The 114,146-nt window shown below is 69.9% G+C and carries 95 protein-coding genes (1 of these 95 running past the window's edge); 31 read left to right on the top strand and 64 right to left on the bottom strand.

Annotation, left to right across the window (positions count from 1 at the left end):
- The 3 genes from gltB to ACO073_RS30770 form a co-directional block, all read left to right on the top strand.
- A protein-coding gene (gene gltB, locus ACO073_RS30760; RefSeq protein ID WP_422003341.1) for a glutamate synthase large subunit crosses the window boundary here: on the top strand, positions 1-134 show its end. It extends 4,507 nt beyond the left edge of the window; 134 of the gene's 4,641 nt are visible here — the last part of the coding sequence; its start codon lies beyond the left edge, outside the window; its stop codon occupies positions 132-134.
- Positions 135-254: 120 nt separating this feature from the next.
- Positions 255-1,706, top strand: coding sequence for a glutamate synthase subunit beta (locus ACO073_RS30765; protein WP_422003343.1), 1,452 nt, complete (start codon positions 255-257; stop codon positions 1,704-1,706).
- Between the two features lie 86 nt (positions 1,707-1,792).
- Positions 1,793-2,224 (top strand): type II 3-dehydroquinate dehydratase, encoded by a 432-nt coding sequence (locus ACO073_RS30770; protein ID WP_422003345.1) that lies wholly within the window; start codon positions 1,793-1,795, stop codon positions 2,222-2,224.
- On the opposite strand, the gene ACO073_RS30775 is transcribed toward ACO073_RS30770, so the two are convergent.
- From ACO073_RS30775 to ACO073_RS30785, 3 genes are all read right to left on the bottom strand, one after another.
- Positions 2,176-3,000, bottom strand: coding sequence for a methyltransferase, TIGR04325 family (locus tag ACO073_RS30775; protein ID WP_422003346.1), 825 nt, complete (start codon positions 2,998-3,000; stop codon positions 2,176-2,178). The genes ACO073_RS30770 and ACO073_RS30775 overlap by 49 nt on opposite strands.
- Positions 3,001-3,074: 74 nt before the next feature.
- Entirely contained in the window at positions 3,075-3,995 is a 921-nt protein-coding gene (locus ACO073_RS30780) for a pyridoxamine 5'-phosphate oxidase family protein (RefSeq protein ID WP_422003348.1), read from the bottom strand.
- Positions 3,992-4,387, bottom strand: coding sequence for a GFA family protein (locus ACO073_RS30785; protein ID WP_422003350.1), 396 nt, complete (start codon positions 4,385-4,387; stop codon positions 3,992-3,994). Before ACO073_RS30785 ends, ACO073_RS30780 begins: the two co-directional genes overlap by 4 nt.
- A 100-nt stretch (positions 4,388-4,487) precedes the next feature.
- On the opposite strand from ACO073_RS30785, the gene ACO073_RS30790 reads away from it, so the two are divergent.
- Positions 4,488-5,387 (top strand): LysR family transcriptional regulator, encoded by a 900-nt coding sequence (locus ACO073_RS30790; RefSeq protein ID WP_422003351.1) that lies wholly within the window; start codon positions 4,488-4,490, stop codon positions 5,385-5,387.
- A gap of 15 nt (positions 5,388-5,402) precedes the next feature.
- Here ACO073_RS30790 and ACO073_RS30795 read toward each other — a convergent pair whose 3' ends face one another.
- A complete protein-coding gene (locus ACO073_RS30795; protein WP_422003353.1) occupies positions 5,403-6,302 on the bottom strand; it encodes a DUF1194 domain-containing protein in 900 nt (299 codons plus the stop codon).
- Positions 6,303-6,439: 137 nt separating this feature from the next.
- On the opposite strand from ACO073_RS30795, the gene ACO073_RS30800 reads away from it, so the two are divergent.
- Both ACO073_RS30800 and ACO073_RS30805 read left to right on the top strand, forming a co-directional pair.
- Complete coding sequence (locus tag ACO073_RS30800; RefSeq protein WP_422003354.1) at positions 6,440-7,648, top strand: acyl-CoA dehydrogenase family protein; 1,209 nt, start codon at positions 6,440-6,442, stop codon at positions 7,646-7,648.
- Between the two features lie 27 nt (positions 7,649-7,675).
- A complete protein-coding gene (locus ACO073_RS30805) occupies positions 7,676-8,365 on the top strand; it encodes a 4'-phosphopantetheinyl transferase family protein (protein ID WP_422003355.1) in 690 nt (229 codons plus the stop codon).
- Here the strand turns inward: ACO073_RS30805 and ACO073_RS30810 are convergent.
- The 4 genes from ACO073_RS30810 to ACO073_RS30825 are packed head-to-tail and all read right to left on the bottom strand — an operon-like array spanning position 8,296 to position 21,312.
- Positions 8,296-9,366: an alpha/beta hydrolase family protein gene (locus tag ACO073_RS30810; protein ID WP_422003357.1), complete on the bottom strand. Its 1,071-nt coding sequence runs from the start codon at positions 9,364-9,366 to the stop codon at positions 8,296-8,298. The two genes, ACO073_RS30805 and ACO073_RS30810, sit on opposite strands and share 70 nt — an antisense overlap.
- Entirely contained in the window at positions 9,363-11,621 is a 2,259-nt protein-coding gene (locus tag ACO073_RS30815; RefSeq protein ID WP_422003358.1) for a condensation domain-containing protein, read from the bottom strand. Before ACO073_RS30815 ends, ACO073_RS30810 begins: the two co-directional genes overlap by 4 nt.
- Complete coding sequence (locus ACO073_RS30820; RefSeq protein ID WP_422003360.1) at positions 11,618-19,444, bottom strand: amino acid adenylation domain-containing protein; 7,827 nt, start codon at positions 19,442-19,444, stop codon at positions 11,618-11,620. The genes ACO073_RS30815 and ACO073_RS30820 overlap by 4 nt, the downstream gene beginning before the upstream one ends.
- Positions 19,441-21,312 (bottom strand): amino acid adenylation domain-containing protein, encoded by a 1,872-nt coding sequence (locus ACO073_RS30825; protein WP_422003362.1) that lies wholly within the window; start codon positions 21,310-21,312, stop codon positions 19,441-19,443. The genes ACO073_RS30820 and ACO073_RS30825 overlap by 4 nt, the downstream gene beginning before the upstream one ends.
- 314 nt (positions 21,313-21,626) lie before the next feature.
- Here ACO073_RS30825 and ACO073_RS30830 point away from each other — a divergent pair, with 314 nt between their 5' ends.
- The gene (locus tag ACO073_RS30830; RefSeq protein WP_422003364.1) at positions 21,627-22,577 is read left to right on the top strand and encodes a DnaJ C-terminal domain-containing protein; all 951 of its coding nucleotides are present in this window, start codon (positions 21,627-21,629) and stop codon (positions 22,575-22,577) included.
- Positions 22,574-22,903 (top strand): chaperone modulator CbpM, encoded by a 330-nt coding sequence (locus tag ACO073_RS30835; protein ID WP_422003366.1) that lies wholly within the window; start codon positions 22,574-22,576, stop codon positions 22,901-22,903. The genes ACO073_RS30830 and ACO073_RS30835 overlap by 4 nt, the downstream gene beginning before the upstream one ends.
- Positions 22,904-22,927: 24 nt before the next feature.
- On the opposite strand, the gene ACO073_RS30840 is transcribed toward ACO073_RS30835, so the two are convergent.
- The gene (locus tag ACO073_RS30840) at positions 22,928-23,800 is read right to left on the bottom strand and encodes an MBL fold metallo-hydrolase (RefSeq protein WP_422003368.1); all 873 of its coding nucleotides are present in this window, start codon (positions 23,798-23,800) and stop codon (positions 22,928-22,930) included.
- 89 nt (positions 23,801-23,889) lie between these two features.
- On the opposite strand from ACO073_RS30840, the gene ACO073_RS30845 reads away from it, so the two are divergent.
- Together ACO073_RS30845 and ACO073_RS30850 are read left to right on the top strand one after the other, a co-directional pair.
- The gene (locus ACO073_RS30845; RefSeq protein ID WP_422003370.1) at positions 23,890-24,423 is read left to right on the top strand and encodes a rhodanese family protein; all 534 of its coding nucleotides are present in this window, start codon (positions 23,890-23,892) and stop codon (positions 24,421-24,423) included.
- Complete coding sequence (locus ACO073_RS30850) at positions 24,420-25,205, top strand: sulfite exporter TauE/SafE family protein (RefSeq protein WP_422003371.1); 786 nt, start codon at positions 24,420-24,422, stop codon at positions 25,203-25,205. The genes ACO073_RS30845 and ACO073_RS30850 overlap by 4 nt, the downstream gene beginning before the upstream one ends.
- 1 nt (position 25,206) lies before the next feature.
- Here ACO073_RS30850 and ACO073_RS30855 read toward each other — a convergent pair whose 3' ends face one another.
- The 3 genes from ACO073_RS30855 to ACO073_RS30865 form a co-directional block, all read right to left on the bottom strand.
- Complete coding sequence (locus tag ACO073_RS30855) at positions 25,207-25,791, bottom strand: NAD(P)H-dependent oxidoreductase (RefSeq protein ID WP_422003372.1); 585 nt, start codon at positions 25,789-25,791, stop codon at positions 25,207-25,209.
- 61 nt (positions 25,792-25,852) lie between these two features.
- Entirely contained in the window at positions 25,853-28,144 is a 2,292-nt protein-coding gene (locus ACO073_RS30860; RefSeq protein WP_422003374.1) for a xanthine dehydrogenase family protein molybdopterin-binding subunit, read from the bottom strand.
- Between the two features lie 187 nt (positions 28,145-28,331).
- On the bottom strand, positions 28,332-29,375 hold the full coding sequence (locus ACO073_RS30865) for a threonine aldolase family protein (RefSeq protein ID WP_422003376.1): 1,044 nt from the start codon (positions 29,373-29,375) through the stop codon (positions 28,332-28,334).
- Between the two features lie 53 nt (positions 29,376-29,428).
- Between ACO073_RS30865 and ACO073_RS30870 the strand changes: the two genes are divergently transcribed.
- Positions 29,429-30,259 (top strand): enoyl-CoA hydratase/isomerase family protein, encoded by an 831-nt coding sequence (locus tag ACO073_RS30870; RefSeq protein ID WP_422003377.1) that lies wholly within the window; start codon positions 29,429-29,431, stop codon positions 30,257-30,259.
- Here the strand turns inward: ACO073_RS30870 and ACO073_RS30875 are convergent.
- Entirely contained in the window at positions 30,246-31,025 is a 780-nt protein-coding gene (locus ACO073_RS30875) for an amidohydrolase family protein (RefSeq protein WP_422003378.1), read from the bottom strand. The two genes, ACO073_RS30870 and ACO073_RS30875, sit on opposite strands and share 14 nt — an antisense overlap.
- Before the next feature lie 203 nt (positions 31,026-31,228).
- On the opposite strand from ACO073_RS30875, the gene ACO073_RS30880 reads away from it, so the two are divergent.
- Complete coding sequence (locus tag ACO073_RS30880; RefSeq protein ID WP_422003380.1) at positions 31,229-31,570, top strand: hypothetical protein; 342 nt, start codon at positions 31,229-31,231, stop codon at positions 31,568-31,570.
- Positions 31,571-31,658: 88 nt separating this feature from the next.
- On the opposite strand, the gene ACO073_RS30885 is transcribed toward ACO073_RS30880, so the two are convergent.
- Positions 31,659-32,210, bottom strand: a complete 552-nt coding sequence (locus ACO073_RS30885) for a DUF4142 domain-containing protein (RefSeq protein WP_422003382.1) — start codon at positions 32,208-32,210, stop codon at positions 31,659-31,661.
- Positions 32,211-32,452: 242 nt separating this feature from the next.
- Between ACO073_RS30885 and ACO073_RS30890 the strand changes: the two genes are divergently transcribed.
- Positions 32,453-32,680 (top strand): hypothetical protein, encoded by a 228-nt coding sequence (locus ACO073_RS30890; RefSeq protein WP_422003383.1) that lies wholly within the window; start codon positions 32,453-32,455, stop codon positions 32,678-32,680.
- Positions 32,681-32,964: 284 nt separating this feature from the next.
- On the opposite strand, the gene ACO073_RS30895 is transcribed toward ACO073_RS30890, so the two are convergent.
- The 6 genes from ACO073_RS30895 to ACO073_RS30920 all read right to left on the bottom strand — a co-directional run bounded on the left by ACO073_RS30895 (position 32,965) and on the right by ACO073_RS30920 (position 44,673).
- Entirely contained in the window at positions 32,965-33,336 is a 372-nt protein-coding gene (locus tag ACO073_RS30895) for a response regulator (protein WP_422003384.1), read from the bottom strand.
- Positions 33,293-36,811: a chemotaxis protein CheB gene (locus tag ACO073_RS30900; RefSeq protein WP_422003385.1), complete on the bottom strand. Its 3,519-nt coding sequence runs from the start codon at positions 36,809-36,811 to the stop codon at positions 33,293-33,295. The genes ACO073_RS30895 and ACO073_RS30900 overlap by 44 nt, the downstream gene beginning before the upstream one ends.
- 76 nt (positions 36,812-36,887) lie before the next feature.
- Entirely contained in the window at positions 36,888-37,160 is a 273-nt protein-coding gene (locus tag ACO073_RS30905; protein WP_422003387.1) for a hypothetical protein, read from the bottom strand.
- Positions 37,161-37,300: 140 nt separating this feature from the next.
- A complete protein-coding gene (locus tag ACO073_RS30910; protein ID WP_422003487.1) occupies positions 37,301-40,549 on the bottom strand; it encodes an autotransporter domain-containing protein in 3,249 nt (1,082 codons plus the stop codon).
- A 76-nt stretch (positions 40,550-40,625) separates the two neighbouring features.
- On the bottom strand, positions 40,626-44,015 hold the full coding sequence (locus tag ACO073_RS30915; protein WP_422003389.1) for an autotransporter domain-containing protein: 3,390 nt from the start codon (positions 44,013-44,015) through the stop codon (positions 40,626-40,628).
- A gap of 178 nt (positions 44,016-44,193) precedes the next feature.
- Entirely contained in the window at positions 44,194-44,673 is a 480-nt protein-coding gene (locus ACO073_RS30920; protein ID WP_422003390.1) for a flavin reductase family protein, read from the bottom strand.
- A gap of 155 nt (positions 44,674-44,828) precedes the next feature.
- On the opposite strand from ACO073_RS30920, the gene ACO073_RS30925 reads away from it, so the two are divergent.
- On the top strand, positions 44,829-45,836 hold the full coding sequence (locus tag ACO073_RS30925) for an asparaginase (RefSeq protein ID WP_422003391.1): 1,008 nt from the start codon (positions 44,829-44,831) through the stop codon (positions 45,834-45,836).
- Positions 45,837-45,875: 39 nt separating this feature from the next.
- On the opposite strand, the gene ACO073_RS30930 is transcribed toward ACO073_RS30925, so the two are convergent.
- Positions 45,876-46,214: a hypothetical protein gene (locus ACO073_RS30930; RefSeq protein ID WP_422003393.1), complete on the bottom strand. Its 339-nt coding sequence runs from the start codon at positions 46,212-46,214 to the stop codon at positions 45,876-45,878.
- A gap of 135 nt (positions 46,215-46,349) precedes the next feature.
- On the opposite strand from ACO073_RS30930, the gene dinB reads away from it, so the two are divergent.
- On the top strand, positions 46,350-47,597 hold the full coding sequence (gene dinB, locus ACO073_RS30935; protein WP_422003395.1) for a DNA polymerase IV: 1,248 nt from the start codon (positions 46,350-46,352) through the stop codon (positions 47,595-47,597).
- An 8-nt stretch (positions 47,598-47,605) separates the two neighbouring features.
- Here the strand turns inward: dinB and ACO073_RS30940 are convergent, their stop codons facing one another.
- The 4 genes from ACO073_RS30940 to ACO073_RS30955 all read right to left on the bottom strand — a co-directional run bounded on the left by ACO073_RS30940 (position 47,606) and on the right by ACO073_RS30955 (position 51,487).
- Positions 47,606-48,946 (bottom strand): protein kinase domain-containing protein, encoded by a 1,341-nt coding sequence (locus ACO073_RS30940; protein ID WP_422003397.1) that lies wholly within the window; start codon positions 48,944-48,946, stop codon positions 47,606-47,608.
- Positions 48,947-48,963: 17 nt separating this feature from the next.
- Positions 48,964-49,839, bottom strand: a complete 876-nt coding sequence (locus ACO073_RS30945) for a c-type heme family protein (protein ID WP_422003398.1) — start codon at positions 49,837-49,839, stop codon at positions 48,964-48,966.
- A gap of 16 nt (positions 49,840-49,855) precedes the next feature.
- Positions 49,856-50,938 carry a peptidoglycan-binding protein gene (locus tag ACO073_RS30950; protein WP_422003399.1) on the bottom strand — a complete coding sequence of 361 codons (1,083 nt, stop codon included), beginning with the start codon at positions 50,936-50,938 and terminating at the stop codon, positions 49,856-49,858.
- A 267-nt stretch (positions 50,939-51,205) separates the two neighbouring features.
- On the bottom strand, positions 51,206-51,487 hold the full coding sequence (locus ACO073_RS30955) for a hypothetical protein (RefSeq protein ID WP_422003401.1): 282 nt from the start codon (positions 51,485-51,487) through the stop codon (positions 51,206-51,208).
- Between the two features lie 198 nt (positions 51,488-51,685).
- On the opposite strand from ACO073_RS30955, the gene ACO073_RS30960 reads away from it, so the two are divergent.
- Together ACO073_RS30960 and ACO073_RS30965 are read left to right on the top strand one after the other, a co-directional pair.
- Positions 51,686-52,684 (top strand): transporter substrate-binding domain-containing protein, encoded by a 999-nt coding sequence (locus tag ACO073_RS30960; RefSeq protein WP_422003402.1) that lies wholly within the window; start codon positions 51,686-51,688, stop codon positions 52,682-52,684.
- Between the two features lie 16 nt (positions 52,685-52,700).
- Entirely contained in the window at positions 52,701-53,747 is a 1,047-nt protein-coding gene (locus tag ACO073_RS30965; protein ID WP_422003404.1) for an MBL fold metallo-hydrolase, read from the top strand.
- On the opposite strand, the gene ACO073_RS30970 is transcribed toward ACO073_RS30965, so the two are convergent.
- From ACO073_RS30970 to ACO073_RS30980, 3 genes are all read right to left on the bottom strand, one after another.
- Positions 53,704-54,012, bottom strand: coding sequence for a hypothetical protein (locus tag ACO073_RS30970; protein ID WP_422003405.1), 309 nt, complete (start codon positions 54,010-54,012; stop codon positions 53,704-53,706). The genes ACO073_RS30965 and ACO073_RS30970 overlap by 44 nt on opposite strands.
- A gap of 2 nt (positions 54,013-54,014) precedes the next feature.
- The gene (locus ACO073_RS30975) at positions 54,015-54,797 is read right to left on the bottom strand and encodes a DUF899 domain-containing protein (RefSeq protein WP_422003407.1); all 783 of its coding nucleotides are present in this window, start codon (positions 54,795-54,797) and stop codon (positions 54,015-54,017) included.
- Positions 54,798-54,893: 96 nt separating this feature from the next.
- Positions 54,894-55,310 carry a GFA family protein gene (locus ACO073_RS30980; RefSeq protein ID WP_422003408.1) on the bottom strand — a complete coding sequence of 139 codons (417 nt, stop codon included), beginning with the start codon at positions 55,308-55,310 and terminating at the stop codon, positions 54,894-54,896.
- A gap of 83 nt (positions 55,311-55,393) precedes the next feature.
- On the opposite strand from ACO073_RS30980, the gene ACO073_RS30985 reads away from it, so the two are divergent.
- A complete protein-coding gene (locus tag ACO073_RS30985) occupies positions 55,394-56,614 on the top strand; it encodes a helix-turn-helix domain-containing protein (RefSeq protein WP_422003410.1) in 1,221 nt (406 codons plus the stop codon).
- A gap of 53 nt (positions 56,615-56,667) precedes the next feature.
- Positions 56,668-57,303 (top strand): glutamine cyclotransferase, encoded by a 636-nt coding sequence (locus ACO073_RS30990; RefSeq protein WP_422003411.1) that lies wholly within the window; start codon positions 56,668-56,670, stop codon positions 57,301-57,303.
- Between the two features lie 2 nt (positions 57,304-57,305).
- Here ACO073_RS30990 and ACO073_RS30995 read toward each other — a convergent pair whose 3' ends face one another.
- From ACO073_RS30995 to ACO073_RS31015, 5 genes are all read right to left on the bottom strand, one after another.
- Complete coding sequence (locus ACO073_RS30995; protein ID WP_422003413.1) at positions 57,306-57,722, bottom strand: hypothetical protein; 417 nt, start codon at positions 57,720-57,722, stop codon at positions 57,306-57,308.
- 35 nt (positions 57,723-57,757) lie between these two features.
- Positions 57,758-59,989 carry a protein kinase domain-containing protein gene (locus ACO073_RS31000; protein ID WP_422003414.1) on the bottom strand — a complete coding sequence of 744 codons (2,232 nt, stop codon included), beginning with the start codon at positions 59,987-59,989 and terminating at the stop codon, positions 57,758-57,760.
- 162 nt (positions 59,990-60,151) lie between these two features.
- The gene (locus tag ACO073_RS31005) at positions 60,152-61,021 is read right to left on the bottom strand and encodes an efflux RND transporter periplasmic adaptor subunit (RefSeq protein ID WP_422003416.1); all 870 of its coding nucleotides are present in this window, start codon (positions 61,019-61,021) and stop codon (positions 60,152-60,154) included.
- Complete coding sequence (locus tag ACO073_RS31010) at positions 61,018-61,251, bottom strand: DUF1656 domain-containing protein (protein WP_422003417.1); 234 nt, start codon at positions 61,249-61,251, stop codon at positions 61,018-61,020. Before ACO073_RS31010 ends, ACO073_RS31005 begins: the two co-directional genes overlap by 4 nt.
- Positions 61,248-63,428, bottom strand: coding sequence for an FUSC family protein (locus ACO073_RS31015; protein ID WP_422003418.1), 2,181 nt, complete (start codon positions 63,426-63,428; stop codon positions 61,248-61,250). The genes ACO073_RS31010 and ACO073_RS31015 overlap by 4 nt, the downstream gene beginning before the upstream one ends.
- Positions 63,429-63,685: 257 nt before the next feature.
- On the opposite strand from ACO073_RS31015, the gene ACO073_RS31020 reads away from it, so the two are divergent.
- Positions 63,686-66,367, top strand: coding sequence for a cation-translocating P-type ATPase (locus ACO073_RS31020; RefSeq protein ID WP_422003419.1), 2,682 nt, complete (start codon positions 63,686-63,688; stop codon positions 66,365-66,367).
- A 45-nt stretch (positions 66,368-66,412) separates the two neighbouring features.
- Here the strand turns inward: ACO073_RS31020 and ACO073_RS31025 are convergent, their stop codons facing one another.
- From ACO073_RS31025 to ACO073_RS31115, 19 genes are all read right to left on the bottom strand, one after another.
- Positions 66,413-66,928, bottom strand: coding sequence for a hypothetical protein (locus ACO073_RS31025; RefSeq protein WP_422003421.1), 516 nt, complete (start codon positions 66,926-66,928; stop codon positions 66,413-66,415).
- An 18-nt stretch (positions 66,929-66,946) separates the two neighbouring features.
- Complete coding sequence (locus tag ACO073_RS31030; RefSeq protein ID WP_422003422.1) at positions 66,947-70,165, bottom strand: DUF6519 domain-containing protein; 3,219 nt, start codon at positions 70,163-70,165, stop codon at positions 66,947-66,949.
- 22 nt (positions 70,166-70,187) lie between these two features.
- Positions 70,188-72,308, bottom strand: a complete 2,121-nt coding sequence (locus ACO073_RS31035; RefSeq protein WP_422003424.1) for a hypothetical protein — start codon at positions 72,306-72,308, stop codon at positions 70,188-70,190.
- Positions 72,305-74,968 (bottom strand): putative baseplate assembly protein, encoded by a 2,664-nt coding sequence (locus ACO073_RS31040; RefSeq protein ID WP_422003425.1) that lies wholly within the window; start codon positions 74,966-74,968, stop codon positions 72,305-72,307. The genes ACO073_RS31035 and ACO073_RS31040 overlap by 4 nt, the downstream gene beginning before the upstream one ends.
- A complete protein-coding gene (locus tag ACO073_RS31045; protein ID WP_422003427.1) occupies positions 74,965-77,514 on the bottom strand; it encodes a putative baseplate assembly protein in 2,550 nt (849 codons plus the stop codon). Before ACO073_RS31045 ends, ACO073_RS31040 begins: the two co-directional genes overlap by 4 nt.
- Positions 77,511-77,879, bottom strand: a complete 369-nt coding sequence (locus tag ACO073_RS31050; RefSeq protein ID WP_422003429.1) for a GPW/gp25 family protein — start codon at positions 77,877-77,879, stop codon at positions 77,511-77,513. Before ACO073_RS31050 ends, ACO073_RS31045 begins: the two co-directional genes overlap by 4 nt.
- Before the next feature lie 14 nt (positions 77,880-77,893).
- Complete coding sequence (locus ACO073_RS31055) at positions 77,894-78,211, bottom strand: hypothetical protein (RefSeq protein ID WP_422003431.1); 318 nt, start codon at positions 78,209-78,211, stop codon at positions 77,894-77,896.
- Between the two features lie 14 nt (positions 78,212-78,225).
- Positions 78,226-78,738: a phage baseplate assembly protein V gene (locus ACO073_RS31060; protein WP_422003432.1), complete on the bottom strand. Its 513-nt coding sequence runs from the start codon at positions 78,736-78,738 to the stop codon at positions 78,226-78,228.
- Complete coding sequence (locus ACO073_RS31065; RefSeq protein WP_422003434.1) at positions 78,735-79,859, bottom strand: hypothetical protein; 1,125 nt, start codon at positions 79,857-79,859, stop codon at positions 78,735-78,737. Before ACO073_RS31065 ends, ACO073_RS31060 begins: the two co-directional genes overlap by 4 nt.
- Positions 79,860-79,867: 8 nt before the next feature.
- The gene (locus tag ACO073_RS31070) at positions 79,868-80,218 is read right to left on the bottom strand and encodes a Base plate wedge protein 53 (protein ID WP_422003435.1); all 351 of its coding nucleotides are present in this window, start codon (positions 80,216-80,218) and stop codon (positions 79,868-79,870) included.
- 12 nt (positions 80,219-80,230) lie between these two features.
- A complete protein-coding gene (locus tag ACO073_RS31075; RefSeq protein WP_422003436.1) occupies positions 80,231-80,890 on the bottom strand; it encodes a hypothetical protein in 660 nt (219 codons plus the stop codon).
- Positions 80,887-81,111, bottom strand: coding sequence for a hypothetical protein (locus ACO073_RS31080; RefSeq protein ID WP_422003438.1), 225 nt, complete (start codon positions 81,109-81,111; stop codon positions 80,887-80,889). Before ACO073_RS31080 ends, ACO073_RS31075 begins: the two co-directional genes overlap by 4 nt.
- The gene (locus ACO073_RS31085) at positions 81,108-83,075 is read right to left on the bottom strand and encodes an ATP-binding protein (RefSeq protein ID WP_422003440.1); all 1,968 of its coding nucleotides are present in this window, start codon (positions 83,073-83,075) and stop codon (positions 81,108-81,110) included. The genes ACO073_RS31080 and ACO073_RS31085 overlap by 4 nt, the downstream gene beginning before the upstream one ends.
- Positions 83,072-84,421: a DUF4255 domain-containing protein gene (locus ACO073_RS31090; protein WP_422003442.1), complete on the bottom strand. Its 1,350-nt coding sequence runs from the start codon at positions 84,419-84,421 to the stop codon at positions 83,072-83,074. Before ACO073_RS31090 ends, ACO073_RS31085 begins: the two co-directional genes overlap by 4 nt.
- Positions 84,418-84,630 (bottom strand): hypothetical protein, encoded by a 213-nt coding sequence (locus tag ACO073_RS31095; protein WP_422003444.1) that lies wholly within the window; start codon positions 84,628-84,630, stop codon positions 84,418-84,420. Before ACO073_RS31095 ends, ACO073_RS31090 begins: the two co-directional genes overlap by 4 nt.
- A 482-nt stretch (positions 84,631-85,112) precedes the next feature.
- Positions 85,113-85,817, bottom strand: coding sequence for a hypothetical protein (locus ACO073_RS31100; protein ID WP_422003445.1), 705 nt, complete (start codon positions 85,815-85,817; stop codon positions 85,113-85,115).
- A gap of 10 nt (positions 85,818-85,827) precedes the next feature.
- Complete coding sequence (locus tag ACO073_RS31105; protein ID WP_422003446.1) at positions 85,828-86,352, bottom strand: phage tail protein; 525 nt, start codon at positions 86,350-86,352, stop codon at positions 85,828-85,830.
- 16 nt (positions 86,353-86,368) lie between these two features.
- Positions 86,369-87,856 (bottom strand): phage tail sheath family protein, encoded by a 1,488-nt coding sequence (locus ACO073_RS31110; protein WP_422003447.1) that lies wholly within the window; start codon positions 87,854-87,856, stop codon positions 86,369-86,371.
- A 248-nt stretch (positions 87,857-88,104) separates the two neighbouring features.
- Positions 88,105-88,878, bottom strand: coding sequence for a LuxR C-terminal-related transcriptional regulator (locus ACO073_RS31115; protein ID WP_422003449.1), 774 nt, complete (start codon positions 88,876-88,878; stop codon positions 88,105-88,107).
- Between the two features lie 351 nt (positions 88,879-89,229).
- On the opposite strand from ACO073_RS31115, the gene ACO073_RS31120 reads away from it, so the two are divergent.
- A complete protein-coding gene (locus ACO073_RS31120; RefSeq protein ID WP_422003450.1) occupies positions 89,230-90,108 on the top strand; it encodes a hypothetical protein in 879 nt (292 codons plus the stop codon).
- Between the two features lie 80 nt (positions 90,109-90,188).
- Complete coding sequence (locus tag ACO073_RS31125) at positions 90,189-90,605, top strand: hypothetical protein (RefSeq protein ID WP_422003451.1); 417 nt, start codon at positions 90,189-90,191, stop codon at positions 90,603-90,605.
- Between the two features lie 153 nt (positions 90,606-90,758).
- On the opposite strand, the gene ACO073_RS31130 is transcribed toward ACO073_RS31125, so the two are convergent.
- The gene (locus ACO073_RS31130; protein ID WP_422003453.1) at positions 90,759-91,943 is read right to left on the bottom strand and encodes an acyl-CoA dehydrogenase family protein; all 1,185 of its coding nucleotides are present in this window, start codon (positions 91,941-91,943) and stop codon (positions 90,759-90,761) included.
- A gap of 564 nt (positions 91,944-92,507) precedes the next feature.
- Here ACO073_RS31130 and ACO073_RS31135 point away from each other — a divergent pair.
- Both ACO073_RS31135 and ACO073_RS31140 read left to right on the top strand, forming a co-directional pair.
- On the top strand, positions 92,508-93,404 hold the full coding sequence (locus tag ACO073_RS31135; protein WP_422003455.1) for a Ku protein: 897 nt from the start codon (positions 92,508-92,510) through the stop codon (positions 93,402-93,404).
- A 99-nt stretch (positions 93,405-93,503) separates the two neighbouring features.
- A complete protein-coding gene (locus ACO073_RS31140; protein WP_422003457.1) occupies positions 93,504-94,538 on the top strand; it encodes a tetratricopeptide repeat protein in 1,035 nt (344 codons plus the stop codon).
- A 19-nt stretch (positions 94,539-94,557) separates the two neighbouring features.
- Here ACO073_RS31140 and ACO073_RS31145 read toward each other — a convergent pair whose 3' ends face one another.
- Positions 94,558-95,562, bottom strand: coding sequence for a hypothetical protein (locus tag ACO073_RS31145; RefSeq protein ID WP_422003459.1), 1,005 nt, complete (start codon positions 95,560-95,562; stop codon positions 94,558-94,560).
- 90 nt (positions 95,563-95,652) lie between these two features.
- The gene (locus ACO073_RS31150) at positions 95,653-96,039 is read right to left on the bottom strand and encodes a cupin domain-containing protein (RefSeq protein ID WP_422003461.1); all 387 of its coding nucleotides are present in this window, start codon (positions 96,037-96,039) and stop codon (positions 95,653-95,655) included.
- A 58-nt stretch (positions 96,040-96,097) separates the two neighbouring features.
- On the opposite strand from ACO073_RS31150, the gene ACO073_RS31155 reads away from it, so the two are divergent.
- Positions 96,098-97,060 carry an alpha/beta hydrolase gene (locus tag ACO073_RS31155; protein ID WP_422003462.1) on the top strand — a complete coding sequence of 321 codons (963 nt, stop codon included), beginning with the start codon at positions 96,098-96,100 and terminating at the stop codon, positions 97,058-97,060.
- Between the two features lie 45 nt (positions 97,061-97,105).
- Here the strand turns inward: ACO073_RS31155 and ACO073_RS31160 are convergent, their stop codons facing one another.
- Positions 97,106-97,447, bottom strand: coding sequence for an STAS/SEC14 domain-containing protein (locus ACO073_RS31160; RefSeq protein WP_422003464.1), 342 nt, complete (start codon positions 97,445-97,447; stop codon positions 97,106-97,108).
- A 219-nt stretch (positions 97,448-97,666) separates the two neighbouring features.
- On the opposite strand from ACO073_RS31160, the gene ACO073_RS31165 reads away from it, so the two are divergent.
- Entirely contained in the window at positions 97,667-98,593 is a 927-nt protein-coding gene (locus ACO073_RS31165; RefSeq protein ID WP_422003466.1) for a hypothetical protein, read from the top strand.
- A gap of 35 nt (positions 98,594-98,628) precedes the next feature.
- Here the strand turns inward: ACO073_RS31165 and ACO073_RS31170 are convergent, their stop codons facing one another.
- Positions 98,629-98,901: a DUF2277 domain-containing protein gene (locus tag ACO073_RS31170; protein WP_422003468.1), complete on the bottom strand. Its 273-nt coding sequence runs from the start codon at positions 98,899-98,901 to the stop codon at positions 98,629-98,631.
- Between the two features lie 91 nt (positions 98,902-98,992).
- Here ACO073_RS31170 and ligD point away from each other — a divergent pair, with 91 nt between their 5' ends.
- On the top strand, positions 98,993-102,220 hold the full coding sequence (gene ligD, locus ACO073_RS31175) for a DNA ligase D (RefSeq protein ID WP_422003470.1): 3,228 nt from the start codon (positions 98,993-98,995) through the stop codon (positions 102,218-102,220).
- A 13-nt stretch (positions 102,221-102,233) separates the two neighbouring features.
- On the opposite strand, the gene ACO073_RS31180 is transcribed toward ligD, so the two are convergent.
- Genes ACO073_RS31180 through ACO073_RS31190 form a run of 3 tightly spaced genes read right to left on the bottom strand, consistent with a single transcriptional unit; the run spans position 102,234 to position 105,302 of the window.
- Complete coding sequence (locus tag ACO073_RS31180; protein WP_422003471.1) at positions 102,234-102,857, bottom strand: lysozyme inhibitor LprI family protein; 624 nt, start codon at positions 102,855-102,857, stop codon at positions 102,234-102,236.
- A 46-nt stretch (positions 102,858-102,903) separates the two neighbouring features.
- On the bottom strand, positions 102,904-104,244 hold the full coding sequence (locus ACO073_RS31185; protein WP_422003473.1) for a sensor histidine kinase: 1,341 nt from the start codon (positions 104,242-104,244) through the stop codon (positions 102,904-102,906).
- 47 nt (positions 104,245-104,291) lie between these two features.
- Positions 104,292-105,302 (bottom strand): NADPH:quinone oxidoreductase family protein, encoded by a 1,011-nt coding sequence (locus tag ACO073_RS31190; RefSeq protein ID WP_422003474.1) that lies wholly within the window; start codon positions 105,300-105,302, stop codon positions 104,292-104,294.
- 111 nt (positions 105,303-105,413) lie between these two features.
- On the opposite strand from ACO073_RS31190, the gene ACO073_RS31195 reads away from it, so the two are divergent.
- A complete protein-coding gene (locus ACO073_RS31195; protein WP_422003476.1) occupies positions 105,414-107,120 on the top strand; it encodes a thiamine pyrophosphate-dependent enzyme in 1,707 nt (568 codons plus the stop codon).
- A gap of 64 nt (positions 107,121-107,184) precedes the next feature.
- Here the strand turns inward: ACO073_RS31195 and ACO073_RS31200 are convergent, their stop codons facing one another.
- Positions 107,185-108,024, bottom strand: coding sequence for an enoyl-CoA hydratase-related protein (locus ACO073_RS31200; protein ID WP_422003478.1), 840 nt, complete (start codon positions 108,022-108,024; stop codon positions 107,185-107,187).
- 114 nt (positions 108,025-108,138) lie between these two features.
- On the opposite strand from ACO073_RS31200, the gene ACO073_RS31205 reads away from it, so the two are divergent.
- Positions 108,139-108,930 carry an enoyl-CoA hydratase gene (locus ACO073_RS31205; protein ID WP_421997483.1) on the top strand — a complete coding sequence of 264 codons (792 nt, stop codon included), beginning with the start codon at positions 108,139-108,141 and terminating at the stop codon, positions 108,928-108,930.
- On the opposite strand, the gene ACO073_RS31210 is transcribed toward ACO073_RS31205, so the two are convergent.
- A complete protein-coding gene (locus tag ACO073_RS31210) occupies positions 108,917-109,861 on the bottom strand; it encodes a branched-chain amino acid ABC transporter permease (RefSeq protein ID WP_421997485.1) in 945 nt (314 codons plus the stop codon). The genes ACO073_RS31205 and ACO073_RS31210 overlap by 14 nt on opposite strands.
- Before the next feature lie 79 nt (positions 109,862-109,940).
- On the opposite strand from ACO073_RS31210, the gene ACO073_RS31215 reads away from it, so the two are divergent.
- Positions 109,941-110,693 (top strand): VOC family protein, encoded by a 753-nt coding sequence (locus tag ACO073_RS31215; protein ID WP_421997486.1) that lies wholly within the window; start codon positions 109,941-109,943, stop codon positions 110,691-110,693.
- On the opposite strand, the gene ACO073_RS31220 is transcribed toward ACO073_RS31215, so the two are convergent.
- Together ACO073_RS31220 and ACO073_RS31225 are read right to left on the bottom strand one after the other, a co-directional pair.
- The gene (locus ACO073_RS31220; protein ID WP_421997487.1) at positions 110,654-111,883 is read right to left on the bottom strand and encodes an MFS transporter; all 1,230 of its coding nucleotides are present in this window, start codon (positions 111,881-111,883) and stop codon (positions 110,654-110,656) included. The genes ACO073_RS31215 and ACO073_RS31220 overlap by 40 nt on opposite strands.
- Positions 111,880-112,332: a MarR family winged helix-turn-helix transcriptional regulator gene (locus tag ACO073_RS31225; RefSeq protein WP_421997488.1), complete on the bottom strand. Its 453-nt coding sequence runs from the start codon at positions 112,330-112,332 to the stop codon at positions 111,880-111,882. Before ACO073_RS31225 ends, ACO073_RS31220 begins: the two co-directional genes overlap by 4 nt.
- 51 nt (positions 112,333-112,383) lie before the next feature.
- On the opposite strand from ACO073_RS31225, the gene ACO073_RS31230 reads away from it, so the two are divergent.
- Positions 112,384-112,812 carry a glutathione S-transferase family protein gene (locus ACO073_RS31230; RefSeq protein WP_422003479.1) on the top strand — a complete coding sequence of 143 codons (429 nt, stop codon included), beginning with the start codon at positions 112,384-112,386 and terminating at the stop codon, positions 112,810-112,812.
- The last annotated feature ends 1,334 nt before the right edge of the window (positions 112,813-114,146 follow it).

A 114,146-nucleotide genomic window follows, 5' to 3' on the forward strand; every position in this document is an offset into this window, starting at 1 on the left:
CGCGGGCGCGCGCCCTGCTCGACGACTGGGACAATGCGCTCAAGAGCTTCATCAAGGTGATGCCCAGGGACTACAAGCGGGCGCTCCTTCAGGCGCGCGAGCGCGCGGCGGCGAAGGCGGTGGCGGCGGAGTAGTCAACGCACCCTGTCATCCCGAGCGAAGCGAGGGACCTTTGAGGCAACAAGAAAGGTCCCTCGCTTCGCTCGGGATGACAGCGGAGCTCGGAACGACAACAAAGGGGAGATAGCGAGCCCATGGGTCTGCCCACCGGCTTCCTGGAGATCGAGCGCAAGGATCGGCCCTACGAGAAGGTCGAGGCGCGCCTCAAGCACTGGCACGAGTTCGTGCTGCCGTTGCCGGCCGCCGAGGTCGCGACGCAGGCGGCGCGCTGCATGGATTGCGGCATTCCGTTCTGTCACAACGGCTGCCCGGTCAACAACCTGATCCCCGACTGGAACGAGCTGGTGCGGCGCGGCCGCTGGCAGGAGGCGCTCGAGTCGCTGCACTCCACCAACAATTTCCCGGAGTTCACCGGCCGCATCTGCCCCGCGCCCTGCGAGGCCTCCTGCACCCTGAACATCGACGACAACCCGGTGACCATCAAGTCGATCGAGTGCTCGATCGTCGACCGCGGCTGGGAGGAAGGCTGGATCGCGCCGCAGGTGCCGGCCCGCAAGACCGGCAAGCGCGTCGCCGTCGTCGGCTCGGGCCCGGCCGGGCTCGCCTGCAGCCAGCAGCTGGCGCGCGCCGGCCATGCCGTCACCCTGTTCGAGAAGGCCGATCGGGTCGGCGGCCTGCTGCGCTACGGCATCCCGGACTTCAAGCTGGAGAAGCGACTGATCGACCGGCGGATGCGCCAGATGGAGGCGGAGGGCGTCGAGTTCCGCACCGGCGTCGAGGTCGGCGCCACGCTGTCGATTAAGTCGCTGCTCGAAGGCTACGACGCCGTGGCGTTGACCGGCGGCGCCGAGTGGCCGCGCGACCTCGAAGTGCCGGGCCGCGACCTTTCCGGCGTCCACTTCGCCATGGATTTCCTGACCCAGCAGAACAAGCGCGTGGCCGGCGACGACGAGGCGCGGGCCGCGCCGCGCGGCACGCTCTCGGCCAAGGGCAAGCATGTCGTGGTGATCGGCGGCGGCGACACGGGATCCGACTGCGTCGGCACGTCGAACCGCCAGGGCGCCGCGTCGGTGACCCAGCTCGAGGTCATGCCGCAGCCGCCGCAGCGCGAGAACAAGGCGCTGACCTGGCCCGACTGGCCGCTCAAGATGCGCACCTCCTCGTCGCACGAGGAGGGCGCGGCCCGCGACTTCGCGGTGCTGACCAGGCGCGCGACCGGCCGCGACGGCCGGATCGAGGCGCTGGAATGCGTCCGCATCGAATGGGCCAAGGGTGCCGACGGCCGCATGGCGATGCAGGAGGTTCCCGGCAGCGCCTTCGAGCTAAAGGCCGACCTCGTGCTGCTCGCGATGGGCTTCCTGGGTCCGCGAAAGCCCGGGATGGTGGAGCAGTCGGGCGCCGCGCTCGATCCGCGCGGCAACGTCGCCGCCACGGTCGAGGACTACAAGACCACCGTCCCGCGCCTGTTCGCCGCCGGCGACATGCGGCGCGGCCAGTCGCTGGTCGTGTGGGCGATCCGCGAGGGGCGTCAGTGCGCCCGTTCGATCGACGAAACGCTGATGGGCTCGACGAACCTTCCGCGCTGATTCGCGCTAGGATTTGGCGAGCAGGCGGCCTATTTATTCAATCAGGGGGAAATTATTCCTGTAGGCCCCGGGCGTTTAGGGAAGCAATGAAGCTGCTGCTGATCCAGGGGGCCAACATGGAGTATCTCGGGCGCCGACAGCCCGAGCTCTACGGCACCACAACCGCCAAGGAACTGGACCAGATCCTGCGCCGCCGCGCCCGCGCCCTCGCCGTCGGGCTCGACATCCTCTACACGAACACCGAGGGCGAGGCGGTCACCGCCATCTATCGCGCCGACCGCGCCAAGGTCGACGGCGTCCTGTTCAATCCCGCCGGCTTTCTCCATGCCGGGCACGCCTTGCGGGACTGCCTGCGCTCGATCGGCGCGCCGGCGATCGAGATCCACATGACCAACATCGAGAAGCGGGGTTACGGGTCGGTAACGGCCGAGGCGGCGATCGGGGTGATCGCCGGGTTCGGCGTCGATTCCTACCTGCTGGCGCTCGAGGCCATGGTGTCGCGGCTGCGCGCGGCATAGCCGCGGGAGACGACGCGGCCCAGCTGCGGATGGGTGTCGATCCGGTGGCCCAGCGGATCGATGATCCAGCTGTCGACGATGTCGTAGCCCAGCGCATCGAGCGCGTCGGGCACCTCGCGCACGTTGCGGATGTGATAGGGCACCTCGGCCAGCCGGAAGTTCTCCAGCGTCACCACGGTGGGTCCGTCGCGGGTCGCGACCTTGTTCAGCAGGATATGGCGAGGCCGTTGACGCAGGCGGCCGACCAGCTCGGTCAGAGGCTGGTCGAGATAGGGCAGCAATCCAGAGCCGAGCAGGAGGTCGGCCGGCGGAACGTCCTCGAGGCGATCGGCGAAGGACAGGGTCCGGTCCTGCGGGCGTACCGCGGCGCGCCCGGCCCGGACCTGTGCCGGCACGTCGTAGACGACCCAGTCGATGCGATCGAGATCGAGATAGCGCGAGAAGGCGCGATACTTGACGCCGATATGGCCGCCGGCGTCGACGATGCGGTGGATCTCCGGCGACAGGCGCTGCAGCCAGAACAGCACCGGATAGTCCCACAGAGGCACCTCTTGCATCAGCGCCTTGGAAACCTCCGACACGCCGTCATTGTCGTAGCCCTTGCCCCGGCCGGAGCGCACGTGCTGCAGCGCTTCCTCGTGCGAACGGTAGGCGCCGAGAAATCGGTGCCTGTCGGGCCTCAGCGCGCGATATCGCCCGATCCCGATCCGGGCGATATGCGCCAGCCGCCGGCGCAGCGCGAACGTGAGCCCAGCGGCAACAATCTCTTCCGACATCGGCTACCCTTCCCGCGCCGACGGTAGGTAACGCGGGAAGTCATGTCCATGAGCGATCGGGGACCTCGGCGGCCTCACCAGGTACCGGTGGCGAGCGTCGTCGGTGCATAGTCCAGGCCGGTCCAGGCGAGCGGCAAGGCGCCGCGGCGGCGCCACGCCCGCTCGACGCGCAGCGACCACAGCCGCTCGGCGCCGGCCGGGCCTCCGCTTGCCTGCCAGTCGACGGCTGCGCGGCCCTGCACCTGCAGCAGATCGCCGGTGTCGAAGTCGACGAACAGCAGGCCCGCACGCGGCTCGCCGAGAAAGTTGCCCAGCGTGTTGTAGAAGCGGTTGCCGCGAAAGTCGGGAACGGCCAGCGTGTCGCCATCGATGCCGACGAAGCCCGGCCGGCCGCCGCGATGGGAAAGGTCGAAGCCGCCGCCGGCCAGGTCCGGACGCGAGCGGCTGGCGACGAAGAACGTGTCGGCCGCCGCGATCTGGCGTCGCGCCGCTGCGTCGAGCGAGGGCAGCGACTCGACCGGTGCTGGCGTCGTTGCGCGCGGCTGTGGCGTGCGCGCCTGGATGTACTGAGGGCAATTGCCGAAGCTCTGCTCGATGCGCACCGTCATGCCGTCGTCGTCGACGGCGGCCAGCACGCCGTTGGCCCGATTGCGCCGGCGCGTCGGGAACTCCAGCCCGAGCAGGCCGATGCCGGCACCCGCCGTGAAGCCCGGCGCCGCCGGATCGTCGCGCCCGGGCAGGGCGTCGATCCTGAGCGTCGTGGCATCGGGACTGTGCACGAAGCCCGGCGGGCCGCTGAGCACGGACGCCACGGGCCAGCCCTCTCCATCCGCCGTCGCCGTGAACAGGCAGGGCAGGCCGGCGAAGAAGCTGCGGTGCTGGTCGGGCATGAAGGGACGGATGGCGGCGCGGCCGCTCCTTTGGCCGGCCAGCGCCTGCGCGCGCCGCTCGTCCGCGTGGAAGGCGAGGAAGTCCGTTCCGTCCGGCGGGCTCACGACAGGCCCTCCGCGCGCTCGGGCAGGATCTCGCCGGGGTCGAACCAGGTCGCACCGTCGGAGCGCCAGATGTGGAGCTGCGGCACGCCGGTCACCGGCGTGTCGAGGCAGCCCAGCCGCAGCAGCAAGACCGGCTGGTTGGTGCGCTCGGCCATGACGTGCGAACCGCAGTCCCGGCAGAAGCGCCGGAACTTGCCGGGCGACGATTCGACGGCGGCGAGGCGGTCCTCGCCGCGAGTCCAGCGGAACGACGATCGGGGGACCGCCGTCACCGACGAGAAGGCGCTGCCGTGGGTCTTGCGGCACGTGCGGCAATGGCAGTGAACGATCCGTTCGACGGCGGCGTCGGCCTCGTAGGCGACGGCGCCGCAGAGGCAGGTCCCGGCCAGCATGGCGTTGCTCCTCGGTGGGTGCGCCGACAATAGGCTCTGCCAATTGCGCCGATAATGGCATCAATCTAGAAATCACTGTTGCAGTGTGCGAAACAATGGCATGGACCGGCTGGACGAGCTTTCGATCTTCGTGCGCATCGTGGAGGAGGGGAGCCTGGTGCGCGCGGCCGCCCGGCTGCGCCGCTCTCCGCCGGCGGTGACCCGGGCGCTGGCGGCGCTGGAGGACCGGCTCGGCGTGCGGCTGATCGACCGCACCACGCGGCGCCTGGCGCCGACCGAGGCGGGCCGCACCTTCTACGACAAGGCCCGCGGTCTCGCGGCGGCGTACGAGGCGGCGATGGCCGGGGCGGTCGGGGCGCCGGTGCGCGGGTTGCTGCGCATCACCGCACCGGTGCAATTCGGGCGCCGCCACATCGCGCCGCTCGTGGCGCGCTTCCTCGACGCGCATGATGGCGTCGAGGTCGAGCTGATGCTGAACGACCGCAACATGGACCTGATCGACGAGGGCATCGACGTGGCCCTGCGCATCGGGCCGCTGGCCGATTCGGCCCTGATGGCGCGCCGCGTCGGCCAGGTGCGGCGCCTGTGGGTAGCGAGCCCGGCCTACCTCAAGCGGCGCGGTACCCCGCGCACGCCGGCCGACCTCGTCCGGCACGAGGCGATCCTGGGCACGGCGCGCGGCAACGGGAGCTGGAGCTTCGCCGGCCTGCGCACCGCGCCGCGCCTGATGGGGCGGCTCCGGGTCGACGACGTCGAGACGCGCCTGCGCGCGGCGCGCGAGGGCCGCGGCATCGCGCAGTTCCTGTCCTACCAGGTGGCGGAGGAACTGGCGGCGGGCCGGCTGGTGCGATTGCTCGAGGCCTGGGAGGCCGGGCCGTTGCCCGTCCATCTGGTTACCAAGGGGCGGGCCCACCGCGCCCCCAAGATCGACGCCTTCCTCGCGTTCGCGTCGCGGCGGCTCGCGGCCCTGCCGGTTCTGGCCGGCAATGACGCGCCGTGACGGCGCCGCCCGGCCTCAGTCCGGCGTGACGCCGAAGCGGCGCTGCCAGAACTCGCGGCTGCGCCGCTCGCCGACGTCGCAGCCGAGCTCGTATTCCGGCCGCACGAAGCGCGTGTAGTCGTCCTCGCCGCGCGCCGGTCGGCGGGCGGCCTGCGCGAGCTGTGTGCCGTCGGGCAGCGGGCCGAGCCCGCCGGTGTCGACGTCGGGCCGCGGGCCGAGATCGGCGACTTCCTGCAGGAGCTTCTTGCGGATGGCCCGCGGGAAGTCGTCGAAGCCCGTCGCCACCTCGACGAAGGAGCGGGGACCGCCCGTGACGCAGTGGAGGTAGTACTTGTCGAGATCCTCCTCGCTCGGGAACCCGAACGGGTTGGGCCGGTCGTTCATGATCGGCAGGCCGTTGATGACGATGCGCTCCTTCAGCGCCTCGTGGCGCATGTCGGTGACCAGCCCGCCGTCGTTGTTCGAGCCGTCGCCGGAAATGTCGAGGACCTTGCGGTCCGGGGCATAGGGGTTGCGGCCGAACAGCGGGATGGCGAAGCGGATGGCGCCGCTGATCGAGGTACGGCGCGAGATCGAGACCGGCGCCGCCGACAGGCGCTCGGTGAAGGCGATGATCGCCGCCTCCGAATCGAGCAGCGTCCAGTCGACCAGCAGCCGCTGCACCCAGGCGTCCGACCATTCGAAGTAGGCGACGGCGATGCGGCCGTAGCTGCCGTCCAGGATCGCCCGGACCACCGCGGGATCGCGGAACGCCTGCACGTAGCCCTCTCGCTGCAGGCGCGCCTCGTCGGGATCGATGCTGCCCGAGATGTCGATGGCGAGGGCCAGCGCGAGATCGACCTCCTTCCTGTCCTGCGCCATCGCCGGCCAGGCCAGCAGGGCGAGCAGGGCGGCAAGACGCCGAAGTCTGACCATGTGGCTCTCCGCGGTCGGTCGCCCGGGAGGCGACGCAAGAACCATACCGCCGGCCGGAAGGGCGGGCCAGCCGCGTGCTGGACTCGGCCGCGCGGCGGCGGCTAGCCTGTCGGGAACAAGACGATCTGGAGACGCTCATGGATCTCGCGCTCAGTCCCCGGGACGAGGAATTCCGCGACGAAGTTCGGCGCTTCCTCGACCAGAACCTCACCGAGGATCTGCGAGAGGCTGGTGCCAAGACCGCGGGCGTGTTTGCCGACATGGCAGCCGGTCTGCGCTGGCACAAGGTGCTGGCCGGTCGCGGCTGGTCGGCGCCGACCTGGCCGAAGGAACATGGCGGCACCGGCTGGAGCGCGACCGAGCGCTACATCTTCGCCCGCGAATGCACCGCCGCCGACGCGCCGCGCATCTTCTCCATGGGCATCCGCATGGTCGGCCCGGTCATCATGAAGTTCGGCACGCCCGAGCAGAAGGCCAAGTACCTCCCGCGCATCGTGTCAGGCGACATCGTCTTCTGCCAGGGCTACTCGGAGCCCGGTTCGGGCTCCGACCTCGCCAGCCTCAAGACGCGCGCCGTACGCGACGGCGACGACTATGTCATCAACGGCACCAAGATCTGGACCACCGGCGCGCACGTCGCCGACCACATGTTCTGCCTGGTGCGCACCTCGACCGAGGGCAAGTCCCAGGACGGCATTTCCTTCGTCCTGATCGATTCGATGAAGACGCCAGGGCTCAGCGTCGCACCCATCGTCACCCTGGCCGGCGACCACGAGGTCAACCAGGTGTTCTTCGACAATGTGCGCACGCCGGTCGCCAACCGGATCGGCCCGGAGAACGCCGGCTGGACCGTCGCCAAGTACCTGCTCGAGTTCGAGCGCGGCGGCGACGCCTACACGCCCAACCTCCACGCCCGGCTCGCGGACGTCCGCCGCATCGCGCGCGAGGAGGCGGCCGACGGTGCCGGGACCCTGATCGGCGACCGCGGCTTTGCCCAGCGCCTGGCCGAGACCGAGATGGAGATCGAGGCGCTGGAGATGATCGAGCTGCAGGTCCTGTCCGACCTCAGCCGCGGCCGCAATCCCGGCGCCGCATCGTCGGCCATGAAGATCCGGGGCAGCGAGACGCTGCAGAAGCTCGACCATCTCGGCGTCGAGGCGCTGGCCTGGTATGCCGGACCGTTCGAACCGGAGGCGCGCGCGCTCGGCCACAACGAGCCCACCGTCACGCCCGAATGGGGCATCACCGCCATGCCGCTCTACCTCAACAACCGGGCGGCCTCGATCTATGCCGGATCGAACGAGATTCAGCGCAACATCATCGCCAAGGCGGTGCTAGGCTTGTAGCGCACAGCAAGAGAGGCCACGAACGCGGTGTCGAGCGAGTTCCGTCGGCGGCAGGTCGTGGTCTGGTCGTGGAGCCTCGCGCCGGCGTCGCCCGCTTCCGGCGCGGACGAGGCGCTGCTGTCGGACGAGGAAAGGGTTCGCTACCGGAGCTTCGCCCGGCCGGACCTGCAGCATCGCTTCCTCGCCGCCCATGCCGGCCTGCGACGGATACTCGCGCAACATCTGGGAGCCGATCCGGGGGCGCTGGTCTTCGAGGCCAACGCCCACGGCAAGCCGCGGCTCGCCGGCCGCGGCCCGGTGCATTTCAGCCTGAGCCATAGCGGCGATCGCGCCGTGCTGGCGGTGAGCGATGCGGAGGTCGGTGCCGACGTCGAGCGCCTGCGCTGCTTCGACCATCTCGCGCTGGCGCGTCGCTATTTCCACGCCACCGAAGTCTCGGCTCTCCTGGACCTCGCCGGCGAGGAACAGCGCCGCGCGTTCTTTCTCACCTGGACGCTCAAGGAGGCGGTCGTGAAGGCGCTGGGCCTCGGCCTCTCGGTGCCGCTGGATTCGTTCGCCGTCGCCATCGGGGCGCCCGGGCCACGGCTCGTCCTGGCGCCGGACGGCGCGTCGCCCCTCTGGTCCCTGCAGGGCGCCGTGGAGGGCGGCTACTGCGTCGCGCTGGCGGTGCCGGACGCCGCCGGCGTCGAACTGATCCAGCGCGCGCTCGACGGCTGATCCGCGACGAGGGTGCGCAAGGCCGCTGGCTCGCCGAGCAAAGCGCTCTCGAAGAACGCCACCGCGAAGCGCCGGATGGCCGTGTCGATGGCGGTGCGCTGGATGTTCAGGCGCAGCAGATTGCTGCGATGGACGGCGAACAGCCCGTCGGACATGTCCTCATGGGTCGCCGCGTCGATCACTGCCCAGTAGTTGCCGGGCCTCTCCATGCGGCGCCGGTTGCGCGGGATGTCCGCGAGGCTGATCCAGGCGCTGCCGCGCACGGCCGGATCGGAAGATGTTTCCTCGGCCACCGTCGGAAAGGCTTCGCGGCTCGACAGCAGGAAATAGGCCTGCGGGCCGATCTGTTCGGCGGAGGGACCGAGGAGAGCGCCGTCGATGTTCAGGATGGCGACGATGCGCGGATCCAGCAGGCCGGCCTGCAGCACCGACGATCCGCCGACCGAATAGCCCATGGCGCCGACGCGGGCGAGGTCGACCCGGCCGGCCAGGCGCGGCACGCGACCGGCCTCGACAGCGTCCAGCACGTCGACGAGGCGGGCACCCTGGACGAGCACGTGGCGGGACGCGAGCCCGAGAGACGCCGCCCGCGTCGCGTCGGTGTCCATGTCGAACGACGGCCCGTCGTCGGGGCGGGTTGCGGCGTCGCTGGAGACGTCGTCGCAGGCAACGACGACGAAGCCGTGACTGGCAAGATTCTCGGCCTGGATGCTGCTCTGGGTGCGCGCGCCGCCCCAGCCCGGTGAGTAGAGGATGAGCGGGGCCGGCCCCCCGGCTCTCGCGAGGAGAGCGTCGGCGACGACGCGGCCGCGCGGACCTTCCGCCGGGTACCAGATGGTTAGGGGCAGCGGCCGGCCGGCCGAATCGGTAAGCGCCGCGTCCATGCGGCCGACGCCGTGCGGCCCCTCGGGCACCGGTCGTTGCGGCACGAACGCCAGCCAGCCGGCGGCGACCAGCGCCACCATCAGCGCAGCAACCAGCGAGACACGCAGGACGGTCATGCGTCGCGGCGACTCTCGATCGCGGTCAGCAGGGGATTGACGAAGGCGGCGATCTCGTCGGCCGGGCCTTCCTGGAACATGTCGAAATGGGCACTGGCGATGTCCGCCTTGTACAGCCGGCCGGCAACGATCGAGCCCCAGCCCATGCGCTCGTCGAACAGCCGCCCGCGCAGAGGCTCCTCGCTTCGGAAGATGACGGCATCGACGTCGAGCGGTTGCGGTCGGTGCGTCGCCGCCGCGGTGCGAATGGCCTCGTCGAACCAGCGGCCCTCGAAAAACGCGTACTCCGTCGGCTTCTCCTCGGGAACCGCGCCACCGAGCCGCCGGAGGATCGGGTGCCACAGGAGCTGCTTCAGGGTGATCTCGCCCCGGCGATACTGCTGGATCCTGTTCCAGTAGCCCCTGTGACGGATCTGCCGCGCGCGGCGCCTCTGCTGGGAGGGTGACATGGATTCGCGGTAGCCGGGCGCCCAGGTGTCGAACAGGGCGACCAAGCTGACCTCCTCGCCCATGCGCTTGAGCTGCCGGGCGGCCTCGAAAGCCAGCGCCCCGTAGATGCAGTGGCCGCCGAGAACGTAGGGCCCGTTGGGCTGTGCCCAGCGGATCAGCCGCACGGCGTAGGTCGCGAAGTCGTCGAACGAGTAGCCCGACAGGTCGAGCGGTCCGTCCGGATGGTAGGTCTGGATGTCGGTCAGCGGCCGGTTCTCGCCGAGCGCCCGCGCCAGCTGGTAGTAGACCGAGCGGTTGTTGAGGACGATCAGCGGCGTCGAGGTCCCGTGCTCGTTGAAGCGGACGACCTGGCGCGCCGGCTGATGCAGCGGGATCGGCTCTCGTGGACCATCCTGAAGCCCGGCGCGTCCCGGTGCGGCTGGCGCCTCGATGCTCCTGACGCCCTCGCGCAGCGCTTCCAGATCCGCGACCCGCCGTTCGGGTGCGCTGACCAGCGCCTCGAGCGTGTCGCGCCACGCCGCCAGCAGGCTCTTCGCCGTCGCTTCGTCGTAGAGATCGCAATCCGCCTCGCAGGACATGCGCCAGCCCTCGTCGCGCCAGACGAGGTAGAAGTTGATGTCCCACTGCAAGCCCGCCGGATAGGACGGCAGGGTCGCCAGGCTGAAGCCTCCGCCGGAATCGACGACCTCCGAATAGGAGCGCTGGACCACGAGGTTGATCGCGTGCAGCGGCCGGGTGGCGTCGAACGACACATCCTGCGCCACGACGGCGAAGGGAAGCTGCTGGTGCTCGACGGCCTCGCGGACCTCGTCGGCCGCCATCAGGGCGAAGGTCAGCAGCGACGCATGGCGGTCGATCGGCAGGACCAAGGTGATCGAGTTGACCGTCGGTCCGGCCAGCTTCTCGGCCGTTGGTTCGAGGCGGTCGGCGACCTGCGAGCCGAACACGATCTTGGCCTGTCCGGTCACGCGATGCACGAGCAGTCCCAAGGCGGCGACCGCGAGCCCGTAGAGGGTGAGATTGTGCCGGCCGGTGAACGTGTCGATGGCGTCGCCGACGCTCTTCGGCAGGAGAATCGAGTAGATCTCGCTGTGGTTGCCGATCCGCTCGGCCGGCTGCCGGTCGCCCGGGATGACGGTGCCGGAAAGGCCCTTCAGCTTGCGCTGCCAGTAGCGGCGATCCTCGTCGAGCGCACCGCTTTCCAGCATCTCCTGTTCCCACAGCGCGTAGTCGGCGAGCTGCAGGTCGGGCGGGGCCAGGTCGGGCGTGGTGCCGGATTCGATGGCCCGGGCCGCGGCATGAAACTCCGAGACCAGGAGCCCGATCGACCAGCCGTCGGCAATCAGCGAGTGGAACGTGAGCAGCAGGATGCTGCTTTCCGAATCGAGCCTCAGGAGCGTGGCGCGCAGCAAGGGCGCCGCTGACGGGTCCATCAGCTCCAGCGCCTCTCCTTGCGCGATCTCGTCGGCCCGGGAACGGGCCGTGTCGGCGTCGAGTGCCGAAAGATCGATGCCGCGCAGCTTCAGGGCGCAGTCCGCCAGAACGATCTGCCGGAGTACGCCGTCGACTTCGCGGAAGGCCGTGCGCAGGCACTCGTGGCGGCGGACCAGCGACTGCAGCGCCTTCTGGGCGACATCGTGCGGCAGGCGTCCCTTGACGAGCCAGCGCATCGCGACGTTGAGGCCATGGGGGCGGCCGGACTGGCTCTGGGCCCAGAGCTGTCGCTGCAGCATGGTGCAGGGAAATACCGCGGCGCCACCGTCGGCGAGCGGCAGGTTCGAGCGGGCCGGAGGCGAGGTGGTCATGCCGTCACGCTGCGCCGGTGACTGCCATGCCGGAAGTCGGCAAGGGACGGCGCCTTCCGGTGGGCCTCGCCCGCCGTGCCGCTGTTGCGCTCCTCGACCGTGCGCGCCAGGGCGGCGATCGACGGCCCCTTCATGAGCTCGCGGGCGTCGATGTCGATGCCCTGGGCCTGAAGGCGGGCGGCGATGCGGAAGACGTGCAGCGAATCCGCGCCGACCGAGAACAGGGGCTCTTCCGTTCCAATGTCCGAGCGGCCGAGCACTTCGGCCCAAACGGCGCCGATCGCGACCTCGAGCGCCGTGGCGGGCCGCCGGTCGGCCGGTTCGGTCGGCCGCGGCGCCTCCACCGGGCGCGGGAGGGCGCCGCGGTCGAGCTTGCCGCCGGAGGTAAGCGGCAGCGTCGCGAGCATCGCCCAGCGCGTGGGCACCATGTAGTCGGGCAGGCGCCGGGCCAGATCGCTGCGCAGCGCCGCCGGATCGCCGGTCTCGGGCGTGACGTAGGCCACGAGCGCGGGTTGGGGTCCGACGTCGTCGCGCAACACCACGGCGCAGTCGCGGACACCGTCGACCTGGCGCAAGGCGCTTTCGATCTCGTCGATCTCGATGCGGAAGCCGCGCAGCTTGACCTGCCGGTCGTTGCGGCCGCCGAGCGCGAACGTGCCGTTCGGCAGCAGGCGGGCGCGGTCGCCGGTGGCGTAGAGCCGCTGCGGCGCTCGGCCCTCCAGGGCGATGTCGCGGAAGGCTGACGCCGTCAGGTCGGGCCGGTCGAAGTATCCCTTGGCGAGCCCGGCGCCGCCGATGAACAGGGTGCCGAAGGCGCCCAGCGGTGCCAGTCGGTCGCGCTCGTCCAGGACGAAGAGCTGCGCATTGTCGATCGGACGACCGATGGTCACGTCGCCGCCAGCGCGGCCGAGCTCGATGCCCGAGGCGAAGACGGTCGCTTCCGTGGGGCCATAGAGGTTCCACAGCCGCCCGCCGCCGGCCAGCAGCCGGTCGGCAAGATCGACGGGCAGCGCCTCGCCCGCGGCGATCATCTTGAGGCCCGGGCGCGAGGAGAATCCCGCCTCGAGCAGCATCCGCCAGAGGGTCGGTGTCGCCCCCATCACGGTAGCATTGGTCTCGCCAGCCAACGCCACGAGCTCGAAGCCGGTGAGGACTGCTTCCGACTGGGCCAGCACGACGCGGGCGCCGGAGATCAGCGGAACGAAGAGCTCGGGGACCGAGGCGTCGAAGGTGAGGGCACTCGAGGCGACGAAAACGTCATCGGCCTCGATCGCGCACAGCCGCGACCAGGCAACCAGGGTGTTGGTCAGCGAACGATGCCCGATCTCGACGCCCTTCGGTGCGCCCGTCGATCCTGATGTGAACAGTACATAGGCGGACGCTTCCGGGGACACGGGCGGCAGCGTGGGGCCGGCATCGTCCGTGCCGATCCGGTCGAGGCGCAGCGCCGGAGCGTCCGGGGCGACCGACGCCATCGCCTCGTCCTGGCAGACGATTGCGTCGATGCGGGCGCTCCCGGCGATCTGCCGCAGACGGTCGATCGGCTGGCGGATGTCGAGCGGCACGTAGGCATGGCCGGCCTTGAGGATGCCCAGCAGCCCGACGAGCATGGCGCAGGACCGATCGACGGCGATGGCGATGCGGCCCTGGCGCACCGGGCTCTCCCGCAGGAGCGCGTGGGCAAGCGCGGTCGACTGCCGGTCGAGCTCGGCATAGGTCAGCGACAGCGTGCCGTCGCTGCAGGCCACACGCTCGGGCGTGGCGACCGCGTGGGCCGCGAACAGGTCGTGGAAGCAGCGGTCGGCAGGATAGGCTGCCTCGGTCCGGTTGACGGTATCGAGGGCGAAGCGCTTGTCCTCGTCCGACAGGAGCTCCAGTGCGCCGAGCGGGGTCTGCGGCGCCGCGGCGATGCCGCGGAGCGCCCGGCGGAAATGGTCCATCCAGCGGGCGATCGTCGCCTCGTCGAACAGGGCGGCACTGTAGTCGCAATCGATCCGAAGGCCGGCGGCGGATTCGATGACGTTGACGCTGAGATCGAAGGTGACGGCCGCCTTGACGTTAGGCGTCACCGTCACGTCGAGGCCGCCGAAATCCATCGCGGTCGACAGGCGCTCGAGGTTGAACTGGATCTCCGTGAGCGGCAGCCGATCGCCGACCCGCTGGATCGGCAGGGCGCGGATGAGGGTGCCGTAGGTGCAGTTCGAGTGGTCGAAGCCCTCGGCCAGCCGGTCGGCCGCGGTCTGGACCGCCGTCGCGAACGGGCTGTCCCAGTCGAGCGGCGAGCGGAACGGCAGCATGTGCACGCAATGGCCGACGAGGTCGGGCTGTTCGTCCGCCGCCTGGGCCGCCACCGGAACGCCGATCACGACGTCGTTCGTGCCGGCCAGCCGGCCGATCACGACCTGGAACGCGGTGAACAGCGTCGAGAAGAGGGTGGCACCGCTTGCCGCCGCGGCCTTGCGCAGGGCGGCGAGCTGGGCGCCGTCGACCGACGTGGTCCAGGTGGCGCCCGCAAAGGAACGCTGCGGGGCGCGCGGTCGATCCGTCGGCAGCTCCAGCAGGGGCGGGAGATCGCGGTAGACCGACGTCCAGTAGTCGAGGTCGGCGGACCGGCCCGCCGTCGGAGTGGCCTTGCCGGTCGCGTACTGCGCGAACGACGACGCGGCCGGGAGTGCCGCCGGCTGCCGGGATACCGCCGCGCGATAGAAGTCGGCCAGCTCCGGCAGGATGATGTTGAACGACCAGCCGTCGCAAACGATGTGATGGGCGGTGAGCACCAGAACGTGGCGTCGGGCCGCGAGCTTCACCAGCACCGCGCGCACCAGCGGGCCGTTCCACAGGTCGAAGGGGAGGCTCGCATCGGCAGCGACGATCGCCGCGAGGGCGGCATCCGGATCCGCTTCGCCGCTGCGGTCCTCGAGGCGAAGCTCGAGGGCGAGCTTCGGCGCGAAATGCATGCGCTCGTCGCTGCGGCCGACGCGGCCGCGCAGCGCATCGTGCCGCGCGATCACGCCGTTCAGCGCCGATTCGAGCGCGGCCCGGTCGAGGTCGCCCTCGAACGACAGGTTGACCGATTCGTTGAAGGTGCAGGAGGCGTCGTCGCCCATCTGGGCTGCCGTCAGGATCTCGATCTGCGGCTCGGTGAGCGGCGCCGATTCCGGCTCGGCCTCGCCATGGTTCGCGGCATCGCTGCCGGCGGACCCGGCGGCTCGCAGGATCCCGCCGGCCTCGAGCGCGTCCAGCGACTGGACGAACGCGCGCTCGATCGCGGCGATGTCGGCGTCGCCGTGCGCCGTGGTGAGGAAGCAGGGGTAGCCTTCCTGCACGTGCACGCCCAGGGCCCGCATCTGCGGCCAGAACAGCGAGGCGAGCGGTCCCTCGGCGCCGAAGCCGACATGGAACCAGCTGGAATATCCTTCGGCGCGCGTCGCGAGGCCGCGCCGCTCGAGCTCGCGGTTGAGCGAGTCGACCAGCTTGCCCATGCGGGCGGCGAGGCGCTCCTGCAGGGAAGGCCCTTCGGCCTTGAGGTGGTGCAGCACCGACCGTGCCGCAGCGAGGACCAGGGGATGGCGCACGAAGGTGCCGGCGAAGAAGGTCGCTGCCGTTTCCGGGACCGAGGCGTCGCCGAAGCGCCAGGCGCCGCCGTCGAGCGCGTCCATGAAGCGCGCCTTGCCGGCCAGGATGCCGATCGGCAGGCCGCCGCCCACGACCTTGCCGTAGGTCGCGAGATCGGCGGCGATGCCGAAGACCGCCTGCATGCCGCCCGGATGAACCCGGAAGCCGGTGACGATCTCGTCGAACACCAGCGCGGCGCCGCCGGACTCGGTGATGGCGCGCAGGCTCTTCAGGAACTCGACCGGCCGCAGGTCGGGATGGCGGCTCTGGACGGGCTCGACCATGACGGCCGCGAGCTCGTGGCAATTGGCGGCGATCCAGTCGAGGCTGCGCTGCTCGCCGTAGGGCAGCACCACCATGTTGGCGATCGATTCGGGCGGGATGCCCGGCGCCACCGGCAGGGCGCGGGGGCCGGTTCCACCGCTCGCCTTCACCAGCGCCTCGTCGAACTGGCCGTGATAGTCGTTGTTGAAGACGACCACGCGCTCGCGGCCGGTGACCGTGCGGGCCACCCGCATCGCGGCCATGACGGCCTCGGAACCGGTGTTGCAGAAGGTGACGCGCTCGCTGCCGGTCAGATCGCGGACCAGCGCGGCGACCTCGCCGGCCAGCGGGCTCTGCGGGCCGATGGGGAAGCCTTCCTGCAGCTGTGCCGCGACGGCCTCGGTCACGAAGTCCGGCGAGTGCCCGAACATCGTCTGCCCGAAGCCATTCACCAGGTCGACATACTCATTGCCGTCGATGTCCCAGATCTTCGATCCCTTGGCGCGCGCGGCGGTGACGGGATAGACGATCTCCTTCCACTCGCGGCGGAAGCCGGAGACGGTGCGCGGATCGGCGAGGACGTCGCGGTTGTCCTGGGTGCTCGCCTTCGACATGGGCGTGCGCGCGTTGATCTGCCGGGTCAGCTGCTCGATGTAGCCCTTCTGCCGGGGCGTGAGCGCCTGTCCCCGGGCGCCGGGGTTGACCGGCAGGCTGATGCGCGGCGCCGAAGCCGGCGTCGTCGTGGAGGGCGCCGCGGCCAGCGGTGCGGGGGGCCGGGCGACGGCCGGCGCTACGGATTTTCCCTGCAGGGCGCGCAGCTGCTCGGCGAACAGCGCCTGCATCGCGTCGATCTGGGTGCGGAACAGCGCCGTTGTCGCGTCGTTGCCGGGCTCACCGACGGGCGCCGGCACGGCGGCCACTGCCGGCGCTGCGACCGGCGCCTCCTTCGGCAGGATCGCGTCGAGGTGGCGGGCCAGGGCGGCGGCGGACGGGCACTCGCTCAGCAGCTGGCGGAACGTGATCTTGGTGCCGAACTTCTTCTCGACGGCGCGGGCGACCTGGCCGAGCAGGAGCGAATCGAATCCCTGGGCGAGGAACTCCGCTTCGGCGTCGACGTCGGGCAGTCCGGACAGTTCCCGCAGGATATCGAGGACCTGCGCCAGCAGGGCCGGCGCGCGCTCGGCCGCTGCGACCGCCAGCGCGGGCGTGGCCGTTGCCGCGATGACGGGGGCCGGAGTCTGGGCGGCCGCCGCCGGGGCAGGCGGAAGGTCGGCGGAAGGGGAAGCGGCCACCGATGCGCTTGCCGTCGCTTCCGTCCCGCGGGACGGTGCGTCGATCCAGCAGCGGACCCGCTGGAAAGGATAGGTCGGCAGGGAAACCTTCCTCCCGTGGGCACCGATGGCTTCCCAGTCGAGGGGGAAGCCGCTGCACCACAGGGAGGCCGTCGCCTCGGCAAGATCGTCGGTCTCGGGATCGGGCAGGCTGGCCGTGACGCCGGCGAGGCTGGTCCGCGCCACGATCTGCGGGGCGAGGGACGACAGGGTGCGGCCCGGTCCGACCTCGAGCAGATGCGGCCGGCCGTCCCGGACGGCCGTGGCCAGCGCGTCGGCGAACCGGACGGTGGCCCGTCCGTGACGCGCCCAGTAGTCGGGGTCCGTGGCTTCGCCGGTTGTGATCCATGCTCCCGTGACGCTCGAGACGAAGGGGATGCCGGGCGGATGGAGGTCGAGGGACCCAATGGCCGAGGCGATTTCGCCCAGGACGGGATCGACGGCGCGCGAATGGAAGGCGTGCGAGGCCGACAGCCGGCGGCACGGCACGTCCTTGGCCGTCAGGCGCCGCTCCAGGGCCTCGATGTCCTGCGGCGGACCGGCGACCACGCAAGCGGAGGGTGCGTTGACCGCCGCGATGTCGAGACCCAGGCCGGCCTCGCCCCGCAGCGCGCCCTCCGGCAGGCGCACCGCCAGCATGGCGCCCGGCGCGATCGACTGCATCAGCTGTCCACGGGTCGCGACGAACCGGCAGCCGTCCTCGAAGGAGAAGACGCCGGCAAGACAGGCGGCCACGACTTCGCCGACACTGTGGCCGACCATGGCGTCGGGCTGCAGGCCCCATCCCATCCAGAGGCGCGCCAGGGCGTACTCGAAGATGAAGAGTGCCGGCTGGCTGAGCCGGGTGGCGTTGGCGTCGGCGAAGCGCGGATCGAACAGCGCCTCGCGCAACTGGGGGCCGGCGATGGGAGCGGCGATCTCTATGCCGCGGTCGATCAGCGCCGCGAAGGCCGGTTCGGAGGCGTAGAGGCCGCGCGCCATCCCGGCGACCTGCGCGCCCTGGCCGGGGAACAGGAAGACGAGACGAGGGGCGCCATCGGCGGCGTGCGGCATGGCCTGCGGGTTGCGCAGCGCCTGGATGGCCTGCTCGCGGGATTCGCAGGCGACGGCGATGCGTCGCCCGAAGGCGCGCCGTCCGTTCTGAAGGGTGAAGGCGGCGTCTTCCAGGACGATGTCCGGTCGGCTCTCGAGCCGGCTCGCCAGCGCCTCGCGCGCCTCGCGCAGGGCTGCGTCGTTGCGCGCCGAGACCGGCAGCACCACGCGCCCGGCGGTCGAGGTCCTGCTGCGCGCGATCTCCGGGGCCTCCTCGAGGACGGCGTGGACGTTCGTGCCGCCGACGCCGAACGAGCTCACGCCGGCGCGGCGTGGCGTGTCGCCCGCCGCCCACGGCGTCGCCGTGGTCGGGAAGTAGAAGGGACTGCCGGCAACGTCGATGTGTCGGTTGAGGCGATGGAAGTTGGCGAGGGGTGGGATCTCGCGATGATGCAGCGCCATCGTCGCGCGGATCAGCCCGGTCACGCCGGCCGCCGCATCGAGGTGACCGACATTGGCCTTCGCCGAGCCGATCGCGCAGAACGGCCGGTCGCTGGCGAGGCCGCCGAAGCCCTGCCGCAGGCCGGCGAGCTCGATCGGGTCGCCCAGCGGCGTGGCCGTCCCGTGGCATTCGACGTAGCCGATCGACCCGGGCTCGACGCCCGCCACCGCAAGGGCCGTCGCGATGACCTCCGCCTGCCCGGTCATGCTGGGCGCGGTGAAGCCGACCTTGTCGCTGCCGTCGTTGTTCACGGCGGTGCCGCGAATGACGGCGTAGATGTTGTCGCCGTCCTCGATTGCATCGGCCAGGCGCTTCAGGGCAACGAGGCCGACGCCGTCGCCGAACACCGTCCCCGAGGCGCCGTCGTCGAACGGCCGGCACGTGCCGTCGGCCGACACCATGCCGCCTTCCTGGTGGAGGAAGCCGCGCTTCTGCGGAAAGGTGATGGAGACGCCGCCGGCCAGAGCCAGATCGGACTGTCCGAGAAGCAGGCTCTGGCAGGCCTGGGCGACGGCCAGCAGCGAGGTCGAGCAGGCGCTCTGCACGGTGACGGCCGGGCCGCGCAGGTTGAGCTTGTAGGCCACGCGAGTCGCGAGCGTATCCGGGAGAGCGCCGAGCAGCGCGTCGTACGAACCGACCTGATAGTCGCTGGCGAACTGCAGGGGATCGACCGCGCCCCGCAGGACGTGGGTGATCAGATAGGTGCTCAGGCTGCAGCCGGCGAAGAGGCCGATCGCGCCCGGATAGCGTGTGGGATCGCAGCCGGCATCCTCGAGGGCCGACCAGGCGCACTCGAGCATCAGCCGGTGCTGCGGATCGGTCAGGGCGGCGACCCGGGGCAGGATGGCGAAGAACTCGGCGTCGAACTTGTCGACGTCGTTCAGGATCGCCCGCGCCCGCACGAAGTTGGCCGCGTTGCGGACGTCCGCGGGAAAGGCGTCCTCGAGCTCGGCCTCGGAGAAGCGGGTGATGGATGCGAGGCCGCTTCGCGCGTTGGCCCAGAACTGGCCGACATCGTCGGCGCCCGGGAACCGGCCGGAGAGGCCGACGATGGCGATCGCGGTGTCGGGCGCGCTCATCGTCCCAATCCTGCTGTACGAATGCGCAGCATCGCCGCCTGCTTGTCGGCGCGGCGCCGGGCCCGGGTCGCGGCGGCCTCCGGCCCGCTGTCGAGCGCGCGCGCAAGATCGCGGATGGTGGCGTGCCGGAACAGCGACAGCACCTCCACGCCCGGCCAGAGGCGGGTGATCTCGGCATGGGCCTCGAGGAGCTTCAGCGACGTGGCGCCGAGCTCGAAGAAGTTGATGCCGACGTCGACGCGCGGCAGGCCCAGCACGCGGGCGAATATCTCACCCAGCGTGTGCTCGGTGGCGCTGGAGGCGGTCACGGGCGTCAGCGGCTCGATCCGCGCCCGCGCCGCCAGCCGCTGCCGGTCGATCTTGCCGTTGACGGTGAGGGGGAACGTCTCGACGCCGATGGCGCGCGAGGGGCGCATGTGTGCCGGCAGGACCTCGATGGCCTGGGTCTGCGCCGCGGACGCGGCCTCGACCTCGCGGCCGGGGAGCGCGGGCTTCACATAGGCCGTCAGGGTCACGAGGCCGCCGTCGCCCTTGGTCGCCAGCACGACCGCATCGCCGATCTCCGGGCAGCGGCGCAGCGCTTCCTCGATCTCGCCGACCTCGACCCGCTTGCCGTCGATCTTCACCTGCCCGTCGCGGCGGCCGAGGAAGTCGAGCATGCCGTCGGCCCGGCGGCGAACGAGGTCGCCCGTGCGATAGAGCGTGGCGCCAGGGCGCTGCGGGTCGGCAACGAACTGCTCGGCGGTGCGCCGAGGATCGCCGAGATAGTCCAGGGCCAGACCGAGGCCCCCGGCATGGAGCATGCCGACCTCGCCATCGGGCACCGGCCGCATCTCGTCGTCGAGCACGCGCACGTAGGTTCCGGCGATCGGCTCGCCGATCGGCACGGGCCCGCCGCCCCAGCCGTCGCGGGGAATGCGGTAGCAGCAGGTGAAGGTCGTGTTCTCGGTCGGCCCGTAGCCGTTGACGAGCTGGCAGTGCGGCAACGCGGCAAGCGCCCGCGAGACATGGGCCGGGGACAGGATGTCGCCGCCGGCGAGCAGCTGCCGGAGGCCCAAAAGCCCATCGAGCTCATGGTCGACGAGGGCATGAAACAGGCCTGCGGTGAACCAGGCCGTCGTGACCCCATGCCGGGAGATCGTGTCGGAGAGCGACTTGAGGGACGGCCGGTCCTCGCTGACCAGGACACCACACGCGCCGTGCAGCAGGGTGCCCCAGATCTCGAGAAGGCTGGCGTCGAAGAAGAGAGGCGCATTGTGGAGCACGACCTCGTCGGCGCCGAAATGGATGTAGGTCTGGCCCGAGACCAGGCGCACGATGGCCCGATGCGGGATGCGGACACCCTTCGGCCGCCCCGTCGACCCGGACGTGTACATCACGCAGGCGATCCCGTCCCCGTCGGCCTCGTTCTCGATCGGATCGTCGGATTCGGCCTCCGCTTGGACGAGCGCCTCCTCGAGGCCCACGGACGGCGTCGAGGCTTTCACGCTCTCGGCCTGAGCGCACAGGATCAGTACGGGCCTGCTGTCCTCGACGATCCAGTCGCGATAGGCGGCCGGAGCTGATGGATCCAGGGCGACATAGCCAGCCCCTGCCTTCAGCGTCGCGACGATGGCGATGGTCGATTCCAGTGAACGTCCGGCCTGCAGCGCGACGAGGCCCTGCGGTCCCGCACCCCGGCGCTTCAGCCAACGGGCCAGACGATTCGTGCGCCGATCGAGCGCGTCGTAGGTGATGCTTCTGCTGCCTTCGACGAGGGCGATTGCCGTCCCCGCCGCGCGTGCCGCCGCAACGAAGCGGGAGGCAACGTTCCCGCTTTCGACTAGACTGCGCTCGTGAGGCACCTGCTCGGCGCCGTCATCCCGCACTCCAGGAGGCAGTTGATCGACCACGGTATCGTACTCACCCAAGAGGGAGGTCCATTTCCGACCCATTCGTGGTCGAAAAGAGACGTCCCGTTCCCACACTTTGTTCCCCACCGGAACGCTAACAACCCTGCCTTGAAAAGCAATCTCATGAGGTGGACCCAGCGCCTAGTTCCCGTAATTCTTGCACTAAAGCGCGGTATTCGCGCAGGTTGGGTTAGCATTCTTCCTAGTGGATGCACTTCCTTGCAGAAGAGAGACCAAACGATGGCGGCAGAGGCCTTGCAACCGACCGAATCCGGATCACATTTGTACACATGACCGACCCCTATTCAGTCCTTGGCGTCGCGAGGACCGCTTCGGACGATGACATCCGCAAGGCCTTCCGGAAGCTCGCCAAGAAGCACCACCCCGACCTCAATCCGGGCGACAAGGCGGCCGAGGCGAAGTTCAAGGAAATTTCTCAGGCCAACGACATCCTTTCCGACCCCGAGAAGCGGCGACGATTCGACGCTGGCGAGATCGACGCGACCGGCCAGGAGGTGCCGCCGCGCGGCTTCTACCGCGATCAGGGCGGCGGCTTCGGCGGCGCCAAGTACGAGCGCGCCGGCCCGCACGAATCCTTTGTCGACATGGGCGGAATCTTTTCAGAGATGTTCGGCCAGCGCGGCCGGGCCGGCGGTGGCGGGGGATTCGCCTTTGGCGGCGAGGACGGATTCGACGTGAGCGGGCTGCCGATGACGTACAGCCTGCGAATCCCATTCCTCGTGGCGGCCCGCGGCGGCAAGCAGCGTGTCAACCTGCCGGGCGGCAAGACGCTCGACATCGACATTCCCGAAGGAGCGACCGACGGCCAGACGCTGCGGCTGAAGGGGCAGGGAATGCCCGGTACCCAGGGGCGGCCGCCCGGCGACGCCTATGTAGAGCTGCATGTCGAGCCGCACGCCTTCTTCGAGGCGCGCGACAACGACATCCATGTCGAGGTGCCGGTGACGCCGACCGAGGCCGTGCTGGGCGGTCGGATCCGGGTTCCCACGGTGGGCGGGGCGGTCATGCTGAACGTTCCGGCCGGTTCCAATACCGGCAGCTCGCTGCGGCTCAAGGGGCGCGGGCTGCTCGATCGCAAGTCGGGCCAGCGGGGCGATCAGTACGTGAAGCTCAAGGTCGTCATGCCCGAGCAGCCGGACGCGGCCCTGAAGGAATTCCTCGAGAAGTGGGAAGGCGGCCGCGCCTACGATCCGCGCCAGTCGATGGAGCAGTTCACATGACCACGCTCGACGAACTGCTTCAGTCGCATCGCCGGATGACCGTCGTCCATGTCGAGCGCTGGGTGCAGCGCGGCCTGCTGCGGCCGTCGGCCGCGGGCGAGGGCTGGACATTCGAGCCGGTCGACGTGGCCCGGGCCTGCCTGCTGGCCGACCTGACGGACGAGATGGGCTTCGACGACGAGGCGGTCGAGACGGTGGTCGACCTGCTCGACCAGATCCACACGCTGCGCCGCCAGCTGCGCGACCTCGGACAGGCGATCAGCGGCCAGCCGCCGGAGACCCGCGAGGCGATCGCGCTGGCGCTGAGCAAGCTCGGCGGGCGCTGAACCGCCCGGCCCGCGGTCCCGCGATCAGCGCGTGGCGCCGCGCAGCGGGATCTTGAGGTAGCGCGTGCCGTTTTCCTCGGCCGGCGGCAGGCCGCCGGCGCGGATGTTGACCTGAACCGAGGGCAGCAGCAGCACCGGCGCGGCCAGGGTGGCGTCGCGCCCGGTGCGCATGGCGACGAAGCCGGCCTCGTCGACGCCGTCCCGGACGTGGACATTGTGCGCCCGCTCGTCGGCGACCGTCGTCTCCCAGGCATAGTGGTCGCGGCCGGGGGCCTTGTAGTCGTGGCACATGAAGAGGCGCGTCTGCGGCGGCAGCGACAGCAGCCGGCGGATCGACCGGAAGAGCGTGGCGGCGTCGCCGCCGGGAAAGTCGGTGCGGGCGGTGCCGTAGTCCGGCATGAAGATCGTGTCGCCGACGAAGACGGCGTCGCCGATCCGGTAGGCGACATCGGCCGGCGTGTGGCCGGGCAGGTGCATGACCTCGATCTCGAGCGCGCCCAGCGGCAGGCGCTCGCCGTCGGCCAGCAGCCGGTCGAATTCGCGGCCGTCGCCACTCACGTCGCCGGCATTGAACACCGGCTTGAAGATCGCCTGGACGTCGCGGATGTGCGCGCCGATCGCCACCTTGGCGCCGGTCTTCTCCTTGAGGTAGGGCGCTGCCGTCAGATGGTCGGCATGGGCATGCGTCTCCAGGATCCAGTCGACGCCCACCCCGCGGGCCGCGACCTTCTCCAGCACGCGGTCGGCCGAGGTGGTGGAAAGCCGTCCCGACTTCGGGTCGTAGTCGCGCACGGGATCGATGATCGCCGCGCGGCCTGTCGCCGGATCGCGCACCAGGTAGGTCACGGTGAAGGTGGCTTCGTCGAAGAATGCGTCGATGCTGGGGACAGCCGCCATGATTTCCTCCTTGGGTCGCTCTTGACCAATATATGATCCATCTCTAAATTAGCAATATCTAATGTTATGACCTCGCGAAAGGAAACCGCATGTCGCTGCCGACCATCGATATCGACCAGGCCCGGCGCCTGATCGAGCAGGGAGCCGTGCTGGTCGACATCCGGGAGGCCGACGAGCATGCGCGCGAGCGCCTGCCCGGCGCGCGCCACAATCCGCTGTCGCGCCTGGCTCCCGTCGATGCCGCGGGCGCCTCGGCCGTCATCTTCCATTGCCGGACGGGCTCGCGAACGGCGGCCAACGGCAAGCGCCTCGCCGCGACGGTCGCCTGCGAGGCCTATCTGCTCGAGGGCGGCATAGAGGCCTGGAAGAAGGCCGGCTTGCCGATCGCGATCGACCGCCGCGAACCGATCGAGATCATGCGCCAAGTGCAGATCGTCGCGGGAAGCCTCGTGCTCGCGGGACTGGCGCTCGGCCTCTGGGTGGCACCGGCCTTCCTGGCCGTGTCGGCCTTCGTCGGCGCTGGGCTCGCCTTCGCCGGCATCAGCGGCTGGTGCGGCATGGCGAGGCTCCTCGCCTTGATGCCCTGGAACCGCCGGCCGCGGCGGCCCGCGGCCGCGTCGTGACCGGCGCGCTTCTCGCCCTCGGATCGGGCGGCCTGATCGGCGCCGTGCTCGGCCTGATCGGCGGCGGCGGCTCGATCCTCGCCGTGCCGCTGCTGGTCTATGCGGTCGGCGTGCCGCCCCATGTCGCGATCGGAACGGCAGCGCTTGCGGTGGCGATGAACGCGCTTGCGAGCCTCGGCCTTCATGCCCGCCGTACGCCGATCCGATGGCCCTGCGCCCTCTCCTTCAGCCTGGCCGGGGTGGGCGGCGCGCTGGCCGGCGCGGCGCTGGGCAAGAGCGTCGGTGGCCAGCAGCTCCTTGCCCTGTTCGGCGGGCTGATGATCGTGGTCGGCATCCTCATGCTGCGGCCCCGGCCGGCGGCAGCGGCGCCGTCCGACCGCCTGACGCGCGCCAATGCGCGCCGCCTGCTGCCGCGGCTGCTGCTGGCCGGCGCCAGCGTCGGGCTTCTCTCGGGGTTCTTCGGAATCGGCGGCGGCTTCCTCATCGTGCCGGGCCTGATGCTGGCTGCCGACATGGACCTGCGCGATGCCGCGAGTGCCTCGCTGGTGGGCGTCGCCGCCTTCGGCACTGCCTCGGCCTCGAGCTACGCCTGGTCGGGCCTGATCGACTGGCAGGTCGCGGGCCTCCTGGTCGCCGGCGGATTGCTGGGTGCCCTGGCCGGCAGCCGGGCCAATGCCGTCCTGGCCGACCGCAAGGAGGCGCTGGGGCGGCTGTTCGCCGGCGTCGTGATCGCGGCCGGCCTCTACGTCGCCGGCCGCGGGATCGCGACCCTGGTTGCGTGACCTAGACGGCGCGCCGGCCGAGCTCGCGAACCTTCTCGAGGACGCGGCCGATCGATTCCCGGCCGCGGGTCGCGACGCTGCCGACGATCGTGTCCCGTACCGGCGCGAAGCCCACGAAGCCGAGTACGTTGCGCGCCAGGTTCTTCAGCCCGTGCGCCTGGTAGTACCAGCGATAGACCAGGGCCGGCATGCCCATGGTGACGATGATCCGGGCCGAGCGACCCTTGAGATGCATGACGGGGAAGCCGCGCGGCCGGTAGGAGAAGGCGAAGCCCGGCCGCAGCACCTGCTCGAAGAAGGCCTTGAGCATTGCCGGCATGTCGCCCAGCCACAGGGGAAAGATCACCACGAGGTGGTTCGCCCACAGGACGTCGGCCTGGGCGGCGATGATGGTGGGGGGCGGCGCCTCCGATTCGAAGGCCGCTTGCGAGCGCAGGAAGTCGAAGTCGAGGGAGGCGACGTCGAGCCGGCGGACCTCGTGCCCGGCGGTGCGCGCGCCCTCGGCATAGGCCTCGCCGAGTGCATGGCACAGGCCCTTGCCCGATGGATCGGGGTGGCCGTTCAGGATCAGGATGGTGCGCGGCATGGCCATTGCCTTGCCGCGCCCCGGTCCGGCGGACCTTGATCTGGATCAGCCGGGATCTGGATCAGCCGGCCGCCGCGCGGATCGCCTGCCAGACCTTGTGGGACGAAAGCGGCAGGTCGATGTGGCGCACGCCGAGCGGCCGCAGCGCGTCGAGCACGGCATTGGCGATCGCCGCCGGCGCGCCGTTGGTCGGCAGCTCGCCGACACCCTTGAAGCCCATGAAGTTGTTGGGCGAGGGCGTGGCGATGGTCTCGACCGCGAGCGACGGCGCGTCCTCGGCGCGCGGCAGGGCGTAGTCCATCAGCGTGCCGCTGAGCAGCTGGCCGGTCTCCTCGTCGTAGATCGCCTCCTCCATCAGGGCGTTGCCCAGCCCGTGCACGATGCCGCCGTGGATCTGGCCGGCGAGCAGGCGGGGATTGACCACGACGCCGCAATCCGCGGCCTCGACCAGCCGGTCGACACGCACGGCGCCGGTCTCGGGGTCGACCTCGACCTCGCAGACCATGACGCCGGTAGGGAACGAATCGATCTTGTCGCCGAACAGCGCATCGCCGCTGAACGGCTTCTCGGCGGCGAGCTCGAGCAGGCCGATCCGCCGGTCGGTGCCGACGACCTCGAAAGTGCCTTCGCGATAGTCTATGTCGGCCGGCGCCGTCTCGAGGCGCTCGGCCGCCAATTCGCGGCCGCGCTCGATCACCACGTCGGCGGCGCGCCGCAGCGTCGTGCCGCTGATGATGGTCGAGGACGAGCCGCCGGTGCCGCCGCCGTGCGGGATGCTGCGCGTGTCGCCCTGGCGGATCTCGATCCGCTCGACCGGCACGCCCAGCGCCGCGCCCAGCACCTGGGCGAACACGGTCTCGTGCCCCTGGCCCTGGCTCTGCGTGCCGACGCGCGCCACGACGCGGTCGCCGGTGACGTCGACCACGGCATGCTCGTCGGCGATGCCGCCGGTGCCGTGCAGGTGGCAGCCGATCCCGAGCCCGCGCCGCCGGCCGGCCGCCTCGCTGGCCGCGCGCCGGGCCGCGAATCCCTCGGCGTCGGCGGCCTCCAGCGCGGTGTCGAACAGGCGGGCGCAGTCGGCGGCGTCGTAAGTGTAGCCGCTGGCCGCCTTGTAGGGCATGTCGCCGGGACCGAGGAGGTTGAGCCGGCGCAGCTCGGCCGGCGATCGACCCGTCTCGTGGGCGGCGATGTCGATCATCCGCTCGAGCAGCAGCAGCGCCTCGGGCTTGCCGGCGCCGCGGATCGCGTCGACCGGCACGGTGTTGGTGAAGGCGCAGTCGAAGTCGACGCGGATCGCCGGGATGCGGTAGAGGCCGGAGATCACCTTGGCGAGGCCGGTGGTCGGAATCGACGGCGCGAACATCGAGACATAGGCGCCGAAATTCGCCTCGGCCCTGACGCGCACGGCGAGGAACCGGCCGTCGGCGTCGAGCGCCAGCTCTCCTGTCGCCACGAGGTCGCGGGCATGGCTGTCGCTCTGCGCCAGTTCGCCGCGCTCGCAGACCCAGCGCATCCCGCACCCGAGCTTGCGGGTCGCCCAGGCGATCAGGGTGGGCTCGGGATAGATCGGGTACTTGGGGCCGAAGCCGCCGCCCACGTCCTCCGTCACGAGACGAAGCTTGTCCTTCGGCAGGTCGAGGACCCGCTCGCACATCAGGCGGTGCGGGATCTGCACGCCCTGGGACGAGAAGGTGACGGTCACCAGGTCCTCGGCGGCGTCCCACGACGACCAGGCGGCGCGCGTCTCGAGATAGTGCACGACCTGGCGCGGCGAGCGGATCGCCAGCGTCGTGACATGCGCGGCGGCGGCGAAGGCCGCGTCCGTCCGGTCGGCGTCGCCGCGTTCCCAGCGGCACATCAGGTTGCCGGGAACATCGTCGTGGACCAGCGGCGCGCCGGGCGCCAGGGCCTGCGCCACGGTCACCACAGCGGGGAGCGTCTGGTAGTCGACCTCGACCAGCTCGGCCGCGTCGCGCGCCTGGTCGAGCGTGCCGGCCACGACCATGGCGACGATGTCGCCGACATGGCGGACCTTGTCGGGCGGCATCGGCATATGCCGCGGCTCGCGATGGCGGTTGCCGGCCGCGTCCTTGATCTCGCTGATCGCCGGCAGGTGGCCGACCCTGTCGGCCACGAGGTCGGCGGCGGTGTAGACCGCCACCACGCCGGGCGCGGCCAGTGCCGACGCCGTGTCGATGGCGCGGAGGCGGGCGTGGGCATGCGGCGAGCGCACGAACAGGACGGCCAGCGACCCGGCCGGCGCGGTGTTGTCGGCATAGCGGCCGCGACCGGTCAGGAAGCGCCGGTCCTCGCGCCGCGTGATGGGCTGGCCGAGAGGGAGGGGGGCGTTCATCGTGCGTCAGCCTGTTGTACTATGCCGGGACGGTTTCAGGGTTCTGTCAGCAACGGGAGCATCGACATGTCCGAGTTGCCACCGAATCGCAATCCGGCCTTCGAGGCGGTCATCCGGCGGCTGTCCGCGCAGCGGGCGCGGCCGCGCAAGGCGACCGCCCGGAAGGCCGCCTTGTCGCGCCGCAATGTCAGGCGGCGAGCGCGTCGCTGATCACCTTCAGGGCCACGTCGATCTCCTGACGATTGACGTCGAGATGCGTCACGGCGCGGATGCGGGTGGCGGTGTTGGCGCCGATGCCGACGCCACGCTCGCGGCAGGCGTCGACCAGCCGCGCCGAGGTCCAGCCCGGCTTGGTGATCTCGAAGAACACCAGGTTGGTCTCCATGCGCGGCACGTCGATCGCGATGCCCTTGATGCTGGCCAGACCCTCCGAGAGGTGGCGGGCATTGTCGTGGTCCTCGGCCAGCCGGTCCCAGTTGTGGTCGAGCGCATAGAGCGCGGCGGCCGCGATGACGCCGGACTGGCGCATCGAGCCGCCCAGCATCTGCTTCTGGCGCCACGCTTCCTTGATGAAGGCCTTGTCGCCGGCGAGGCTGGCGCCGACCGGGGCGCCGAGGCCCTTGGTGTAGTCGAGCCACAGCGAATCGACGCAGGCGGCATAGTCGGCGGCCTTGACGCCGGATTTCACCGAGGCGTTGCACAGCCGCGCGCCGTCCATGTGCAGGGCGACGCCCGCGTCGCGCGCGACCTTCGTCACGCCCTGCATGGTCGCTAGCGGCCACACCGTGCCGAAGCCGCCGTTCGACGTGTTCTCGATCGACACGAGGCGCGAGCGCGGCGCGTTGCGGCTGTTGGGATCGCGCAGCGCCGCCTTGACCTGCTCGCCGGTGAACACGCCGTTGGGGCCCTCGATCGCCCGGATCATGACGCCGGCGTTGGCGGCGGGGCCGCCGGTCTCGGCATTGATGATGTGCGCGGTGCGGTCGGCGATCACCTCGTCGCCCAGCCGGCAATGGACGCGGATGGCGATCTGGTTCGCCATGGTGCCGCTCGGCAGGAACACCGCGTCCTCCTTGCCCAGGAGCTCGCAGACGCGCTCGCGCAGCCGGTTGACGGTGGGATCCTCCATCTTCTGCTCGTCGCCGACCTCGGCCTCGGCCATGGCCTTCCGCATGCCGGGCGACGGCTTGCTCTTGGTGTCGCTGTAGAGATCGATAAAACGGTTTTGCATGGTGTCGGTGGGTCTCCTGCGCCACCATAACGGCAAACGGCGGAGGTAGAAACATGAGCCAGTTTGCGGCCCAGCCCGGACCCTCGATGATGCCCGAGGAGCTGCTGTACGGCATCGACGACGCCGTCGCCACGATCACGCTGAACGCGCCGCAGCGCATGAACACCATCTCCGGCCCGATGCTGAAGCAGCTGACCGACGCCCTGGTGCGCGCCAACGAGGACCGCGCGGTGCGGGTGGTGATCCTGACCGGCACGGGCCGCGCCTTCTGCGCCGGCCTGAACCTCGAGGCCCAGAGCAAGGGAACCGACAATCTCAGCGTCGGCTCGGGAGCGACGCCGACCAACATCGACCTGCGCAACACGCCGCCGCCGGTGCTGCACGCCATGGACAAGCCGGTGATCGCCGCCCTGAACGGCTCGGCGGCCGGCTACGGGCTCGACCTGGCGCTGGGCGCCGATATCCGCGTCATGGCGCAGTCGGCCAAGCTCGCGGCGTCCTACGCCAGGCGCGGGGTCCTGCCGGAGTCCGGCGGCACCTGGTACCTGCCGCGGCTGCTGGGCTGGGCCAAGGCAGCCGAGCTGATCTTCACCGGCCGCACGCTGGGGGCGGAGCAGTCGCTCGAGCTGGGCCTGGTGAACCGGGTCGTTGCCGACGCCGAGGTGATGGGCGCGGCGCGCGCGCTGGCGCTCGAGATCGCGGCCAACGCGCCGCTCGCCATCCAGGCCGCCAAGCGCATGATGCGCATGGCGTGGAACGAGCCGTTCAACGAGCATGTCCATCACGTCTTCCTGCAGCTGCTGCCGCTGATGCAGACGGAGGACATGAAGGAAGGCATCCGGGCCTTCCTCGAGAAGCGGGAGCCGTCGTTCAGGGGCCGCTGAGGCCGTCGATGCGGTAGAGCGCCAGCGGGTTGACCCAGAAGGCCTTGTGCGCGAGGTCCGGTCCCAGGGTGCTTTCGACCAGGTCGATGTCGGCCGGCGCGAAGGGGCGCTTGGCGCGCGTCGAGGGCATGTCGGTGCCGAACACCAGGGCGTCGGGGCTGGCGCCGGCGATCCGTTCCAGCGCTCGCGGCACGTCGAGCTGCACGCGCCCGAAGCCCGTGGCCTTCACCTTGCAGCCGGCCGCCACGAGGTCGAGCAGCACCGGCAGGCCTGCTTCGGTCATGCCGAGATGGTCGATGCTGAGCCGCGGCAGCTTCGCCAGCGTCGCCGCATGCGGCGCGAGGGCCGCGGCGTCGGCGTAGATCTCCGCATGCCAGCCCGCAACGGCGTGGCACCGTGTCGCCAGGGCGACGATGCCGTCGACGCTGTCGATGGCGCCGCGGAACATGTTGAAGCGCACCGCGCGCACGCCGAGCCGGGCGAGTCGGACGATCTCGTCGTCGGGAAGATCGGCGGCGATCTGCGTCACGCCGACCCAGCCCTTGCCCAGGCGCGGCAGCGCGTTCTCCAGCCACGACTGGTCGTTGGCCTGGAAGGAGCCGGCCACGATCGCGCCCGCCACGACGCCCAGCGGCTTCGCCTCGGCGAGATAGGCTTCGAGCGGGAAGGCGGGCGGCACGTAACCCTGGTTGACCACGATCGGGAAGCGGTGATCGATGATGTGGCAGTGGCTGTCGAACAGGCGGCGCCGCGGAGCATCGGCCATGAGTTCCCCCCAGAATCCGGTGACACGATATCGGGCGCTTCGGCTGCCGAACAGCGCGACGGGTGGCGCGACCGATTGCTCCGCCGCTACCCTCCGGAGGTGCCTTCAAAAAGGCGATTTCGATGGCAAAATCGACTAGGCTTGCCTCGAGCCATTTCAGACGGGAGACGAAACAGATGCTGAAGGGTGCATTGGCCGGAACGATGACGGTCCTGCTATTCGCCGCCGCCGCTCATGCCGAGCCGGTCGTTTACTCTTGGACAGGCTACGGGGTGAATGTCCCCGGCAGTTCCAAGTGCCCGACCTACAAGATGACGATCGACGTCACGGTGAACGGCACCGACGTGAAGGGGCTGTTCCAGCAGGAGAACCGGCCGCAGCGCCATTTCGAGACGACGCTCGGCAAGAACGGCGCCATCAAGACGGCCGCCATGGTGGGCGGCGGCAACATGATGGACGTGATCGGCCAGATCAAGGAAGGCGATTCCAAGATCCTGCTCAATGGCTACTGCAAGTTCGAAGGCCTGCTGACCAAGAAGCAGTAGCGGTTGGCAATGTGCCGGCGGGCAGACCACTCTCGCCCGGCCGGCCTCGCCTTTGAGACTCCTTGACCTCGGCCGTCAATAAGCGGGCTCAGCGCATCTTCGACACTTCGTCGAGATGCTTCTGCAGCGTCGGCAGGAGCTCGTCGGCGAACTGCTTCATCCGGCCATTGTCGCCGGCCGTCGAATAGGCCTTGAACAGGGCCACCGTCTCGACGTGGGCGTTGAACTGGGCTTCGACATACGCCTTGTCGAAGCCTGCGGCGTCCGTCGACTTCAGCGAGTCGAGGACGGCCCGGTGCTTGTCGTCCAGAACCGCCTCGGGCGCCTCGACCTTGGCCTCTTCGAGTGCATGCCTGAACCTCTCGCCGGCCTTGGTGTGGTCGTCGATCATCTGCTGGGCGAAGTGCTTGACCGTGAGGGCCCCGGCCTTGGTCAGGGCCAGCCTGCTGCTTTCGATCTCGAACAGGTTGCCGGCCGCTACGGCCTTCACGAAGGCGGGCGTCGAGGCGGCCGCCAGCGGCGCGCTGGCGGTCTGCGGCGGGGGCGGCGGGTCAGCCGCGAAGGCCGGCGTGCCGAGGGTGGCGGTCGTGAGCCCGAGGCTCACGAGGGCGGTGGCGGACAGAAGGGTGATTCGCGTCACGGATCAGCTCCTCGCAGGTTTGTGGTGACGCAACGAGCGCGCGGGCCGGTTCGTTGCCGACTGAACGGTGCTGCCCGGAACCTTGTGGATGAGACCGTCCGAATCGCCTCACCGGTGTAACTTTCGGCGCGTATGGCTGCTTGTGTCTTCATGAGCCGGCCCTCTCGCGCCGGCGGAAGAGGCCCCATGGTTGCTCGCCCGACCGACGCCCCGCCCGCACGCCGCCGCCGCCGGAGTGAAGCATGAGCGCTGCCAGGCAGCGGCGCCTTAGCCCGCGCGAGGAGATGACGCTTCGCCGGATCGCGTTCGGGCACCGGGACCTGCGACTGCTCGATGCCGTCCATGTCATGCGGCTGGTTCGCCGCGGCCTGGTGATCGAGAATCGCGGGGCACTCGAGCTGACGGTGGACGGCCGGCGTCGCTGCGATGGCACGGCAGGATCCATAGACGGTGGCGCCCTCACGCCCTGAAGGCGGCTTCGCCCGCGCGGCTCGACTCGGGATCATTCGCCATCCCTGCTGGAGATCCGCGCTCCGATGGCACTAACGGGGCGGGTGGCCGGCGTATTTGTCCAGGGTCGCGTCGAGAAGCGCCGTGACGGAGGGGCATGGTTTCAGCAAGGCGGCCTTCGCCAGGACGGCGAGGCGCCGCTGCCCGAGAGCAGCCGGAAGCCCGGCCGGCAGCGGCCGCTCGCGAAAGGAAGTCCTGAGCTCCGATTGCGGTACGATCATGGCCGGCGCACGAGGGACGCGGGTCAGGCCTCCAGCACAGCCTGGATGGCATCGCCCAGCATGACTTCGTCGAACGGCTTGCCGACCGATGGCGCCCTGAGACGCTCGCGAAGCCCGTCCGACATGGAATAGCCGCTGAGGAACAGCACGCGGACCCCGTCGCCGATCAGCCGGTCGGCGAGCGTCAGACTGGTCTTGCCGCCGCCGAGGTTGATGTCGAGCAGGGCAAGGTCGAATTTGCGGCTGTCGATGGCCTTCTCGCCGGCGTGGTAGGACATGGCGACGGTGATGTCCTCGAAACCCAGGCTGCGCAGGATCTGCTCGCCGTCGAGCGCGATGAGGACCTCGTCCTCAATGTATAGGACTTTCAGCGGCTTCAACTTCTGCGGCAGCATCGCCTTCTTCCCCAGTTGCGCGGTCGAGCGGAATCGAGATGGTGCAGGAATAGCCGGACGGCCCGAACTTGAAGTCGAATCGTCCGTTCATGCTGCCCTCCACGGTCGCCTTGATGAGCTGCGTGCCGAAGCCCAGCCGTTCCGGCGGCGCCAGCGGAGGTCCGAGCTGTTCCTTCCAGTGGAGGACCAGACGCTCGCCCTCGCCCTCGTCGATGCGCAGCCAATGGACGGCCAGGCGCCCTTCCTCCGTCGAGAGGGCACCGTACTTCGCGGCATTGGTGGCGAGCTCGTGCACCGCCATGGCGAGCGCCAGCGTGGTGCGGGCATTGACGTGGATGTCGGGCCCCCGGAGCGAGATCCGGCCCTCGCCGTAGACGTCGACGAGCTCGGGACGCAGGATGTCGGCGACCAGCATCGGCCGCCAGTTCTGCGAGGTCAGCAGGTTGTGCGTCGCGCCCAGCGCCTTGATGCGTTCGACCAGCGTCTGCAGCACGACCTTCGGGTCGCCGCTCTCCCGGCGCGCCCGGTTCACCAGCGCCGTGACGTTCGCCAGCATGTTCTTCACGCGATGCTGCAGCTCGCGCATCAGGCGGCGCAGCTCGATCTCCATGTTCTTGTGAACCGTGATGTCGCGGATGTTGACGCCGACCGCGAATATTTCCGCGTTGCGCCTCACCGGGTACCAATCGATGTCCCACACGCGTCGACTGCCGCTACTGTCGACCGACACGACGCCCGAGGAGGTGATCGGCTCGCCCTTCTCGAAGACGTGCTGCACCGATCGGAACAGGACCTGCGAGAGCTGGGGCACGACGTCGGCGGCGCGCCGCCCGGTATGTTCCACGATGGGCAGGCCGTTGATGTCGGCCATCCGGTCGTTGACGCGCAGGAAGCGCAGGTCGCGGTCGAGCAGGGCCTTGGCCTGCGGCGTGACCCGATAGAGCTCCTCGATCTCGGTCAGCCGCAGGGTGGCGGAGGCCTGGGCCTCCTCGAGCTGCTGGGCGTAGCGACGGAGCTCGGTGACGTCGGTCAACGTAATGACCACGCCGTCGACCCGGCCGCCGCGCGTGACGTAGGGATTGCTGCGGACCAGCAGGTAGGCACGATCGTCGCGGCTGCGGCGCTCGGTCTCCTGCGGCGTCTTGGTCTCGATCGTCCGCCGGCACAGGCCGATCAGCGACTCCCCGTCCAGGTTGCTCGCGATGTCCTCGAAGGGGCGGCCGAGGTCGCGGTCGACCAGGCGGAAGTACCGGGCAGCTTCCGGCGTGAAGCTGCGGATGCAGTAGGAGGAGTCGAGGAAGACGGTCGCGATGCGGATGCTCTGCGCGAGATTGGCCTGGTCGTCGTTCGAGGTGTTGAGCTCGACGATCTTGTTCTTCAGCTCCTCGTTGGTCGTTGAAAGCTCCTCGTTGGTCGACTGGAGCTCCTCGTTCATCGACATCATCTCTTCATTGGAGCTCTTCAGCTCCTCGTTCGACGTCTCGAGCTCCTCGATCTGCGTGCGGATCGTCTGGCGGGCGGCCTCAAGCTGGCTCTCGAGGCTGCGGACATACTCCTCCGATACCGAGGACACGGCGACGCCGTCGGGCCCGCGCGCCTCCTCGGGAAAGGTCCGGTCCTGGAAGACGATCAGGGTCCTGCCGTCGGGCATGCGTTCGGCCGAGAGCACGAGCTGGATCGGCTCGCCGGCGATCTCGCCGTCGAACGCGCGATGCACCGGGTGGCCCGGTTCGGACGGGACGGCCGCGAGCAGGCCGCGCAGCGAGGGCCGGAGCCCGTCGCGCGCCAGCTCGCAGACGTCGAGCTGTGCCCGTTCCGCCGGCAGCTCGAGATAGCGGCCGGTGCGCCCCGATGTGAAGACGATATCGTTGCGGTCGTCGACGACGACGTGCGGCGCGACGTGGCGCGCCAGGATCACGCGCTCGTAGGCCTGGAAGGGGTCGGAGGGGCGCGGGTTCTCGGGATCCGCCGTCGTCGAGCCCGGAGGCGTCGCCAATGACGGGGCCATCAGCGGCAGGGGAAGACGCGGCGCGGCGCTGGCATTGCGGCGGTACAGGCGCCGGGTCGCGTCGAGCGCCTCGAACTGCCCGGAGGAGACGCCGACATTCTCGCTCGGTCCGAGGAACAGGAATCCGCCGGGCTTCAGCGCATAGTGGAAGACCTGCAGCGTCTGCTCCTGGAGACGCTCGTCGAAATAGATCATCAGGTTCCGGCACGACACGAGGTCGAGCTTGGAGAAGGGCGCGTCCTTGATGACGCTGTGATGCGACAGGCGGACCATGTCGCGGATCGCGGCGTTCACGGTGAAGCCCTGCGGCGAGTTGACGAAGTACCGGTCGAGGAACTCCGGCGGCACCTCGAGGGCGATGTTCTGCGGATAGTGCGCGTCGCGCGCCAGCTGGATGGCATCGGCGTCGATGTCCGTGGCGAAGATGCTGACGCGCGGGCGCACGGCCCGCCGGGACAGCTCGTCGTCGATCAGCATGGCGATCGAATAGGCTTCCTGGCCGGTCGAGCAGGCCGGCACCCAAACGCGCACTTCCTCGCCGGTGCCGCGGTTGCTGACGATCCGGGGAATCGCCTCGTTGCGCAGGATGTCGAACGTGTCGGGATCGCGGAAGAACGAGGTGAGGTTGATCAGGATGTCGTGGAACAGCCGGTTCGCTTCGCCATGGTTGTTGATGAGCTGCTGGAGGTACTCTTGCGGCGCCTGGGCGCCCAATACGGACATGCGCCGCGCCAGGCGCCGGCGGAGGGTCGACCGCTTGTACTGGGAGAAATCGTGGCCGGTGCGATAGCGGATATGGCGGATGACGCGCTCGACGAAGGCGACGTCGTTCTCGATGGTGGGATCGAGGCGCGAGGACCGCGAGAAATAGTCGTCGAACACTTCCGGCATCTCGGCCACCGGCAGGATGAGGTCCACTGCATTCGTGGCGATGGCGCTGCGCGGCATGCCGTCGTACTTGGCCTCGTTCGGATCCTGCACCAGGACCAGGCCGCCCGCCTCCTTGACGGCGCGAAGCCCGACGCTGCCGTCGCTGCCGGTGCCGCTCAGCACCACGCACCCGCAGCTTGCGCCGAGGTCGGCGGCCAGGCTCTGGAAGAAGACGTCGATCGGCCGGCGCAGGCCGCGCGGCGTGTCGAAGGAGGACAGGTGGAACACGCCGAGCGCCAAGGTCAGCGCCGAACCCGGCGGGATGAGGTAGAACTTGCCGCGCTCCAGCGGCATGCCGTCCTCGATCGGCACGATCGGCATCGGCGTCCGGCGCGAGAGCAGTTCCGGCATCAGGCTCTGATGGTTCGGATCGAGATGCTGGACCAGCACGTAGGCCCGGTCGCTGCGGGGCGACAGGCCAGCCAGCAACTCCTGGACCGCTTCGAGGCCGCCGGCCGAGGCGCCGATGCCGATGACCACGAAGTCGTCCCGGCTCTGCAAACCCGAAGGCGGCGCCTCGGTGCCGACTACCGTCATCGCTCAACTCCGGGCATCGGTCGCTAACGGCGCGGTCGCCGAAAGGTTCCTGCCGGAGGAGGGTTGGAGCGAGCGCCTACTTGAGGAGCTTCAGGCACTCTCCGGCCGCCTCGGCGGCGGTCAGGGCGGCATCCCGGGTCAGCGTGCCGTTCATGACCAGCGGACGGGCGACGGAGCGCATGGCGTCCTTGATGTCGGTCGACGGCTTGATGGTCGGCGCCGTCTGGCTATAGATCAGCTTGCCGTCCTTGGAGAGGCCGCCGGCGCAGGCATCGGCGGCCGCCTTGTCGGCCAAGGCGGCCCCCGGGAGCAGGGCCAGTGCCGCCACGATGAACATCTGCCGCTTCATGATGCCTCTTCTCCTGCTCGACGGCGGCCGGAACGGGTCGCCATTTCCCTCGATACCGCGTCGAATCCGCCCGTTCCAGCAGGATCGGCGTCGCGGCAGAAGGGCTTTCCGTCAGGCGGGGCGGTTGCCGCCCGTGCCTGTCACCAGGTCATGCGCAGCCCGGCGGTCAGCGCGTGGGCGGAGTCCTGTCCCGAGATGTTGCCCTCGTAGCGGAGATAGGCCCGGGTCGCCTCGGCGATGGCAGTGTTGGCGCCAAGGCCGATGACCACGCCGTCGCGGGTCGGCGAGATGCCGTAGGTGGTGAACGGCATGGCCGGTGCGCCGGCCAGGGTCGCCGTCACCGGCCGCGACACGTCGGCATATTCGTGGCTCCAGCCCAGCCGCAGCTGCAGCGCCAGACGCTCGCGCCAGCCGAGGTCCATCGAACCGCCGAGCTGGGCCCCGATCACCGAGCGCAGCGAGTTGGTCGTCTGCTGGGCGACGCTGAGGTTGAGCGACTGCGCGCCGGCCTCGGTGAAGCCGTTCTGGGTGCCGGTATAGGCCTGCAGCCGCGCGAACGGGGTCACGAAGGCCTGGGCCGACGCTGGAGATTGGGGGCCGAGCTCGAAGCGCCAGCCGCCCTCGAGCTGGCCGTACCACTGGTTGGCGCCGGTCTGGCCCAAGGCGGTGCGCTGCTGCAGGCCGGGGACGGCGATCTGGCGCCACATCTGGTTCCACGAGTAGGCGTAGCCCGCCAGCGCATCGAGGTAGAGTGGGCCCTGGGTGTAGCCGCCGTAGAGGCCGACATTGACCGTGTCGGAGCGGCCCATGCCGTTGAAGCCCGAGACCCACTGGCTGCCGGTCGTGTAGCCGGTGGTGATGCCGACGCGGGCGCCGGGCGCGACCGCGCGGTCGAGGCCGGCGGCGAAGCCGCCGGCATTGTAGGTGACGGCGCCGGTCGCCGCGCCGTTGCCGAGCGTCCCCAGCCCGCCCAGCGCGCCGCCCCAGGCGCCCCACAGCGGCGTGCTGGTCGCATCGCAGGCGACGTCGCAGGCCTCGGCCAGCGCCACGCGCGTGGTGCCGCTGCCCGCCCCGCCGCCCGACCCTCCTCCTGTCTGGCCCAGGAAATTGTTCATGAAGAGCTGGGCGCCCTGCACCATCGCCGTCGAGAAGCCGGCGTAGTTGTTGCCCGACAGAGACTGCAGCACGTACTGCGCCGAGGCGCTCGAGGTGGTGTTGAAGGCGAGCGCCCCCAGCACCGTCGCGAAGTCGCCGGTGGCATTGCCGACATTGGCGTCCAGCACGTTGCCGACGGCCGCCTGGGTGGGCGTCGCCGCCGCCGCGGCGAAGCCACCGATATCGAGCGTGAGGTAGGCATTGTTGGCGTCGTAGCTCAGGCTCGACAGCAGGAACGGATAGAGCTCGTTCACCGAGGCGAAGGTGCCGCTCGCGCCTCCGGCCGCGGTCAGGATCCGGTAGGTGGTGCTGGGTGCGAAGCTGGTGCCGGGCTGGGCATAGACACTGACCGCGCCGCCGAGGCTCGCCGTGCCGCCGACATTGATCAGGTCGCTCTGGCCACCGTCGCCGACCTCGACGCTGTAGAGGCCCGTGACCTGGCTGTAGTTGCCGGCGACGCTCAGCGTGCCGATCGAATTGCCCGGCGCCACCATGCCCCCATTGAAGAGGTTGCCTGCGATCGTGCCGCTGCCGCTCACGGTTCCGCCGCTACCGACGAAGACGTTGCCGCCGAGGCTGCCGTTCACCGCGAGGCCGGCGTTGGTGACCACCGTCGAGCCGGAGAAGCCGGTGCTGTTGCCGGTCAGGTTGACCGAGCCGCCGCCTTGGAGGCTGAACGTGCCGGTGCCGGCCAGCGCGGCGCCCAGCACGTTCGACTGCGAGGTGTTGAGCGCCAGCAGGCCGCCGCCGAGGTCGATCTGGCCGCCGCTGCCGCCGAGCGCGCCCAGCACCTGTGTGTTGCCGTTCAGGTTGAAGGCGCCGCCATTGACGGTGAGGGTTCCCGACGAGGGCAGGGTTGCCCCCGGAGCCAGGCTCAGGCTGCCGCCGGTCACCGTCGTGCCGCCCATGTAGGTGTTGACCGGATTGGCCAGCGAGATGTCGCCGCCGGCCACGGTGAGGCCGCCGGGCCCGAACACGCTGCCCTGCAGCACGACGGCGCCGGGCGAGGTGAGCACCGTGTCTGACATGAGGTAGGTCGGGAAGGTCGAGCTGAGCGCGGGCAGCGAGACCGTTCCCTGCAGGGCGACGATCGGGATGACGTTGCCGTACCGGGTGCTCTGCGTGCCGTTCCACTGGTACCCGACGAAGCCGTTCACCGGGTCGAAGAAATAGTTGAACCCCTGGAAGAACTCGCGGCCGGTATTGAGGAACACGGTGGGACCGTCCGGCACGAGCTGCACGACGTCAGGCGTGAGCCGGTTCTCGGGAGCCGGCGGATTGCCGTTGATCGTCGTGAAATTGTAGAAGGCGATCTGCGGCGAGGTCTGGCCCGGCAGGTAGACCTGGATCGGCAGGCCGGGACTGGCGCAGTGGCCTCCACCCGGACCGTTCGGCGGGTTGGCGCAGGCGGTCGTCGAAATCTGCGCGCCTGTGGGCGGTGTCAGGAAGGCGTAGTTGATGCCGCTGTCCGGCAGGATCTGGCCGCTGCCCGTGGCGCCGCCCACGGTGATGGTGAAGGGGGCCTGCATCCAGGCCGCCGAGGCCTGCCCCGCCGCCGAAGGATTGGGCGCCAGCTTCACGAAGGCGTAGTTTGCCGTCGTCGCGTTGGTGAGGCCGAGCTGGACGCCGGAATTGGTGACCAGGTAGCCCTGGGAGTAGGGGCCGGCGGCATTGACGTTGATGAAGGGATTGACGTTGGTGTTCGGCCCCGGCGGCGTGATGGCGCTGACGCCGCGGTCGAAGCCGACGCCCATGTAGGCGATCCCCGTCGGATCGCTGTGGGGCGAGCATCCCTTGTTCGTGAAGGCGCAGGTCTGGTTCTCCACCAGAAGGGCAACGACAGACGCCTTGGTCACCTCGGTGGTGGCGCTGCTCCTGATGCTGACGTCGGTGAGGTAGAACTGACCGTTCAGCTGCACGCCGCTGCTGCTGTAGTACTGGCTTCCGGCGCCCAGGCTCGGCCCGGAGACCGGAAAGACGGTCTGGCCGAAATTGTTCTTCGCCGAGGCGATGATGCCGCTCGAGCCGGTGTCCATGGTGAAGATGGTCGGCGTGCCGCCGTTGAGCGACAGCCAGATCTGGGCCGGATTCGTCGGGCTCATCGGCCCGTTGGCGTAGGGAATGTAGAAGCTGGTGGTCGCGCTGTAGAGGTTCCAGGTCTGCGCCTGCGCCCCACCGCCGAACGACGTTCCCGCGAGCAGCGTCGTCGCCGCCAGGACGGATCGAGTCACCACTGTCAAGACGTTCTCCCCGAAGGCTCGCCTGTTGCGGGTCTGGCCATTGCTGTTTTCGGTTCTCCCGGTCGTGCTGTCACCAGGTCATGCGCAGCCCGGCGGTCAGCGCGTGGGCGGAGTCCTGTCCCGAGATGTTGCCCTCGTAGCGGAGATAGGCCCGGGTCGCCTCGGCGATGGCAGTGTTGGCGCCAAGGCCGATGACCACGCCGTCGCGGGTCGGCGAGATGCCGTAGGTGGTGAACGGCATGGCCGGTGCGCCGGCCAGGGTCGCCGTCACCGGCCGCGACACGTCGGCATATTCGTGGCTCCAGCCCAGCCGCAGCTGCAGCGCCAGACGCTCGCGCCAGCCGAGGTCCATCGAACCGCCGAGCTGCGCCCCGATGACCGAGCGCAGCGAGTTGGTCGTCTGCTGGGCGACGCTGAGGTTGAGCGACTGCGCACCGGTCTCGGTGAAGCCGTTCTGGGTGCCGGTATAGGCCTGCAGCCGGGCGAACGGCGTCACGAAGGCTTGTGCCGACGCTGGAGATTGGGGGCCGAGCTCGAAGCGCCAGCCGCCCTCGAGCTGGCCGTACCACTGGTTGGCGCCAGTCTGGCCGAGCGCCGTGCGCTGCTGCAGGCCGGGGACGGCGATCTGGCGCCACATCTGGTTCCACGAGTAGGCGTAGCCCGCCAGCGCATCGAGGTAGAGCGGGCCCTGGGTGTAGCCGCCGTAGAGGCCGACATTGACCGTGTCGGAGCGGCCCATGCCGTTGAAGCCCGAGACCCACTGGCTGCCGGTCGTGTAGCCGGTGGTGATGCCGACGCGGGCGCCGGGCGCGACCGCGCGGTCGAGGCCGGCGGCGAAGCCGCCGGCATTGTAGGTGACGGCGCCGGTCGCCGCGCCGTTGCCGAGCGTCCCCAGCCCGCCCAGCGCACCGCCCCAGGCGCCCCAGGTTGCCGGCGAGACGGTATCGCAGGCGACGTCGCAGGCCTCGGCCAGCGCCACGCGCGTGGTGCCGCTGCCCGCCCCGCCGCCCGACCCTCCTCCTGTCTGGCCCAGGAAATTGTTCATGAAGAGCTGGGCGCCCTGCACCATCGCCGTCGAGAAGCCGGCGTAGTTGTTGCCCGACAGAGACTGCAGCACGTACTGCGCGCTGGCATCGCTCGCCACACCGGTCGCCATTGCGCCCAGCACCTGGGCGAAGTCGCCGGTGGCGGTGTTGACGTTGGCGTCCAGCACGTTGCCCACCGCGGCCTGGGCCGGCGTCGTGGCCGCCGCGGCGAAGCCGCCGATGTCGAGGGTGAGATAGGCATTGTTGGCGTCGTAGCTCAGGCTCGACAGCAGGAACGGATAGAGCTCATTCACCGACGCGAAGGTGCCGCTGACGCCGCCGGCGGCATTGAGGATGCGATAGGTCGTGCTGGGCGCGAAGCTGGTGCCGGGCTGGGCGTAGACGCTGACGGCGCCACCCTGCAGTGTCGCCGTGCCGCCGACATTGAGCAGGTCGCTCCGGCCGTTGCCCGCGACCTCCACCGACAGCACGCCGCTACCGGTGTTGGTGACATTGCCGGCGACGCTCATCGTGCCGATCGAGTTGCCCGGCGCCACCGTGCCGAGGTTGGTCACATTGCCGCCGATCGTGCCCGTGCCGCCCAGCGTGCCGAAATTGCTGACGCTGCCGGTCAGCAGGCCGTTGTTGGTGGCGCTGCCCGCGTTGACGAGATCGCTGATCATCGTGCCGCTGTTGGCAAGCGTGCCCTGGTTGAGGAGCGAGGCGTTGACCGACTGGAATGTGCCGGCATTGCTGAGCGTCGAGGTCGGCGACACCGCATAGCCGCCACCCGTCACGAAGGTGGCGCCCGGCATGACCGCGAGGTTGCCGATCATGGTGCCGGACAGCGCCAGGGTGCCGCCGCCGACGGTCGTGCCGCCGGTGTAGGTGTTGTTGCCGCCGAGCACCAGCGTTCCGCTGCCATACTTGGCAAGGCCGCCCGGGCCGGAGATGTTGTTGCTCCAGAAGTCGATGGCGTTGAAGCCGCCAACCGACGCGTCCATGCTGACCGTCACGATGCCTGAATTGAAGGCGCCGTAGCCGCCTGCTGCCGCATAGAGATTGAGCCTCGCCCACCCGCTGCCGTCGTCGAGCGGCACCCCGGCCGGCAACATGGTCGAGGTCAGGATGTCGAGTTGCTGTTGCGGATTGAGGTAGGGGAAGCGCGAGGCGATCAGCAGGTTTGAGTTGGCCGGCGCCGTATTCGTGCTGGTCGCCGGCAGCACCAGCGGCAGACCGTAGGTCGACTGGGTGGCGTAGGCCTCGTTGGCAGACGTTAACTGGCTCGCCGTCGGGAACGTGCCTCCGGCTATGCAAGCCGCCACGTTGGACGCGCACGACGCGTACGGCACAGCCGTCAGGGCGCTGCCGAGCGAGCTTGCGAGACCGGCTTGAAGATTGGAAATGTCGTTTGCAAAATTGCTGGAGGTGCTCGCCGTCCACGCCTGTGCGTACAGCGGCGTGCCGGCCAGCAACTGGGTGATCGTATAGTAGGCCAGCACGCGGCCGCCGATGATATCGAGCGGATAGTGCACGCCGACGATGTTTCGGCTGAGACCGAACTGTTGCGCTGATACCATCATGCTCTGGTAGGCCTGCGGCAGCAGGATGGCGTTGAGCAGTGCCGCCGTGTTGCCGATGGTCGAATGCCCGCTCGGGTAGGACGGCACGGAGATGTTGCCGTTCCACTGTCCCATATTGCTCCCCTCCGGAACGACGGTCCATGGCGCGTTGGCGATAGCCGTCGAGACCTGGAACGGACGGAGGTCCACCGTCGCGGGAGAGGATGCGGTGCCGCCGTAGGACGTGATCAGTCCCTGCTGCTGGACGTAGTAGGTATTGTAGGAGGTGAAGCTCGCCTTCAGATTGTTGATCTGCTCGATATCGTCGAAAACGGCCGTCAGGACGTTGGTGATGTCCTTGAAGACGCGCTCGCTCTGGGCACTGGTTTGGGCGGCCATCGTGGTCGCAAGCGCTTGGGACTGTGCGACACTGGGAAAGGCCGTGAAATTGGAGGCGTTCAGGTAGGGGCTATTCGAGATCATGCCCCAGAGATTCGCCTGCGGCGCGACGAGCTTGCCGCTGCCGTTATAGGTCGACGCGTTCACCAGGGCCTGGTTGCGCTGGGCTGTCAGAGCACCGGGAATGGTCCCGTTGGCGTAGATGTCCTCGACGCTCGCCAAGTTGGCGTCCAGCAGTAGGGTTCCAGCAGACGAATAGGGCAGCGTCGTGAACGCCTGAAGGTAGGTGATCTGGTCCTGAGTCAGGCAGGTCGAGATCGCCGTTCCCGTCGGGCAGGTCGATTGCGCGGCCCCTTCGGCGGTGGCCAGAAGCAGGACGATCGGCGCGATCGCGACGCCTCGCAGCAGGCGGCGACGCGACCACCCGCGGCGCGCGAATCCGACGGCGCCGTGCAACCTGTTCGTTCCCGACATCCCCAAAGCACCCCTGCATGACGACGCAGTTCACCGTGCATGCACACGGGTTCGTGATCAACCGCAGAGGCGTGACGAGACGCGCTAATCGCAGTGAAGGCGGCGAATCAGGCGAATTGTTTTCAACATGGAGCGTGCTCGTTGCTTGCAGGCTGCGACGAGGATGAGGGGACGACGTTCAGAGATAGCCGCCGCGGAAGCTGACCAGCGGATCCTTCGTCGAGGCGCTGTAGGCGAGCACGGTGCCGAGCGCGATGACAGTTCCGTGTCGCTCGATCATCTCCTCGAGGCGGCAGTCGATCACGCCCACCGCGTCGACCAGCGCCGGCGCTCCGCTCTTCAGCGTCGTCCACTCGCCAGTCTTGAACCGGTCGGCGCCCTTGAGGGTACCACCGCCACCGAATTCCTTGGCGAGATCCTCGCGGCCCTTGGGCACGTAGTTGATCGCGAAGTGGTTGCCCTGCTTCACGGCGGCGAGCGCCGAGGTGGTGAGGCCGATCGAGACGAGCATGGTCGGCGGGCTGGCGGTGAGATGGGTCGCCGAGAGCGCCAGGAAGCCGGCCGGCCCTTCGGTGCCCTGGGCCGTGACCACCGCCACGCCGATGGCGCGGCAGCCCAGCGCCTTCCAGAAGGTCTTCGCGTCGATCTCGGTTTCCATGCCATCTCCTCTTCTGTCGCGCGACCCTATGCGAAAAGAGTGCCGGATGCAGCGCGACCGTGACGCTCGTCGCCACGGCATCGATCTTGCGTGCTCCCGGTCAGCCGCGCTTTCGCGCCGCGGCTCGCCGCCGGCGAGACAGAAAGGAGCCTTTCGTGAGCAGCACGCCCCGGCCCAAGGTGGCCTTCATCGGCACCGGCGGCACCATTTCGTCCCTGGGCGTCCATCCGCTCGAGCTCCAGGACTACGGGATCCATGACAATCGCATGCACGCCAGCGAGATCGTCGCCCGCTTCCCCGTCGTGACGGAGATCGCCGAGGTGATTCCGGTCGACTTCCGCAATGTGCCCAGCCCCGAAATCTACTATGCGGAGTGGCGCGAGCTGGCCGCGCTCTGCCATCGGCTGGCCGCCGAGCATGCCGATCTCGCGGGCATCGTGATCGGCCATGGCACGGCTACCCTGGAGGAGACGGCCTGGTTCCTGAACCTGGTGCTCAAGGTCGATCTGCCGGTGGTGCTCATCGGCTCGCAGCGTCCCGCGTCCGGCCTGTCCACCGATGCCGCCATCAACCTCGTGAACGGCGTGCGCACGGCGGCGGACCCGGCGAGCCGCGGGCGCGGCGTCCTCGTCCTGCTGAACGACGAGATCCAGGCGGCGCGCGAGGTCACCAAGACCTCGAACTGGCGCATGCAGACCTTCCGCACGCCCGACTTCGGCATCCTGGGCCATGCCGACGCCGATCGCATCGCCTACTACCGCAAGCCGGAGCGTCGGCACATGCCCGACACCGAGTTCGACATCACGGACCTCGACAGCCTGCCGCGCGTCGACATCGCCTGGGCCTATGCCGGTTCCGACGGCACCGCGATGCGCGCCTTCATCGCCGCCGGGGCCAAGGGGCTCGTGTCGGCGGGCTTTGCGCCCGGCATGGCGCCCGCTGCCGACTTCGAGGCCATGAAGGATGCGGTGCGGCAGGGCATCGTCGTGGTCCAGAGCTCGCGGGCCGGGTCCGGCCGCATCTACCGCAGCAAGAAGCTCACGGATGCCGGCGTGCTCGCCGCCGACAACCTCAACCCGCAGAAGGCGCGCATCCTGCTGGCCCTGGCGCTGACCCGGACCTCCGATCCCGCCGAGGTGGCGCGCATCTTCGCGACCTACTGAGGCCAGCCTCTCCGCGTCGGCGTTCCGACCAGAAGACTCTCAGCTGCGTGCCCGCGCGGCACGATGCGAGAGCACGTACTGGGTCGCCGCCTGATGGCTGTTCTGCTCGATGTCGCGGGCGATCTGCGAGCGGCGAAAGCCGTCGGGTCCGGCGATGGCGTCGATCAGTGCGTTATTCTGGCGCTGGCACGCCGCCACGACCGCCGAGGCGACCGCGGCGGGATCCGAGCGTCGGTCGTCCAGCGTGACGGCGTTGCGCATCAGGCAGGCATCGCGGATGTCGCGGAGGCGCACGACCTCCTGCGAGGAGGGGGCGCTGTTGGCGACGGCGCAGCCCGCCACGGCGATCAACGGCAACAGCCGCCAGCATCCGGTCATCTTGTCTCCCTCTCGTGCACCCTGCCGAACTGACGCGCCCGGCCGGCGGCGGTCAAGGGACGAGCCGGGCTCCCAAAGCCCGATTGACTCGGATGCGCCAATGTTCTCTATATGTTCTCAATCAAGCGAGGGCTCATGGAGAGCGCGGCCACGATCCTGCATGCCGACCTCGACGCGTTCTATGCCTCGGTCGAGCAGCTCCTCGATCCGTCGCTGCGCGGCAAGCCCATCGCGGTCGGCGGCGGGGTGGTGCTGGCCGCCTCGTACGAGGCCAAGGCGTTCGGGGTGAAGGGCGGCATGCCGGGCCGCCTGGCGCGTCTGCTCTGCCCGCAGCTGATCTTCGTCGGCGGCCACTTCGCCGAGTACAAGCGGCTGGGAGACGCGGCGATCGGCGTGCTGGGTGATTTCACGCCGCTGGTCGAACGCATTTCGATCGACGAGGCCTTTGCCGACGTGCGGGGCTGCACGCACCTGTTCGGCCCGCCCGCCGAGATCGCCGCCACCGTGCGCCGGCGCGTGCGCGAGGAGGTGGGCCTGCCGATCTCGGTCGGAGTCGCCCGCACCAAGCATCTCGCCAAGATCGCCTCGCAGGTCGCCAAGCCCGACGGGCTGGTCGCCGTCGAGACCGACCGCGAGATCGAGTTCCTGCACGGGCTGCCGGTCGAGCTGATGTGGGGCGTGGGTCCGGCCACCCGAGCCCGGCTGGCCGACAGCGGCATCGAGACGATCGGCGAGCTCGCCGCGACGTCGCCGCGTGCGCTCGAGCGCCTGCTCGGGCCGGCCGCGGGCGAGAAGCTGGCGGCGCTGGCGTGGAACCGCGATCCGCGCGAGATCCGGACGCAGCATCGTGCGCGGTCGGCCGGCGCGCAGTCGGCGCTCGGCCGCCGGCCGGCGCGGCCGGAGGTCTACCGGCCGGCGCTGGCCCATCTCGCCGACCGTATCGGCGCGCGGCTGCGCGCCAAGTCACTGGCCGGCCGCACCGTCACGGTGCGCGTGCGCTTCGCCGACCTGCGTGCGGTCACGCGCTCGCTCACCCTCGACGCGCCGATCGCCGCGACCGCGAGCCTGACCGAGATCGCCGAGGAGCTGGTGCGCGCAGCCCTGGCCGATCATCCGCGCGAGCGCACCCTCTCGCTGCTGGCGATCTCCGTGTCTCATCTCGAGAAGCAGCCGCTTCTGCAGCTTGAGCTTTCGCTCGGGCTCGCCAACGAGGCGCGTCGCCCCGGGACCCGGCGCGGACTCGCGCGCCACGCCGCCGACCGCGCCGTCGACCGCATCCGCGACCGCTTCGGCCAGGACGCGATCGGCTACGGCGCCGTCGCCCTCGGAGCGGCGCGCTCGGTCCCCGATGCCTTCCGCGAGCTGGCGGAGAAGGATCTCTAAGAGCGCCTTCAGCCGTCCAGGCGACGGCGGAGGAAGGCCGTCTTTTCGGCCGGCGCGTCGATGTGCTCGGCCAGGACCTGCCACAGCGCCTCCACCGACGACGCGGTGCGCGCCGCGCGCCGGACGAGGACACGGGCAACCGGGCCGACATGATGGGTCAGCGCCTGCTCGACGCGGGCGAGCTCGCCGGCGTCGAACGACGACGGCGGTCCGGTGCCGGTGGGCGTTTCGGTCGGCAGTGACGCCAGGGGAACGAGCGCCGTCGCCTCGCGGCGGAAGCGCTCGCGTTCCGGCCCGGCGGGAACGGCCGCGACCAGTGCGGCGACCAATGCCTCGGGCGAGCCGCGGGCCGCCGCATCGCGGACCAGGATGCGGGCGATCGGCCCGACATAGCCCGCCAGCGTGCGCTCCAACGCCTGCAAGGCCGGCGGGCCGACGCCCGGCTGCCGCGCGCTGTCGGCGGCTGGTGCCTTGGCCACGACGGTCGACAGGTCCGGAGCGGCCGTGCCCGCGGCGGGGTCGCCGCTGTCGCCGCGCAGATGCCGCAGCGCCTCCGCCATCTCCTGACTGGACTCGAAGCGGTCTTCGGGATGCTTGCCGGTGGCGCGCTCGAGCACGAACTGCAGGCGCGGCGCAGCACTGCGCACTGGCGCCGGCAGGAGGGGCAGGCGATCGTTCAGGATGCGGTGGGCGACCTCGGCGGCGGTGGCGCCGGAGAAGGCGCGCACGCCCGACACCATCTCGAACAGGGTGACGCCCACCGAGAAGAGGTCGGAGCGCGCGTCGACGGGGCCGCCGCGGCATTGCTCGGGCGACATGTAGTTCGGCGTGCCCATGGAGGAGGACACGCTGGTGACGTCGGTGTTGGCGAAGCGGGAGATGCCGAAGTCGGCGACCTTCGCCCGCCGTTGCGGCGTCAGCATGATGTTGGCCGGCTTGATGTCCTGGTGGATGACGCCGTGCTCGTGGGCGGTTGCCAGCGCGTCCAGCACCTGAACGATGACGTCGATGGCATCGCTTACCGACAGCGCGCCGTCGCTCAGCAGCTGGCGCACGTTGGGACCGTAGACGAACTCCATGGCGAGGAACGGCTGGTCCTCGTGGAGCGCGAAATCGTAGATCGCGATGATGTTGGGATGGGCGCAGCGTGCCGCCGCCTGGGCCTCCCGGCGGAAGCGGCGGATGTATTCCGCGCGGTCCGCACTGCCCATCAGCCTCGTGGAGATGAGCTTGATGGCCACGGTGCGGCGGATGTCGGGATCGTGGGCCTTGTAGATCTGGCCCATGCCGCCCGCGCCGACCAGACTCTCGACGACGTAGCGGCCGATCCGGATGGGGACCTCTTCCATGGGAGACCTCGGTTGCGTCAGGCGCCCTCGAGCATGCGCATGGCGTTCTGCAGGCTGCGGTGCATGAGGTTGAACGAGCGGCCGAGCGAGGAAATCTCGTCGCGGCCCTTCACGTTGTACTCGGGAACGTCGGGCTTGCCGCTGCTGACGTCGCGCGCCAGCACCGTGATCTGCTGGATCGGGCGCAGGATCAGGAAGTGCATCAGCCCGTTCAGCACGACCAGCATGGCGAGGAAGGCGGCGCTGAGCGCGCCGGCAAAGGCGAGCAGCGCGTGGTCGGCGCGCGCCAGGGCCAGCGTCATCGGAACCGAGACGACCTGGGCGCCGATGACGTCGCCGACCGTCCAGCCGAAGCCGTTCTCCTTGCCGTAGAGGTCGACCAGCGTCGCCGGGGCCTCGGCCGGGGTCGAGTGGCAGGCGAGGCAGGCGCGGTCGGTCAGCCGGAAGGGCCGGGCGAAGGTGAGGAACTGGCCGCCCGGCGTGTCGCGCGTCAGGACGACCTGGTCGAGGTCGCGGTCGCGCTTGAAGGTGGCGATGATGTCGGCCTCCCAGTCCGTCGCGCGGTCGGCGGGGTTGGTCGGATTGAGCGCGGCTTCCTTGTAGGAATAGTCGGGATAGTCCTTCTGCACCTGACGCAGCACCGTGTGCGCCGACCAGGACGGCACCGAGTGCGGCAGGAACCGAACCGTGAGCTGGTCGGCGAGCAGCGGCCGGACCTCGTTCTGGGTGTAGCTGCGCACCGCGGTGCCGGCGCGCATCAGCAGGGTCGCCTCGTTCAGCACCTGGCGCCGCGCTTCGTCCCGCGTGATCTCGCGCGCCAGGAGCGTCGCCGCCGCGAGGCCGACGACGAACGCCGCGATCATCGCCAGGTTGAACTTGGTCCGCAGCCCCATGGCGTGCCTCCCGCTGTCAGCGTGCTCGTTCCATCAGCCTGCCCGCCTGCTCGGCGTTCAGGTGGCCGGTCAGCTCGGCCTTGATCTCGAACTGGAAGCGACGGATGGCGGCGCGCGTCTCGGGGCCGAACACGCCGTCGATGCCGCCGCCGTAGTAGCCGATGGCGGCCAGCGCCATCTGGACCTGCCGTCGCTGGCGCTCGGACATGCGGTCCTCGTCGACCATCGCCGGGGCGGGTGGTGGAGGCGGCGGAGGCGGAGGGGCCGTCGCCTCGGAACGCGCGGGCGGCGCGCTGGCCGGCGGCGGTGCCCGCTCGGGTTCGGCGGGTCGCGGCGTTGGCCGTTCGGCCGCGCGTTCGGGCGCGCGTTCGGCTTCCGGCACAAGGGCCGCGTCGCCGGTCGCCGCCACGATCTGGGCATCGAGCCCGTCCCGGACCAGGCGGGCGCGCAGATGGCCGACGAGTTCCCCGATCCGCGTATCGCCGCCCGCCAGCGCGTCGCGCAGTCCCAGCGCCACGGCGGTGGCGCCGCGGCCGCTGGCCTGGTCGTGGCCGGCGGCGACCACCGCAAAGGGCGAAGGGTCGAACTGACCATCGAGACGGGCGGGGCCCGGCAGGGCCGGGTTCGCCGGCGTGAACAGGTCGAGCAGGAGCAGGCCGGCGCCGTCGCGCGCGCGTTGCAGGCTGGCCACCACGCTCTTGACGATCACGCCCTGGCTCAGCACGTCGTGGTCGCGGGCCAGCGTCGCCGACGTGGGCAGGAGGAAGGTCCGGCTGTTGAAGCCGACGGCGTAGCCGCAGAAGTAGAAGACGACGATCGATCCCGGCGCCGCCGCGGCGCGGCGGGATATCAGGCCGATGGCGCCGTCGAACTCGCCGCGACCGAGATCGCGACGCTCGATGACCTCGAAGCCGCGCGCCTTCAGCGCATCGCGGACCGTCGCCGCTGCCGGCGGGCAGCGCGCGAGCTCACCCAGGCTCGGATAGGCCGCGTTGGACATGATCAGGGCGAGGCGCAGCGGCTCGGCCCGCGCTGCAGACGCACCGAAGCACGCGCAGGCGAGACAGAGGAGGACGATCGTCAGGTGAGCGCGTTTCATGCGAAACCTGTCGTTGACCGCCGTCGCGCGGGCGCTGTCGTTTGCGGCTTGTCCCTTGCCCTACCAGACCAGTCCGGGCGCCCGGGCGTGACTGCGCCGCAGCCCTGCGGCGACGTCCGGCTGATCCTTCGACAAGTGTGGCGGCGGCCCGCCCGTTCGCAAAGGCGCGCACGCCCGGATTAGCGCCGGGGTCACGAATCTCCCGGGGTCACGAAGGTCACAATCCGACGGCGGAGAAAGCGAGGACCGCTGGCCCGCCCAGCGGCGTCAGATCAGCGCCTGGCGCGCCGCCCGCGCGTCGGGGTCGGCCAGGCGGCTGTCGAAGTAGATCAGGGAGGCCGCGCCGTCGAGGCGGGCGCGCAGCATCTGGATGTGGCGCCACGTCTCGTCGGCCAGGACGTAGAAGGCGCCGAGCTGGCGGCCCTGAGAGGCGTCCGTCGGATTGGCGAGGAGGTCGCACTCGGCGTCGTCCGCCGCCTGCTCCATGCCTTCGAGTGCCCGCTCCAGGAAATAGATCCGCAGAGCGATCTGAGATTGGGTTGGTTTCATTCTTGCCCCCGGCGCTGTTCCTAGGTCGCCTGCCGGTGGAACAGCAAGGGCTCTGCCAGCGGAGGGAGACGAGACGTCGCAGCCTTCTCCGGCACCGGCAGACGAGGTGATCGCACCCGATCTGCAACCGTATAATGAGCTGGGGTCTTTCAAGTGGAGGCAAAAAGCATGCGTTTTCCGGGGCCTTTCGTTGCGGCCATGCTCGTCCTGGCAAGCGCCGTTCTCGTGGGCGCCCCCGTTCGGGCCGAGCCCGTCCTCGCGGCGGTGCAGAAGCGTGGCCACCTCCTGTGCGGGGCGAACGGCCATGCGCCGAGCTTCTCGGTCGTCGACGCGCAGGGCCAGTGGTCGGGCTTCGAGGTCGACTTCTGCCGCGCCATCGCGGCCGCCGTGCTGGGCGATGCGACCAAGGTGCATTTCGTGCCGGTGAGCACGGCCGACCGCTTCGATGCCCTGCGGCAGGGTCGGATCGACGTGCTGACCCGCAACACGATCGACACGCTCGAGCGGACGACCGGCACCGGCGTGCGCGACGCTGCCGTGATCTACCTCGACCGCCAGGTCGTCGTGGTCGCGCGGGACCTGCAGGTGGGCAAGCTCGCCGAGCTGAACAAGGGGACGATCTGTACGCTGAGCCGTACGCCTTACGCGACGGCCATCGACGACTGGTTCGGCGCCCGCAACCTCACGGCCAAGACCGTGCTCTTCGACAGCCAGGACGCCCTCTACAAGGCCCTCTACGACGGCACCTGCCGGGCCGTCAGCCAGGTGATGGCGCCGATGGCCAGCACCGTGATCGCCAGCGGCCAAGCGGCCAAGTACATCGTCCTGCCCGATCTCGTGGCGCTGCATCCGCTGGCCGCCTACGTGAAGGCCGGGGACGACCCCTGGTACGACGTCGTGCGCTGGACCTTCAACGCCCTGCTGCACGGCGAGGAGCTGAAGGTCGGTATGACCACCGCCGACGCCGAGCGCAGCTCGGCCAATCCGGAAGTGCGTCGCCTGCTCGGCGTCGAGCCGGCGTTCGGCAAGCTGCTCGGCCTCGACGAGTCCTGGGCCTTCAACCTGCTGAAGCAGGTCGGCAACTACGCCGAGATCTACGAGCGCAACGTCGGCAAGGGCTCGCCGCTCGGGTTCGCGCGTGGCGTCAACGCGCTGTGGAGCGAGGGCGGAATCCTGTTCCCGATGCCGATGCGCTGATCCGGGGAGCATGGACATGACCGAGCCGGTCGCCGTCGAATCGCTGATCGTCGACGTCGTCTCCGACAATGTCAGCGACACCTATGCCAGCAAGACCGCGTTCGCCGTGTCGGAGCTGGCCAACGTGCTGGCCGCCGGCGCGCGCGAGATCTCGGGCGAGACTCTGCTGGTCGCCAACCTCGGCTACGGGCTGCGCCTGCGAACGCGGGCGGGCGGCGTGGCGCACGAGCTGCTGTTCGACACCGGCACCGAGGGCGCGGCCTTCCTGCGTAACTGCCGCAACCTCGGCATCGACCTCGCCGGCGTCGAGGCGATCGCCGTAACGCACGGCCATTGGGACCATATGGGCGCCCTGCCGGCGGCGCTCGGCGCCATCGTCGGCCGGCGCGGCCGCGACAGTTTGCAGGTCCACGTCAATCCCGACATGTTCGTCGAGCGCGGCGTGCTGCTGGCCGACGGCTCGATCTTCCCGGCCGCCAGGGTGCCCGCTCCGGCCGAGATGGCGGCGCAGGGTGCCCGTGTCGTCAACCAGGGCGGATCGCGCCTGCTGCTCGACGGCCATTTCTGGCTGAGCGGCGAGATCCCGCGCGTCACCGCGTTCGAGACCGGCCGCCAGGACCATCTCTGCCGCCGCGACAACGATCCCGACTGGCGGCCCGACCCGCTGCTCATGGACGAGCGCATGCTGGTGGTGAACGTCGCGGGCCTCGGCCTGGTCGTGTTCAGCGCCTGCAGCCATGCCGGCATTGTCAACGTTTGCACCGAGGTGCGCGCCCGGTTCCCCGACCTCCCGATCCATGCCGTTATGGGCGGCCTGCACCTGGGCGGGGTAATGGAGCGGCTGATCCCGTCGACGGTGGAGGGACTGCGGCCCTTCGACATCGGCTACATCATCGCCGGTCACTGCACCGGCTGGCGGGCGCTGCATGCGCTCGCCAATGCCTATGGCGAGCGGGTCAGCCAGTCGGCCGTGGGCACGCGCTACACGTTCGACGTGTCCATGGCGACCGCGCCGGGAGTCACGTCCGCGCCCACCGGCTTTGCCGGCGAGCCGACCTGGTGACGGGCAGGCGCCGCAACCACGGACCGGCGTGGAAGGCGGCCATCAGCAGGTACATCGGCACCATGCCGCCGATCGGCAGGCCGCCCGGCGCTGCCGCGCATAGCGCGTCGACTGGCCCGCCGCCCATCGCCGTGAGAAGCGCCATGGCGGCGAAGGTCGGGGCGGCCGCTAGCGCCAGGCCCTCGGCCAGGCTGCGGCCGGCGGCGGCGAGGCCCGCGGGGCGCGGGCCTCCCTCGTTGCGGTCGTCGGTCGGGACGCACGTCACGGTCAGCCCGCGCAGCAGGCCTTGGCCGCGGCCGCCGTCTCGTAGCGGTCATGGTGGCGCACCCAGGCCATGGTGAAGTCGAGCCCGTCCTCGTCGCGGCCCTTGGCCGTGAGGTCGAGCAGCCGGTAGGTGTGCATCATCACCTCGACGCCGCGGCCGAAGGTCGAGTAGGTGAGGAACACCGTACCGTCGTCGCCCTTCCAGAAGGCGCTGATGCCGGGCATCTCCTGGCCCGGCGGCTTGCTGCCGAAATTGTAGTCGGCGGTGCCGTCGGCGAGCTGCTCGGGCGTGAAGCTCACGTGGAAATCGTAGTTGAAGCTGGTCCCGTGCGAGGAGACCCACGGAAAGCTCCAGCCCATGCGCTTGCGGAAGCGCTCGATCTCCTCGAGCGGCGCGCGGCTCACCGCCACGAAGGCCGTGTCGCGATGGGCGAGGTGCACCAGAGTCGGGTCGGTGTGGTCGGCCATGTAGGAGCAGCTCTTGCAGCCCGCCTCCCAGCCGGGCCCCATCATGAAGTGCTGCAGGACAAGCTGGCGATGGCCGCCGAACAGGTCGGCGAGCGGGCGCCGCCCGGTCGGCGTGTCGAAGCGGTAGTCCTTGTCCATGCGTACCCAGGGCAGCGCGCGTCGTTCGCGGGCGACGGCGTCGCCGAGCCTTGTCAGCTCCTTCTCGCGGGCCATCAGCTTGCGGCGTTCGGTCACCCATTGCTCGGGCGAGACGACGGGATGATGCGGGGCGGGGACAGGGGACTTCGTTGCGGTGATGGTTGCGGTGGCGGTGGTCATGACGGGCTCCTTGGATGGGTTGCCGGTGTCTCGAAGATGGCGCTGGGTGGACGCGGGACGGGAGTTACAAGTGTGGCGGGATTGCCGGGCCGTCGTTCAGCGGGGCGGCATCTTCTCGAAGGCCGGGACGGCCGGATCGGCCATGTCCCAGGGCAGCGTGCGGACAGCGTAGGTCACGGCCTGCGGCTGGTAGCGACCCGGATCGTCAAGGCTGGCGGCATGCACGGTGAAGAGGCTCGGCATCGCCTTGAAGGTCATGTAGACGGGGCAGCCGCAGGTCGGGCAGAAGGCGCGGGTTTTCACGTTGCCGCTGTCGCCCGCGAGGTCCCAGTGCGTGGCCTGGCCGTCGATCGACACTCGGCTGCGGCCGGCGAAGGTCAGGTAGGAGCCGTGGCCGGTGCCGCTCTTGCGCTGGCAGTCGCGGCACCGGCAGTCGTTCATGAACATCGGTTCGCCGATGATCTCGTAGCGGATCGCGCCGCAGGCGCAGCCGCCGGTATAGGGTTCGGTCATGTCGTGTCTCCTCGGGATCGTGACGCGCTACACTTGCGGCGGGATGCCCGACCGGTGGGAGTTACAAGTGTGACGGGATTGCCGTGGACTCGCTGATCACGGCCGCGGCGCGGGCGCTGGCGGCCGGCGATCCGCTGGGTGCGCTCAACCGGGTGGCGCTGCGCGAGGATGCGCCGGCGCTGGCGCTGCGCGGCATCGCCATGGCCCAGCTCGGCGACTTCCCGCGCGCCAAGGCGCTGCTGAAGCGCGCCGCCCGCGCTTTCGGGCCGCGCGAGGCGGTCGCGCGTGCCCGATGCGTCGTCGCCGAGGCCGAGATCGCGCTCGCTGCCCGCGAGCTCGGCTGGCCGCCGCGCGCGCTCGACGCGGCGCGCGCCACGCTGGAGCGACATGGCGACCGGCTGAACGGTGCGCATGCGCGCCATCTCGCGGTCCGTCGCCTGCTGCTGCTGGGCCGGCTCGATGAGGCCGAGCAGGGGCTGGCCGCGATCGATCCAGCACCCTTCCCACCGGCGGCGCAGGCCGTCCATGAACTGGTGGCCGCCGGCATCGCGCTGCGTCGTCTCAGCACCGCGCCGGCGGGCGCGGCCCTGGCCCGCGCCCGCGCGGCGGCCCGCCGGGCCGGCAATCCCGCGCTGCTGGCCGAGGTCGCGGGCGCCGAGCGTGTGCTCGCGGCGCCGGCGGCGCGGCTGGTGGCCAACGGCGCCACGCGGCCGCTGCGGCTGGACGAGGTCGAGGTGCTGCAGGCCTCCGACGCGTTGCTCGTCGATGCCTGCCGCCTTGTCGTGCGACGGCGCGGGGCCGTCGTCGCGCTGGCCGGCCGCCCGGTCCTGTTCGCCCTGGCGCGCACGCTCGGCGAGGCCTGGCCCGGGCCCGCCGATCGCGCGACCCTGCTCCGCCAGGCGTTTGGCGCCCGCGAGGCCGACGACTCGCACCGCGCGCGATTGCGCGTCGAGATCGGTCGCCTGCGCGCCAAGCTTCGGCCGCTCGCCGCCATCGAGGCGACGGCCGAGGGCTTCGCGCTGCGGCCGCAGGGCAGGGGCACCGTCGCGGTCCTGGCCCAGCCGCTCGACGAGCCGCACGGCGATGTCCTGGCCTTCCTGGCCGACGGCGAGGCCTGGTCGAGCTCGGCGCTCGCGCTGGCGCTCGGTGCCAGCCAGCGCACCGTGCAGCGCGCGCTCGACGCGCTCGCCGAGGCCGGCAAGGTCCAGTCCTTCGGCCGCGGCCGTGCGCGCCGCTGGCTGACCCCGCCGGTGCCGGGATTCACGACGACCTTGTTACTCCCGGCGCCGCTGCCCGGCGACTAGCTTCGGCCTTGTGCCCAGGATCGGCGGGACGAAGCCAGCAGAAGGATGATGCCATGACCAACGCCCCCGCCGAAATCCTCGGCGAATTCGGCCCCTTCACCGAGGCGCCCGATGTCCACGGCGTGACCTTCGACGGCAGGAACATCTGGTTCGCGTCGGGCGACCGTCTGAATGCGCTCGATCCGGAGAGCGGCGCCATCGTGCGCTATCTCGCCGCCCAGGCCCATGCCGGCACCGCCTTCGACGGCCGCCACATCTTCCAGCTCTTCGAGAAGCGCATCCAGAAGATCGACCCGCAGACCGGCAAGGTGCTCGCGACGATCCCGGCTCCGGGCGACGGCGGCGATTCCGGCATGGCCTGGGCCGAGGGATCGCTGTGGGTGGGCCAGTACCGCGCGCGCAAGATCCATCAGGTCGATCCCGAGACCGGAAAGGTGCTGCGCACGATCGAAAGCGACCGCTTCGTCACCGGCGTGACCTGGGTCGACGGCGAGCTGTGGCACGGCGTCTGGGAAGGCGAGGAGAGCGAGCTGCGCCGCATCGATCCCGAGTCGGGCAAGGTGCTTGACGGGCTCGCGATGCCGCCCGGCGCCATGGTCTCGGGCCTCGAGTCCGACGGGGGCGAGCGCTTCTTCTGCGGCGGCGGCCGCAGCGGCAAGGTGCGGGTCGTGCGTCGCCCGCGGCGTTGAGCTCAGGCCTTCCTGAAGGTGAAATGACAAGTCCGGCCCTGGGTGCGCAGGCCTGCGCCGCGGGTGCCGACGAACCGCGCCGAGACGGGATAGCTGAACTTGCTGCCCGGCTGGCCGAATCCCACCGTGTAGTCGGACTTGCCGTTGAGGCCCGAGGCCGTCAGCGTCGCCGTGCCGTCGGGATTGATCCGCCCGGTGAGCGTCAGCGACGATGGCTGGTCCCTGGTGCCGTACTGGCCGACCAGCCGTCCGTCCTTCACCGTGGCGTCGTAGAGCCACTTGAAGCCGCGGGCGCCGCCCGGTGCGGGCTCGCACTCCTGGGTGACGCTCCAGGTGCCGTCGAATGAAGCGGCCCGCGCCGACTGCGGGGCCAGGGCGATCGCGGCCAGGGCGGCGACCAGTGTTGCGCGACGGCGCATCTCGGTTCTCGCGGGAATGATCTGGTGCATGCGGCCTACCGGCACTGGATGGTGAGCGTGAAGTCCCGGCCGTTCGGACCGGCGCGGCCGGATGCGGTCAGCACGTTGCCCTCGAGCCGGCCGGTCATCAGTGCCGTGAACCGCCGGTTGACGTGGGTCTGCTGGCCGATGCCGTTGAAGGTGACCTGCACGTTGCCGGCGGCGTCGATGTTTCCGGTGAAGCTCTGGTGCTCCTTCGAGGCCTGCGACGTCCAGCCGCCCGAGATCACCCCGTTGCTGATCGTGGCGTTGGCCTGCCAGCAGCTCGGCGGGAATCCCTCATAGGCGCCGCGGCACCACTGGACCCGTTGGGCGCCGTCGCACCGCGTCGTGCCCTTGGCCGCTGTCGGTGGCGTTGTCGATGGCGTCGGAGCTGCCGCTGACGGCGTCGAAGCCGCCGCTGATGGCGTCGGGGCCGGTGGCACGGCGGCGAGACGACGCCGCTCCTCGTCCTGGCGGGCGAGCGCCGGTGCGGCGTCCTGCAACAGCGCCCCCTGCGAGTCCGCCGACAGGTACCCCGTGGCAACGCGGCCGGCTTTCCTCTGCCAGGCCGCGATCATCTCGCGCGACCGGGGCCCCAACACGCCGTCGCTGCCGCCGGTCGGGAACCCCAGCGCGGTCAGCGCCGTCTGGATGCGCTGGCGGTCGGCCGTGCCGAGGTGGAGCGCCGTTTCTGTCGCTTCGGCGCCCTTGAGATCGGCTTCCTCGGCCTGCCGGCGCGCGGCGGCCTCTTCTTCCGCCTTCTTGCGCGCGTCGGCTTCGGCCTGCTGCCGGGCCGCGGCAGCGGCCGCCGCCTCGGCAGCCGCCTGGCGGCGCACCTCTTCGACGGCCTGTCGACGGGCCGCCTCTTCCGCCGCCGCCTTCTGGCGCAACTCCTCGGCGATCTGCTGCCGCAACGCCGCTTCCTCGTCCGCCTTGCGCCGCGCGTCAGCCTCGGCGCGCAGGCGCGCGGCTTCCTCGGCGGCGGCCTGCTGCGCCCGCCTCGCCTCGTCGAGCTGCTCCTGCAGACGATCGGGGACGGGAGGCGGGACAGGCGCCACTGCCGCGACGGCCGGTGTCGATGCCGGTGCCGGCCCAGGCGACGGATCGGGTGCCGGCGGGGAAGGCGCCGCGGCGATCGCTGCTGGAGCGGGCGACGGAGACGGGGGCGCTGGCGTAGCGGGGCCGCCGAGGGCGAACCAGCCGCCCGCCGCCAGCAGGCAGAGGCCGACGACGCCTGCGGCAAGCATCGCCGCTGGACGCCGGCCGGGCGTCGCTGCCGTCGTCATCGTCGCCGTCGTCATCGTCGCCGCCGTCGACGTCGCGCGCGGCATCATTACGGTCGCCGCCGGCCCGCCGGTGTCGGTCGCAGGCGCCGACAGGACCTGTCGCCACGCCGCCACCGATTGGGGCCGGTCGGCGGCGCGTACGGCGAGGCCGGCATCGATGCCGGCCAGCAGCGACCGCGGCCCGGCCGGACCGGCGCCGTCGGCAAGCGGCACGTAGGTATCGTCGACCACCCGGTCGATGGCATTGGGCGGTGCAAGGCCGGTGAGGGCGTGATGCATCGTGGCGGCGAGGCCGTAGATGTCGGTCCACGGTCCCTGCGTGGCGGCCGTGAACTGCTCGACCGCGGCGTAGCCCGGCGTGAAGATCGCCGTCATCGCCTGCGACCGGCCGGCGACGGCGGCGCGGGAGGCGCCGAAATCGATCAGGACCGGACGGCCCGCAGCGTCGATCAGGATGTTGGCGGGCTTGATGTCGCGGTGGAGGAAGCCCGCGGCGTGGACCTGCTCCAGCCCGTCGAGGAGGACGGGCAGGATCTCGCCGAGGCGCGCGGCGTCGAGCGGACCCTGCCGCTCGATCTCGTCCTGCAGGGTGCGGCCGCGCACCAGCTCCATGACGAGATAGGCCGTGCCATGGGCCTCGAGGAAGTCGTGCACCTGCACGACGCCGGGAACGCGATGGAACGAGGCCAGCGTGCGTCCCTCGGCGATGAAGCGGTCGCGGCCCCAGGCGAAGTCGGCGGCCGCGCTGCCCGAGCGCGGGACCACGGTCGTGCCGTCCTGGCGTACCGCGAGCGCTGCCGGCAGATACTCCTTGATGGCGACCTCGCGCCCGAGCTCGCTGTCGACGGCGCGGTAGGTGATGCCGAAGCTGCCCTGTCCGAGGACGGCGACGACGCGGTACCGGCCGATCATCCGGTCCGGCTGCAGCGAGACGAAATCCGTGCCGCTGTCCCCGCTCACCGCGGCCTCCGCCCGCGAAGCCACTCGGCCATGGCGCCTGCTCTCTCCCCACGGGGATGACCCCTGCGGACGAAAGCAATCCGGGAGACCGGCTTCAATCGACCAATCTGGACCCAGCGCAGGACAATGTGCCGGCGCCGGCGGTTGACGGCGACCGGAGGGCTACTTCCGGTCCTCGACGATGGTCACGGTCGCGGTCAGGCCGGCGACCAGGCGCACGCCGGGCGGGACCTTGCCCAGCGCGATGCGCACCGGAACGCGCTGGGCCAGCCTCACCCAGGTGAAGTTCGGGTTGATGTTGGCGAGCTGGCCGACCGCGTCGACATCGAGCTCGGCGATGCCGCGGCTCATGCCCTGGACCGTGCCGTCGAACACCACGTCGCCGGCCATGAGCTGGACCCGTGCGCGGTCGCCGACATGGATGCGCGGCAGCTTGGTCTCCATGAAGAAGGCATCGACGTAGAAGCTGTCGCTGTCGACCACCACCACGATCGGCGTGCCCGCCCGCGCGTAGTCGCCCACCGTGGCGGTGAGGTTGGCGACGAAGCCGTTCACCGTCGAGCGAACCTCGGTGCGCTGCAGGTTGATGTTCGCGGTCCTGAGCGCGGCCAGCGCCTGGTCGAGCTCGGCCGCTGCCACGGCCGCCGTCGCCCGGCTGGTCTCGACCTGGACCTGGGTGATGGCGCTGGAATCGGCGCGGGCAAGGTCCTCGTCGCGGCGTGCGTTGTCGCGGGCCAGCACGAGGCTGGCGCGCTTGTTCTCGACCAGCGCCTGGGCCTGCGCGACGGCCGCCTCGAACCGGTCGCGCTCGATGACGAACAGCACGTCGCCTTTCTTGACCGCCTGGTTGTCGATGACATTGACGGCGGAGACCAGGCCGGCGACGTCGGGCGCGACATTGACGATGTTGGCGCGCACGCGCGCGTCGCGCGTCCACGGCTCGTACATGTAGAGGTCCCACAGCCGCCAGATGACCAGGGCGGCGCCGGCGACCACGGCCAGGGTCAGGACGATGCCGACGAGACGCCTCACCAGAGCCAACGCGTGCCCCCCGAGAAGACCAGGATGCCGAGGAAGACGACGAACAGGGCCGCGTCGAACAGCGGCCGGTGCCAGACGAAGGCATAGAAGCCGATCCGGCCGAGGCCCCAGCGCAGGACGACGAACGGCACCAGCACGACCAGCATCCAGAGCAGGATCGGCGGCAGGTAGAAGCCGAAGAAATCGAGGGGCCGCAGGCTTTCGATGTCGAGGCCGGTCATGCGCGGACTCCCGGCAGCCGGAAGGTCAGGAAGGCGCGGTCGATGGCGAGCCGGTCGGCGAGGAAGCGCAGCGAGGCGAGCGCATGCAGGACGTCGATCGTGGCGGATGCGTCGCGGAGTGTCGCCCGGGTGGCGTCGACCGCGGCGAGGCAGTCGTCGACGACGGCGCCGCGCGCCGCCGGCATCTCGGTCCGGCGCAGTCGCTCGAAACCCGCGGCGAGGTGCTCCAGACAGGCGGCGAGGGCCGACCGCGCGGCATCGGGCAGGTCGGGCGAGGCCAGTCGCGCGCGCAGGCGGGCGAGCTCGAGGCTCATCGAGGCGGCGCCGAAGCTGCCGTTCATCACCTCGTCGTCGGCCGGCCGCCGCAGATCGAGGCGCGGCATCAGCCTGAGGAGCGCGAGCAGAATCGGCGTGCGCGCGCCGCGCTCGGGCCGCTCCCCACGGGCCGCGCCGGGCAGGGCAGTCAGGACCTCTCGCCATTCGCGACGACGCATCGCGCCGTGATCATAGGGCAGGATCAGCTCGATCGCGAGCACGCCGGCCGCGAGGCCGAGCAGCAGGCCGAGCGAGCCGTCGACATAGGTCGCGGTGTCGAAGGACGGCAGGTTGGAGAGGCCGAGCTGCGAGGCATAGAAGGCGGCGAAGGCGGTGGCGATCATGCCCCAGGTCGCGTTGGTCATGAACATGCCGACCGGGATCATGACGATGCCGAGAAGGGCGGCCAGGGCGACGAAGTCGCCGAGCTGGGGCAGGAGGAAGGCGCGGGCGAAGAAGGCGACGATCATCGCCAGGACGACGCCGACCACGTAGTCGGTGGCCTGCTTCACCTGGTTCGGGGCCGAGATGAACATCACGATCACGATGGCAAGGCCCGTCATCGCCGATACGCCGGCGGTCCAGGCCGAGGCCAGCCAGTAGGCGCCGACCACGAGCAGGGCGGAGGCGGCGCGCACCGCCTGCACCAGCGCCGCCCGCGGGTCGGGCCGCAGGCCGGAGAAGACCAGCCATACCGGCTCGCCCGCCGATGCCGAGCCGGACGGGTCGGAGCCGGTGGCGGCCGCCACGACGCGCGACAGCGCCTCGACCATGTCGTCGGTGCGGTGGAGCACCAGCAGGCCGTTGGCCAGGACCTCCGCGTCCTCGGTCGCCGCCATCGCCTCGAGCTGCCGGCGCATTTCGTCGAGCCGGCGGCGCATGTCCTGGAGGCGGGCGCCGACGGCAGGCGCGAGGGGGCCTTCGCGATCGGCCGCGATTTCCTCCAGCTGGTCCGCGACGTCGCGCAGCGCCGGGTCGAGCAGCCGGGCGATGGCGGGATCCTCGTCCTGGCGCAGGAATTCCAGCCGGACATGCAGGCCGCGGGCGACCGACATCAGGCCGAGGAAGGCACCGATCACGCGTGCCAGCGACCCGTCCTCGCGCCGCAAGGTTGCGCTTTCGAACACCGCGTAGGAGCGCAGCGCGTCGAACTTCAGGACATCGGCCGCCATGCGCTGGCGCATGCGGGTGAAGTCGGCATCGGGCGTGCCCGGGCGCAGCACGATGGCGGCATAGCGGGCCAGGCCGGCGAAGGTATCGTCCAGCGAAGCGCCGAGCGCGTCGCGCGCATAGCGCGGCAGGATCAGGGCATGGACGAGGCCGGCGCAGACAATGCCCAGGATCACCTCGGTCGCTCGGTCGGCGGCCAGGCTCCAGCCCAGCGCCGGCGCGGCCATCGATTCGAAGGCGATCATCGGGGCCGAGAAGCCGGCGAGCGCGAAGCCGTAGGAAGCATAGTTGCGGGTCAGCGTGGCGCCGAAGGCACAGGCGCCGATCCAGAGCGCCATGACGAGGATGAAGAGGGGGCCCGCCTGGGCGAGCAGGCCGACACAGAAGATGGCGAAGGCGGCGCCGACGACGGTGCCGGCGATGCGGTAGGCGCCCTTCGACCATAGCGCCCCGACCAGCGGCTGCGAGACGAGATAGGCGGTGATGACCGACCATTGCGGCTCGTTCACCTCGAGCCAGTAGGAGGTGAGCAGGGCCAGGATCGCCGCGGCGAAGGTCTTGAGAGAGAAGAGCAACCCCGCGAGACCGTCGGTCACGACCGCCGGGAGGGGCGGGCCCGGCGCGACCCGGGCTCCCCGCGGCGGGAGCAATCCGCGCGGGGGCTGCAGCGCCTCGACCTGCCTGTCACTCATGGACGACACTAAAGCATACTTCGTTCCGCGCGGATCATCGGAATGGACCGTGCCGGGCCGGCTGGCCGCGATCGGGCGTCCTTGATCCGTCGTCCTTGATCTGTAGCAAGGGCGTTGCGGCGCCTGCGTTCCATAGGATGGAGGTCGCCGGTCGCCGATGCCCGTGCGGCCGATCACGGGCCCGACAAGGAGAGGAACTGCACGCCGATGACCGGCTCACCGCCCCCTGGCCCCGACAGCGTCGCGCCGACCGACTGATGAGCGGCGACGACCATCGCGAGCCGACCGGCGCCAGCGGGCACGGCCTGACGGCCGGCGAGGCGGAGGCCCGGCTGGCGCAGCACGGTCCCAACGCCCTGCCCGAGGTCCGGCCGCCGTCGCTCCCCCTCGTGTTCCTGCGGCAGTTCCTGAGCCCGCTCATCTACGTCCTCGCCGCGGCCGCGCTGGTCTCGCTGCTGATGGGCGACCTCAGCGACGCGCTGTTCATCGGCGTGGTGCTGCTGATGAACGGCGCGATCGGCACGGTCCAGGAGCATTCGGCCAGCCGGGCGGCCGCCGCGCTGCGCGCCATGGAACAGCCGCGGGCCACCGTGATCCGCGACGGCGCGCCGGCCGAGATCGACGCGCGCCGGCTGGTGCCGGGCGACCTGGTCCTGCTCGAGGCGGGCGGCCGCGTGCCCGCCGACCTCCGCCTCCTGGCCAGCAGCGACCTGCAGTGCGACGAGTCGCTCCTGACCGGTGAATCCGCGCCTGTCCGGAAGTCGGCGGCGGCGCCTGTCGGCGAGGCGGAGCGCCGCCCCGACGCCGATCACCGGCTCGCGATGGCCTTTGCAGGCTCGACGATCGTGCGCGGGCGCGCTCGCGGCATCGTGACGGCGACCGGCCGCACCACCGAGATCGGCCGCATCGCCGCCGAGCTCGGCAAGCGGTCGATGACGCAGCCGCCGCTCATCATCCGCATGGAGCGCTTCGCGCGCCTGATCACGCTCGCGGTCGGCGTCGCCGTGGTCCTGCTGGTCCTCGCGGGGCTGATGCGCGACATGGCGCTGCGCGACCTCTTCCTTCTGTCGGTGGCGCTGGCCGTGAGCGCGATCCCGGAGGGTCTTCCGGTCGCCATCTCGGTCGCCCTGGCCATCGGCATGCGCCGCATGGCCGGCGTGCACGTCATCGTCCGCCGGATGGCGGCGGTCGAATCGCTCGGATCCTGCACGCTGATCGCCACCGACAAGACCGGAACGCTGACCCTGAACCAGCTCACGGTCACCGACCTCTGCCTGCCCGACGGGACGTTGCTCGCCTGCGAGGCCGGCGACGACCTCGACGCCTGCGCCGTGGTGCCGACAGAGGGCAGTCCCGAATCGGCGCGCAGGCGCGTGGCGACGCTGCTGCGCTCGGCGGCGCTCCCCAACGAGGCGCGCCTTGTGCGCGAACGCGAAGGCTGGTCCGGGGCCGGCGATTCGGTCGACATCGCGCTCCTGGCGGCGGCGCGCAAGGGTGGCCTGGTCCACGAGGACCTGATGGCCCGCTATCCGCTGGCCAGCCGCATCCCCTACGAGCCCGACCTGCGCTACGCCGCGTCCTTCCATGCGCACGAGGGCGGCATCCGCGTGTTCGTGAAGGGCGCGCCGGAGACCGTCATCGCCATGGCCGACCGCATGGAGGTCGCCGACGGGCTGGTCGCCACCGACCGCGCGCGCCTGCTCGCCCAGAAGGAGGCGCTCGCGGCGCGCGGCCTGCGCGTGCTGGCCTTCGCCGAGGGCGAGATCGCGCCCGAGCCGGAGGGCGGATACGGGCATCGCCACCTGCTCAACCTGGTGTTCGTCGGCCTGGCCGGCATGCAGGACCCGGTGCGCCCCGAAGTGCCCGGCGCCATCCGCGACTGCCGGCGGGCAGGCATCGGCGTCGCCATGCTGACCGGCGACGATCCGCGCACCGCGCTCGCCATCGCCGCCCAGGCTGGCCTCGATGCCGGCGCCGAGGAGGTGGTGACGGGCGACCGCGTCCGCGCCGCCGAGGAAGAAGGCCCCGAGGCGCTCGACCGGCTGACCCGTCGGGCGCGCATCTTCGCCCGCGTCGAGCCGGCGCAGAAGCTCGCCATCGTGATGTCGCAGGCGCGCAACGGCCACTTCGTGGCCGTCACCGGCGACGGCGTGAACGACGCACCGGCGCTGAAGCACGCCCATGTCGGCGTGGCGATGGGGCGCAAGGGTACCGAGGTCGCTAAGGAAAGCGCCGACATCGTCATCACCGATGACAACTTCGCCTCGATCGTCAAGGGCATTGAGGAGGGCCGCGTCGCCTACGCCAACATCCGCAAGATCGTGTTCATGCTGGTGTCGACGGGGGCGGCCGAGCTGATGCTGTTCCTGCTGGCGATCCCCCTCGGACTGCCGATGCCGCTGCTGCCGGTGCAGCTCCTGTGGCTCAACCTCGTCACCAACGGGCTGCAGGACGTGGCGCTGGCGACCGAGCCGGCGGAAGGCGACGAGCTCGCGTACCCGCCGCGGCCGCCGCGCGAGCCGATCTTCGACAGGGTGATGATCCGACGCATCCTGCACTCGACCCTGGTCATGGGCGTGGGCGGCTTCGCGGTCTTCTGGTGGCTGATCGAGCGGGGCACGGGCGAGGCCGAGGCGCGCAACCTCCTGCTGCTGCTGTTCGTGCTGTTCGAGAACTTCCAGACCTTCAACAGCCGCTCCGAGCACCATTCGGTGTTCCGCCAGCGCCTGTTCGCCAATCCGCTGCTGCTGCTGGCCGTGATCGGCGCGCAGGTGCTGCACATCGGCGCCATGCACCTGCCGGTGCTGCGCGACCTGCTCCACATCGCGCCGGTCAGCCTCTCCGACTGGGCGGTGCTGCTGCTCCTCGCCGCCGTGCTGCTCGCCGTCATGGAGGCGGAGAAATGGTGGGACCAGCGGCGGGCGGCGCGAGCGCGGTGAGGCCTGGCGCCTCGGCCGGCCCGAGAGGCGGGCGTTCGGCTCGCCTCAGCCCGCCAGCTTGCGCAGCTGCGTGAGCGCGGCCAGCGTCGCTTTGCTCACCGCCGCGAAGTTCTCCTCGGCCTGCTTGTCGTCACGCTCCTCGCTCGCCATCGCCTCCTGCGCTTCCGTCACCTGGGCGGCGATGTCGCGGTCCTCGCCGACGACGCGCTTGAAGGCCGTGCTCTTGAGCGCCGCGGCGAGGTCGGCGCGGCCGGCGGCGCGCGCCGCGTTGCCTTCCTTGAGGCGGCCCGCCGCGTCGCCGAGCGCGCCGGAGAGCAGGGCGCGGAACTCGTCCAGCGGGGCGGACTGCGCCGACGTTCCGGCGGTCGCCTTGAGGCCTGTCGTCTCGGGCACGAACAGCACCGTGCCCGGCGCGATCCTCTGGAAATCGACGTGGGGATTGAGCGCCTTCACCTGCTCCATCGCCGCCTCGGCCTGGGCGCCGCCGAATCGCGCATCGAGCAGGGCGGTGCCCAGGGACTGGAGCGTGGTCTCGTTCTTGACGGTGAAGGTCCGCGGCATGTTCGTCTCCTCGGGCTCCTAGGCGCGCAGATTGAGGGCATCCCAGGGGGCCGGCAAGGGTGCGCCGGCCAGGGAAATGCCCCTGGTGGTGATGTTGCCCAGCACCGTAGCGGTCTTCGCCGTGGCACCGGTGATCTGGATGGAGAATTCGTTGCCGGTCACCCGGTTGGTGCTGACGATGCAGAGCGGCGTCGCCAGCCGGACGGCGATCTTGCCGTTCAGGCGGGCATCGACGCGGTTGTCGTTGAACAGGCATTGCGCCGCCACCACCTCGACCGCCGGCGCGTCGCCGCGCGAGATCAGGACGTTGCCGAGGACCGAGCCCTGGGCGCCCGGTGGCTGGTTCTCGACCGCTGCGAAGGAGAGGGCAGAAAGATAGGGTCGTCCGGCCCCCAGCACGACGGCCCTGGCCGGCTCGACCCGCACTGTCGTGACCCTGTCGACGCGCTGCAGCGAGGTCTGCGGGTCGACGTCGAGGACGACCAGCGCCTCCCAGTTTCCGTTGCTGCGCTGGGTCGAGGGCGTGGCGTCCCGCTCGACGCGGTTGTGCCCGACCTCGAAGTCGGCGAGCGGGGCGACCAGCATGATGCCGGCGGCGCGGCCGACGAAGTCGCCTGGCGGCGCGAGGTCGGTCACCTCGTTGCCGGAGATGCGGGCGCGCTCGACGCCGATCCCCAGGATGCCGACCTTGAGGGCCGCCTGCACGGCCGTGGCGCCCAGCGAGCGGATCACGTTGCCGGCGATGGTGACCGACTGCGCGCGCGTCACGGCGATGCCCACCAGCGCCGCGCGCGAGCCTTCGCGGCCGGAGTCGATGTTGCGCAGATGGTTGTTCTCGATCGACAGGGACCCGCCATTGGCATTGTCGGTGGAGACGATGCCGCTTCCGCAGCTCTCGATGATGTTCAGCTTCACGATCAGCTCGCGCACCGGCGCGCCGATCACGATGCCCGACCCGCCGAAGCCGGAGATCTGGTTCGCCAGCACCTGGCACTGGTCCGATCCGTTCTTGTCCAGGCCGGTGACCAGCGCGATGGCGATCGACGCATCGGTGGCGGCGCTCGCCGTGTTGACCAGCTTGTTCTCCCCGATCCACGCGCCGTCGACGGCGCAGCGGATGCCGTTGCCGGCGATCGAGAAGCTGTTTCGGCCGATCGCCATCGAGCTGCCGGGGAGACCGAGCCCGGTCGCGCTCATCGCGACCTGCGCGCAGGCGATCGCGTCGTTGCCGGTGATGCGCGTGTTCAGGAGGTGGAGCACGTTGCCGTCGAGGCCGATCGCCTGCTGGGCGCACCACAGGACATTGTCGTCGATCGCCAGGCCGGCTGCCGCCAGGAAGGCGGTCTGGTCGTCGCCCTCGCCGCGCGGCGCGGTGGGATCGTTGGCGAGGATGCCGACCGGGGCGAAGATGGCGTTCTCGGCGATCGACGCGCCTGCCACGATCCCCTGCAGGGAGATCGCCGAGCCGCGGTTGTCGGCGCCGCGGAAGACCGCCAGGGCGAGCTGGCGCAGGACGAGGCCGAGCGCCGTCTGCACGCTGATCGCGGGCTCCCGGCCCAGCGCCAGGATCGCCATGCTTTCGATGCCCACGGCGATGCCGCTGCGGATGACGAAGGCGGCGCCGGCGGTCGCCAGGATGGTGGCCGGCCCCTGGCCGCGAATGCGAACGGAGCGCACGCCGTTCAGCTCGACCGGGCTCGTGAGCGCGTAGGACCCGGCTCCCAGGCAGACCGTGCCGCCGGTCTGCGCGACCTGATTCACGGCATCCTGGATGGTGAACTGGCCACCGGCATGGCTTTCGGCGGTGACGCAGGCCGTGCAGCTGCAGTCGTGGCCTTCGCCGGCCGGCGGCCAGGGATGCCGGCAGTCGACGACGGTGCCCGCGCCGACATCCCAGATGCCGAGGCGGGCGTAGTGGTGATGGATGCCGCGCGGCGGCGCGTGATCAAGCAGCTCGACCGAGGCGTCGGCGGTGCGGGCCGCGAACACCCAGTAGTCGCCGGCCTTGAAGCCCTTGGCGCCGGTCGAGGCGAACGACACGGTGACGCCGTTCTCCAGCAGCAGCGTCGTGGCCGCGGTTGGCACGGCGATGACGCCGGTCGACGTCGCGGCGTCGAGATCCTGGACCTGCACCGGCGTGCCGCCGGCAGCGGTGCGGAACACCGCGCCGTGCTGGTCCCAGCGCCGGACGCGCAGGTTGCGCGCGGCCGGGAAGGCGCTGTTGGGGAAGCTGCCGGGGAGCATCACCGCCGGCAGCGGCGGCGTGAACTGCAGCCGTCGCGTCGCCTCGATCACGGTGACCTTGCGCATCTCGCCGGACGCCTGGGAGAACTCGCGCACGTCGTCCAGGATCTCGACCCAGTCGCCGGTCTTGAACGACAGCACGTCGTCGCGGCCGAGCGTGGCCAGTTCCAGCTCGCTGCCCGACACCATGCTGGCGACGCGGCTGCCGACGCTGGCATTCTCGCGCGACCACTTGAAGGTGGCGGTGCCGCCGGGCTGGCCGGGATCGTGGATCTCGACCCGGTAGAGCTGGTTCTCCAGCCCGCGATAGCCGCCGGTCGGCGGCAGCTCGCAGGGATCGTCGACCGGCGCGATCTCGAAGGTGCCCGTGGTCAGCACGCCGGTGGAGGGCGCGATCGTGTCGGTCCAGCCGGGGAAGTCGGCGTCCGGCGAGGCGCAGGTGGTCGACGCGCCGGCATCCGGGGCGAGCGCCCGAACCTGCCAGACCGTCTGGACGCGCGAGGAGGCGTCGACGCCGACCGCGCTTTCCACCAGGTCGGGCTTCTCGAGGAAGGTCACCTCGCGGTTCCAGACGTCGAGATAGACGAGATGGCGGCCCGCCGTGGGCAGGGCCGGCGGGTTGGGCAGGTAGGGCTGGGCGCCGTAGGGAATCGGATCGGCGAACTGCCGCTCGGCCATCAGCGGATCGAACAGCCGCTTGGCGGGATCGCTGGAGACGGCGCCGTGGTTCTCGGCCAGCAGCCCGTCGACATAGAGTCGCCCCCTGTCGATCGTGAGCGACGAGCCCGAGACCGCGAGCTTGAAGGCATTGACCGTGGTCGAGGATACCGTGGCACGTCCCAGCACGTCGCTGGCCAGCGCGCGCAGGCGCCGGTCGACGATGTCGACCAGCTCGTTGGCATCGGCATCGAGCAGCACACCGCCCTGCTTCAGCGTCACGCCGGCATAGTCCAGCAGCGGATTGAGGCGGATTCGGGAGAAGTCGGTGGCCATGATGGTTCCCCGCTAGATCAGGTCAGCTCGCGTAGAAGAAGCCGGCGTGCAGGCCGAAGCGCAGATACTCGTCGAGGCGCACGCGCAGGTTGGTTTCGCGCTGAGGCTGGAAGAGTGCGTGGAGGACACCCATCTCGCCGCCGTCGTCGGCGCCGGTGCGGATCGCGGCGTCGGTCACGCGGCGCAGCTGGCCGTAGGCCGGATCGCCGTAGCGCAACGAGGTGAAGTGCGGGACGGCCTCGGGATGGGCGCTGTCGGGAACGCAGTGGAAGCGCCGCGGCGTGATCGAACCCGAGGGCACGTAGCTGAAGCGCATGCAGCCCTCCTGCCGTCGTTCGGCGATGACCGGCGCCCGCCAGGTCTCGGCGGGCGCCGGGTCGAGGCGGGCGAAGAAGATGCAGTTGGAGGCGAGGTCGATCACCCGGGAGTGGACCTTGCCCACGATCGTGCATTCCCTTGCCGTCAGCCGGGCGCCGGGCCCGCCGGCATTGTCGGCGGCATAGGCGACGGCCTGCGGATCGCCGGCATCGACGATGCAGTCGACCAAGGTGAGCTCGGCGTGAGCATCGATCTGGATCGGGCCGGTGATGCAGCGTTCGAGCGTCACCTTCGCGAAAGGATGCCGGATGACGAGGCTGGGCGCGCCGGGCGACACGGCGCTGCCGCCGGGCTGGAGACGCAGCCCCGGCACCAGCGTGCAGTCGCGCAGCACCAGCTCGCGCGGCTCGTCGTCGGCCGCTGCCCCCAAGGTCAGCGCGCCGCCCGAGACGACCAGCCCGTCGAGGACCAGCGTGCCGCGCGCGCCGATCGCGAGCGTGATGTCGCCGCTCGCCGCGATCAGCGGCCGCGCCGGATTGCGCGCGGCGACGACGACCAGGCATCCCGGTGCTCCCGAAGCGATGACGTCGTCGACCCTGAAGACCGGGGTTTCGGTGTAGGTCAGGCTGTCGCCGATCGTGAGCCGGCCTTCGCCGGCGACGGCGTCGAGCCCCGGCTGCAGCGGGTCGCTGTCGGCCACCGCCTGCTGGTTGGCGAGCGCGTCGCCCTCGGGCGTACGCTCGTACTCGCCGCCGCCCAAGGTCCACACCGAGCCGTAGTGGAAGGTCGCCAGCAGCGGGCCGTCGGCCGGCGCCCCCAGCAGCACGCGCCCGCGCTCGGGGTCCACGCCGATCGTGCCGGCGGGCACCGCCGCCTCGTGGTTCCAGCCGATCACCGCGCCGCCGCCGTCGACGATGTCGCGCAGATCGCAGATCCGGATCTGGCCGACGGGGACCGGCGTCGGCGGATCGCCCGGGCGCAGCAGGACCAGGCTCTCGCCGGTCCCATAGTCGTCGTCGAGCACGGCGTCCGGCGCCGGCACGATACTGGACTGGGCGGCCTTAACGGCCAGCGCCATCAGCCGCACCGACAGGGGCTCGGGGACGTTGATCGGCTCGGCGAGATGGCTGATGTCGTCCTCGGTGCGGGCGCGCCGGAAGAGCTGGAGGTCGGCGCCCAGCGGATTGACGCGGAACCGCCGGCCGCTGGCATCGCCGGGATCGGCGACAAGCGGCAGCGCCGTCAGGCCGAGCGATACCAGCCGCCACAGGAAGATGCCGATGTTGGGAATGTTGTAGCGGCCCGCGCCGGTCTCGGGCCGGCGCATCTCGGGCGTGTGCGCGAAGGCCGTGAAGGCGCCGCCCTCGTGGAAGGCAGCCCGCAGGTCGCGCAGGTCGGCGGTCGCCGGCGCCTGCAGGCGGATGTGCTTCATGTACTGGGTGGTGGCAAGAAGCTGGAAGAATTCGACGGCATGCGCGGGCCAATCTGTGACGTCCTGCGCGAGCTGTTCCAGCATCAGGGCCGTGCCCTTGCGCCGGCGGTAGGCGATGGTGTTGGCGACCTCGGCGCGCGGCGAGGCGACTTTCGGCGCCACGCCATGGAGCGGCCGGTACCCGATCAGGTCGCCGATATAGGGAGCCACCCAGTCGGCGCAGGTCTCGATGAACTGGTCGTCGTAGAGCTGCTCGACATTCTCCTCGAGGGCGGCGAACTGCTGGGCGAAGGCCGCGATCAGCGCGCGCAGGGGCTCTCCCTGCTCGGCGTCGCGCAGGCGGTAGACGGCCGGCAGCAGGCCGTAGAGGCGCTCGGCGGTGAGCGTGCTCATGCCATCACCTCGAGATCGTCGAAGGGGGCGGGATCGAGGGTCAGCAGCTCGGCGGCCCGGGCAATGCCGCCCTCGACCCGCTGGCGGGATGCGAGCAGCCGGACCTGCAGCGACGGAACGGTCTGCTGGAGGGGCTGCGTGCCGCCGTAGAGCCGCGTCAGGTCGACCGCCACGACCCCGGGGACGGCCTGCGCCGTGGCGATGACATCGGACTGCTGCACCGGCTGGCCCGGCTCGCGGACATCGAAGGAGAAATGGTCGCGGAGCGCGGCCTCGACGGACGCCAGCACCTTGGCGCTCTCGAAGTCGGGATCGCACTTCACCCGGAGGCCGAGGCGGAAGGTGCTCTGCTGCAGGGACAGCAGGGTCACGGGGACATGCGGGTCGCCGCTCGCCTTGAGCGCTCCGAGCAGGTTGGTCCAGACGGGGCTTGCCGGCGTGAGCGGCTTGCCGAGCGGCGCGGCCAGGGTGATCGCCACCGTCCTGATCCCGCTCACCTGCAGAACGCCCGCCCGGGCCTTGGCGATCCCGCTATAGGCCCGGGCGAAATCCTCGTAGTCGAGCACCGACACGGCCCGCCCCAGGGTGCGGGTCGTGAGCGGAATGCTGCGGCGGGCGTCGCTCGCCGGCTCGGGATCGGTGCCGCCCTCGGCGGCCAGCGGATTGCTGACGCTCTTCAGTCCCAGCGGCCGCGTCATGAGCTGCGTGAGGCTGCCGGCGGCGACATTGCCCTCGATGCCCAGGCCCTTGCGGTAAGCGGCCTGGACGTTGTTGGTGCCGCTTGGCAGCCGGGCGCCGCGAAGGCCATCGCCGAAGCCGACGAACATCCGTCCCTGCTCGTCGGTCGACAGGGTGAAGGCGCGGTCGGTCGGCGCCGCCCCGTACAGCGTCGTCCGTTCCTTCCAGGCCACGCCGCCCACGCGCACGGTGAGCTCGGCGGCGGCGCCGAGCTCGTTGGCGGCTGCGCGCCAGGTGAGCGGCAGCTGCTTCAGCTCGAACTTCTGGAAGGGCTGGCTGGCATTGCCGGCGCCCAGCACCTGGCTCACCGATTCGCCGTGCGAAGCCAGCGCGACATTGCCGTGGACCACGACGCTGTCGCGCCGCAGTGCGTCGGCGAGCGGCGGGCTGATCTCGAGCTCGCAGCGCCCGGCGTCGACGGCATGCGCGGCGACAAGGGTCGCCTGCACGACCACCGGCTGGCCGTCGCTTGTGCGCACGCCTCGCACCACCAGACGCCGGCCCGCCACCAGGCCGTCGGCCGCGACGGCGACGGGAATGCGATCGCCGCCGACCGCCGTCGTGACCGGCCGTTGAGCGAGCGGCATCAGCTCCGACCTGGCATAGACCGAGGTCTCGCGGGGAGACGCGAAGAAGACGTTGAGGTTCTCGCCGGCCAGGTCGAGGCGCGTGACCTTGGCCGACAGGGCGAACTCGGCGCGCGAGACTTCGGTGGTGGCCGTCACGCGATAGAGCTCGACATAGGTGCCGCTGGGGAAGTTTTCGTCGCGGCGGTTGAAGCCGCCCTTGGCGAGGACGGCGAAGCTCCGGCGCGCGATGTCGCCCGGCACGTCGGCCGCGATCTCGGACTGCACCTGGTCGAGATCGACCGCGCCGGCCGTGGCGCTGGGACTGGCCGGCGTGATGGTGAAGTTGCGCCATTCGTCGGCGGTGGAGGAGCCGCCGAACTTGGCCGCATAGCCGGCCCGGAAGCGCGGATCCATGCTGCGCCACACCGGGGCGTTGTTGCCGAAGACGGCCGAGCGCTTGCGCAGCGCGAACACGCCGGGCTGGGCGGGCGGGTTGGAGAACGGGTCCGATGCGCCGAGCCCGCGCGCCCAGGCGACGCGTGTCCGGTCGTTGGCGGAATCGGGTTCGACGGCGGTGACCAGGCGGAAGTCCCAGGCGTCGCTGGTCGCGTCGGCGAAGAATTCGCCGCCGACGAACAGCAGGGCGTCGCCGGGCTTGAGGTTGGTGGCGACGCCGGCCAGCCAGGCCTGCCGCTCGCCGCGCGCCGGCAGATGGGCCTCGGCGAGCCAGGGCGTCATGGCGTTCCAGGCGGCGCGGGTGTCGGCCAGCGTCTCGACCAGCTCGAAGCTCTGCGGCTTCTCGCCGGGGCCGGGCACGCTCTGCACCCGCGTGCCGATCTCGAGCGCCAGGCTGGCCGGGACCCCGGTGACGAAGTTTCCGGGCTCCGGCGCCAAGGTCGCCGGCGGGACGGGCGGCGTGTCGAGGGCGAAGGCGAGCCAGGTCTCGGCCGCCACGCCCGGACGCAGCCGGTAGCCGACCAGCTTGCCCATCTCCTGCAGGGACACGCGCTCGACGGCGGTGCGCAGCCACGATTCGTTGGCGATGCGCTCCTGGTAGAAGGTCACGACGTCGGCCGAGCAGGCGAAGGCGTCGATCAGGCCGATCGTGAAGTCGTCGTTGTCTCGCGTACGCAGGGCGCCCAGCGCCGGGAAGGCGGAGGAAGAGAGCGCCGCCTGCAGGCTGGCGCGGAACTGCGGATGGCGGCCGATGCGATACGCGATCGCCGAGAGGCCACCGCGATTGTCGATGCCCTGCGGCGTCTCGGCGGCGATCCCGTCGCAGCAGTCGCAGCATTCCGTGCCCGGCGCGAGCGGCGGAACATGGGGCTTGAGGTCTGGCACCGGCTTGGTCACTTGCCGCCTCCTGCCGCCAGCGCGAGCTTCCCGCGTTCGGGGAAGCTCGGATTGTTGGCCAGTTGCGCGATCTCGAGGTCGCCGATCGCGATCACGCCGTCGTCGAGGGACGTCGAGCCGCGCTCGGCGAGCCGCCGGAAGCTGTCGACCCGCACCGAATCGACCCCCTCGACCGCCTGCGCGGCGGCGATCACGCGGCTGAGATAGACCGGCTGGCCGAAAGAGAAGTTGTCGGGATGGAACACGCCCAGCGTCCCGTCCGTCAGGACGTCGCTGGACAGGACGCGCCTTACGGCCTGCAGTACGTCGGCGCGGAAATAGTCGTCCTTGACGCAGACATGCAGCCCTACCTCCAGCGGCACGTAGCGCGGGCTGTTCACCTCGAGGTCGTAGCCGGCCATGCGGAAGCGCTCGAGGTGGCGGCGCAGGCGTGCCTTGAACGTGTCGTCGACCGCAATGCCGCCGAACCGGTCGGGGGTGACGAAGACGGTGTGCCAGCTGCCGGTCCAGCGGAAAGAGGCGGCGGCGCGCTGCACGTCGGGCCGCCGCTCGGCCGCCGCGGCATAGTCGGCCGCCGTCACCGCCCGCTCCTGGGTGCGGAACGCCTGCGGCGCGTCGCGGCGGACCTCCTCGATGTCCTCGGGATCGACGCCGCCGGCCGCTGCCAGCGGGTTGCGCAATGCCGTGAAGACGCCGTTGGCGGTGCTCACGACGTGGGCGATCGCCTCGGCGCCGACGTTGCCGGCGCTGCCGTTGCCGATGCGGTAGGTCGCCACGAAGCCGGTCCCCGGGTCGGGGCGCTTGCCGTGATCGTCGTCGCCGAAGCGCAGGCGCGCGCGGCCACCGTTCTCGATCTCGACGACGAACTCCGTGGCATCGTCCGCGCTCGACAGGAGGTCGCGGCGCGGCGTCCAGGCCTCCGTCACGGCACCCAGCGTGCCGGTCATCGGGCCGATCAGCGGCGTGGCGGCCCGCGCGTCGATGGAGAGCAACGAGCTGGCCGGCCACCAGGCCTCGTCGGTGCCGACCGGCACGGCCAGCAACCCGGCGACGTCGAAGCCGTGCGACAGGGGGAGCTGCGCCAGGGCGGGACGGAAGCGCGGCGGTACCACGGCCGGCTCGGGCTTGTCGCAGCAGTCGCCGGACGTCACCGCCACGAGCTGCAGCGTGGCCGGCGGCACGTCGCCCAGCGGCTCGTCGGCGACGGTGAGTCCATGATCGGCGATCACGATATTGCCCATGGCGACGCTGACTTCGAGGCCGGGCCGCTCCTCGACCGTCAGGCAGAGCGGGAAGGGGAGCGCATCGGCGGCGTCCCAGGCGATCTCGGTGACGTCCAGCGCGGCGTCGACCGGCGGATCCTCGAACAGCCGGCCCGACGGGTCCTGGGAATCGGTGACCTCGGTCAGGCGCACGGCCCAGCGATGGGTGCGGTCGGCGTCGCCGGCCGTGAAGGTGGTCGGGCTGACGACCTCCTCGAAGACCAGGATGTCGCCGACCGAGAGCACGCCGGCGAGATGGCCGATCAGCGTCGCCCGGGTCGTGCCGCGGACGAGGCAGCAGCCGCCATCACCCCACGTATAGAAGGAGACGCGGTTCAGGCGCTCGTCGAGCACCGCATCGTGCGCGGTCTCGAACACCAGGGGACCGGCCGCGAGTGCGTCGCGCCACTCCTCGCTGCCCGGCGCAAGCACCGGCGGGAGCCCGGGCACCCGTGTCAGGAGCTGGCTGCCCCGGGCGAGGGCGACGGCCTGGCCGACGATGTCGAAATGGACGAAGGCGCGCGCATTGCTGCCCTCGTGCATGAAATAGTCGACGAGGCGCGCATGGCGGCGGACCGAGACGCGCTGCCGTGCGGTGGCGAGATAGGCCTCGTTGGCGATCGCGTCCTGGCGGTAGGAGAGATTGTCGGCGGCATAGGCCAGAAGCTCGACCAGCATGACGCCGAGATCGGCCGGCGAGCGTTCGGTCCAGCCGGGCACCAGCAGGCTCAGCCGGTCGAGCATCAGGCGGCGGAAACCCTGGTAGTCCTTGGCCAGGTAGTTGATGTCGGGTTCGGCGCCGACGTCCGGCGGGCACGGCGAAGGCTGGGCGCAGTCGAAGTCGGCCGGGCATTCGACCTTGAACGAGAAGGCGATCGACGACAGCCGGGGGTCGAAGCCGGCCGGTGGATCGTCGGTGCCGGAGTTCGCGACGATGCTGAGCGTATAGGTCGAGAAGTCGCCGGAACTGTCGGTGCGCACGACAAGCGTACGCGCCGGGTCGTCGACGGTGTCGACCAGGCCGGGTTCGGCCTGCGGCGGCAGGGCGTCGGCCGCGGCGCACCAGAGGATATTCACGCGTGCGATGCGCTCGCCGCCGGTGATCCGGAGATTGTCCGGCGTCAGCGCGAAGCCTGGCCGCAGCAGCCGCACGAACAGGGTCTGCTGTCGCGGCGCGGCCGGCGGGCTCGCCCGGTCGAGTACCTCCAGGAAATCGATGGCATTGGCCGAGCCGCTGCGGCGCAGGACTTCGAGGCGGCGCGGGTCGCAGCAATGGAAGATCATGGCGTCGCCCCCGGCGCGGTGAAGGTGGCGCTATGCTCCGTGCGGTCGAGCAGCACGGTGTACCTGACGTCGATCCGCAACGCGGCGTCGTCGTTGCCGACCTCGACGGACTGCACCGCGATGAGATGTGCGAGGTGGAGCTGCAGGGCGCTCTGCACCAGGAGCTGCGTGGTGGCGGCGAGGGTGGCGCTGTTGGGTTCGAAGACGAGCTGCAGCAGGCCCGCGCCGAAATCGGGGCGCATCACGCGCTCGCCCGGTGCGGTGAACAGGACCTGGTGGATGAGGTCGCGGATATGGTCGTCGCGATCGGTCGTCGCGGTCCGGCCGAGCCCGGAGAAGCGGTAGGGGAAGTCGAGGTCGGGCATGACCGGTCCCCCGCTCAGGTCGCCAGCACGCGCGTCTGGGCGACGACCGGCATCATCGGCGTCCCGGTCGGCACGCAGGTCGACTGGCCCATCATGGTCACCACCGGCGCGCCGCCGGCGAGCACGCGGGCGGCGCCCACGATCCACTGGCCGGTGACGCAGGGCGGATTGGGCGTGCCGGTGAGGGCGCAGCCGGCAACGGCGTAGGGCGAGGCCAGGGTGACGGCGGGCTGTCCCGAGAGCAGCACGCGCGGGAAGGGGGCGAGCGGGGTCGCCTGGCCGGCATGAGTGCAGAGCACCGTGGCGCCGAGATGGAGGAGGGGAGCGGGCATCGCGCGGACCTCCCTCAGACCACTGTCAACGCGCCGAGATTCACGTCGACCGTGGGCCCGGTCATGTTGATGATCGCGCCCTTGCCGTTGGAGATGACGATGCCGACGTCGCTTACCGAGATCATGGCGCCGGTCGTCGTCTGGATCAGAACGCCGCCGGTCGGGCCCGGCACGTCGCTGACCACGATGCCGTTCTTGAGCGGCGTCTGGATCGTGAGGCCCGGCACGCCGGGCGGCACGGCATGGGCGAGCACCGGCACTTCCGCCGTGCTGCCCCAGTAGCCGCCGACCCACACGGGATAGTCCGGATCGCCGCGCTCGAACTCGATCCATACGCCCGAGCCGATCATCGGCGCGGTGAACACGCCGCTGTTGATGCCCGCCATCGGAAGGCAGGGCATCGCCCAGGTGCTCGGTACGAAGCCGGCGGCATCCGGCACCATCGCCTGGATGCGGCCGATCTGCAGCGGGTCGACGTTCACCGTGACGATGCCGCGATACTTTCCATAGAGCGGGGAGGCAGTCATGTCGGTACCGTGGGGAAGGTGGAGACCAGCGCGTTGCGCGCCAGCGAGAAGCCCTGCTTGTAGGAGCCGCGCTCGATCTCGTGGGTCACGCTCTTCACGTAGTAGAGGCCGTCGAACGGCAGCCCGGCGCCGCGCACGCCCACGAGCTTGCGCGAACGCAGCAGGCGCCCGTACTTGGCGATGTCGAGGCGGCCGGTGCCGAACACGGAGTCGGAGTTCTGGCCGGCATAGGCGATGCCGGCCATCAGCGCCTCCGGGGCCGACAGATGGGCCGTGTTGTCGAGCTTGACGATGTTGGGCGGCAGCGGCGGCACCACGCCGAGCGGCGGGTTGAGCGGCGTGACGTCGGGAATGGGCACGCCGATCGGCGCCTTGCTGAACGGCTCCTGGAAGAAGACGATCGGGATCTTCTTCTTCTCCTTGTCGAAGTTGAACGAGAGCTGCTCGACGTTGGTCTGGGCGTCCATGTTGGCGGTGAGCGCGGGCTGCGGCTCGCCGACCCGGATCTCCGGCCCCCAGTAGGCCCGCGACGTGCCAGGCGACGGGCCCGGCTCCAGATAGAAGACGTAGCCCGCCTGGCCGGCCAGCTTCTTCACGTAGGCATAGTCGCTGCCGCGCTGCTGTGGGATCTGCTGCAGCGGCAGCGGGGGGATGTCGAGGATGCTCGGGATCACCATCGGGAAGACGCCGAGCGCGGCATACTTCGCCAGGATGAGCAGCACGCGGACCGAGGGCGGCATGGCCGGAAACGGCAGGCCGGGGATCTCGATCACGTCCATCAGGGCCGACAGGTCCTTGCCCTTGACGATCAGGCGCGACACGCCGCCCTCGCCGGGCTGCGTCTCGACGTTGGTGGTGACGCCGTCGATGATCGACTGCGCGGTGCCGTTGATGGTGACCACCAGCACGACGCGCATCAGCGGCAGGCTGCCGCCGCCCGACAGCAGGAACAGCGTGCGCAACGGCGAACGGGCGGGGAGCTCGAAGGCGAGCTCGAAGCCGCTCTGGGCGTCGCCCGACCCTTCCTCGACCTTGGCGTGGACCAGCGACTGCGCGACCTCGTGCGGCGGCGGCAGCGGCACCGGCCCGATCCTGAGGGAGAGCTGCACGCCGCTCAGCATGACGACGCCTAGACGCCCGTCGGCGCGGGGATGGCCACCCGTGCGCCCAGCGTGTCGGTGAGCTCGAACGGGTCGGTCACCCTGTTGGCGTCGGCGATGCGCCAGTAGAGCTCGGCGTCGGTGAAGGCCCGGAACGCCAGCAGGTCGGGACGCTCGCCGCCCTGCACGATATGCTCGAGCAGCACCGCGATGTCGGCCGGCTGCGGAATGAAGCGGCGCAGCACGTAGGCGGTGCCGGGATCGCCGGGCCCCTTCTGGTAGAGCCCGAAGGCCGTGCCGAAGTAGCGGCTGTTCGGCGCGAAGGGGCTGGTCGGGATGGCGCCGGCATCGATCAGGGCCTGGACGGGATCGGTTGTCATGGCGTTGCTCCGTCACGGCAGGTTGGTGAGGCCGATCGAGGCCAGCGACGCTGCCCCCGCCTTGGTGGCCAGCGTCTCGCGCACGCGCAGATAGGACAGGAACATGGTGCCGCCCTTGTGGGCGAAGCCGAGATCGTCGGTGCTGAGCACGCGCAGCCCCAGGCTCACCTTCGCGCGGATCGGGTTGAGCGACGGGTCGAAGGCTTCCTCGGTCACCGAGAACTCGGTGACCCGCACCGGCACGACGCGGTTGCGGCTCCAGACGAACAGCACCAGCGGCGCCTCCGGCGGCAGGATCTCGAGCGTTCCGTTCTGGGCCGCCGCTGCCACTGCGAGAATCTCGTCGACCGAAGGATTGACCAGCGCTTCCAGGAGCGCGATCTGCGGCCCGACGCCGAAGGCGACGGCATTGGCGTTGCTCTCCGGGTGCTCCAGCTGGTCCGTGGCGTCGATCTCGGCTTCGAGCTTGATGGTCTCGATGGCCGGTCCCTTGAGGCGGAAGGGCTGCGCCCGGTCTCCGCCGCCGTCGCCGCCGACGCCCTGCACCTGGTAGCTGCGGCTGAGCGAGTCCGGATTGTATTGCAGGGCGATCGTGCGGCGCACGGCACCACCGCCCGGCGCCAGGACCACGAGGCCGCCCTTGATGAGCCGGGGGGAGGAGGTGAGGCTCATGTCGCGCCTCCGGTACGCCCGGTCAGGCTCTGGGCGATTCGGCTGGCGATCGTCGCGGCGAGGTCCGCCCCGTCGGGCGACGAGGGATGCGGCGCGCGCGGCGCCGCCAGTTCGGCCTCGAGGGCCCGGCCAATGTCCCCGGCAAGACCGGCCGCCAGCCCGCGATTCTCGGCATCGACGACGAGACGGCGGATGCGGACGTCGAGCCCCCGGATCGTCATGCCATGCCTCCCATCGCCGCGCTGCCCATCGAGCGTTCGAGCTTGGCGAACTCCTCGTGGGCAGCCATCGCCAGCAGCGGCTGGTCGATGCGGGTGCCGGCATCGGCCGCCTTGAAGGCGGCGTTGACGGCGATGCTGCGGATGTTGCCGCCGGGGAGGTTGAGCCGGGCCAGCGCCTTGAAGTCGACCTCTCCCAGCGGCGCCTCGGGCGGGAACTGGCGCCGCCAGATCCGCTCCCGCGCGGCGGCATCGGGAAAGGGGAAGCTGACGATGAACCGGATGCGCCGCAGGAAGGCCTGGTCGAGCGCGCTCTTCATGTTGGTCGTCAGCACCGCCAGGCCGCGATAGGCCTCGACCCGCTGCAGCAGGTAGGCGACCTCGATGTTGGCGTAGCGGTCGTGGCTGTCCTTGACGTCGCTGCGCTTGCCGAACAGGGCGTCGGCCTCGTCGAACAGCAGCACCGCGCCGCTCGCCTCGGCGGCATCGAACAGCCGCTTCAGGTTCTTCTCGGTCTCGCCGATATACTTGCTGACCAGCGTCGCGAGGTCGACGCGATAGAGGTCGAGGTCGACCTCGTTGGCGATGGCTTCTGCGGCCAGCGTCTTGCCGGTCCCCGATTCGCCGGCGAACAGCGCCACCAGGCCCTGGCCGAGCTGGTGCTTGGCGCCGAAGCCCCAGTCGCCGTAGACCCGCTCGCGTTGCTGCAGGTGCCGCGCGATGTCGCGCAGCATGGCGCTCTGGCCGCTGGGCAGCACGACGTCGTCCAGGGTCACGCGCGTCTCGACGCGCTGGGCGATGGCGTCGAGCCCGTCGCGCGCCGCCTCGCGGGCCGCGGGCCAGATCTCGGCCGCCCGGTCGGCCGGCGGTGCCGTCCGCACGCGCTCGAGGACGTTGTCGAGGGCCGAGCGAGCGAGGTGGAACTGGCGGCCGGCGCGGTCGAGCGCGGCCAGCACATCCTCGTTCTCGGACGTTCCCGCCGGCGCGAGGCGTTGCCAGTGCCGGCGCAGCGCGAGGCGCGTTCCCCGCGCATCGGGGGCGGCGAGGTCGAAGCGCAGCACCCGTCGGTCCTGCGGCAGGGCAAGAAGTTGAGGCGCCGGCGTGCCCAGCCAGAGCACGCCGCTGCGCAGCCGCGCCACCAGCCCGACCGCGGCCGCTTCGCCGCCGGCGCCCTCCACGGACACCGCCGGCACGCAGCCGGTCAGGGCCGTCTCGCGGTCGACATGCGTGGCCAGACGCAGCAGCGAATCGGGGCCGGTCGGCAGGTCGCGAGCTTCCAGCCAGAGGGCGGGGCGGCCGAGCCGTGCCAGCGCCGCCAGCGCCAGGTCACGGCGGCCCGCGGGGTCGCGATCGTGATCGCGGAGCACGACCACCGGCCCCCAGGAATCGGACGACCGCAGCGCGCGTGCGATCCGCTCGACCAGCGCCGGATCGGCCTCGTCGACCGGCGGCTCCGCGGCGAGCGGGCTCGCCACGCCCGCGAGCACCGCATCGGTGGCGACGATGCCGGTGAGGTAGTGAAGGATGCGCTCGTCGATGCGCAGCGTCGCCCGGGCGAGGTTGGCGACAGGCTCCGGCTCGACCATTCGCCAGTGGCGCAACGGCGCGTCCGACGACAGCGCGTCGGAGTGCGGCCGGGTCAGCAGGGCGAGCGCCAGCCCGAAGCTCGCTTGCGCGGTGGCGCCGTCGCCGGCGGCGGCGACGGCCTCGCGCAAGCCCTCATCCAGTTCCAGCCCGGCGACCAGCAGCAGCAGCTCGCGCTCGAAGGGAGAGAGACCGAAGACGCGGGCGCAATGCACCAGCGCGGGCGTGAAGCCCGCGGCCGGCGTCGCTTCAACCGCGTCTTCGGCTCCTCCCACACCGCTGGCGCGCGCCTGCAGCCGCTGGCGCAGCGTGTCGATGGCCGCGACCAGCCATTGCCGGTTGAGGTCGGGCCAGGTTTCGACGGGGCTCGCGGCGACGCTCATGGCGGCACCGTGATCTGCTGCGTGGGGTCGAACACCGGGAACGGGCCGGTGCGGTCGAGCAGCACGCTGTCGGCGCCGTCGACACGCAGGCGAACCCAATGTGATCCCGCGGTCAGCGTGTCGGGAAACTCGAAGACCAGCGGATCGGTCGGCAGGGTCCGTGGCTGGGCGTTCGCCGTCATGGAATCGAGCGAGAGGATCGCGCTCTGCTCGGGGCGGACCTGCGGCCGCGACCGCAGGGTGACCGTCACCAGCGGCGGCACGCCGGCGCGCGTCACGGTCGCCGCCGGCAGTCCGAGCGCGACGTCGGCGGCGATAACCGGGGCGGGGGCCTGGATCAGCGGGATGGCGTTGGTCTCGCGCGGGCGGCTCTCGCCCAGCGGCGTGAAGCGCACGGTCGCCGCGAGCTGACCCGACGCCAACGCGCCTTGCGCCGGCAGGTCGTTGGGCAGGCGGAAGGTCACCGACGCGCCCGTGGCGTCGACCGCCGTCGGCGCCAGCACGACAGGAGCGGAGAACAGCCGGTGGTTCAGCCGCACCTCGTGTCCGGTGCCGGCCAGGCGCACGCCGCTCAGCGTGACCAGGTCGTCGAGCCGGGCGCCGGTCTGCGGGAACTCGGTCTCGGCGGTGAACAGGGTGGGGAGCGGCGGCAGCAGGTCGGGCGTGACCTGGACGCCGCGATCGCGATGCGTGGCCGGGTCGCGCTCGCCGCGCGACAGGACCGGCAGGGGTGACACGGCGGGTCTGGTGCCCTCGATCAGCACGACCGAGACCTGATAGGCCGACGACGGCCGATAGTTCGTCTGGATCGCGGTCCACAGCGTGGACAGGTCGTCGATCGTGAGCGCCTCCTGCGTGACCTTGATCAGCTCGACCTGGTCGGCGAGGTCGGAGGCGGCGAGCGCCTGGAAGGTCGGCGGCAGCATGCTGACGTCGAGCGGGCTGGGATTGAGGGCTCGGCGGATCGCGGCGCGGTCGAGCACGGGCCTCTCGTGCAGCAGGTGCATCGCATAGCCGAGCAGGACCTCGGCCTGGAAGTCGGCCTTGCCGTAGGCGGTGAGCAAGTAGTGGAGATCGAGCGCCAGCGGTGCGTTGCTGAGCCGCTCGCCGCTGACGCCGCTGCGCGAGGGCAGGTCGACGTTGCTCCAGCCTCGGTTGGGCGTCACCCGATAGAGAAAGAGATTGAGGCGTGGGGGATCGTTGGCGTTGTCGAGATCGATCGTGTCGGGGGCCACCGCGCTCACCGCGACGCTGGTGCCCATGGCGGCGCCGGCCTCGACCAGGCCGTTGTCGAGCAGGTTCCGCAGCACGGCGCTCACCGCCCCGATGGCCAGCGCCGAGCTCATCGCCGCCCTCCCGAGGCGCCGTCGCGCAGATAGTCGGACAGCGAGACGGTCGGCTGCGGCCGCGGCCGGGAACGAACCGGCTCCGCGCGCGCCGGTGCCCGCACGTCGAGACGGTCGATGGTGACGTGGATGACAGGGGCCGGATCGCGGACGGCGGCGACCGTGCGGCCGGCGACCGCGGCGGCGCTCAGCGGGGCGGCGCGCGTCACCGGCATCTCGATTGGCGTCCGGACCGCCACGTCAACCGGAGTCGCGGCAGGGGACGCTGTGACGGGTGCAGCGACCCGCAACTCGCCCGGCGACGCCGGTGGCTCGTGCCGGGGCGTGCGGTGGGTCTCGACAGTGACGATGCTGGTCGCAGGCGACGGTTGGGGCAGTGTCCTGTCTCGGGGCGGCGGCGCAGCCGGGACCGGTTGCAACTCTGCGGGAGGCGCGGGGAATCGCGGCGCTGCAGTGGTTCCCGGCGGCGTCTCGTGGGAGACCGCCAGCGTCGCCGGGGCCTGCGGACTGCGAGCGGACGTCGGCGGGGCAGGAGATTCCACAGATGCCGGAGCGGATCGGCCGCTCTCCGGCAACGCCTGCGGGAAACTGGCGACGGGCAGGGCGGCGAAGCGCGGCGGCAGCGCGGGCCGCGCCGCGCTCGCCGGCGCCGTGCCCAGCGCGAGGCCGGCCAGGTGATGGAGAAATCCCATCAGGCGCTCCCGACCATCTGCAGGTAGGCGGCGCGGCGGGTCGGCGACAGCCGCATCACCTCGGCTTCGGTCCAGCCATAGGCGCGCGCCAGGGAATCGACGTCGGCCAGCAGTCGCTCGGCCGCGCGCTGCAGCTCGAGCCACAGCGCCTCCCCGACATCGAGCGCGGCCGACCACGGGTGGCGGCAGGCCGGGCAGGCCAGCTCGAAGGAGACCAGCGCGGCCGGATCGAGCCGTTCCAGGCGCTGGCCGAGCGCCTCGATGCCGGCGTCGTCGAGTGCGGCGACGTCGAGAGGGCCGCCGATGCAGCGCCCGAGCAGATCGCTGGCGGCACTTGCCCGGTCGGTCGCGCGCGAGACGGCGGCGAGGTCCTCTACGGTAGGCGGCCGCGCCGTCAGCGTCAGGCCGTTCCAGTCGAAGGAACCGCCTGGCTCGCCCGGCAGGCGGAGATGGCCGGCGAGGGCCGGGCCGTCGATCTCGAAGTCGCACTCCGTCGCGCAGGCCGGGCAGGTGCTCTTCAGCGGCCAGCCCCGGTCGAACAGCCGGTTGCGCAGGCCGACGAGGGCGATGTTGCGGGCGCCCAGCGCGCGCGGCGCATCGTCCGCCAGCAGCGCGTCGTCGCGTCGCCAGCGATCGAGGCCGACGCCCCGTTCCCACAGGTCGAGGACCTCGCGATCGCGATCGGTCGACGCTGGCGCACGCATTCGGTCCTCGTCACGCCGGCTCGGTGAACCTCGGCTCGGCGGGTTCGGTCACGTCGAGATCGCGCTCCCAACCTTCGTTCTCGAGCTTGAGGGTCTGGATCGCCACCGCGTTGCCGTTGGCGTCGAGCTCGGGAAGCGCCTGGAATTCGGAGGCCCAGCAGCGGAACACCTTGTACGCGATCGCAAGCTGGCCGGCCTCGTTGTAGAACTCGATGATGATGTCCTTGCGGAAATCCGCCAGCGACACCTCGGAGCCCAGGCCCGACCCGAAGTTCCAAACCTTGTTGGCCCACCGCTCGAACTCGGGATCGTGCGTGACGCCGCGCTCCAGGGTGACCGCCTCGAACTTGGTGCGTCCGGGCGACTTGCGCCCGGTCGACGGGTCGCCGCCCTCGCGGTGCTCGACGACGTCGGTCGAGCGCTTGAGCGCCGAGACCTTGCTGATGCCGGCCACGTAGCGGCCGTCCCACTTCACCCGGAACTTGAAGTTCTTGTAGGGGTCGAAGCGCTGCGGATTGACGGAAAACTGCGCCATGGGAGCTTCCTTCCGACTAGGTGGCGAGATCGCCGGCGATCTGCTGGATCTTGAGGACGACGAACTCAGCGGGCTTCAGCGGCGCGAACCCGACGAAGATGTTGACGATGCCGAGGTTGATGTCGGCCTGGGTCGTCGTCTCCCTGTCGCACTTCACGAAGTAGGCCTGTCGGGGCGTCGTGCCCTGGAAGGCGCCCTGGCGGAACAGTCCCTGCAGGAAGGCGCCGATGTTCAGCCGGATCTGCGCCCATAGCGGCTCGTCGTTGGGCTCGAACACGACCCATTGCGTGCCGCGGTAGAGGCTTTCCTCGAGGAAGAGCGCCATGCGCCGCACCGGCACGTACTTCCACTCCGAGCCGCGGGCGTCGTCGCCGTCGAGCGTGCGCGCGCCCCAGCCCACGGTTCCGTAGACCGGCAGGGTGCGCAGGCAGTTCACGGCGTGCGGATTGAGCTGGCCGTTCTCGGCGTCACTCATGGTGATGGCGAGGCCCGCCGCGCCGGTCAGGGAGGCCTCCGTTCCCGCCGGGGCCTTCCACACGCCACGCGTCGCGTCGGTGCGCGCGAAGATGCCGGCCATGAAGCCGCAGGGCGGGAACGCCCGCACCGCGTTCTGCTGCAACGGATCGGGCGCCTGCACCCAGGGAAAGAACAACGCCGAGTTCTCGGCTTCCGAACCGGTCTTGCCCGTGAGCGTGGCGACCACGCCGGACACGGTGTCGAGCTCGTCGCAGTCGACGATGAGGAAGGCGCGCCGGTCGTGCACCCGTCGCTGCAGGGTCGCGATGGTGGCGGCATGGGTGAGGCCCGGCACGCAGACGATGTTGACGAGGTCGATGCGGTCGATCACGCCGCCCACGTCGAAGGCGGTGGTGAGCGCCGTCTGGAAGGCGCCGTCGGCCGGCCCGATGACTGTCCCGTCGACGCCGTTGGTGGTTGCGTTCAGCGCGACCGTGGCGTTGCCGGGGGTGGTCTCGCTGGACGTCGTCAGCCTGTCGATGAAGGCCGAGCGTCCGTTGATGACCGCCAGCACGAAGCGGGGATCCGTCCGGGTCATCGAGAGGTTGGTGAAGGTCTCCAGCACGGCGTTGTTGGCGCTCGGCTGGATGATGCTGATCGAGAACCGCGTGGCGTCGTCGGGCCGGCGTTCCAGCCTCACGCTGTACTGGTTGGCCCAGGCGCCGGCCGAGCTCGCCGGGATGTGAAGGTCGCCGATGTCGCATATGGCTGTGACGGCCGAGGCGTCGGCGATGCGCAGCACATAGGCGTCGGCGCCGCCATTGTCGTAGAAGTGGCGCACCGCGTAGCCCAGCAACGATCGCGGATCGAGGCCGTTGTAGGCGCGCTGGTAGTCGGCGAAGCTGGTCAGCCGGACGGCCCGGTCGGTCGGGCCGCGCGGCGCCCAGCCGACGAACAGGGTGATGGAGGTTGCGACACCGGTGATCGTGCGCACTCCGCTCGGAATCTCCTCGATGTAGACGCCGGGTTGAAGAAGGACTGGGGGCATGAGGACTCCTTTCCCGTCCCGTCGCCGGGTCCCGTGCGGGAGGCGTGCGACGCGCCATCGTCAGGCATCCGAAGTGTCGCACGCGCCGACGCAAAGCGAATGAACCCTCCGGTCCAAGGCCGGGTCGGCGAAAGATGCAGACCTTCGCGCCGCGCGGCGGCGTCGTGGGTCGCTTCCGGCGCGCCGCATCGCGCGCCGTCGGGAGCAGAGTCGGGGAGAAACGTCGGCGGACCGAGGGATTCCTCGGTCTAGGCCAAAGGGTCCGGACCGGGGCGCGGCGAGTCGTGAACCGCTGCGCCGCCGTTGGGGCGCAGGCGCAGCAGCTGGATGGTCTTCAGGGGCTCGTAGTGGCTGCGGCCCGATTGCGCGGCGATCTCGATCCGCCGCTGCATGTTGAGCTTGCCGAGGATGCTGTGGACGTGATTCTTCACGGTCGGGCTCTGGATGCCGAGCGCGATCGCGATCTGCTTGTTCGACAGGCCCTCGCTCACCAGCTTTGCGATCTCCTTCTCGCGTTGGGTCAGCGCATCCTTGCCCTGATCATGTGGTGGCCTGGCTGCCAGCGCGCTGACATGGCTCAACAGGAGGCCGGCGGTTCGCGGGGAGCAGACGAGCTCCCCGCGCATTGCCGAGTGCACCGCAGAGATGACGTCGCCGATCGAGCCGCCGGGAGGGACGAACCCCGACACGCCGGCTCTGGCGCATTCCATGAGCACGGGTTCGACGTCGGCGGCCCCCAGGGCCACGATCTTGGCGGACGGCATGGCCTCCCGGGCCGCCCGTGAGGCGTCGAGGCTGCCGGGCAGCGCGATGTCGAGCAGCAGCACGTCGGGGCGCAGCCGGGCGATCTCCTGCGCGGGCGTCGAGAGGTCTCCCGCGCCGACCAGGACGACGGAGGCCTGCTGCTCCAGCGCCTGGACGACTCCGTCGCGCAGCAGGCGGAACGGGCTGAGGACAAACACACGCGGCGTGCCCGCCGCGGTGCCGGATGAGGGCAGTGGCTTGCCGTTGTTGTCGATCATCGTGTTACCTCCCGAAAAGATACGCCAGGAGGCAGCCCCCTCATGACATCACTGTCATGCCAATGTCGCTCGCCCGGAGGACATGGTGCCGTCCGGTTGCTTCCGCCCCTCTTCCCCTGGCGCATCGAAGGCTCGCGGCGCCTGGGTCCGAGTCTCCTGTTCGCAGGTTGCAGGTCAATTTCAGAGCGAGGCGGCCGTTGTGATTATTCTGTGGCGTCGAACGGCAGGCGGGCGGAGCTATGCATCCGTGCATGTCGAGCGATCGCCGAAACCTTTGTCTTTGGACCGGATCGTCCCTATCATTGAGCTTCTGACCTTTGACGATCGGAGGTTGCAGCGATGTTCGCTCCCATGATTGCAAAGGCGAAGGCCGATTCCGGTCGCCGCAAGAACTTGGTTTCCGAACGCACGCGAGGACGGCAGGTCGGCCAGCCGGTGGCGTTGATGCGCACCGCCGTGCCGGCGGCCGACGTGACCGCGCGCCCATCCCCGTCGCACACGTCCCCGTCGATCCCGTCGTGGGATTTCTCGAAGGTTCCACTCTCGCAGCAGGACAGACCGTGCCCGCTGATGCGAGCCCTCGCCGCCGCGCGTGACGAAGGCGCGCCGGAGGAAGAGAACGAGGGCGCATCGTCCTGCGGTGATCGCGCCTCCGACCGGTTGGTGGCGACGGACTGCACGGGGGATGGCGGCAAGTCGTGCGGCTGCGCCAAGTGCGGCGCGGACGAATCGACCGGGGCTGTTCCGATGCAGGCCACACCGCCCGCGCACACCTTCACATTCATCTCGAGAGGGTCCTACGGGGACACGACGGCCAACTTCACCCGGCCGACCTGCTCGGCGACCGCCGCGGGCGGCGCCAGCATGACGGCCGGCAGCGCGGCGCCCACGATCCGCGTGTTCGCCAACGGGACCTACCGGGTCCGGCGGGACGATGGCGTCGAGCAGACCGCCACGTGCACGCGCCTGGCGGCGGGGCTCGCGGCCACGCGGACGCACGAGGAAAGCCATGCCAACGGCGCGCGCAACGCGGTGAATGCGGCGAACACGGCCGCCGGATTGCCGACGACCTTCGCGTCGATGGCCGACTGCTCGGCGGCCCTCGCCACCTGGAACGCGTCCGTGAACGCGGCCTGGACCAACGAAGTCACTCATGGTCCCGGCACCAATCCGCCGACGGCAGCGACCTTCGCCCAGGAACATGCCGCGGGCGGGTGCACGTTCGCCTGACGGCCGGGCGGTCCCGGCTTTCGCGAGCAGTCCTTGCCGCTCTACTGTCGATCTCAGCAATGGCATCCGTCGAGGCGCAAGTGAAAAGCGACGAGCGACCGGAGATCCGCCTGCACGCCTATGCCGAGACCGAGGCGAAGGGAAAGGGCCCGACGCTGCTGCAGGTCTACATCGTCAACCTGTCGCCGGAGCCTCTCGAGGTCCTGAACGACCTCGACAGCATCAACATGCCGCCCCGCCCGCCACGAACCGGCGAGACGATCGACGATGCCGACCTGATGCACGTCGATTTCGGAACGTCCGGAACCGGTGCATTCGTCGGGGTCGCGCCGGGTGAGGCCGTGAAGGTCACCCTGATCCTCGACGCCGAGCAGGCGGACCTGCTGGCGCGGGTCAAGGCGATGAAGACGACGGTGAAGTGGCGCCGCAAGGGCGAGCGGGCGGACGAGGTGCAGAGCGTTCTGCTGCCGGCAACGGTGCACGTCACCCGCCCCTGAACGCCACGCTGCGCTCGACCTTCGGGCGCCCTCGTATCGCGGGATCAGGCAGAAGCGCGCAGGAACACCATCTTCCGGCTGGCCGTCGCAATGAAGCCGCTCGCGCTGTCGTTGGTCGACTCGGCAATCAGATTGGCGGTGTTCGCGCGGAGCTCACCAGCCAGGCTCGGACGGCCGCAGGCCGAGCAGTACCTTCCCCGCGGACTCGTAGTGCACCGGAAATGCAGCGTTGTGCTGTATGGCGACATGAATGTCGCGGAAGTGCCGCTCAAGCGGATTGGCTGTATAGATCGCGTTGGTGCCCGCGGTATGGAAAGCGATATCCACGGCACGCAGGGACTCGTGGATCGCGTGCACTATTGCCAGCCGCGCCTGCGCTATTTCCCGAGCCGGATCGGCCGCTCGCGCGCAAAAGGCCGCCCAGACACGCGCCAGAGAATCAACCGCATAGCACCGCGCCGCATTGACGATCGCTTCGGCCTGCCCCAGTCGTTCCTGAACGAGGGGCCGGTCCCGCATCAAGACGGTAGAGCGTGTGCTGGCGTCGCGGATCGCGATCTCCATCAGAGCGTCGATGGAACCACGAGCGATGCCGAGGGCGTTGGCTGAGAAGGAAGAAAGGATCAGCGTCCACACCCCACGGGGAAGATAGACTGGGCCTTGCTCGAAAGGCATCTCGGCCATAGATCCGGTATGTGACGACGGCACGAACACATCGTCGATCACAAAATCATGGCTGCCGCTGCCGCGCATGCCGATGACCGACCATGTATCGAGGAACGTCGCGGAAGCAGCGGGCACCCACATTGCGCGAGTGACCGGCGCGCCGGTCGGTGCCAAGCGCGGCCTCTCTCCATCCATGACCAGGCTCGTGCAATACAACCAAGTGGCATTATGCAAGCCACTGGCGAAGTTCCATTGGCCTTTCACGCGATAGCCGCCGTCTACCGGCCACGCACGTCCTTGCGGACGCACCGATCCTGCTCCTCGGAGGTCGGGCGGCGTTCCGAACATCTCCCGCGCGACCTGTGGCGCGAGCCACGCTGCAAGGAGAGCGACGAAGTTCGCATTCATCACACACCAGCCGACTGACCCGTCGGCCCTCGATATCTCTTCAATGGCCTCGAACACCGCCAACGGCGACAGTTCCGGGCCGCCGAGGGACCGTGGCAAGTACATCTGATAGAGGCCCGCGTCGGCCAGAACGTCGGCTAGCGCCGGCGGAACGCAACGAAGGCGTTCGGCTTCCTCACGGGCATCGATGATCTGGGGAGCAAGCCGTCGAGCGGCGGCAGCAGCGTCAGACCCAGCGGCTTCTTCGTCCCGAAGCGTTGTCATGGTGTTGGTTCCTCCCTGATCGTCGCGAACCGAGGGTAGCAGTCCGGTATCGCCATTGGCCGCTGCATGGCTCGCATCGCAAGGTCTGAAACATCCCGCGCGGCTTTTCATTGTAACGCGGATGCGCGCGAATACTCGGGAACTTGCTAAACCCAACACAAAAGGTCCTTGTTGAGATTGGCATGGACCGCCCGCAGTGGGAGGCTTTGGAAAATCGGATGCCATGGGCGCGGCGCGATGAATTTCATTCGACGCCCGCTTCCCGGACGGGCACGGCGGTCCCCTTCAGGCCGGCGCCAGCCGAGTGGATCCGGGGGAGGGCTGGAAGAGGCCGTGCGGAGGGTCGCTGCGGCCAAACGGGAGACGGTGCAGCCGAAGACGAATCGGCCCGAGACGGGGTGCGCCAGGGGCCGCTCCACCCCATGTAGCGTCACCACGAACGGCGCGGGCCACAGCGCGTCGTGCATCCTGTAGCTCGCCCCGTCGTTGGACATAGCCCTAGTGTCGACCTGAATCGCCACTTCAAGTACACTTGCTACGACCTTGTAAGCCGGAGTCTTTGCGATGCCGCGTTCCTCGTGGAAGGGCTACCTCAAGCTGTCGCTCGTCTCGTGCGCGGTGGCGCTCTACAACGCGACCTCGGCGTCGGAGCGGGTGGCCTTCAACACGCTGAACCGCAAGACCGGCAACCGGCTGAAACAGAATCTGGTCGACAGCGTCTCCGGCGACCCGGTCGACACGGCCGATCGGGTCAAGGGCTACCAGGTCGCCAAGGGCCAGTACGTCATGGTCGAGGACGACGAGCTCGAGGCGGTGAAGCTCGAGAGCACCAAGACGATCGAGATTGAGACCTTTGTGCCGGCTGCCGAGATCGACGATGTCTATCTCGACAATCCCTACTATCTCGCGCCCGATGACAAGGTGGCCGAAGAAGCCTTCGCCGTCATCCGCGAGGCGATGACGCGCAAGAAGATGGTCGGCATCGGCCGCATCGTGCTGGCGCGTCGCGAGCGCATGCTGATGCTGCAGCCGCGCGGGAAGGGCATGCAGGCGACGACGCTGCGCTATCCCTACGAGGTGCGCCAGGACGGCGAGATCTTCGGGGAGATCGGCGACGTCAAGCTGCCGGCGGAGATGCTCGACATCGCCCAGGAGATCATCAACCGCATGTCGGGGCACTTCCAGCCCGACCGGTTCTCCGATCGCTACGAGGAGGCGGTCGTCGCCCTGCTGCGCGCCAAGCAGGCCGGCGAGAGCTTCGTGGTGCCCGAACCCAGCCAGCCCGCCAACGTCGTCAACATCATGGACGCGCTGAAGAAGAGCCTGGAGGCGGCGGGCGGCGAGGGCGCGCTGCGCCGGCCGCGTGCGCCGTCGAAGAAGGCCGCAGAGGCGCCGGCCAAGGGCACGGCGCGCAAGCCGACGGCGAAGAAGGCGCCCGCGCGCAAGGCGGCGCGCGGATAGCGGGAGACGGCGCTGTCTCCCCCCGGCGACCTCGCGGGGCAGACCCTTTTCCTCGTCGGCCGCATCCAGGGCCTGACGCGCCGGCGCCTCGAGCAGCTCGTGCGGGCACGGGGAGGCAGGCTCGCCACCCGTCCGGCCCGTGGCGTCACCCTGGTCGCCCTCGGCCATTCCGCCGCCGCGCGCGCGCTCGACGACGGGCGGGTCAGCCTGCCGGCGGGCCTGCCGGCCCGCGCCCCCATGATCGGCGAGAACGTGCTGCGCCGCGCTCTCGGGCTGCTCGGTCCGCCGGAGCCGGTGGACCGCAGCATGGCGGCGGCGGACATCGAACGGCTGGCCGGTCTCACGCCCAACCTCCTGTCCTGCCTGGTCCTGTTCGACGTGCTGGAGCCGGTCGGCCGGGAACGCCTGGAGTGGCGCTTCGCGTGGCGCGACCTGGTGGCGGCGCGCGAGGCGGCGCGGCTGCTGAAGCGCGGCGTGCCGATCGGCGACGTGCTGGAGGCGGCGATCACGCTGCGCCGGCGAGGGGCGCACCTGGCCGAGGCGCGGCTGACCGAAGGGCCGACGGGCGAGCTGCTGCGCGACGTGGCAGGCCAGCTCGCCGAGCTTTCGGGACAGCTCACCTTCTCGCTGGGACAGAAGCCGCGCACCGTCGACGATCTCGTGGCCGAGGCGGAGGAGGCCGAGGACCGCGGCGACCACGCCACGGCCGAGAGCCTCTATGCCACGGCAATGCGTGCCGACACGGCCGACCCGGTGCTGCCCTTCAACCTCGGCAACGTCTTCCAGGCGCAGGGCCGCGCGCCGGAGGCGAAGGTGGCGTGGCAGATCGCCGTGGCGCGCGATCCCGCTTTCGCCGAGGCCTGGTACAATCTCGCGCTGGCGGCCGAGGACGAGCAGCAGACCGACCTCGCGGCCGCGCAGTATCGCCGCGCCACCCGGGCCCAGCCCGACTATGCCGATGCCCAGTTCAACCTGGCGCTGCTGCTGACCAAGCTGGAGCGCTGCGAGGAGGCGCTGGCGGCCTGGGAACGCTTCGTCGCCCTCGAGCCCGGCGGAAAGCATGCCGCGACTGCCCAGAAGGCGATCGCTCTCTGCCGCCTGCGGATCCAGCAGGACAAGGCGCGGGCCGGCTGATCCTGCGACAACGCGTGGGCTAGCGCGGCTGCAGCGCCGGCGGGTGCAGGCCATCTTGCTCGATTGCGTCGAGCACTTCGCGCCTGGTGAATTGCCGTTTGGGGTTGCCGCGGATTCCGGTGTCGGCGAGCGGATCGCCGGACGGGATCTGGGCGATCTGCGCGGCGTGAGTCGGGATCCTGGCCTGGAGACAGTCGAGGAAGCCGCGGTCGTCGAACCGGATGAGCTGCATGAACTTCAGGACGCAGGCGATCGCTTCCTCACGGTCCACGTCGAGTTCGCCGTCGTGGGGAACCTCGACGATGCGTCCCTGGATGGGTCGATAAAAGACACCGCTCGTCTCGTTGAGGCCGAGCCGGCCGCCCAGGCCCAGCCGGCGGATGGTGCGGGTGGCGATGCGGCGGACCGCCGGCAAGGTTCCCAGCGATCGCTTTATGGCCTGGTTGATCATCCGGCGGTCGGCGCTCCACAGCGCCAGGGTCGCGGTCAGGGCAGGGGGATGAAAGACGAGATGCGGCGTGTGTGAATCGACGAACATCACCTGATCGGAGGAGTGCCGTGTCAGGCTGTCGACGCGCAGATGGGGGACCCCGTCGGTGCGGTCCCGATGAGAGCCCCGCTCGAACTGGATCGTGTCGTAGGCGCCCAGGATGATGCCGGTCGAGAGAAGCCGCCAGCCATGGTGATGGATATAATCCGCGGCGACATCGGGCGTCCGATCGCGGAGCGGTGGAAAGAGGTTGATGACGAGGGAAATGTCGCCGCTTTCGAAGATCGGCAGGCTGAGGACTGCGACGCAGGCGAGGAATTCGGACCTGATGATCGCCTGGCGCAGTGCGTCGTGAAGGAACTCGCGGTCGGTGCACAGCCTTGCGATCAGCGGCCCGATCGCCGCGTGGACGGCGTAGCGGTCCGCCGACCGGTGGAAGAAATCGTAGATTTGCCGACATGCGTCGTCGCATCGCATGCGCAGCCGCCTCCACCTCAAGAAGGAGATTTTGCGGCTGCGTCTGCGTGCCGGCACCTGCCCCTGCGTGACCCGGCGGCAACCCCGTCGAGGGTCCGCCAAATACAATCCGCTCCGGGACGAAAGGCGTGAGGGCGTTCGGCTCGGCTACTTCAGTGCCGCGCCGGCCGGGGGGCCGCCCTCGAGATACCGGGTCGCGAGATGGGCGCCCTGGCGCGGCAGGAAGGCGATGAAGCGCGCGCCCTCGGGGCTGACTACGGTGAACGCGTGCGGTGTGCGGGCGGGAATGGAGATCGTCTGGTCCTTGCCGACCAGGAAGCGCTGGTCGCCGATCCGGAGATCGAGCGTGCCGTCGAGGACGACGATCACCTCGTCCACCTCCTCGTGGAAGTGCAGCGGCGCGCCGGCGCCCTTTTCCAGGATGCCGAGGCTCGAGCTCACCGAGACGCCTTCGGCCTCGCCGGCCAGCACGTAGTTGCGATAGCCCGGCCGCCACGGGATCTCCCGGGCCTCGGCATTCTTCACCACCGGCATCCTGGCCTCCTGTGATACGCAGGGAGCGCCAGTATAGTCGCGACGCGAGGAGGCGCCCATGGAAACGGCCAAGATGACCGGAGTCGACCCCGACCTGCAGAAGATCCTGCCGCTGCTGCCGCTCCGGGACGCCGCGACCCTGACGCCGGCCCGGGCGCGGGCCGAGCTGGTGGCGCTGGCCGAGTCGCGCAAGGACGTGCCGTTGCCCGAGGTCGCGTCGGTCGAGGACATCATGGTCGACGGCGCGGCCGGTCCGATCCCGGCGCGGCGCTATGCGACGGGGCGGCGGCCGGCCCCGACGGTGGTGTATTTCCACGGCGGCGGCTGGGTGGCGGGCGACCTCACCACCCATGAGCGCCAGGCGCGCACGCTGGCGCTGGAACTCGACGGCGTGGTGGTGAGCGTCGACTATCGCCGGCCGCCGGAGACGCCATTCCCCGGCGCCTACGAGGATTGCCTGGCGGCAGTGAAGTGGGCGGCGGCCAAGATCGGCACGCTGGGCGGTGATGCGGCGCGGCTCGGCGTGGCGGGCGACAGTGCCGGCGCCAATCTTGCCGCCGCCGTGGCGCAGGGCTGCCGCGCCGGAGGCCCGCCGATCAGGGCACAGCTGCTGGTCTATCCGGCGACCGACCTCGCCGGCCGCTACGGCGTGGAGGCCGAGAACGCGAAGTTCCCCTCGCGCCAGCAGAATGCCGACGGCTACTTTCTGACCGGCGGCGCCATGCGCTTCTTCGCGGGGCACTATCTGCCGCGACCGCAGGACGGCGAGGATCCACGCGCCTCGCCGCTGCGCGGCACGCTGGCCGGGCTGCCCACCGCCGTCATTTGCACGGCGGAGTTCGATCCCCTGCGCGACGAGGGCGAGGCCTATGCCGAAGCGCTCAAGCGGGCCGGCGTCAGGGTCGCCTACTTCCGAGAGCCCGGCATGGTGCACGGCTATTTCGGCATGGGCGGCGCCTCGCCGGCGGCCGACGCCGCGCGCCAGCGCGCGACGGCGGCGTTCCGCGAGATGCTGGGGTGACCTTCATTGCCTCCCCAAGCCTCGCTTGGGGAGGAGATTCAAGTCTCAGCGATCCAGGTCTTCCCGGCAGCGCGGTCGGCGTTGTCGAACAGCCGTAAACGGCGAGAACATCGTGACGGCCGTGCGCAGCCAGGCGCTTTCGGTGACGACGGCGATGCGCGGAAAATCCCGCCAGTGGCTCAGTCCGAAGGAAGTGTCCGCCCACACGGCTTCGAGTGCGCAGCCGGTGAAGTCGGGGCCGGCGACGTGGAGCATCTTGACCGGTCCTCGGGCGAGCTTCGCCTCGGCGGCGGGAATCAGCACGTCGCGATAGTCCTGCGGTGTGACCGTGCCGGAAGCTTCGACTCCCAGGACGTCGGGCGGCAGGCCTTCGATCAGCGTCAGCATGGTGTTCGTCCCATTTCGACCGTGCGTGGCGGGAGTTCTACGCGGTCGGCTGGGCGAAGCGCACCCCGGAGCTGGCGCGCTTCTCTTCGTCATCAATGCCCTGCGACGCGACAACTGCCGGTTGGTCGAGCGCATCGCCTTCCCGACCCGGCCGCGCTAGGCTGCGTCCAAACGGCGACCGGCCGGAGCCGGCCGGGTCAGCTCAAGGGGACATCATCGATGACCTTGTTGGGAGTGGTGGGCACCGACCGGCTCGCCAAGCTGCGCGACGGCATCATCGCCGCCGGTACCATCACCTATCTGACCGGGTTCCTGGTGGTCGCGTCCTATTCGACCTGGCAGGGCTTTGGCCTGACGAAAGTCCTCGACGCGCAGTACATCGTCGCCGGCCTTCTGCCGGCACTGATGCTGTTCGTGACGTTCCAGCTGCTGTGGGCTGCGAAGCGGACGGTGGACGGGTTGCGCGTCGACGTCCTGGATGTCTACTCGAAATCGGTCCTCCAGCTCGCCGCCGGCGGGCCGACCTGGCGATTGCGACTGGCGGACGCCATGCTGCCCCTGCTTGCAGTCACCTGGGTTCTGCTCAGGACCTGGCTGTTCAGACTCTCGCTCGGCGTCTTCATCGGCGGACTCTATGCCTCGCAGATCGATGCCCTGGTCACCAGGTCCAGGTATCAGGAGATCACGTTCGGCATGGGCTTCGTCGCCTTCATCGCCCTGAGCGTGGCGGGCGTTGCGCTCGGCTTCGGGCTGCTCAACCTGGTCAAGGACCTCAAGGCCGGCCCCAGCACGGGCGTCTCGGTGGCGCGCTGGGCGGCGATGATCTATCTGCTGCCAATTCCTCTGATTCTGGGCATCGCGCTGATCGCGCTGGCCCAGGTCTATGTCACCAGGATCTTTCCTCTGGTGCCGATCGAGTTCGGCGGTGCGGCGCCGCGATGCGTCCTGGTGGCCGCGAAGGAAAATACCTGGCTGACGAGGAAGGCCGCGGACAAGAAGGAGGGCGTGACCCTGGTCCCGCTCACCCTGCAGCTTCCCAGCGATCCCTACGTCTTCACCGATGACGACAACCATATCTGGCAGATCGCCCGCGACCAGGTCCTGGCCATGAGGAACTGCCAGCCGGCAAGCAATCCCGGAAGCTGACCTCCGAGCGGATCGACCATATTGCCTGGTCCGAGCTAGGCCCGCGCGAAGCGCAGTGCCGAGCGCGCCTTCGCCTTCGCGGCCTCGACGTCGCGGTCGCGCGGCGGCGCCGTGGTGACCAGCGAGTGGATCAGGTGACGTGCGGTGTGGGCGACCTCGTCGACGGCGCGGTCGAAGGCTTCCTCGTTGGCCTTCGACGGCCGGTTGAAGCCGGAGAGCTTGCGCACGAATTGCAGCGCCGAGGCGCGGATTTCCGCCTCGGTCGCCGGCGGCTTGAAATTGTGGAGGTTCCTGATGTTGCGGCACATGGGGCGACTCCGGAGAACGGGGTGAGACCTGTCATGTTCCTCTCTCCCGGGGAGAGGCGCATGATCGCGGAAGTCTGATACCTTGGGCATCGTGGCCAAGCCGCTCGACACCTACAACGCCAAGCGCGATTTCTCCAGGACGCCTGAGCCGCCGGGTGAGGCGGCGACGACGGCGGGCAACAGCTACGTCATCCAGAAGCACGCGGCGCGGCGGATGCACTACGACTTCCGGCTCGAGCTCGATGGCGTCCTGAAGAGCTGGGCCGTGCCGGAAGGGCCGAGCCTGGTCGCCGGCAAGAAGCGGCTGGCGGTGGAGACGGAGGACCACCCCCTGGCCTATGGCGCCTTCGAGGGCGTGATTCCCGAGGGCCAGTATGGGAGCGGCACGGTGATGATCTGGGATCGCGGTACCTGGACGCCCGACTTCGATCCCGCCTTCGGCTATCGCAAGGGCCATCTCAAGTTCCATCTCGACGGCGCCAAGCTCGGCGGCCAGTGGCACCTCGTGCGCATGAAGCGCAAGCCGCGCGAGAAGCATGATTCGTGGCTGCTGTTCAAGTCCGAGGACGGCGCCGCCAGGCCGCAGGAAGCGCCGGACATCCTGGTCGAGAGGCCGAACTCGGCGGCGACCGGACGCTCGATCGAGGCGATCGCGCGCGAGCAGGACCGCCAATGGTCGCCGGGCACCGGCGAGACGACGCTGCCTCCGAAGAAGAAGAGGCGACGCAAGGCTGTCGTCGATGTGTCGGCGATAGCCAAGGCCAGAGCGGCGGCGCTGCCGGGCTACATCGAGCCGATGCTTGCGACCGCGACCGAGACGGCGCCGTCGGGCACCGGCTGGCTGCACGAGATCAAGCACGACGGCTATCGCCTGCAGGCCCATCTGGAGAAGGGCAGTGTCAAGCTGTTCAGCCGCCAGGGGCTCGACTGGACCGAGCGCTTTCCCGTCATCGAGCATGCGCTCAGCGAGGTTCCGGCCAAGGTGGCAATCATCGACGGCGAGGTCGTCGTGCAGACGGCCACCGGCGTGGCGAGCTTCCCCATGCTGGTCGATGCGCTGAAGACCGGCGGCGGCGACATGCAATTCTACGGATTCGACCTGCTCTACCTCGACGGTTACGACCTGCGCGAGGCGCCGTTGACGGCCCGCAAGGCGGCGCTGGAGACGCTGCTCGGCGGGCTGGGCCACCGCGTCCGCTACAGCGAGCACATCGCGGGCGACGGTGCGGCGGTGTTCCGGCATGCCAGCCGGCTGGGCCTCGAAGGCATCATCTCCAAGCGCGCCGGCGATCCGTACCGGTCGGGGCGGTCGAAGGGCTGGCTCAAGGTGAAGGCGAGCCAGAGCGATCCCTTCATCATCGCGGGCTTCGTGCCCTCGACCGTCGATGCCCGCGCCGTGGGCGCGCTGGTGCTGGGCGAGTATGCCGGAAAGGCGCTGGTGCCGGTCGGCCATTGCGGCTCCGGTTTCTCGGCGGCCAGTGCCCGCGACCTGTGGCAGCGGCTCGATCCGCTGCGCACGAGGACCCCGCCGCTCAAGGACGAGACCGCGCCGCCCAAGGGCGTGCGCTGGGTGGAGCCGGTGCTGTCGGCCGAGATCGAGTATCGCGGGCGGACCGGCGGCGGCCTGATCCGCCATGCCGTGTTCCGCGAGATCACCGAAGACCGTCGTCCCGGCCGAAGCGAAGCGGAGCGGAGGGACCCTGTCGCAACGAAAGGCGGCAAGTCGCAGAGAGAAGGTCCCTCCGCTTCGCGCTCCGCGCTTCGGTCGGGACGACAGGAAGCGGCGTTAGTGGCCCGCCTCACCAATCCGGGCCGGCTCCTGTGGCCGGCGCAGGGTATCACCAAGCAGGGCTTGGCCGAGTTCCACGCCGGGATCGCCGCCTGGATCCTGCCGCATGTCGCCGGCCGGCCGCTCAGCCTGCTGCGTCATCCCGAGGGGGTGACGCACAAGGGCTTCTTCCAGAAGCATGCCTGGGCCGGGCTGGGCGACGCGGTGCGCCGCGTCGCGGTGCCGGGGGACGAGCAGCCCATGCTGGTGATCGACGATCTCGCGGGACTGCTTGAACTCGTCCAGGCGAGCGTGCTGGAGATCCATCCCTGGGGCGCGCGCGCGGAGGCGCCCGACCGGCCCGACCACGTCACCATCGACCTCGATCCCGGCGACAATGTGCCGTGGCAACGCGTGATCGATGCGGCTCACGATGTCCGGCGCCGGCTCGCGGCGCTGAACATCGAGAGCTTCGTCAAGACCACCGGCGGCAAGGGTCTGCATGTCGTGTTCCCGCTGGCGCCGCGCGACGGCTGGGACCGGGTCAAGGAGTTCGCGCGGTCGATTGCGACGGCAATGGCGGCCGACCGCCCCGACCTCTACACCGACACGATGTCGAAGAGCGGTCGGCGCGGTCGCATCTTCGTCGACTACCTGCGCAACGGGCTGGGCGCCACCGCGGTCGGCGCCTACTCGCCGCGGGCGCGCGAGGGCGCACCGGTGTCGGTGCCGCTGGCCTGGGACGAGCTGGGCGAAAGCATCCGCTCGAACCACTTCACGGTGCTGAACCTGCCCAATCGACTGGCTTTCCTCGACCGCGATCCGTGGGACGGCTTCCTCGATCTGTCGCAGACCCTACCCGGCCCGCCGACCGGGGATCGGCCGGACCGTGCGACGCTCGCCGCCCACTGGAAAAAGGTCGGGCCGGACGCGCTCGCGCATCTCGCGCGGCGGCCGCTCGACCTGCGGCCGCTCGACGACGGAGCCAGGCCGCCGCGGGCGGTCCGGCGCGTGCGCGTCGCGCGCGGGCATCGCTACTGGATCGACAGCATCGACGGCCTGCTGGGTCTGGTCGACATGGGCGCGGTCGAGATCGCGCCGTGGATCGCCACCGTCGACGACCTCGAGCGGCCCGACCGGCTGGTGTTCGCGATCGGCGACGAGGGGGGAGGAGACGACAAAAAACCTGGTGACGGATGGGCCCGTGCCGTCGACACGGCACAGCGCCTGAAGAGGCTGCTGGCGGAGGAAGGGCTGGAGGGCTGGGCGCTTCTCACCGGGACGCCGGTGCTGCAGGTCGTCGTGCCGATCGAGCCCGACCTCGATGCGGGCGAGGCCCATCGTTACGCCAAGGCCCTCGCCGGCCGGCTGCCCAACGAACGGGTCGACGCCAGCCTGAGCGCGCCGGGCGCGGCGGCGATCGGCGCCTACTCGCCGCGCCTGCGAGCAGGCTTCCCCGTGGCGATGCCGGTCGAGTGGCCGGCACTGGCGCATCTGTCGCCCGATTCCTTCACGTTCGGCGGCGTACGCGCGCGACGCAGGCGGTCCTGACCGCCGCGCAGGATCAGTGGACCTTGCGGCAGGCCATCGCCTTGTCTTGCGGCCACGCGAACGTGGCCTCGTCGCCGCGAATTGTGAGGTAACGGCCGAAGGTTCCGTCGTAGCGCGCGTCCGAGGCTGCGGCGCCTGCGGGCGGAGGCGCGAGCGTGGCGGTGTCGATGCTGTCGCCATACTCCAGCCGCGCGCCGGGAAGCTCGGTGGCGAAGAAGAAGACGTCGACCTGGTTGGCGGGATTGCCTTCGCAGGCGAAGGCGGCCGTCGCCCTGGGCCGTTCCAACATGAAGCGGGCGACGAGATCGGCCTCGCGGCGCAGGTACTCGCCCTTCACGCAGTCGGTCTTGTCGGTAGCCTTCCAGCAGTCGTTGCGGCCGGCGATCCAGCCGCGCTGGGTGGCCTGCAGCTCGGCGAGCGCCTTCTGGCTGCCGCTGCCCAGCTTCTTCAGCACGGCGACCGCGGCGGCGTAGCGCGCGGCGAGGCGGCGATCGAGCGCCATCAGGGCGGGATCGGCGCAGACGAATTTCTCGGCCTCCGATTTCGCGCCGGCGCAGTCGAAGGAAGGCCTTTCCTGCGCCGCAACCGGCAGGGCGAGGGCGATAAGGAGCGGGACCAGGGACGCAGTGCGACGCATGTCGATCTCCCCATGCTGGTGAGAACGGACGGCGGGGCGGTACCTTTCAGCGCCCGTCGCGGATGGCCTCCAGCGGACACTCGATGGTGCAGACGAGGCCCTCGGGACGATAGTCCATTTCGACCGAGCCTCGCAGCTCGGCCGCCAGCGCCTGGCGGACCATGCGCGTGCCGAAGCCCGACCGCGACGGCCGCCCGACCGGCGGGCCGCCGGTCTCGCGCCAGACCAGGCAGAAGCGGCCGCCATCGGCCGTCCAGCCAATCTCGATGCGGCCCGAAGCGCTGGACAGCGCGCCGTACTTCAGCGCGTTGGTGGCGAGTTCGTGCGTGGCCAGCGACAGCGCGACCGCGGTGCGGGGCTGCACGATCACCGGTTCGCCCGCCAGCCGCACCCGGTCCTCGGCCGGCAGCAGCGAGCGCAGCGAGGCGCGCAGCACGTCGTCGAGCGAAGCGCCGGACCAGCTGCGCTCGGTCAGGAGATTGTGCGCGTCGGCGAGGGCCGTCAGGCGGCCCTCGAAACCCTCGCGGGCCAGCGGGTCGATGTCCTTGAGGGTCAGCGCGGCAATCGACTGCACGATCGCCAGCGTGTTCTTGACGCGATGGTTCAGCTCGTCGAGCAGCAGCCTGAGCTGGTCCTCGTAGCGTTGGCGCTCGGTGACGTCGGCGGCGGCGCAGACCGCACCGATGACGGCGCCGTCGCGGCCGCGCAGGGGGCTGGCGCGGATCAGCAGGGTCCGCCGGTCGCCGTTGTCGTGCACCAGTTCCATCAGCTCGCCGTCGACCGACTCGCCGCGCGAGGCGCGGCGCAACGGCAGCTGGTCGGAGGGGAGCTCGGTCCCGTCGCGCCAGAGGCGCAGGGGCCGCCGGGAGACCACCGCGAGCGGCGCGCCGCCGCCGGCCGGCACGCGCAGGATCTCGGCGGCGCGGCGGTTGCGCACGATCTGGCTGCCGTCGGGATCGTAGGTGAACCACACGGCGGTCGGGACGGTCTCCAGCACCGCCTCGAGGGCGGCGGTGCGGTCGAGCAGGGCCGCCTGGGCATCGCGGCGGTCCGACACGTCGCGGAAGGTGACGCCCACACCCTCGCCCAGGGGAAACAGGCAGTAGGCCACCAGGCGGCCGCTGATCATCGAGGTGGCTTCGCCCTTGACGACCGCACGGCCGGTCATGGCCCGGCGCAGCAGGTGCCCGCGCTCGTGCTCAACCTCGTCGGGGAAGACCTCCCATACGGTCCGGCCCAGGACCTGGTCGACGGTTCGGCCGAAGTAGGTTGCGGCCGCGTCGTTGTAGAGGATGAAGCGCCAGTCCGCGTCGAGGGCATAGAACGGGTGGTCGAGGCCCGCCACGATCTGGTTCAGCAGCGTCTCGGCGTCCGGAAGGGCGGGCATGGCAGGAGCCTATCAGGCCGTCGGAGCGCGGTCGCCGTCGATCCGGCTCATGCCTCCATCACGATCGCGACGCGGCCGGTGACCGAGCGCTCGACCAGGGCCTGCATTGCGTCGGCGGCCTGGTCGAGCCGAAAGGTGCGGTCGACGTGCGGCCGGCACCGGCCGGCCTCGCACCAGCCGCGGATGCGCTCCATCAGGGCGAAGGTCCGGTCGGCCTGCTCGACGCGCGCGTCGTGCGGGCTCCAGCCGACATAGTAGCCGTAGTTGAAGCCCATCACGGCGAGGGTCTTGACCAGCAGGATGTTCGCCGGGATCTGAGGGATCGTGCCGCCGGCGAAGCCGATCGGGCAGATGCGGGATTCGACCGCCATGCAGCGCAGCGACTGGGCGAAGACGTCGCCGCCGACCGGATCGTAGACCCGGTCGACGCCGCGGCCGTCGGTGAGCTTCAGCACTTCTTCCCGGAAGTCCTTCGCCGAATAGTCGATCACGTGGTCGGCGCCACGGCCGCGGACGAACGCCGTCTTGCGCGCGCCGCCCGCTGTGGCGATCACCGTGGCGCCCAGCGCCTTGCCGATCTCGACCGCTGCCATGCCGACCCCGCCGGCCGCGGCATGCACCAGCAGCGTGTGGCCCGGCTGTACGTCGAGCACGTGCGGCCAGGTGAGGGCGCCGGCCGAGGTCGGATAGGAAATGGCGAGCTGGATCGCTTCGACGAAGCCGACGGTGGCCGGCTTGGGGAAGACGTTGACCTCGTGCGCCACGGCCTCCTCGGCGAGCCCGCCCCAGTCGAGCACGGCCACGACCTCGTCGCCGACCCGGATCCGCCGGCAGGCGGCGTCTACCTCGGTGACGATTCCGGAGACCTCGGTGCCCGGCGCGAAGGGGAAGGGCGGGCGGCGCTGGTACTTGCCGGCGATGACCAGCGTGGTCGCGAAGCTGACGCCCGCCGCCTTGGTGCGGATGCGCACCTGCCCCCTTCCGAGCGGCGGCGACGGCATGTCCTCGAGCGCGAGGTCCCCGGGGCCGCCCCAGCGGCGGCAGATCATGGCTTTCATGGAAGGACCATGCCATCGGCCCGAACCGTTCGTCGACGGCCTTCGCCGACGAAGATTCCGCTCCTACCGGCGGCGTGGCAGAGTGCCGGTCGTTCGATCCGGGAGCCGCCCATGAGCAAGACCGTCGCCGAAGTCATTGTCGAGACTCTCCAGGAAGCGGGGGTCAAGCATTGCTGGGGCGTGCCGGGCGACACGCTGAACTACGTCACCGACGCGATCCGCCGCAGCGGCATCGATTGGGTGCATGTTCGGCACGAGGAGGTCGGCGGATTCGCCGCCGGTGCCGAGGCGCTGCTGGCCGACCGGCTCACGGCCTGCGCCGGCTCCTGCGGCCCCGGCAGCCTGCACTTCATCAACGGCCTGTTCGAATCTCATCGCAACCGCGCCCCGGTCGTGCTGATCGCCAGCCAGATCACCAGCGAGGAGCGCGACTTCGACTTCCCGCAGGAGGTCGACTTCGAGCAGGTCTACCGCGCCTGCAGCGTCTTCTGCTCGGAAATCCGCTCGCCAGTGCAGGCGCGGCGCAAGACGGCAATGGCCTGCCAGGCGGCGCTCGCCAAGCGCGGCGTCGCCGTGCTGATCGTGCCGGTCGACATTTCCAAGGCGCCGGCGCCGAACGAGCCGGCCTTCGCCGTGCACCACGCGCGTCCGGTGCTGCGGCCGTCCGAGGCCGAGCTCGACCGCATCGCCGCGATCCTGAACGAGGGCAGCCGGATCGCCATCTACGGCGGCTCGGGCTGCCAGGGCTCGCACGACGAGATCGTGGCGCTGGCCGACCGGCTCAAGGCGCCGGTGGCGCACACCTCGCGCGCGAAGGATTTCATCGAGTATGACAATCCGCACAATGTCGGCATGACCGGCATGCTGGGCAACGCCGGCGGCTATCACACGCTCAAGAGTTGCGACACGCTGCTGCTGCTGGGTTGCGACTTCGCGTGGCGCCAGTTCTATCCCGACCAGGCGCGCATCGTTCAGGTCGACATCGACCCGACCCATCTCGGCCGCCGCCATCCGGTCGAGCTGGGCGTGGTCGGTGACATCAAGGCCACGGTCGCGGCCCTGCTGCCGCGCGTGAAGACGCGGACCGAGCGCGGCTTCCTCGACGATTGCGTCGCTCGCCACGCCAGGGCGATGGAGACCCTGGAGAAGCGCGCGACGGTGCACGCAGGCAAGATCCATCCGCAGTATCTTGCTCACCTGATCGACAAGCATGCCGCGGACGATGCGATCTTCACAGCCGATGCCGGCTCGCCCACCGTCTGGCTGCTGCGGCACGTCCAGGTCAACGGCCGGCGGCGCACCCTGATCAGCCTTACGCACGGCACCATGGCCAACGCCATGCCGCAGGCGCTGGGCGCCAAGCGGGCCTTTCCCGACCGTCAGGTCATCTCGATGTCGGGCGACGGCGGCCTCTCGATGTTGATGGGCGACCTGCTGACGGCGATCCAGGAGAAGATCCCGATCAAGATCGCCCTGTTCAACAATGGCGCCTTGGGGTTCGTCGAGCTGGAGATGAAGGTCGAGGGACTGCTCAACGCCTATACCGACCTCGTGAATCCCGACTTCGCCCGCGTCGCCGAGGCGATCGGCTTCCATGCGCGTCGGGTCGAGACGGCCGACGATCTCGACGGGGCGGTTCAGGACTGGTTGGCGCATCCGGGCCCGGCGCTGCTCGACGTCGTCACGAGCCGCATGGAGCTCGTCATGCCGCCCTTCGTCGGCGCCGAGCAGGCCTTCGGCACCGCGCTCTATTCGGCGAAGGCGATCCTGGGCGGCCGCGCCGGCGACGTCTGGGACCTGGTGACGGAGAACCTGTAGAGAGCACCGCGCTCATGTTTCTCTCCCCCTATCGGGGGAGTGGAGAATGGATGAAGGGTGACCGCTACTTCGACCACGGTCCGAAGGGCGGCATGTCGGTGCTGGGCTTCAGCGGGAAAGCAGGTGCTCGCTTCTCGAGGAACGACCTGATGCCTTCCTGCGCATCGGCGCCGGCCGCGAGGTGGCCGACGCACTGGAGGTCGAGCGTGAGCGCGTCCGCCGGGTCCTGCGCGCCCCACATGCTCCACATCAGGCGCCGGTTGACGGCCGCGGCCACGGCAGAAGAGGTTGGCGCGGCGAACTTCCGGGCCAGCGCCTGCGCGGCCGGCAGCAGCTCGTGGGGCGCGTGGACGGAGCGGACGAGGCGGCCGGCCAGCGCCTCCTCGGCGCCGAACAGGTCCGCGGTCATCACCCATTCCTGCGCCTGCTGCATGCCGACCAGCCGCGGCAGGAACCAGCACGAGCCCGCCTCCATCGCCATGCCGCGCCGGTTGAAGACGAAGCCGACGCGCGCGCTGCTCGACATCAGGCGGACATCCATGGGCAGGCACATGGTGATCCCGACGCCGACAGCCGCCCCGTTGATCGCCGCCACGACGGGCTTCAGGCATTCGAGGATGGCGAGCGTGATCGACTCCCGGGCCTCGCGCTTCTGCGGCCGGGCGCCGTCGTTCCAGACCTGGAAAGCGCCGCTGCCGGCCGAGATGTCGGCGCCGGCGCAGAAGGCCCGCCCGGCACCGGTGACGACGATGGCCCGGACCTCATCCATCGCATTCACGTCGCGGAAGAAGCCGATCAATTCGCGGCTCATCACCGTATCGAAGGCGTTGAGCTTCTCGGGCCGGTTCAGCGTCAGGGTCATGACGCCGTCCTCGAGATGGGTGAGCAAAGTCTCGTAGGTCATGGATTTTCCTCTCCCGGTCGTTCCGCAGCGCAAGATCGAATGTCGTTGCGTGGCTGAGCGGTTTACGAAACATTCGCCGCCAACCCCGTCATTCGCAATCCCGGAGGAAGCCCGATGTCCCACCTGCTGAAGACCGTCGAGGACGGCGTCATGAAGATCACCCTCAATCGCCCCGACGCGATGAACGCGCTGTCGCGCGACATGATGGGTGGCCTGATGGAGGCGCTCGACGAGGCGGCGGGCTCGCGCGACGTCGGCTGCGTGGTGGTCCGCGGCGCCGGCGACAAGGCCTTCTGCGCCGGCGGCGACGTGAAGTCGATGGCGGCCGGCCGCGACCAGGACAAGACCTACGAGGACAAGGTTCACGACATCCGCCAGCGCATGCGCGTGTCGGAGCTGCTGCACGAGATGGGCAAGCCCACCATCGCGATGGTGAACGGCGTGGCGGCGGGCGCCGGCCTGTCGCTGGCGCTGGCGGCCGACATGCGCTTCGTGGGCAAGAGCGCCCGCATGACCACGGCCTTCGCCAAGGTCGGCTTCTCGGGCGACTTCGGCTCGCACTTCTTCCTGCACAAGCTGGTCGGCACGGCCAAGGCGCGCGAGCTCTACTTCACGGCCGAGATCCTGAACGCCGAGCAGATCGAGAAGCTGGGGCTGGCCAACCGTGTCGTCGACGACGCCAACCTCGACGGCGAGACGATGGCCTTCGCCAAGAAGCTGGCCGCCGGCCCGCGCGTCGCCTGGTGGCACGTGAAGAAGAACATGAAGGTGGCCGAGGAGGGCACGCTCTCCGAAGCTCTCGACAGCGAGGCCGCGCGCATGATCCGCACCGGCGAGACCGAGGACCACAAGGAAGCCGCGCGCGCCTTCGTCGAGAAGCGCGCCCCCGTGTTCAAGGGCTACTGAGCCGCCGGCGCGCCCGCCAGCGCGCGGCGCGGCCGACCAGTCCGGCGATGCCTTCGGGCATCGCGACGATGGCCGCGATCAGGAGGGCGGCGTAGAGCAGGGCCGACAGGCCCTTGCCGAGGCCCGCCGTCACGTCAGGGAAGAACTGCAGGAACAGGCCGCCGGCGATGGCGCCGGCGGGCGCCTGCATGCCGCCGATCACCAGGCCGAACAGCATCTGCACCGAGAGCGAGAAGGTGTAGCCGGTCGGTCCGACATAGCCGTACTGGAAGGCCGACAGGCAGCCGGCGAGCGCGATGTAGCCGCCGGCGATGGCCGAGATCGTCGCCCGCGCCTGGTCGACCCCAATCCCCTGGGCGGCGGCGGCGAGCTCGTTGTCGCGCGCGGCCCGCAGCGCGCGGCCCGAGCGGCTGGCGATGAGGTTGACCGCCAGCCACAGGCCGGCGCCGAGCAGTGCCAGCGTCATCAGGAACGCCCAGCGATCGTTGCTCAGCCCCAGCGGCGGCACGGGGAAGTCGAGGTAGAGGCCCTGGACGCCGCCGGTCCAGCGCTCGATCACGCGCCAGCGCAGGAGCTGCGGGAAGGCGAGCGCGAAGGCATAGGTCACCAGCGCCTGGGTCCACAGGCTCTGCCCACCGGCGATACGGCCGAGCGCCCAGCCCGCGGCATAGCCGGCCAGGGCCGCCAGCGGCAGGCCCCAGTAGGCGGTCACCCCGGCCTGGTTGGTGACGATGGCGGCGGCATAGCCGCCGATGCCGAACAGGGCGGACTGGGCGAAGGAGAACTGACCGCTTACCCCGCACAGCAGCACGAGGCCGACCAGGGCGATCGACCAGATCGCCGCCTGGGTGAAGCGGAAGACGATGAAGTCCGGCAGGCAGAAGGAGAGGGCGGCCGCTGCCACGAAGCCCATGGTCCACACGGTCCGCATGGTTCTACGATAGAGCGGATCGCGCCGGGGTGGAATCGCCCGGCGACGGCACGTCAACGAGACCAAGGGGAGGATTGCGATGAAGCTCCGGCAATGCGTGTTCGTGGCCGCCGATCTCGAGGCCTCGCGCGAGGAACTGTGCGACATCCTCGGCCTCGACGTGGCCTTCCGCGATCCCGGCGTGGCGAAGTGGGGCCTCGCCAACGTCGTCTGCCCGACCGGCAACGACTTCCTCGAGATCGTGGCGCCGATGCAGCCCGGCACCTCGGCCGGCCGCTACATCGAGCGGCGCAAGGGCGACGGTGGCTACATGGTGATCATCCAGGTGCCGGACGCCCGGGCGGAGCGGGCGCGGGTGACCGGGCTCGGCGTGCGCGCCGTCGCCCAGAAGGACCAGCCGGAATATGCCTACACGCACTTCCATCCCTCGGACACGGCCGGCGTGCTGCTGTCGCTCGACACGACCTTCGCGCCGCCCGGCGTCGATCCGAAACTGTGGTGGCCGCCGGCCGAGAAGGACTGGCGCCTGCACGCGCGATCGGACGTCACCAACGGCCTGGCCGGGGTCGAGATCCAGGCCGAGGATCCCGATGCCGCCGCCGCCCTGTGGTCGCGGCTGCTGAACCGGCCGGTCGTCGACGACATCATCCGGCTGGACGATGAAGGCCAGGTCCGCTTCACGCCCATCGTCGATGGTCGCGGTCCCGGCGTGTCGGCCTTCGACGTCAAGGTGGTCGACCGCGAGCGTGTGATCGCGGCCGCGAAGAAGCGCGGCCGCGACCGCGGCCCCGCTCAGGTCGAGGTCTGCGGCTGCCGCATCAACCTGGTCTGAGGCCGCGCGAACAGGAAGGTCAGCACGGCGAGGTTCACGAGGTTGAGGACGAGGCCGGCCGAGAAGGCAGGCAGGTAGCTGGCGAAACGGTCGTAGAGCAGGCCGGCGCCCCAGCCGCCGCCCGCCATGCCGAGCAGGCCGGCGAACATCACGGTCGGCACGCGCCAGTTCGCCTCGCGCACCGAGTAGCAGTCGCGGATCACGATGACGTAGGCCGGCAGAAGGCCCGACAGGCCGAGGCCGAAGGCGGCGGAGACCAGGTAGAGCGCGGCGAGATCGCGGGTCAGCAGGAAGCCCGCCAGCGCCGTCGCCTGGACCAGCGAGCTGAGCAGCAGTGTCGGGAAGCCGCCGATGCGGTCGCTCAGCCAGCCCCAGAACTGGCGCGCCAGGAACGCCGAGCCGAGCAGCACGGAGAGCATGGCCGCGCCGTACTGCGACGCGAAGCCGAGATCGCCGCAATAGGCGACGACGTGTTGCATCGGCATGGCCATCGGCACGCAGCACGAGAAGACCGCGACCATCAGCAGCACCATCAGGAGGTTGGGCGGCAGGCCGAGGGTCGACTCGCGGCGACGGTCGGCGCCAGGACCACCGGCATGGGTCGACGGTGCGATGGGCGCGGGATGGAGGAAGATCAGCGTGAGGGCCGCGCCCGACACCAGCACGAAGGCGGCGAAGGCCAGCATCGTGTGGCGCCAGCCGAGCCGGTCGATGCCCATCTGCAGCAGCGGTGGCCAGATCGCGCCGGCGACCGCCTGGCCGGAGGCGATCAGGGCCACCGCCGAGCCGCGGCGCTTCTCGAACCACAGGCTGACATAGGTGAGCAGCGGCGAGAACATGCAGGAGGTGCCGAACAGGCCCATCAGCACGCCGTGGCCGACATAGAGCTCGGCGAGGCCGCCCTGGGCCGAAACGAACAGACCCGCCGCGACCATGGTCGAGCCGAACAGAACGATGCGGCGGATGCCGATCCGTCCCGCCAGCCAGCCGGCGACGATGCCGCCGAAGGCGGCGCCGACATAGGGCAGGGAGGCCGCACCCGCCGGCCCCGAGCGCGCGGTGCCGAGCTCGGCCGCGACCTGCTTCATGGCGACCACGACGACCAGCGGCGCGCCGTAGGCGACGGTCATGATGGCCAGCGCGGCGGTCGCCGTGATCCAGGCGGTGCGGCTGTCGAGCAGGGACCTCACAGCGCCATCACCCGGTCGGCAAGGCGCCGCACGACGTCGGGCGAGACCTGGCGGGCGAGCTTGGCCTCGGCGCGTCGCCAGGCGGCGAGGGCGGCCTCGAGGCGTCGGGCACCGGCCTCTGTCAGCCACACCATGCGCTTGCGCTGGTCGCTCTCGACCACGGCGATCTCGACCAGGCCCTCGGCCGCCAGCGTGCGCAGCGTGCGCGACAGGGTCGACTGGTCGAGGCCCATGCGCTCGGCGAGCGCGCCCACCGTGTCGTCGTCGGCGGCGGCGATCTCCGCCATCAGCCCGAACTGCGGGAAGGAAAGGCCGGCGCCGGCCATCTCGGCCTCGAGGAACTGGGCGGCGCGCCGGGCGGCCCGCCGGAGGTTGAGGCCGGGACAGTCGGCGACGGCACGCCGTGCGTCGGCGCGCAGCGTGCGGGGTTGCTTGGAACGAATGGTCATCGTATGTAGGTACATAGAATGTAGATACATGGAAAGCAAGGGAGGATCGCGATGGCCACGCTCCTGATCGTCGGCAGCTACCTGTCGCCCTATGTCCGCAAGGTGCTGGCCTGCCTCGAGACCAAGGGCATCGCCTACGAGGTCGACCATTTCGTTCCCTTCTTCGGTGACGACCGCTTCTCCCGGTTGAGCCCGCTGCGCCGCATCCCGGTGATGGTCGACGGGGATCTCGTTCTCTCGGACTCGTCGGTGATCTGCCAGTACCTCGAGGACCGCTGGCCGACGCCCGCCCTGTTTCCCGCCGACATCGCCGACCGGGCGCGTGCCCGCTGGCTGGAGGAGTTCGCCGACACCCGCATGGGCGACGTCTTCATCTGGCGCCTGTTCAACCAGATGGCCATCCGGCCGGCGGTGTGGGGCGAGAAGGGCGACCGCGGGCTGTTCGACCGCACCGTGCGGGAGGAGGAATGGATTATTTGATAGCTATTTATTAATTTAATTATTTGCAATATGGAAGATGATAGAGTTTCTAAGCGCAAGAAGTTTTACGATCCAGTAGTTGACCTGAGACCCGAACGAGAGAAGTTCATTGTTAATCTCAGGAAAAAGAACAAACAAAAGCTGTTTATGGCAAAACGCAGACTTCAGTCTTTTAATATTGCTGGAGATAGAGGTAAAAAATAAAAATAGCTTAAGCGACGAGTTCCATAAATCTGCAAGAGATGTTGTCAGTAATTTATATTTGGAGAATCTAACTCTTCATGATGAAATCGAGACTGTCTTCACTAATCTCTCGATCAATGATGAAACAAAAGAATTCTACTTAATAAATATAATGTTTTTGCGACATAAAATATGCGATCACTGAGAAGAAGTGATCGAAGTTATTATGGAGGATAACTACTTTCCTCGCTTTGCAGTTTACTTTGAAATCGTCGAATACAAAAATCTGATGACAGAGGTCATATGGATACTTGCGAACATGCTATCCACTAAACATTCTCACTATATTCAAATTATGATGGATCCTGAATATAATGTTCTCAAGTTTTTGAGCGAATGAATGAATACCTACAAAGATATTGAAACCATCAGCTGTATTGTCTATGCATTCAACAACATATTTTGAGAACAAGATTACGATGATAAAATTATTGACTGAGGATATGTAAACTTTTTAGTGAGACTATTTTCCTCCAAAATCGATATGAAGATTTTACATATTAAAAATATAAGTTGGGGAGTTATCAACATCAGCAGCAATATAAAACTAGACCTTAGTACAATCAAAAAAATTTTACTTTTAATTCAAGTAATTTTAAATATTAGAGACTTAACTTTGACTATTGATTGACTGAAATCAATCGAAATGCTTGCATTACACAATAATATTGCAGATGAGTGACTCAAACAAAACTTAGTCAAATTCGTATTCGATTTAATAAATGTCGATAGGCAAGAAGCTCTGTGATATCATGCAGTTAGTGCTGCAGCAGAGTTAGTTTGTAATAATAATGCAACTTTAATTGATAAATACGTTGAAGAGTCTGTTGTGAAGCAGCTGAGTCAAATATATAATGCATTTATTCCAAAAGATTCAATGTGAGATGTGAACGTCCCAGAAAATCATTATATTGCTTGAAATATTCTCAAATTATTGTCATGAGCAACGAAAGTTTGACCTAATGTGAGCAATATGATATTATGAACAAATCTATTTGACTTGGTTTTAGAGGATTTAAACTCTGAGACTACCTCTGACTATATAAGCTGAGCCCTTCACTTTTTATGTGATGTGTTTGAAGGTCTCGATG

This window comes from Reyranella sp. (genome assembly GCF_965229815.1).
In the GTDB taxonomy this organism is placed as follows: domain Bacteria; phylum Pseudomonadota; class Alphaproteobacteria; order Reyranellales; family Reyranellaceae; genus Reyranella.

Excerpts from the sequence above, each read along its gene's own strand:
- ACO073_RS30765 (WP_422003343.1), top strand. The coding sequence starts at position 255 with ATGGGTCTGCCCACCGGCTTCCTGGAGATCGAGCGCAAGGATCGGCCC.
- ACO073_RS30770 (WP_422003345.1), top strand. The coding sequence starts at position 1,793 with ATGAAGCTGCTGCTGATCCAGGGGGCCAACATGGAGTATCTCGGGCGC.
- ACO073_RS30775 (WP_422003346.1), bottom strand. The coding sequence starts at position 3,000 with ATGTCGGAAGAGATTGTTGCCGCTGGGCTCACGTTCGCGCTGCGCCGG.
- ACO073_RS30785 (WP_422003350.1), bottom strand. The coding sequence starts at position 4,387 with ATGCTGGCCGGGACCTGCCTCTGCGGCGCCGTCGCCTACGAGGCCGAC.
- ACO073_RS30790 (WP_422003351.1), top strand. The coding sequence starts at position 4,488 with ATGGACCGGCTGGACGAGCTTTCGATCTTCGTGCGCATCGTGGAGGAG.
- ACO073_RS30795 (WP_422003353.1), bottom strand. The coding sequence starts at position 6,302 with ATGGTCAGACTTCGGCGTCTTGCCGCCCTGCTCGCCCTGCTGGCCTGG.
- ACO073_RS30800 (WP_422003354.1), top strand. The coding sequence starts at position 6,440 with ATGGATCTCGCGCTCAGTCCCCGGGACGAGGAATTCCGCGACGAAGTT.
- ACO073_RS30810 (WP_422003357.1), bottom strand. The coding sequence starts at position 9,366 with ATGACCGTCCTGCGTGTCTCGCTGGTTGCTGCGCTGATGGTGGCGCTG.
- ACO073_RS30815 (WP_422003358.1), bottom strand. The coding sequence starts at position 11,621 with ATGACCACCTCGCCTCCGGCCCGCTCGAACCTGCCGCTCGCCGACGGT.
- ACO073_RS30820 (WP_422003360.1), bottom strand. The coding sequence starts at position 19,444 with ATGAGCGCGCCCGACACCGCGATCGCCATCGTCGGCCTCTCCGGCCGG.
- ACO073_RS30830 (WP_422003364.1), top strand. The coding sequence starts at position 21,627 with ATGACCGACCCCTATTCAGTCCTTGGCGTCGCGAGGACCGCTTCGGAC.
- ACO073_RS30835 (WP_422003366.1), top strand. The coding sequence starts at position 22,574 with ATGACCACGCTCGACGAACTGCTTCAGTCGCATCGCCGGATGACCGTC.
- ACO073_RS30840 (WP_422003368.1), bottom strand. The coding sequence starts at position 23,800 with ATGGCGGCTGTCCCCAGCATCGACGCATTCTTCGACGAAGCCACCTTC.
- ACO073_RS30845 (WP_422003370.1), top strand. The coding sequence starts at position 23,890 with ATGTCGCTGCCGACCATCGATATCGACCAGGCCCGGCGCCTGATCGAG.
- ACO073_RS30855 (WP_422003372.1), bottom strand. The coding sequence starts at position 25,791 with ATGCCGCGCACCATCCTGATCCTGAACGGCCACCCCGATCCATCGGGC.
- ACO073_RS30860 (WP_422003374.1), bottom strand. The coding sequence starts at position 28,144 with ATGAACGCCCCCCTCCCTCTCGGCCAGCCCATCACGCGGCGCGAGGAC.
- ACO073_RS30865 (WP_422003376.1), bottom strand. The coding sequence starts at position 29,375 with ATGCAAAACCGTTTTATCGATCTCTACAGCGACACCAAGAGCAAGCCG.
- ACO073_RS30870 (WP_422003377.1), top strand. The coding sequence starts at position 29,429 with ATGAGCCAGTTTGCGGCCCAGCCCGGACCCTCGATGATGCCCGAGGAG.
- ACO073_RS30875 (WP_422003378.1), bottom strand. The coding sequence starts at position 31,025 with ATGGCCGATGCTCCGCGGCGCCGCCTGTTCGACAGCCACTGCCACATC.
- ACO073_RS30880 (WP_422003380.1), top strand. The coding sequence starts at position 31,229 with ATGACGGTCCTGCTATTCGCCGCCGCCGCTCATGCCGAGCCGGTCGTT.
- ACO073_RS30890 (WP_422003383.1), top strand. The coding sequence starts at position 32,453 with ATGAGCGCTGCCAGGCAGCGGCGCCTTAGCCCGCGCGAGGAGATGACG.
- ACO073_RS30895 (WP_422003384.1), bottom strand. The coding sequence starts at position 33,336 with ATGCTGCCGCAGAAGTTGAAGCCGCTGAAAGTCCTATACATTGAGGAC.
- ACO073_RS30900 (WP_422003385.1), bottom strand. The coding sequence starts at position 36,811 with ATGACGGTAGTCGGCACCGAGGCGCCGCCTTCGGGTTTGCAGAGCCGG.
- ACO073_RS30905 (WP_422003387.1), bottom strand. The coding sequence starts at position 37,160 with ATGAAGCGGCAGATGTTCATCGTGGCGGCACTGGCCCTGCTCCCGGGG.
- ACO073_RS30915 (WP_422003389.1), bottom strand. The coding sequence starts at position 44,015 with ATGTCGGGAACGAACAGGTTGCACGGCGCCGTCGGATTCGCGCGCCGC.
- ACO073_RS30920 (WP_422003390.1), bottom strand. The coding sequence starts at position 44,673 with ATGGAAACCGAGATCGACGCGAAGACCTTCTGGAAGGCGCTGGGCTGC.
- ACO073_RS30930 (WP_422003393.1), bottom strand. The coding sequence starts at position 46,214 with ATGACCGGATGCTGGCGGCTGTTGCCGTTGATCGCCGTGGCGGGCTGC.
- dinB (WP_422003395.1), top strand. The coding sequence starts at position 46,350 with ATGGAGAGCGCGGCCACGATCCTGCATGCCGACCTCGACGCGTTCTAT.
- ACO073_RS30940 (WP_422003397.1), bottom strand. The coding sequence starts at position 48,946 with ATGGAAGAGGTCCCCATCCGGATCGGCCGCTACGTCGTCGAGAGTCTG.
- ACO073_RS30945 (WP_422003398.1), bottom strand. The coding sequence starts at position 49,839 with ATGGGGCTGCGGACCAAGTTCAACCTGGCGATGATCGCGGCGTTCGTC.
- ACO073_RS30950 (WP_422003399.1), bottom strand. The coding sequence starts at position 50,938 with ATGAAACGCGCTCACCTGACGATCGTCCTCCTCTGTCTCGCCTGCGCG.
- ACO073_RS30955 (WP_422003401.1), bottom strand. The coding sequence starts at position 51,487 with ATGAAACCAACCCAATCTCAGATCGCTCTGCGGATCTATTTCCTGGAG.
- ACO073_RS30960 (WP_422003402.1), top strand. The coding sequence starts at position 51,686 with ATGCTCGTCCTGGCAAGCGCCGTTCTCGTGGGCGCCCCCGTTCGGGCC.
- ACO073_RS30965 (WP_422003404.1), top strand. The coding sequence starts at position 52,701 with ATGACCGAGCCGGTCGCCGTCGAATCGCTGATCGTCGACGTCGTCTCC.
- ACO073_RS30975 (WP_422003407.1), bottom strand. The coding sequence starts at position 54,797 with ATGACCACCGCCACCGCAACCATCACCGCAACGAAGTCCCCTGTCCCC.
- ACO073_RS30980 (WP_422003408.1), bottom strand. The coding sequence starts at position 55,310 with ATGACCGAACCCTATACCGGCGGCTGCGCCTGCGGCGCGATCCGCTAC.
- ACO073_RS30990 (WP_422003411.1), top strand. The coding sequence starts at position 56,668 with ATGACCAACGCCCCCGCCGAAATCCTCGGCGAATTCGGCCCCTTCACC.
- ACO073_RS30995 (WP_422003413.1), bottom strand. The coding sequence starts at position 57,722 with ATGCGCCGTCGCGCAACACTGGTCGCCGCCCTGGCCGCGATCGCCCTG.
- ACO073_RS31010 (WP_422003417.1), bottom strand. The coding sequence starts at position 61,251 with ATGACCGGCCTCGACATCGAAAGCCTGCGGCCCCTCGATTTCTTCGGC.
- ACO073_RS31015 (WP_422003418.1), bottom strand. The coding sequence starts at position 63,428 with ATGAGTGACAGGCAGGTCGAGGCGCTGCAGCCCCCGCGCGGATTGCTC.
- ACO073_RS31020 (WP_422003419.1), top strand. The coding sequence starts at position 63,686 with ATGAGCGGCGACGACCATCGCGAGCCGACCGGCGCCAGCGGGCACGGC.
- ACO073_RS31025 (WP_422003421.1), bottom strand. The coding sequence starts at position 66,928 with ATGCCGCGGACCTTCACCGTCAAGAACGAGACCACGCTCCAGTCCCTG.
- ACO073_RS31030 (WP_422003422.1), bottom strand. The coding sequence starts at position 70,165 with ATGGCCACCGACTTCTCCCGAATCCGCCTCAATCCGCTGCTGGACTAT.
- ACO073_RS31035 (WP_422003424.1), bottom strand. The coding sequence starts at position 72,308 with ATGAGCACGCTCACCGCCGAGCGCCTCTACGGCCTGCTGCCGGCCGTC.
- ACO073_RS31045 (WP_422003427.1), bottom strand. The coding sequence starts at position 77,514 with ATGATCTTCCATTGCTGCGACCCGCGCCGCCTCGAAGTCCTGCGCCGC.
- ACO073_RS31050 (WP_422003429.1), bottom strand. The coding sequence starts at position 77,879 with ATGCCCGACCTCGACTTCCCCTACCGCTTCTCCGGGCTCGGCCGGACC.
- ACO073_RS31055 (WP_422003431.1), bottom strand. The coding sequence starts at position 78,211 with ATGCCCGCTCCCCTCCTCCATCTCGGCGCCACGGTGCTCTGCACTCAT.
- ACO073_RS31060 (WP_422003432.1), bottom strand. The coding sequence starts at position 78,738 with ATGACTGCCTCCCCGCTCTATGGAAAGTATCGCGGCATCGTCACGGTG.
- ACO073_RS31065 (WP_422003434.1), bottom strand. The coding sequence starts at position 79,859 with ATGCTGAGCGGCGTGCAGCTCTCCCTCAGGATCGGGCCGGTGCCGCTG.
- ACO073_RS31070 (WP_422003435.1), bottom strand. The coding sequence starts at position 80,218 with ATGACAACCGATCCCGTCCAGGCCCTGATCGATGCCGGCGCCATCCCG.
- ACO073_RS31075 (WP_422003436.1), bottom strand. The coding sequence starts at position 80,890 with ATGAGCCTCACCTCCTCCCCCCGGCTCATCAAGGGCGGCCTCGTGGTC.
- ACO073_RS31080 (WP_422003438.1), bottom strand. The coding sequence starts at position 81,111 with ATGACGATCCGGGGGCTCGACGTCCGCATCCGCCGTCTCGTCGTCGAT.
- ACO073_RS31085 (WP_422003440.1), bottom strand. The coding sequence starts at position 83,075 with ATGAGCGTCGCCGCGAGCCCCGTCGAAACCTGGCCCGACCTCAACCGG.
- ACO073_RS31090 (WP_422003442.1), bottom strand. The coding sequence starts at position 84,421 with ATGAGCTCGGCGCTGGCCATCGGGGCGGTGAGCGCCGTGCTGCGGAAC.
- ACO073_RS31100 (WP_422003445.1), bottom strand. The coding sequence starts at position 85,817 with ATGCGTGCGCCAGCGTCGACCGATCGCGATCGCGAGGTCCTCGACCTG.
- ACO073_RS31105 (WP_422003446.1), bottom strand. The coding sequence starts at position 86,352 with ATGGCGCAGTTTTCCGTCAATCCGCAGCGCTTCGACCCCTACAAGAAC.
- ACO073_RS31110 (WP_422003447.1), bottom strand. The coding sequence starts at position 87,856 with ATGCCCCCAGTCCTTCTTCAACCCGGCGTCTACATCGAGGAGATTCCG.
- ACO073_RS31115 (WP_422003449.1), bottom strand. The coding sequence starts at position 88,878 with ATGATCGACAACAACGGCAAGCCACTGCCCTCATCCGGCACCGCGGCG.
- ACO073_RS31120 (WP_422003450.1), top strand. The coding sequence starts at position 89,230 with ATGATTGCAAAGGCGAAGGCCGATTCCGGTCGCCGCAAGAACTTGGTT.
- ACO073_RS31130 (WP_422003453.1), bottom strand. The coding sequence starts at position 91,943 with ATGACAACGCTTCGGGACGAAGAAGCCGCTGGGTCTGACGCTGCTGCC.
- ACO073_RS31135 (WP_422003455.1), top strand. The coding sequence starts at position 92,508 with ATGCCGCGTTCCTCGTGGAAGGGCTACCTCAAGCTGTCGCTCGTCTCG.
- ACO073_RS31150 (WP_422003461.1), bottom strand. The coding sequence starts at position 96,039 with ATGCCGGTGGTGAAGAATGCCGAGGCCCGGGAGATCCCGTGGCGGCCG.
- ACO073_RS31155 (WP_422003462.1), top strand. The coding sequence starts at position 96,098 with ATGGAAACGGCCAAGATGACCGGAGTCGACCCCGACCTGCAGAAGATC.
- ACO073_RS31160 (WP_422003464.1), bottom strand. The coding sequence starts at position 97,447 with ATGCTGACGCTGATCGAAGGCCTGCCGCCCGACGTCCTGGGAGTCGAA.
- ACO073_RS31165 (WP_422003466.1), top strand. The coding sequence starts at position 97,667 with ATGACCTTGTTGGGAGTGGTGGGCACCGACCGGCTCGCCAAGCTGCGC.
- ACO073_RS31170 (WP_422003468.1), bottom strand. The coding sequence starts at position 98,901 with ATGTGCCGCAACATCAGGAACCTCCACAATTTCAAGCCGCCGGCGACC.
- ACO073_RS31180 (WP_422003471.1), bottom strand. The coding sequence starts at position 102,857 with ATGCGTCGCACTGCGTCCCTGGTCCCGCTCCTTATCGCCCTCGCCCTG.
- ACO073_RS31185 (WP_422003473.1), bottom strand. The coding sequence starts at position 104,244 with ATGCCCGCCCTTCCGGACGCCGAGACGCTGCTGAACCAGATCGTGGCG.
- ACO073_RS31190 (WP_422003474.1), bottom strand. The coding sequence starts at position 105,302 with ATGAAAGCCATGATCTGCCGCCGCTGGGGCGGCCCCGGGGACCTCGCG.
- ACO073_RS31195 (WP_422003476.1), top strand. The coding sequence starts at position 105,414 with ATGAGCAAGACCGTCGCCGAAGTCATTGTCGAGACTCTCCAGGAAGCG.
- ACO073_RS31200 (WP_422003478.1), bottom strand. The coding sequence starts at position 108,024 with ATGACCTACGAGACTTTGCTCACCCATCTCGAGGACGGCGTCATGACC.
- ACO073_RS31205 (WP_421997483.1), top strand. The coding sequence starts at position 108,139 with ATGTCCCACCTGCTGAAGACCGTCGAGGACGGCGTCATGAAGATCACC.
- ACO073_RS31210 (WP_421997485.1), bottom strand. The coding sequence starts at position 109,861 with ATGCGGACCGTGTGGACCATGGGCTTCGTGGCAGCGGCCGCCCTCTCC.
- ACO073_RS31215 (WP_421997486.1), top strand. The coding sequence starts at position 109,941 with ATGAAGCTCCGGCAATGCGTGTTCGTGGCCGCCGATCTCGAGGCCTCG.
- ACO073_RS31225 (WP_421997488.1), bottom strand. The coding sequence starts at position 112,332 with ATGACCATTCGTTCCAAGCAACCCCGCACGCTGCGCGCCGACGCACGG.
- ACO073_RS31230 (WP_422003479.1), top strand. The coding sequence starts at position 112,384 with ATGGCCACGCTCCTGATCGTCGGCAGCTACCTGTCGCCCTATGTCCGC.